General features: G+C 51.6%; 76 protein-coding genes and 1 tRNA gene. 50 read left to right on the forward strand and 27 right to left on the reverse strand.

The window, feature by feature from the left end; translation table 11 throughout:
• Positions 1–33 precede the first annotated feature (33 nt).
• Positions 34–1323 carry an RluA family pseudouridine synthase gene (locus tag AB7C91_RS03190; RefSeq protein ID WP_428589182.1) on the reverse strand — a complete coding sequence of 430 codons (1290 nt, stop codon included), beginning with the start codon at positions 1321–1323 and terminating at the stop codon, positions 34–36.
• Positions 1324–1423: 100 nt separating this feature from the next.
• Here AB7C91_RS03190 and AB7C91_RS03195 point away from each other — a divergent pair, with 100 nt between their 5' ends.
• The 3 genes from AB7C91_RS03195 to AB7C91_RS03205 are packed head-to-tail and all read left to right on the forward strand — an operon-like array spanning position 1424 to position 3698.
• Positions 1424–2527 (forward strand): GGDEF domain-containing protein, encoded by a 1104-nt coding sequence (locus AB7C91_RS03195; protein ID WP_332447714.1) that lies wholly within the window; start codon positions 1424–1426, stop codon positions 2525–2527.
• Positions 2520–3242: a creatininase family protein gene (locus tag AB7C91_RS03200; RefSeq protein WP_332447715.1), complete on the forward strand. Its 723-nt coding sequence runs from the start codon at positions 2520–2522 to the stop codon at positions 3240–3242. The genes AB7C91_RS03195 and AB7C91_RS03200 overlap by 8 nt, the downstream gene beginning before the upstream one ends.
• Positions 3243–3260: 18 nt before the next feature.
• Positions 3261–3698 carry a DUF523 domain-containing protein gene (locus AB7C91_RS03205; RefSeq protein ID WP_332447716.1) on the forward strand — a complete coding sequence of 146 codons (438 nt, stop codon included), beginning with the start codon at positions 3261–3263 and terminating at the stop codon, positions 3696–3698.
• On the opposite strand, the gene AB7C91_RS03210 is transcribed toward AB7C91_RS03205, so the two are convergent.
• Complete coding sequence (locus tag AB7C91_RS03210) at positions 3690–4292, reverse strand: hypothetical protein (RefSeq protein WP_332447717.1); 603 nt, start codon at positions 4290–4292, stop codon at positions 3690–3692. The genes AB7C91_RS03205 and AB7C91_RS03210 overlap by 9 nt on opposite strands.
• 23 nt (positions 4293–4315) lie before the next feature.
• Positions 4316–5656 carry an MATE family efflux transporter gene (locus tag AB7C91_RS03215; RefSeq protein ID WP_332447718.1) on the reverse strand — a complete coding sequence of 447 codons (1341 nt, stop codon included), beginning with the start codon at positions 5654–5656 and terminating at the stop codon, positions 4316–4318.
• Between the two features lie 325 nt (positions 5657–5981).
• On the opposite strand from AB7C91_RS03215, the gene AB7C91_RS03220 reads away from it, so the two are divergent.
• The 14 genes from AB7C91_RS03220 (at position 5982) to AB7C91_RS03285 (ending at position 20875) form a co-directional block, all read left to right on the forward strand.
• Positions 5982–6851: a MurR/RpiR family transcriptional regulator gene (locus tag AB7C91_RS03220; RefSeq protein ID WP_332447719.1), complete on the forward strand. Its 870-nt coding sequence runs from the start codon at positions 5982–5984 to the stop codon at positions 6849–6851.
• Positions 6848–7672, forward strand: coding sequence for a M55 family metallopeptidase (locus AB7C91_RS03225; RefSeq protein ID WP_428589189.1), 825 nt, complete (start codon positions 6848–6850; stop codon positions 7670–7672). The genes AB7C91_RS03220 and AB7C91_RS03225 overlap by 4 nt, the downstream gene beginning before the upstream one ends.
• A gap of 15 nt (positions 7673–7687) precedes the next feature.
• Entirely contained in the window at positions 7688–8662 is a 975-nt protein-coding gene (locus AB7C91_RS03230; RefSeq protein WP_332447721.1) for an ABC transporter permease, read from the forward strand.
• Entirely contained in the window at positions 8659–9549 is an 891-nt protein-coding gene (locus AB7C91_RS03235) for an ABC transporter permease (protein WP_332447722.1), read from the forward strand. The genes AB7C91_RS03230 and AB7C91_RS03235 overlap by 4 nt, the downstream gene beginning before the upstream one ends.
• Before the next feature lie 8 nt (positions 9550–9557).
• Entirely contained in the window at positions 9558–10547 is a 990-nt protein-coding gene (locus AB7C91_RS03240) for an ABC transporter ATP-binding protein (RefSeq protein ID WP_332447723.1), read from the forward strand.
• Positions 10540–11493: an oligopeptide/dipeptide ABC transporter ATP-binding protein gene (locus AB7C91_RS03245; protein WP_332447724.1), complete on the forward strand. Its 954-nt coding sequence runs from the start codon at positions 10540–10542 to the stop codon at positions 11491–11493. Before AB7C91_RS03240 ends, AB7C91_RS03245 begins: the two co-directional genes overlap by 8 nt.
• A 48-nt stretch (positions 11494–11541) precedes the next feature.
• Positions 11542–13071 (forward strand): ABC transporter substrate-binding protein, encoded by a 1530-nt coding sequence (locus tag AB7C91_RS03250; RefSeq protein ID WP_428589194.1) that lies wholly within the window; start codon positions 11542–11544, stop codon positions 13069–13071.
• Positions 13072–13162: 91 nt separating this feature from the next.
• Positions 13163–14239, forward strand: coding sequence for a M42 family peptidase (locus AB7C91_RS03255; RefSeq protein ID WP_332447726.1), 1077 nt, complete (start codon positions 13163–13165; stop codon positions 14237–14239).
• A complete protein-coding gene (locus tag AB7C91_RS03260) occupies positions 14239–15297 on the forward strand; it encodes a hypothetical protein (RefSeq protein ID WP_428589197.1) in 1059 nt (352 codons plus the stop codon). Before AB7C91_RS03255 ends, AB7C91_RS03260 begins: the two co-directional genes overlap by 1 nt.
• Positions 15298–15429: 132 nt before the next feature.
• The gene (locus tag AB7C91_RS03265) at positions 15430–16161 is read left to right on the forward strand and encodes an HAD family hydrolase (RefSeq protein WP_332447728.1); all 732 of its coding nucleotides are present in this window, start codon (positions 15430–15432) and stop codon (positions 16159–16161) included.
• A 29-nt stretch (positions 16162–16190) separates the two neighbouring features.
• Positions 16191–16664 (forward strand): PTS sugar transporter subunit IIA, encoded by a 474-nt coding sequence (locus tag AB7C91_RS03270; protein WP_332447729.1) that lies wholly within the window; start codon positions 16191–16193, stop codon positions 16662–16664.
• A 17-nt stretch (positions 16665–16681) separates the two neighbouring features.
• Positions 16682–17902 carry a cation:proton antiporter gene (locus AB7C91_RS03275; protein ID WP_332447730.1) on the forward strand — a complete coding sequence of 407 codons (1221 nt, stop codon included), beginning with the start codon at positions 16682–16684 and terminating at the stop codon, positions 17900–17902.
• A gap of 12 nt (positions 17903–17914) precedes the next feature.
• Positions 17915–18259 (forward strand): hypothetical protein, encoded by a 345-nt coding sequence (locus tag AB7C91_RS03280; protein WP_332447731.1) that lies wholly within the window; start codon positions 17915–17917, stop codon positions 18257–18259.
• Between the two features lie 126 nt (positions 18260–18385).
• On the forward strand, positions 18386–20875 hold the full coding sequence (locus tag AB7C91_RS03285) for a sensor domain-containing protein (RefSeq protein WP_332447732.1): 2490 nt from the start codon (positions 18386–18388) through the stop codon (positions 20873–20875).
• Here AB7C91_RS03285 and AB7C91_RS03290 read toward each other — a convergent pair.
• Positions 20872–21411, reverse strand: a complete 540-nt coding sequence (locus AB7C91_RS03290; RefSeq protein WP_332447733.1) for a hypothetical protein — start codon at positions 21409–21411, stop codon at positions 20872–20874. The genes AB7C91_RS03285 and AB7C91_RS03290 overlap by 4 nt on opposite strands.
• 143 nt (positions 21412–21554) lie before the next feature.
• Here AB7C91_RS03290 and gpmA point away from each other — a divergent pair, with 143 nt between their 5' ends.
• Positions 21555–22304 (forward strand): 2,3-diphosphoglycerate-dependent phosphoglycerate mutase, encoded by a 750-nt coding sequence (gene gpmA, locus AB7C91_RS03295; RefSeq protein ID WP_428589204.1) that lies wholly within the window; start codon positions 21555–21557, stop codon positions 22302–22304.
• Positions 22305–22307: 3 nt separating this feature from the next.
• Here gpmA and AB7C91_RS03300 read toward each other — a convergent pair whose 3' ends face one another.
• The 3 genes from AB7C91_RS03300 to AB7C91_RS03310 are packed head-to-tail and all read right to left on the reverse strand — an operon-like array spanning position 22308 to position 24717.
• Complete coding sequence (locus AB7C91_RS03300; protein WP_332447735.1) at positions 22308–23054, reverse strand: amino acid ABC transporter ATP-binding protein; 747 nt, start codon at positions 23052–23054, stop codon at positions 22308–22310.
• The gene (locus AB7C91_RS03305) at positions 23054–23857 is read right to left on the reverse strand and encodes an amino acid ABC transporter permease (protein ID WP_332447736.1); all 804 of its coding nucleotides are present in this window, start codon (positions 23855–23857) and stop codon (positions 23054–23056) included. The genes AB7C91_RS03300 and AB7C91_RS03305 overlap by 1 nt, the downstream gene beginning before the upstream one ends.
• Positions 23858–23871: 14 nt before the next feature.
• A complete protein-coding gene (locus tag AB7C91_RS03310; RefSeq protein ID WP_332447737.1) occupies positions 23872–24717 on the reverse strand; it encodes a transporter substrate-binding domain-containing protein in 846 nt (281 codons plus the stop codon).
• 403 nt (positions 24718–25120) lie between these two features.
• Here AB7C91_RS03310 and AB7C91_RS03315 point away from each other — a divergent pair, with 403 nt between their 5' ends.
• The 11 genes from AB7C91_RS03315 (at position 25121) to AB7C91_RS03365 (ending at position 38201) form a co-directional block, all read left to right on the forward strand.
• The gene (locus AB7C91_RS03315) at positions 25121–26275 is read left to right on the forward strand and encodes an ROK family transcriptional regulator (RefSeq protein ID WP_332447738.1); all 1155 of its coding nucleotides are present in this window, start codon (positions 25121–25123) and stop codon (positions 26273–26275) included.
• Positions 26276–26321: 46 nt separating this feature from the next.
• Entirely contained in the window at positions 26322–27629 is a 1308-nt protein-coding gene (locus tag AB7C91_RS03320; RefSeq protein WP_428589209.1) for an ABC transporter substrate-binding protein, read from the forward strand.
• A 55-nt stretch (positions 27630–27684) separates the two neighbouring features.
• Entirely contained in the window at positions 27685–28572 is an 888-nt protein-coding gene (locus AB7C91_RS03325; protein WP_332447740.1) for a sugar ABC transporter permease, read from the forward strand.
• Between the two features lie 9 nt (positions 28573–28581).
• Positions 28582–29412, forward strand: a complete 831-nt coding sequence (locus tag AB7C91_RS03330) for a carbohydrate ABC transporter permease (RefSeq protein WP_428589213.1) — start codon at positions 28582–28584, stop codon at positions 29410–29412.
• 8 nt (positions 29413–29420) lie between these two features.
• Positions 29421–30896: a beta-N-acetylhexosaminidase gene (locus AB7C91_RS03335; RefSeq protein ID WP_428589216.1), complete on the forward strand. Its 1476-nt coding sequence runs from the start codon at positions 29421–29423 to the stop codon at positions 30894–30896.
• Positions 30897–31364: 468 nt separating this feature from the next.
• Entirely contained in the window at positions 31365–32642 is a 1278-nt protein-coding gene (locus tag AB7C91_RS03340) for an ABC transporter substrate-binding protein (protein ID WP_332447743.1), read from the forward strand.
• Positions 32643–32724: 82 nt separating this feature from the next.
• Positions 32725–33612: a sugar ABC transporter permease gene (locus AB7C91_RS03345; RefSeq protein ID WP_332447744.1), complete on the forward strand. Its 888-nt coding sequence runs from the start codon at positions 32725–32727 to the stop codon at positions 33610–33612.
• 47 nt (positions 33613–33659) lie between these two features.
• On the forward strand, positions 33660–34496 hold the full coding sequence (locus tag AB7C91_RS03350) for a carbohydrate ABC transporter permease (RefSeq protein ID WP_332447825.1): 837 nt from the start codon (positions 33660–33662) through the stop codon (positions 34494–34496).
• Positions 34497–34512: 16 nt separating this feature from the next.
• On the forward strand, positions 34513–35868 hold the full coding sequence (locus AB7C91_RS03355; RefSeq protein WP_332447745.1) for an alpha-glucosidase: 1356 nt from the start codon (positions 34513–34515) through the stop codon (positions 35866–35868).
• 55 nt (positions 35869–35923) lie between these two features.
• Entirely contained in the window at positions 35924–36943 is a 1020-nt protein-coding gene (locus AB7C91_RS03360) for a LacI family DNA-binding transcriptional regulator (protein ID WP_332447746.1), read from the forward strand.
• A gap of 82 nt (positions 36944–37025) precedes the next feature.
• Complete coding sequence (locus tag AB7C91_RS03365) at positions 37026–38201, forward strand: serine hydrolase (RefSeq protein ID WP_332447747.1); 1176 nt, start codon at positions 37026–37028, stop codon at positions 38199–38201.
• Between the two features lie 58 nt (positions 38202–38259).
• Here the strand turns inward: AB7C91_RS03365 and AB7C91_RS03370 are convergent, their stop codons facing one another.
• On the reverse strand, positions 38260–38763 hold the full coding sequence (locus AB7C91_RS03370; protein ID WP_332447748.1) for a hypothetical protein: 504 nt from the start codon (positions 38761–38763) through the stop codon (positions 38260–38262).
• Positions 38764–38928: 165 nt separating this feature from the next.
• Positions 38929–39002 (reverse strand) — tRNA-Ala (locus AB7C91_RS03375).
• A gap of 171 nt (positions 39003–39173) precedes the next feature.
• On the opposite strand from AB7C91_RS03375, the gene AB7C91_RS03380 reads away from it, so the two are divergent.
• From AB7C91_RS03380 to AB7C91_RS03395, 4 genes are all read left to right on the forward strand, one after another.
• A complete protein-coding gene (locus tag AB7C91_RS03380; RefSeq protein ID WP_428589223.1) occupies positions 39174–40634 on the forward strand; it encodes a DUF1538 domain-containing protein in 1461 nt (486 codons plus the stop codon).
• Entirely contained in the window at positions 40631–41233 is a 603-nt protein-coding gene (locus tag AB7C91_RS03385) for a P-II family nitrogen regulator (RefSeq protein ID WP_428589226.1), read from the forward strand. The genes AB7C91_RS03380 and AB7C91_RS03385 overlap by 4 nt, the downstream gene beginning before the upstream one ends.
• 195 nt (positions 41234–41428) lie before the next feature.
• Positions 41429–42448, forward strand: coding sequence for an aspartate-semialdehyde dehydrogenase (gene asd / locus AB7C91_RS03390; protein WP_332447751.1), 1020 nt, complete (start codon positions 41429–41431; stop codon positions 42446–42448).
• Positions 42449–42566: 118 nt separating this feature from the next.
• Positions 42567–43076 carry an NUDIX hydrolase gene (locus AB7C91_RS03395; protein ID WP_332447752.1) on the forward strand — a complete coding sequence of 170 codons (510 nt, stop codon included), beginning with the start codon at positions 42567–42569 and terminating at the stop codon, positions 43074–43076.
• Here AB7C91_RS03395 and AB7C91_RS03400 read toward each other — a convergent pair.
• Together AB7C91_RS03400 and AB7C91_RS03405 are read right to left on the reverse strand one after the other, a co-directional pair.
• The gene (locus AB7C91_RS03400; protein ID WP_428589230.1) at positions 43051–45279 is read right to left on the reverse strand and encodes a peptidase U32 family protein; all 2229 of its coding nucleotides are present in this window, start codon (positions 45277–45279) and stop codon (positions 43051–43053) included. The genes AB7C91_RS03395 and AB7C91_RS03400 overlap by 26 nt on opposite strands.
• Positions 45280–45310: 31 nt before the next feature.
• A complete protein-coding gene (locus AB7C91_RS03405; RefSeq protein ID WP_428589233.1) occupies positions 45311–46663 on the reverse strand; it encodes an MFS transporter in 1353 nt (450 codons plus the stop codon).
• Between the two features lie 112 nt (positions 46664–46775).
• On the opposite strand from AB7C91_RS03405, the gene AB7C91_RS03410 reads away from it, so the two are divergent.
• From AB7C91_RS03410 to AB7C91_RS03430, 5 genes are all read left to right on the forward strand, one after another.
• Positions 46776–47324, forward strand: coding sequence for a cyclic nucleotide-binding domain-containing protein (locus AB7C91_RS03410; RefSeq protein WP_332447755.1), 549 nt, complete (start codon positions 46776–46778; stop codon positions 47322–47324).
• Between the two features lie 126 nt (positions 47325–47450).
• Positions 47451–49280 (forward strand): phosphoenolpyruvate carboxykinase (GTP), encoded by a 1830-nt coding sequence (locus AB7C91_RS03415; RefSeq protein WP_332447756.1) that lies wholly within the window; start codon positions 47451–47453, stop codon positions 49278–49280.
• 73 nt (positions 49281–49353) lie between these two features.
• Positions 49354–50307 carry a WYL domain-containing protein gene (locus tag AB7C91_RS03420; RefSeq protein ID WP_332447757.1) on the forward strand — a complete coding sequence of 318 codons (954 nt, stop codon included), beginning with the start codon at positions 49354–49356 and terminating at the stop codon, positions 50305–50307.
• A 63-nt stretch (positions 50308–50370) separates the two neighbouring features.
• Entirely contained in the window at positions 50371–50514 is a 144-nt protein-coding gene (locus AB7C91_RS03425; protein ID WP_332447758.1) for a hypothetical protein, read from the forward strand.
• A gap of 259 nt (positions 50515–50773) precedes the next feature.
• Positions 50774–52060 (forward strand): uracil-xanthine permease family protein, encoded by a 1287-nt coding sequence (locus tag AB7C91_RS03430; protein ID WP_332447759.1) that lies wholly within the window; start codon positions 50774–50776, stop codon positions 52058–52060.
• Positions 52061–52136: 76 nt separating this feature from the next.
• On the opposite strand, the gene AB7C91_RS03435 is transcribed toward AB7C91_RS03430, so the two are convergent.
• A complete protein-coding gene (locus AB7C91_RS03435) occupies positions 52137–53291 on the reverse strand; it encodes an iron-containing alcohol dehydrogenase (RefSeq protein WP_332447760.1) in 1155 nt (384 codons plus the stop codon).
• A gap of 314 nt (positions 53292–53605) precedes the next feature.
• On the opposite strand from AB7C91_RS03435, the gene AB7C91_RS03440 reads away from it, so the two are divergent.
• Positions 53606–54499 carry an HRDC domain-containing protein gene (locus AB7C91_RS03440; protein ID WP_332447761.1) on the forward strand — a complete coding sequence of 298 codons (894 nt, stop codon included), beginning with the start codon at positions 53606–53608 and terminating at the stop codon, positions 54497–54499.
• Here the strand turns inward: AB7C91_RS03440 and AB7C91_RS03445 are convergent.
• Together AB7C91_RS03445 and AB7C91_RS03450 are read right to left on the reverse strand one after the other, a co-directional pair.
• On the reverse strand, positions 54471–55394 hold the full coding sequence (locus AB7C91_RS03445; RefSeq protein WP_332447762.1) for a ketopantoate reductase family protein: 924 nt from the start codon (positions 55392–55394) through the stop codon (positions 54471–54473). The two genes, AB7C91_RS03440 and AB7C91_RS03445, sit on opposite strands and share 29 nt — an antisense overlap.
• Entirely contained in the window at positions 55391–56461 is a 1071-nt protein-coding gene (locus tag AB7C91_RS03450) for a M20/M25/M40 family metallo-hydrolase (protein ID WP_428589241.1), read from the reverse strand. The genes AB7C91_RS03445 and AB7C91_RS03450 overlap by 4 nt, the downstream gene beginning before the upstream one ends.
• 63 nt (positions 56462–56524) lie before the next feature.
• Between AB7C91_RS03450 and AB7C91_RS03455 the strand changes: the two genes are divergently transcribed.
• Positions 56525–57526 carry an aldo/keto reductase gene (locus tag AB7C91_RS03455; protein WP_332447764.1) on the forward strand — a complete coding sequence of 334 codons (1002 nt, stop codon included), beginning with the start codon at positions 56525–56527 and terminating at the stop codon, positions 57524–57526.
• 3 nt (positions 57527–57529) lie between these two features.
• Entirely contained in the window at positions 57530–57907 is a 378-nt protein-coding gene (locus tag AB7C91_RS03460; protein WP_428589245.1) for an iron chaperone, read from the forward strand.
• Here the strand turns inward: AB7C91_RS03460 and AB7C91_RS03465 are convergent.
• From AB7C91_RS03465 to AB7C91_RS03510, 10 genes are all read right to left on the reverse strand, one after another.
• Entirely contained in the window at positions 57904–58653 is a 750-nt protein-coding gene (locus AB7C91_RS03465; protein WP_332447766.1) for a MerR family transcriptional regulator, read from the reverse strand. The genes AB7C91_RS03460 and AB7C91_RS03465 overlap by 4 nt on opposite strands.
• Positions 58654–58710: 57 nt before the next feature.
• Positions 58711–59742, reverse strand: coding sequence for a GGDEF domain-containing protein (locus AB7C91_RS03470; RefSeq protein WP_428589248.1), 1032 nt, complete (start codon positions 59740–59742; stop codon positions 58711–58713).
• Positions 59739–60806 (reverse strand): cobalamin B12-binding domain-containing protein, encoded by a 1068-nt coding sequence (locus AB7C91_RS03475; RefSeq protein ID WP_428589251.1) that lies wholly within the window; start codon positions 60804–60806, stop codon positions 59739–59741. The genes AB7C91_RS03470 and AB7C91_RS03475 overlap by 4 nt, the downstream gene beginning before the upstream one ends.
• Positions 60807–60874: 68 nt before the next feature.
• Positions 60875–61636, reverse strand: coding sequence for a FadR/GntR family transcriptional regulator (locus AB7C91_RS03480; RefSeq protein ID WP_332447769.1), 762 nt, complete (start codon positions 61634–61636; stop codon positions 60875–60877).
• Positions 61637–61657: 21 nt separating this feature from the next.
• On the reverse strand, positions 61658–62434 hold the full coding sequence (locus AB7C91_RS03485) for an HpcH/HpaI aldolase family protein (protein ID WP_332447770.1): 777 nt from the start codon (positions 62432–62434) through the stop codon (positions 61658–61660).
• Positions 62431–63354, reverse strand: coding sequence for a dihydrodipicolinate synthase family protein (locus AB7C91_RS03490; RefSeq protein ID WP_332447771.1), 924 nt, complete (start codon positions 63352–63354; stop codon positions 62431–62433). Before AB7C91_RS03490 ends, AB7C91_RS03485 begins: the two co-directional genes overlap by 4 nt.
• Before the next feature lie 15 nt (positions 63355–63369).
• Positions 63370–64659, reverse strand: coding sequence for a TRAP transporter large permease (locus AB7C91_RS03495; RefSeq protein ID WP_332447772.1), 1290 nt, complete (start codon positions 64657–64659; stop codon positions 63370–63372).
• Complete coding sequence (locus tag AB7C91_RS03500; protein ID WP_428589256.1) at positions 64656–65186, reverse strand: TRAP transporter small permease; 531 nt, start codon at positions 65184–65186, stop codon at positions 64656–64658. The genes AB7C91_RS03495 and AB7C91_RS03500 overlap by 4 nt, the downstream gene beginning before the upstream one ends.
• 68 nt (positions 65187–65254) lie before the next feature.
• Positions 65255–66253, reverse strand: a complete 999-nt coding sequence (locus tag AB7C91_RS03505; RefSeq protein WP_332447774.1) for a sialic acid TRAP transporter substrate-binding protein SiaP — start codon at positions 66251–66253, stop codon at positions 65255–65257.
• Between the two features lie 279 nt (positions 66254–66532).
• Positions 66533–66988, reverse strand: coding sequence for a YhcH/YjgK/YiaL family protein (locus tag AB7C91_RS03510; RefSeq protein WP_332447775.1), 456 nt, complete (start codon positions 66986–66988; stop codon positions 66533–66535).
• Between the two features lie 346 nt (positions 66989–67334).
• On the opposite strand from AB7C91_RS03510, the gene AB7C91_RS03515 reads away from it, so the two are divergent.
• Both AB7C91_RS03515 and AB7C91_RS03520 read left to right on the forward strand, forming a co-directional pair.
• Entirely contained in the window at positions 67335–68225 is an 891-nt protein-coding gene (locus AB7C91_RS03515; RefSeq protein ID WP_332447776.1) for a polysaccharide deacetylase family protein, read from the forward strand.
• 1 nt (position 68226) lies between these two features.
• Positions 68227–68958, forward strand: coding sequence for a family 16 glycosylhydrolase (locus AB7C91_RS03520; RefSeq protein ID WP_332447777.1), 732 nt, complete (start codon positions 68227–68229; stop codon positions 68956–68958).
• Here AB7C91_RS03520 and AB7C91_RS03525 read toward each other — a convergent pair.
• From AB7C91_RS03525 to AB7C91_RS03535, 3 genes are read right to left on the reverse strand one after another with little or no spacing between them, the layout of a single operon-like run.
• Positions 68924–71773: a glycosyltransferase family 2 protein gene (locus tag AB7C91_RS03525; RefSeq protein WP_428589259.1), complete on the reverse strand. Its 2850-nt coding sequence runs from the start codon at positions 71771–71773 to the stop codon at positions 68924–68926. The two genes, AB7C91_RS03520 and AB7C91_RS03525, sit on opposite strands and share 35 nt — an antisense overlap.
• 1 nt (position 71774) lies before the next feature.
• Positions 71775–73763, reverse strand: a complete 1989-nt coding sequence (locus AB7C91_RS03530) for a diguanylate cyclase (RefSeq protein WP_428589262.1) — start codon at positions 73761–73763, stop codon at positions 71775–71777.
• Positions 73756–76944: a hypothetical protein gene (locus AB7C91_RS03535; protein WP_428589265.1), complete on the reverse strand. Its 3189-nt coding sequence runs from the start codon at positions 76942–76944 to the stop codon at positions 73756–73758. The genes AB7C91_RS03530 and AB7C91_RS03535 overlap by 8 nt, the downstream gene beginning before the upstream one ends.
• 122 nt (positions 76945–77066) lie before the next feature.
• On the opposite strand from AB7C91_RS03535, the gene AB7C91_RS03540 reads away from it, so the two are divergent.
• The 7 genes from AB7C91_RS03540 to AB7C91_RS03570 all read left to right on the forward strand — a co-directional run bounded on the left by AB7C91_RS03540 (position 77067) and on the right by AB7C91_RS03570 (position 81804).
• The gene (locus AB7C91_RS03540) at positions 77067–77501 is read left to right on the forward strand and encodes an OsmC family protein (protein WP_332447781.1); all 435 of its coding nucleotides are present in this window, start codon (positions 77067–77069) and stop codon (positions 77499–77501) included.
• Between the two features lie 72 nt (positions 77502–77573).
• On the forward strand, positions 77574–78512 hold the full coding sequence (locus AB7C91_RS03545; RefSeq protein WP_332447782.1) for an ABC transporter ATP-binding protein: 939 nt from the start codon (positions 77574–77576) through the stop codon (positions 78510–78512).
• On the forward strand, positions 78509–79240 hold the full coding sequence (locus AB7C91_RS03550) for a hypothetical protein (protein ID WP_428589269.1): 732 nt from the start codon (positions 78509–78511) through the stop codon (positions 79238–79240). The genes AB7C91_RS03545 and AB7C91_RS03550 overlap by 4 nt, the downstream gene beginning before the upstream one ends.
• A complete protein-coding gene (locus tag AB7C91_RS03555; protein ID WP_428589272.1) occupies positions 79237–79914 on the forward strand; it encodes an ABC transporter permease in 678 nt (225 codons plus the stop codon). The genes AB7C91_RS03550 and AB7C91_RS03555 overlap by 4 nt, the downstream gene beginning before the upstream one ends.
• A gap of 3 nt (positions 79915–79917) precedes the next feature.
• Positions 79918–81015: a sensor histidine kinase gene (locus AB7C91_RS03560; RefSeq protein WP_428589275.1), complete on the forward strand. Its 1098-nt coding sequence runs from the start codon at positions 79918–79920 to the stop codon at positions 81013–81015.
• A complete protein-coding gene (locus AB7C91_RS03565) occupies positions 81012–81632 on the forward strand; it encodes a response regulator (RefSeq protein WP_428589278.1) in 621 nt (206 codons plus the stop codon). The genes AB7C91_RS03560 and AB7C91_RS03565 overlap by 4 nt, the downstream gene beginning before the upstream one ends.
• Positions 81625–81804 (forward strand): hypothetical protein, encoded by a 180-nt coding sequence (locus AB7C91_RS03570; protein WP_332447787.1) that lies wholly within the window; start codon positions 81625–81627, stop codon positions 81802–81804. The genes AB7C91_RS03565 and AB7C91_RS03570 overlap by 8 nt, the downstream gene beginning before the upstream one ends.
• The last annotated feature ends 39 nt before the right edge of the window (positions 81805–81843 follow it).

Genomic DNA, 81843 nt, shown 5'->3' on the forward strand with positions numbered 1-81843 from the left:
CTTCGAAAGTAAGAAGTAGGACAGATGTGATAATTAAAACGGGTCTTGTGTAGAAAATTCCATGCGTTCGTTCGTACGAGGATGAAGAAAGCTGATCGTCTTGGCATGGAGATGCAGTCGATCGGAGGCTCCGTTTCCGTAGAGCCGATCCCCGATGATCGGTTTGCCCAGCCCTTTGGGGTGTGCGCTGTGGAGTCTGAGCTGGTGGGTTCTTCCGGTAAGCGGGATGAACAGCATCCTGGTGGCGAGCCTACCGTCGGCGCGTCGTTCCACCCGGATCCGATGGAACAAGGTAGTCCCCCATTTCCCATGCACTTCATCGTAGATTTGGTGGGGCCGGTTGTTTGGATCGAGGCGGAAGGGAAGCTCGATGCGTCCTTGTTCCTCGGTAACCACTCCATCCAGTAGGGCCACATAGGTTTTCTGCACCATATGCTCACGAAACTGGTGCTGTACATGACGGTATGCCTCTTTATTCAGAGCGATGACCAACAACCCAGAGGTGTCCATATCCAGACGATGGACCGCGCATTGACGGGGAGCATCAGGGAAAAGCAACCGTACCCTTGTCTCCACTGAATCCTGATGTTCCGCCCCGTTTCCGGGTACCGAGAGCAATGATGCGGGTTTGTTCACCACCATCAGATCCTCATCGCGATGGATGATATCGAGATGAAGCATCCCTTTGAGGATCGGTTTGCATTTTTCGTCGCATGGACCGTAGAACTGCAGGTGCTTGCGCGTCTGAGTTTCCCGTCCGAAATAGAATTCAGCCATGCTCATCGGCGTCAGCCGATGGCTCAGGGCAAATCCCAGCAACTTGATCGCACAGCAATCTCCGCTGCCGGTGGGGATTTTCCCTTCGGAAAAGAGCGCACCAAGTCCGATTGGTTCTCCTCCAAGGGTGGGGATGCGGTAGAGGTTGTAATATGCTTGCAAGGCGGTCTGCGACATGATGCTGCGTTGTTGGGCCAGCTGGGCTGTGTGTTCTTTGCTCAGCGCTTCAGTCATGCGCTTGATTTCAGGGTCATGGTGTTCCAGGTATGCTTGGTAGGCCTCTTCTTCCACCAGATGGTCGGCCCATCCCTGCAAGTTCCGCTCGCCTTGGCAGGCACCGGAGAAGGCTTTGAGCAGGACTTCGTTCCCCATCTCGTCCCTTGCCACCAACACCCCGAACATCGTTCCCCCTTGCTCCTCAGTGAAGAATGCTTGGGTGCTTACCTTTCTTTCACCGTCAAAGTCAACCACGTTCTCCCGCTCAAGGATGCGGGCAAGGTGCAGTGCATACAAACGGGCTGGATATTCAGGCAAGGGGGGGTGCATGGGCTTCTTCTCTCTTCGGTTTTTTGTATAGTACGCAACCTGGCGTCATGGTGCAAGCATTCCCCTAGGCAAATGGGGTATGCTGTGGCATCATGGGGCTATGAACGCGACGATTGAATTGGATCTCTTTTCGGTAGTGCTGATGATCTTCGCGATTGCCCTTGCCCAGCGGAATGTACAGACCAATCCGCGCAATCGCTGGTATTTGTTGTCAGCGCTTTCCTTGCTGATCCTCATGGGGACGGAGTTGTTTGCCTACACCGTCGACGATGTCGGTGTGTCCTGGCAGATTGCTTACCATCGACTGACCAATGTACTGGGTTTTTCCCTTTCTCCCTTGGTCTGCTTGTTTTTGCTCTACTTCATCGGCTATGCACACTTCAAACGTTTCAATCTGTTGCTGTTGCTTCCCATTGCATGCAATACGTTGCTCAGTACGCTCAGTTATTGGAATGGATGGATGTTCTTCGTCGATGCCGAGAACATCTACCAAAGAGGTCCTTTGTTTCTGGTTACCAGCACGATCACACTGTTTTATTACGGATTGTGCATCGTGCATTTGATCAACACCCTCAAACGCTATGAGGCTTCCGACCGACCATTGCTGATTTGCATTCTGATTACCCCCATCGTCGGGTTTGTCCTGCAGGTCCTGTTTCCTTGGGTATTGACCCTTTGGCCGAGCATTGCGCTTTCCCTGTTGTTGTTTTATCTCTTTTTCCTTGAACAGCGGTATTCGATCGATACGCTCACCGGACTGCGAAACCGTTCCATTTTCATGCGGGATTTATTGGATTTGCAGCATGGTTCCGACCAAGCGGCAACGGTGGTGGTCTTGGATCTGAATTATCTGAAGCAAGCCAATGATACCTATGGACATAAGGCAGGGGATGAATTGCTGGTGCTGGCAAGCAGCCTGATCGAACGAAGTTTTGGCGGCTTGGGTAAAGTCTATCGGGTCGGTGGCGATGAATTTGCGGTCATCTGCCCGAAGGATCAGGGAGAAGCGGCCCAGACGGCGCTTTGTGCACTTGCAGAACACCAGAATCTGGCGAACAAGAGCAGGCGGAGTCCGCTTTCCTTGGCTGCAGGATGGGCATGGTGTGAGTCCTGTATTGATAATTTGTTCAATACCTATGTTGCTGCAGACAACGCTATGTATCGCAACAAAGAATTGATGAAGAAGCAGGTTGAACATGGATGAGTGTGTACAATATGCCTATTTGGGCGTCTCTCAGTTCCAGAAACGATTGAAAGCCCATCCGGTCGGATACATCCCGCTGGGAACTTTGGAGTGGCATGGGATCCACAACGCACTGGGCAGCGATGCCTTGCAGGCCGAGGGTATTTTCGTTGAGGCTGCACGAACCTACGGAGGCATTGTGTTTCCGCCTCTCTTTTTAGGCCCCGACCGCATCGAGGATGCTCAGGACGGCAAGGTGTTCATCGGCATGGACAGTGCAGAAACGACCAAACCACATCAGCAGCTTCCGGGAAGCTGCTATTGGGTATCCAAGGGGCTGTTCCTGCAGATGCTTGAGGCATTGGTGGCCCAAGCCAAGCGGGCCGGATTCATGTGCCTGCTCGCCGACGGCCATGGACCCTCACGGAAAGCCTGGGCGGAGATGGCCGGACAATGGGAGAAACAATACGACATCATCCTGCTTTCCTCCCTTAATGATTTCGACCCGACTTCCTATGTGACGCAAGCCGACCATGCCGGGAAATGCGAAACTTCCACCATGATGGCGCTGCATCCGGATTTGGTCGATCTGGCAATCCTGGGGTCATCTGAGGCTCCTTGGCCGTTGGGTGTGCGTGGAGAGGATCCTCGTCTCTCCACCGCCGAGTACGGCCGGCATCTGGTCGATACGACCGTGGATGCGATCGGCCGGAAGTTGTTGGAACTGGGATTGTAAGATGAGGAGCATCCTGGTATGAACAAACCGCCGTTGCTCATCAGTGCCTGTCTTGCCGGCATTCGCTGTCGTTACAATGGCAGCAGCGTTCCCTTCCCGTTGCTTGAGGCATTGGAGCAAGCGTATTCCTTGGTTGCGGTATGCCCAGAGCAATTGGGGGGCCTGATCACTCCACGCTCTGCCAGTGAACGCGTCAATGGGCGTATCCTGACCAAGGAAGGGGAAGATGTGACGCATTTTTTTGAAGCAGGTGCGCAAGAAGCCCTGTGCATCGCCCTCAACCATCACTGTACGACGGCACTGCTGATGGAACGGAGTCCTTCCTGTGGGGTGGGGTTCATCTATGATGGTACGTTCAGTTCCACCTTGACTGAAGGGAACGGGGTGTTTGCTGCCTTGTTGATCAGTCACTCTTTCACTCTGTATACCCCTACAAGTGCGGGATTGCTACTCTAGTTTCCATGAAGCTGCACGAACCAGTGCCTTGGTGATCGCTTTCCAGTCACTTCCATCAGCGAACATCCAGCTTCCGGTCATCGCCAGGACATGCGGGTTGGAAAGATAGTACTCCATCATGGATTCCTCGATATGGCCCGCAACGATGAACGAAAGTCCTCCCTCTTCTCCCATCTTGTTGATGAAGGCAAGTCCTCCGAGCTCGGTCACCGGATAGCAGCCCAACACCTTCAAATGATGGAGTTCTGCCATGGCAATCTGCGTGGTTACCGGGAAGATGGGGATGTCCTGTTGTTGTGCGAGAGCGATCATTCGTTCATCGAAGAGCGGGGAGAACAGGAATCGCGCTCCGTTGTCCAAGGCATGCAGTGCCTGATCATACGTCTGCACGTTGCCCGATCCCACCAACAGAGTCGGATCCTTTGCCAGGGTTCGTACCAGTTCTGCGCCATCAGGGTGCTGCTGTGAGACATTCACCACGGGAAGGCCGGCGGTATGCAACGCTTCACTGAGCTTGCCGGCTTGTTCCTTGGCAAACACCTTTGCCATGGGAATGCACCTGTATTGTGCCAATTTGCGTGTTGTCTGATCCATGAGAGCCTCCTCATGGATTCAGTCTACTTGGTTTGCCCCATCCAGTCGACCAAAAAATAGTAGAAGATGAATATGATGGCACTGATGGTCCAGGTTACCGGATACGCCCAGAACACCACGCGTATGTCCATGATCAAGGCAAGCCCCACCTTGATGAAGATGATTCGAAAGACACACCAGACGGCAAGCATGACGCCCATCGGTACGATCGATTTCCCGGCTCCCCTGAAAAGGCCGGTCATGGCATGGCTGAGAGCGAGCGACCAGAGAAAGAGACTGGAAATCTGGGATTTCTGCACACCGAAGGCGATGACCTGACTGTCGCGGCTGAACAAGGCAACCAACGGCGCCGAACCGAAATACAGCAATACTCCGATGGATTCGGCCAACAGTACCCCGAAGAGGATGCCGAATCGTGCTCCTTTGCGGACCCGGTCATATTCCTTCGCACCGAGGTTCTGCCCGGTGAAGGTGGTCAAGGCAAGGGCGAAGGCGGTGATCGGGATGAATGCAAAGCCCTGGATGCGCATGAATGCACCATTTCCGGCCATTGCCGATGCTCCGAAGAGGTTTATGGAGGATTGGAGGATGACATTCGCCAAGGAAGTGACTGAATTCTGGATACCGCTGGGGATGCCGAGTTTCAATGCCTTGGAGAGGTACCCTTTGGAGAACCTGATCAAACGCAGTTGTACGCGGATGATGTCTTTGGTGGTGAACAGCAGCCTGAAACACAGAAAGGCACTGACTGTCTGGGAAATGACGGTGGCGTAAGCCGTTCCCGCAATGCCCATTTTGAAGTGGATGACAAAGACCAGGTCGAGCAGGATGTTCAGCACGGCTGCCACGGCAAGGAAATACAGCGGATGTCTGCTGTCCCCGACGGAAGTCAGGATACCGCTTGCCGTATTGTACAGGATCAAGGAGCTGATACCGAGAAAGTATATTTTGATATAGGTATCTGCGTCAGCGAAGACGCTCTGGGGTGTCTGCATCCACGTCAGGATAATAGGAGAAAGTACATACCCCAATATGGTTAAAAGAATGCTCCCTACCAATCCGAGGGCGACCGAGGTGTGTACGGCTTTCTGCACCGCCCTCCGGTCCTGCCTGCCGAATGATGTGGAAATGACGACCCCTGCTCCAATGAAGATGCCTTGGAACAACCCCACCAACAGCATGGTCAACGATGCGATGGAGGAGATGGCCGCAAGCGCTTCCTTGCCGACGAAGTTCCCTACGACCAGCGAGTCGGTGGTTTGATAGAGTTGCTGCAAAAGATTGCTGAAAAATATGGGAATGGCAAAGGAGATCATATTCGATTGAATCGACCCGATTGTCATGAGTTTCGTATGCGATGCCATGATTTTTCCTACTCTAGTCCATGCGTCCCAAACTTGCAAGCATTGGCATGCAGCCAGGGTGGCGTTCCTCCAAACCCGAAGGGAGGCGCTCTGACCAAGGGTATCTTGAAACGAGACATATTCTTTGAAATGTACAAGTTAACTAGTTACTAATTTTGATAGTTGGTTTGATAAAATGTTTTGTCAATTGTAATAAAAAAGATTATGCAAAAATATGCAATTTTTAGTGCATAATGATGTAATATTTGTTAAAATAATTTTAATTACAGTACCTTTTATTACATCTTGAAAAGGACTGCAGCATCATTACTTTCAGGGGGGGCGGATGGTAAAAGAACGCATTCAGGAAACGTTGGCTCATATGTCACCTTCCTTTGTGGAAATCGGTCGATATCTGCTGGAAAACTACGAATCCATCGGATTTACCTCCGTCCATGAACTAAGCCGTATCATCGGCGTAAGCAATGCCAGTCTGGTGCGCTATACACAGGCGCTCGGTTTCAAGGGGTACAAGCAATTCAGGGAGACCGTCCAGGAAGAAGTGAGGTCGAAACTCAAACCAGATCCTGCGGTCGCCTTGAATGAATTGGATGTGCTTCCAGTGCGCAAACAGTTGCAGAAACTTGCGGATAATGAAATCAGCAATCTGACCAAAACACTGCGGGACCTCAGCGCCCAGTCCCTTCTGCATATGGCCGAGGCGGTATTTTCCTGTAATGCCATTTTCATCAGCGGGTTCGGAGTCAGCAAGAACATCATGCAATTGCTTGAGTACGCCTTGCTTTGTATGCAGATGAAAAATGTGCAAACCATCACCGGATCGGTCAGTGACTACAACCCCAGGCTGAAGAGTCTGAAGGCAGGGGATTGCCTGTTTGTCATGACGATGCCTCCCTACTCACCTGAAGCCATCCAAGTGGCGACCTATGCAAAGGAGCAAGGGGCCCAGGTCTTTCTCTTCACCGATTCAGGGGCATGCCCCATCTATCCCAACGCCGATGCGGTGGTGTGTTGCGAAAACAATTCACTGTTATTGACCAATTCCTATGTCGGCATGGTCGCAGTCATCCAGGTTTTCATCAATATGCTGCTGCTCAGCAGCAAGGAAAACCTCCTGCCCCATATGAAGACGGTGGTTGATAAGGAACGCCAAGGATATTCATTCATCCGTAGCCATAAGGAAGTATTGCAATGAAAGTATTCATCTCTACAGACATGGAAGGTATCGAGGGCATTTCTTCATGGAATGAAATGACCACCAAGGAAGGGTGGTGCGCTTCCCAGCTCAAACAGGAACTTTCCTATGTGATCGATGCGTTGACCGAACAAGCGGATGTCGAGGAAATCTGCATCTGTGATTCCCACAGCAGAGGGGAGAACCTTGTCTACGGTTCCTTCGGGCATCCGGAAGTAACGCATATCAAGGGCTATCCACGTCATTCCTACATGATGGAAGGCCTTGATGCAAGTTTTGATGCTGTGTTTCTGCTTGGCTACCATGCAAGCATCGGCAGTCTGAGGGGAGGGATGGATCATTCCTATTCCTCATCCTGCATCTACGAGATCAGGTTGAACGGGCAGGCTGTCGGAGAGGTGGAAATCAATGCCTACTATGCAGGCCTCTTCAACGTTCCCGTTTGTCTGGTAAGTGGCGATGATGTCCTGCAGTCCCAATTGGAGTCATTTCTTCCGGTGCCCTACGTGCGTACCAAGGAAGGACTTGCCCGCTACGCTGCCAAGATGTACAGCCCCGAGAAGGTGAAGCAGAGCTTCGCTGAACAAGTGCAAGCTTTTTTGGACCGTCGGGGAACATTCGAAGCCAAGAAGCTTGAAGGGCCGATCACTTTGGAAGTGGATGTTACCACCACCGTCATCGCCGATGCAGTGGCCATCGTACCCGGACTGGAACGGATTGCAGGACGGACGGTTCGCTATTGTTCTGAATCCTATGACGATGTGTTCCATATGATTCTGACCATCGCCATGTTCGGCGGCCGATTTGCACAATACACGTAAGCATTTGGAGCAGGTATGGGAAAATATATTCTGAGACGGTTGGTCATGATGATTCCCGTGTTGATCGGGGTGACCTTCATCGTGTTTTTCATCATGTCCCTTACTCCCGGCGACCCGGCGGCGATCATTCTGGGAGATCAGGCAAGTGCGGAAGCACTCGAACTGAAGCGCATCGAGCTTGGGTTGGACAAGCCGTTGTTGATTCGTTATGCAACCTATATGGGGAATCTGGTACGAGGCGACTTGGGTACGAGTTATCGGAACCAGATTTCCGTGGCAGCCCAGGTATGGGATAAGTTTCCCAATACGGCTTTGCTTGCCGTTTCGGGTATTCTGGTTGCGCTGCTCATAGGAATCCCTGTGGGTATCCTCTCGGCAAAGAAGCAATACACCTTTATGGACAATTCCTCGATGGTGCTTTCGTTGGTGGGCGTCTCGATGCCGAATTTCTGGCTTGGATTGCTGCTGTCCTTGCTGTTCGCCCTGAAGCTCGGTTGGCTTCCTTCCCAAGGTATGGGCAGGGGATTCATCCCCTTGCTGCGGTCCTTGGTGTTGCCTGCAATCACCCTGGGAACCGGAGTGGCTGCCACCGTGGTACGTATGACACGCTCCTCCATGTTGGAGGTAATCCGACAGGACTACATCTCCACAGCACGTGCGAAAGGGATAACCGAGCGGCAAATCACCAAGAAGCACATGCTGAAGAATGCCTTGATCCCGATTGTCACCGCAGTCGGCTTGCAATTCGGTCAATTGCTCGGTGGTGCCATGCTCACCGAAACCATTTTTTCCTGGCCCGGACTGGGACGCCTGATGGTCGACTCGATCACCAGCAAGGATATTCCCATGGTATTGGGTGCGGTCATTTTTATGGCGGTGATGTTCTCTTTCGTCAATCTGCTGGTTGATATCCTGTATGCGTTTTTGGATCCGAGGATACAAAGCCAATACGGCAAGGCTACCAAACGACGCAAGGAGGTTGCTGCATGAGGACGGAGAATGCAAAAAAGCAACGCACCCTTGCGAAGGAAACATGGCGACGATTCAAAAAGAATCGACTGGCTTTGGCCGGCATGGTAGTGCTTCTTTCTTTGGTGCTGATTGCACTTGCCACCATTGTCATCGATGTGGTTACAGCGCAAAGCTTCTATGACAATTATGTGATCAAGCAGAACCTTCGGCTCCGCCTGCAGGGACCGAGCAAAGCCCATATATTCGGATTGGATGAGTTTGGAAGGGATATTTTCCTCAGGATGATTTGGGCGGTACGCTATTCGCTGTTCATGGGGACCATCGCCATTGCACTCTCCACGATCGTCGGAGGATTGTTGGGAGCGGTCGGTGGGTATTACGGGAAAGTAACGGACAACACCATCATGCGATTCATGGATGTGTTGCTCGCCATTCCTTCCATGCTGCTGGCCACCGCAATTGTTGCGGCATTGGGGACCAGCTTGACCAATGTTCTGATCGCCATTGCGATCAGCTACGTGCCGACGTTCGCTCGTACCGTCCGAGCCTCGGTATTGATCATCAAGGACCAGGAGTTCATCGAGGCTGCCCGTGCGATGGGATCTGGTGATGCACGCATCATCTTCAAGTACATCCTTCCCAATTCCATGGCTCCTTTGATTGTCCAGGCAACGTTGGGTGTGGCTGGGGCAATTCTTTCCATCGCCGGTCTCTCCTTCTTGGGACTGGGTATACAACCTCCCACTCCTGAATGGGGATCGATGCTTTCCTCGGCCCGCGCGTACATCCGTGAAGGATGGCATATCACCGTCATTCCCGGTCTGGGCATCATGATTACGATCCTCGCCCTCAATGTGATGGGTGATGGACTGCGCGACGCCTTGGACCCGCGGCTGAAGAATTAGGAGCAGGTATGAAGCATTCGGATGAATTATTGGACATAGAGCACCTTACCATACAGTATGAAACCGATGACGGGGTCGTACATGCGCTCAACGACATCTCGCTATCGATGTACAAGGGTGAGACGCTTGGCTTGGTGGGAGAGACCGGAGCAGGGAAGACTACTTTGGCAAAAGGTATTCTTCGCTTGATCCCTTCTCCGCCGGGAGTGGTCAAGAACGGCAGTGTATGGTTTGAAGAAAAGAATCTGTTGGGTCTATCGGAAGAACAGATGCGGGACGTCCGGGGAAACAGCATTTCCATGATTTTCCAGGATCCCATGACCAGTCTCAACCCGGTCATGACGGTCGGTGAGCAGATTATGGAAGTAGTGGCTGCCCACAACAAGGGTTTGGGGAAACAGGAAATTCACGACCAAGCATCTACCATGTTGGAGATGGTCGGTATTCCTTCTGATCGGAGTCATGAATATCCTCATCAATTTTCCGGCGGGATGAAACAGCGGGTCATCATCGCCATCGCCTTAGCCTGCAACCCCGTACTTCTGATCGCAGACGAACCGACCACGGCCTTGGATGTGACCATCCAAGCCCAAGTGTTGGATATGATCACCGAATTGAAGAATCGGCTGAATACGGCCATGCTGCTCATTACCCACGACCTGGGGGTGGTTGCACAGAATTGTGACCGGGTGGCCATCATTTATGCAGGGCAGATTGTTGAGATCGGTACGTTGCAGGACATCTTCAAACATCCGGTGCATCCCTATACGAAAGGATTGTTGGGGTCGATTCCTTCCTTGGCGAAGGAAGTCAAGCGTTTGAGTCCCATCAAGGGCTTGATGCCAGACCCTACCGATCTTCCTCCGGGCTGCAGCTTTGCTCCCCGTTGCCAAGCTGTCTGTGAGGCGTGCAAAACAAGTGTTCCTCCCGCGACCATACTCAGTGAATCCCATCAAGTCCGTTGCATTTTGGCACAACAGGAGGTACACCATGGCTGAGCCTCTTTTACGCATTGAGCATCTGAAGAAATATTTTTCCACCAACAAAGGTACGCTCCATGCGGTTGATGATGTGAGTTTTACCCTGCAAAAAGGAGAAACGCTCGGGGTGGTGGGAGAGTCCGGGTGCGGAAAATCCACGTTGGGGCGTACGATCCTGCGTCTGCATGAACCCACCGAGGGAAAGGTGTTCTTCGAAGGCAAGGACGTGACCAGCATGGGAAAAGGGGAACTGAAGGCGCTCAGACGCGACATGCAGATCATCTTCCAGGATCCATTTGCATCCCTTAATCCCCGTATGACCGTATATGAGACGATTGCCGAAAGTCTGTTGATACAAAAAATCTATACACGCAGGCAACAACAGGAATTGAACAAGCGGGTCACCGATTTGATGGATTTCGTCGGATTGTCGTCCCGTCTGGTCAACAGTTATCCGCATGAATTGGATGGCGGGCGAAGACAGCGCATCGGAATCGCCAGGGTGTTGGCCCTTGATCCGAAGTTCATCGTATGTGATGAACCGGTGTCCGCTTTGGATGTTTCCATCCAAGCACAGATCCTCAATCTCATGCAGGATCTGCAGGATGAGTTTTCGCTGACCTACCTGTTCATCACCCATGACTTGTCGGTCGTCAAGCATTTGTCCAACGATATCGCCGTCATGTATTTGGGGCAGATGGTCGAGAAAGCTCCGTCTTCGGTGCTGTTCTCTAGACCGATGCATCCCTATACGCAGGCGTTGCTCTCGGCCATCCCGGTTCCTGATCCCGATTATCAAGTCAAACGGGTGTTGCTCAAAGGAGAATTGACCAGTCCGATCGATCCGGAGATCGGCTGTCGGTTCGCCAAGCGCTGTCCGTTTGCAACGGATGCCTGCACTCGGTCCGACATTCCCTTGCGGGAAGTTGAGAAAGGCCATCTTGTTGCCTGTACCTTGGTGTAAATCACAGCATGTACTACTCAGGCTGTGAAAAATAATAGGAGAAAGACCATGAAAAAAACGCTGACCTTGCTACTTGCTTTGCTCTGCAGCGCCGCATTGTTCGCTGGTGGTGCCCAGGAAGGGGTTCCTCAGGCCGGTTCCGGCTACAAGGATACCATTACCGTCGGCCAGGGTGCGGATGTCACGTCCTTCGACCCCCATATCGGAAAGGAGACGCCGGCTGTCGCTGTAACCAATCACATTTTCGACACGTTGGTGGATACCGATCCGGTTACCGGTGAAGTGGTTCCCCAGATTGCAGAGAAGTGGGAGGTACTATCCCCCGTTTCCTATCGGTTTCACATCCGCAAGGGATTGAAGTTCCATAACGGCGAGGATCTGACTGCCGATGATGTGAAGTTCTCCCTCGACCGTGCAATCGCCAGTGCATCCGTGTCATACATCGTCGACTTTATCAAGGAAGTCAAGATCGAGGATGACTACACCGTCTTGGTCACCACCAAGGCTCCCTATGGTCCGACCTTGCGCAATCTTGCCGTTCCGTTTGCAGCGATTGTTCCCAAGGACTATGTGACGGCGAATCCCGATGCCTTGAAGACCAAGCCGGTCGGAAGCGGCCCCTACAAGTTCGTGTCCTGGGCCCAGAACGACAGCGTTCAGCTGGAAGCGTATGACGACTACTATGCCGGTGCCCCCGAGACCAAGAAACTGGTCTTCAAGGTAATTCCGGAAGCATCCCAGCGGACCATCGCACTGGAGACCGGAGAACTGGATATTGCCTATGATATTCTGGTCTCGGACTTGAAGCGAGTGAAGGAAAACAAGAACCTTTCGTTGTTCGAAGCTCCCTCGTTGACCTGCTTCTACATCTCCTTCAATATGCGCAAGGCACCGTTCGATAATCAGAAAGTGCGCCAAGCCATCAATATGGCCATCGATCGTCAGCTTCTGGTGGACACGGTGAACAGTGGAACCGGCGCTCCCGCCGACGAAATCATTGCTCCGGCCGTATTCGGGTATTACTCGACCGGTGTATGGGAATACAATCCCCAGAAAGCGAAGGCATTGCTCGCTGAGGCAGGGTATCCCAACGGGTTTGAGTGTTCCTTGTGGGTGAACAACAACCAGAGCCGTGTAGAGATGTGTCAAGCAATCCAAGAGATGCTTCGCGAGATCGGCATCAAGGTGAAAGTCGAAGTCATGGAATTCGGTACCTTCATCAGCCGCTCCACTGCAGGTGAGCATGACATGGGGTATTTCGGCTGGGTTACTTCCACCAAGGACGCCGATTATACCTACTATTCGTTGGAACACAGCAGTCAGCAGGGCGCCCCCGGCAACCGTTCGTTCATCGCCGATGCTGAAGTGGACCGCTTGGTCGAACTCGGTCGCACCAGTGCCGATACCGCTGTCCGGTTGGATGCGTACAAGAATCTGGCCTTGCGGTTGAAGGAATTGGCTAACAACGCTCCGATCATTTACACCGCAATTACTGCAGGTGCAAACAAGAAGGTGGAGGGTTTCGTCCTCGACCCGATCGGTTATCACCGGTTGGAGACCGTAAAGGTTTCAAAGTAATTTCCGCATTTTCCATGCCGATGGCTACAGGGGAAGCCTGGCTTCCTCTGCAGCCGGCCATCGGTAATCTGCATACATGAAGGAAGAAGAGATGGATACACAGGACCTCGTAGGGAGTATCATACGCATCAGCAATGCGAATGGTATCAGTGGATTTGAGGATGACGTGGTTTCGTTGATCAGGGAGGAAGGAGCAGGACTGGGTAGCTTTACGGAAGACAGCCTGCGAAATCTCTCTTTGAAACGAAGGCAGCATCATCCGGAAAAGTTGACGGTACAGTTGAATGCCCACACCGATGAGGTGGGGTTCATGGTGAAGGCCATTCGTCCCGACGGTATGCTGGAATTTATCACCATAGGCGGCTGGATACCTTCAAACGTCCCTGCGCATATGGTCCGTATCAGAAATAGGGAAGGTATCTACATTCCCGCGATTGTCGCGAGCAAACCGCCGCACTTCATGAGTGAAGCCGAACGCAATGCCCCGCTTGAGATTTCAAATCTTGTTATGGATGTTGGGGCAAGCAGCGCGGATGAGGTCAGAAATGACTACGGCATCGAAATTGGGGCTCCGGTTGTTCCGGATGTGCAATGCACCTATGATGCACAGCACGACACGTTCATAGGCAAGGCATTCGATTGTCGTATCGGATGCGCCGGGGTATTGGAGACCTTGAAGCAGATCAAGGATGTGCCGCTTTCGGTCAATGTGGTTGGGGATTTCTCCAGCCAAGAGGAAGTCGGTACCCGTGGTTCGACCGTCAGCGCCAATACGATCAAGGCCGACTTGGCTATCGTATTCGAGGGTTGTCCCGCCGACGATACCGTGGTTCCTGCTTATCAGGCACAGACTTGCCTCAAGAAAGGACCGATGCTCAGGCATATTGATGCCCGGATGATCACCAACCCGCGGTTTCAGCGGTATGCCTTGGATCTTGCCGGAAAAGCCGGCATTCCCGTACAGCAGGCAGTCCGAGCGGCAGGGGCGACCAACGGGGCTCCCATTCACCTCTCGAACGCGGGTGTTCCCACGATTGTCGTTGGGATTCCGGTGCGATACGCCCATACCCATTACGGCATCAGCACACTGTTTGATGTGCAGATGGCGGTCAAGCTCGTCAAGGAAATCCTGACGCAGATTGATGAACAGGTAATCAGGTCCTTTTGATGGATCGGATGCACATAGGGGGGATGTTCCCCTTGGAACGCCCCCTGCCTGTACAGACAGGGTTCTTCAGCAATCGGGGGGAGGACCTCCGGTTCTTTCTTTCCGGCCGCTGCGCCCTGTATACCTGCCTGCTGGATACCGGGATACAGGACCGCCGTAACGTTGCCTATGTTCCTGCATATACCTGCGAGACGGTATTGTCCAGTTATGAGAAGGCGGGATTCACCCTGCGTTTCTATGATATAAAGAAGACTGATCTTAGCCCTATGTGGAAGCTTTCTGATCTCGCGGGTGTTTCTGTGCTGAATGTATGCGGATACTATGGATTCAGCCGATATGACCACCAGTTTCTGGAGGTTTGCAGGAGAGAAGGCATCCTCATCGTACAGGACATCACCCACAGTATGTTCTCAGTCGATGGTTACTATCCGTTCGCCGACTATTGGGCCGGGAGTGCGCGCAAATGGATGGGGATAGCCAGTGGCGGGGTTGCCATAAAAGCCAAGGGCCGATTCAATGTTCCCCTTCTTCCCCCCGACCCACAGCATCTGGCGGGGCGCCGCTTGGCCATGGAATACCGCAGACAGGCCATCGAACAAGCTGATGTGCAGTATGATGAGCAAGCAACCCGGGTTTTTTGGGAAACCGAAATGCGGCTGCGGTCGATGTTCGACGCATTTGCAGGAGATCCTGAATCGGAACAGATACTGCAAAGCTGCGATGTCACATCACTTCGTGCCCAACGTCGGGAGAACTATCAGACACTTCTTTCCCACTATCATGCGTCAGGGGCCTGTACTGCTCTGTTTCCCGAGCTGGATCCAGATTCCTGCCCCAGTCATTTTACGTTCTACAGCGAGGATCGAGAGCAAACGCAAGCCAAGCTTGCTGCGTGGGGGATCAAAAGTACGGTATATTGGCCGGTACCCCCGATGCTCGACCAAATGACATATCCTTCGGCCTCCTGGATCTATGAGCATGTCCTCAGTGTACAAATCGATCAACGATACCATACATCGGAGATGGAATACCTGGCAGCCATGCTGTCCCGGCTCTGAGCCTCCTTTGGATTATTCCAGAATTATTCAGATGACAGGATTTGCATTTCTTTCGTCCCTACGGGCTTTTCTGCGTTGACCCTCCTCTGGTGTTGTGCAAGGATGAGCACCATAGCAAAGAAAAGAGGTTGTATGGTGGATCTGTTGACCTGTTGTCGTTCTGCACATGGCGATGCCCTGTTTGATATGGATGGGACCTTGTTTGACGGGGATCTCGGCGAGACCACGTTCCTGCTCTGTTTGGTCGGTGAGCTGCTTGAGCGGGATCCTCTCCTGCTTGATTCGGCACAAATTGCTTCTGCCAGTTTCGATTCCGCAATACCGGCATATGCACAGATCCAGAGCTATCAGGATGCATTGGAAAATGGGTTGTTTCAACAGGCATATCGTATGACTGCTTCCTACATGGCCCGATACTCTGATGAACAGATTTTCCAATTCTGCAAGCATGCCTTCTCTCATTTTCAGGAGCCGACCCCGCTACCTGGGTTTTCCTTGGTCTTGCATACCCGTAGCAGTGTGGACTTGTTGCTTCTCCTGCGCGCCTGCCAACGCAACTTGGTGCCGGTCTATCTGGTCTCGGCAAGTCCTCTTTCCGTGGTCCGATCGTTCTGTCGATTGTTCGACCTTGACCAGGTGATTTGCCTCGGTGCAGACCATGATGATCCCGTACTGCCCTATGGGGAAGGAAAAGTGCAGGCATTGGCCCGAATGCAGGTGAAAAAAGCATGTCTTGGCTTTGGAAACAGCACCTCGGATGCCCCGATGCTGGGCCTCTGCGAGCATGTATTTTTCCGAAATCCCGAGGAAGATGGAACATTGCATGATCTTTGCGAAAAAAATGGTTGGACAGAACTATTCTAGTAAGCTTTACAAAGAAGGGCGAAGATTCTATGCTGGAATTCGGAGGGGTTAACGCAATGCGGATACTCGATTATCTTACGGAATCATCGGTGCTTTTCCTTGATGATACCAGCAAACATGACATACTGACGACAATGGCGGCGAACGCTGCCGATCTTGGCTATATTGTTGACAAGCAGACATTTGCCAAAGCGATTCTTGAACGGGAAACCATTATGAGTACCGGTATCGGGCTGCAGGTGGCCATTCCCCATGCGAAATTGTCCACGATCAAGGACTTTTTCGTGGTGGTGGCGATACTGAAACACGATGCAGAATGGGATGCCTTGGACAAAATGCCCGTTCGCTTGGTCTTCATGATCGGGGGGCCCGATGACAATCAGACGGATTATCTGAAAATACTTTCCAAAATTACCTTGGTGATCAAGAATCCTGCACGCAGGAAAGCTCTGATGGCTGCCAAGGATGCGCAGGCTGTGCTTGCTGCATTCGACGAACTGTAAGGTAAACGGGAATCAGTATGGAATTTCACGTATTCTTGTATCTTGCTGCCATTTTTGGTGCCGGATATGTAATCAAGCATATTACGTCTGCAATCAAAGTTCCTGAAGTCACCGGCTATGTATTGCTTGGGGTGATTCTGGGAAACTCCGTTGTCCACCTTCTTACCACACCGGTATTGGACTCGCTGAGTTCGGTTTCCACCATAGCCTTGGGGTTGATCTCCTTCATGATCGGCATCGAATTGAAGCTGGATGTCATCAAGAAGCTGGGCAAGAGCATCATGTCCATCGTGACGTTTGAAAGTATGGGTGCTTTTTTGGTCGTCTCCCTTGGTCTGTATTTCATATTCAGGGCGGACTTGAACACTGCCTTACTCCTTGGGGCTGTTGCCTCGGCAACCGCTCCGGCTGCGACGGTGGCAGTCATCAAGCAGTACAAGGCAAAAGGGGAGCTGACATCCACTATTCTTGCCGTCGTCGGTATCGACGATGCCGCTGCCTTGATCATCTACGTCTTCATCGAAAGTTTTGTCAGTTCAAACTTGTCAGGCAGTTCAGTTTCCGTTCCCTCGATGTTTGCCTCTGCGCTTCTTTCCATTTTCATGGCATTGGGGATCGGAGTGCTTTCGGCGATTGTGTACGGCTTGGTTCTACGCAAGACCCGCAACAATGATTGGATCATGCTTTTGCTCGCAACCTTCATGTTCGCCCTCTTGGGAGTGTGTGAATTGCTGCAGATTTCCGAGCTCTTATCGATCATGGCCTTCGGTATGGTGATCGTGAATACCTCACCGACCTTGAGCAAGAAAAGTGAGGGGATCATCTCAAACTTTTCTCCGATTTTTCTGGTGGCATTCTTCGTATTGGGTGGTGCCCACCTAGACCTCGGTTCCATCCGGACCATCGGGTTGCTCGGTCTGTTCTATTTTGCCATGCGAAGCATCGGTAAAATGGGAGGCGCAACCTTGGGAGCAATCCTCGGCAAGGCTCCGAAGAAGGTTCGCTCCCTCATCGGTTTTTCCTTATTGCCGCAAGTCGGTGTTGCACTTGCACTCGCCTTGGCTATCAATAAAAAATTCGGCTCCGGTCAGTTCGGTGATGTAGGCTCGCAGCTCGCCAGTACCATCATCAATGTACTGCTGTTCACCACGATCATCACGGAAGTTGTCGGCCCTTTGCTGACCCGCTATGCATTGCATAAGGCAGGTGAAGCAAACACTGAGACTGACCACCAATAAAAGGAGGATGCCATGAATCTGCTTATCATTGTATTATCAGAATTGGATTATAAAGAGGATGTGTTTCTGGCACTCCAAAGTGTTGGTATCGCCAAAGCTACCGTGTTTGACGCCATGAGCCTGGATAAAAGCCTTGAAAGTGAATTCAGTTTGTTTACGGGATTCTTGAGGAGCAAGGCGGAGAATGAGGGCGAGCAGCTGGTCATTTTGGCGCCCATTGAAAATCCTTCGCTTGCCAAGGAACTCTTGACCAATTTGGAAGCCGCAGGAATCCCCTTGAAGAAAAACGAGATTCTCAGCCTTACCGTACTCCCTGTTGCGTTCTGCTTTGATCCGACGACCGGTATGTGTGGCTGATAATACAAATAATGTATTCTTCTGCCACTCAGAAGAGAACAAACTAGCTTTCACCCCAAAATGCTTGTATACTGGCCTCACACCATTTCCCCGGGTTCCCTTGGGAAATGGTAAAGGAAGCTTGAAATGGTATCGTCCCTGAAACTCTTGGTCGTAGGAGCCGAGGAGTGTGATGCAGCAATCATTCAGGATGTGCTGCCTCATAGCCTCGTATGCATGACCCCCGGCTGGGAAGATGCCTGCAAGCTTTTGGATCAGCATTCGGATGTTTCATTGCTCATCCTCGACATCGAGCACGCATTCGATACCATCCCTTCGTTGCTGGATGCTTTCCAGACACTTGCTTCCTATCCTCAGATCGGACTGATGTTGCTCTCTCCTGCATCGGTGCTTCCCGATGCCCTGCAAGAGCTCAAGCTGATTCCATCCTCTTTCCTGCTCAAACCATTGGAATCTGCAACCCTGTGTGGAAAGATCGATGCCTATTTAGAGGAACGGGAACATCTTTTGGAGGAAGAGAAGCTGCAGGAACAGGCATTGCTGTTCAATGCAATTTTCCATCAGGCTCCCATCGGCATTGCCATTTCCCATGGGATTGATCGGGTTGCTCCCGATGAACAGGAAGTTTTTCAGGTCAACCATCAGTTCGAGGAGATTACCGGATGGAAACAGGATGAGCTGAGTCGGCTCGGTTGGGCGAAGATCACCCATCCAGATGATCTTGAGGAAGATACGATGAATTTCCGAAGGCTGCAAAGCGGAAAGATCAACGGCTACTCCCTGGAGAAGCGATACCTCAAGCCGGATGGATCGGTCGTGTGGGTGTATATGGTGCTTGCCCCGCTGCTGCTCAAACGTGCCACGCTTTCCACCCATATCTGCCTGATACAGGACATTACCAAACGCAAGCAGGCCGAACAGTCCCTGTTTGAGAGTGAACGCAGCAAGTCGGTCCTGCTTTCCCATCTTCCCGGGATGGCGTATCGCTGTCGCAATGATGCGGATTGGACCATGCTGTTCGTCTCGGAAGGTTGCAAAGCATTGACCGGATATGAGGCCCAGAGTCTGCTGGGCAACCGTGATCTTTCTTTCAACGATCTGATTATCCCCACATCCCGGCTCCTGATACGTCGCGAGTGGGATCGTGTACTCGCCTGCCATGAAGTTTTCCAATTCGAGTATGAGATCATTGCCGCCACCGGTGAACGCAAATGGGTTTGGGAGATGGGGCAGGGCCTCTATTCCGAAACGGATGCCGTCACGGAACTGGAAGGTCTGATTCTTGATATTTCCGATCGGAAGCGATTTGAACAGGAATTGAAATATCATACCGAGCATGATCTTTTGACTGGTTTGTACAACCGTAGGTACCTCGAAGGGGTGCTGCATGCCGATGCGCAGGAAAAGTTGGCAGGAAGGCGCGCCTTGATTTCCGTCAATGTCAGTACCCTGCATATTTCCAGCCTTACCTATGGGTTCCAATACACCCAGGACATCCTTCTGAAGGTTGCCCAGGTATTGCAGGACGTCTGTGCCGCTTCTAACCTGGTCTGCAAGACCCACGAATACCGGTTCGTCATCTACGTGCAGGGATATGCGGATGTGCAGGATCTGACTGCATTCTGCAAAAAGGTATCGAATGCCCTTCAGCCGTATCTCTCCTTGGAAGGCATCAGCTGGGGTTTCGGGGTTTTGGAGATCAGCGAAGAAAACAAGGATGATGAAGAACAGCTTCTCAGAAACCTGCTGGTGGCTTCCGAACGGGCTCTTTCAATGTGGGACAAGGAAGTCGGATTGTGTTTCTTTGATTCGCAGATGGCAATTCAACTTGAACGGGAGGAAGAGATTACCACTGAACTTTCCCGTTTGGCTGCAGGCGAGGGAGAAAGCACACTGTATCTGCAGTTCCAGCCGATCATTGATCTCGTTTCAAATAGTATCTGCAGCTTCGAGGCACTCGCTCGGTTGAGGACTCCTACATTCGGCTTGATCGGACCTTTGGAATTCATTCCCATTGCGGAGAAGACCAAACTCATCATTCCCTTGGGTGAGTCGATCATCCTCCAGGCGTTCCGGTTTTTGCATACCTTGGAAGAATTGGGGTTCAGTAAGGTCGCCATCTCCATCAATATATCAGCCATCCAATTGCTCAATCATGGCTTCATACCAAATCTGATGCGTCATGTGAAGGCAATGGATGTTGAACCGGACCAGATCACTTTGGAAATCACCGAGTCGGTATTTGCCTCGAATTACCAGGAAATCAACCGGATTCTGGGCCAACTGCAGGCGACCGGGATCAAGGTTTCCATGGATGATTTCGGTACCGGGTACTCTTCTTTGGCACGGGAGCGGGAACTGAATATCAATTGCCTGAAGATTGACAAGTACTTCATCGACAAACTGATGGAAATACAAGATGACCAAGCCATAACCGGAGACATCATTTCCATGGCGCACAAACTCGGTCACTGTGTCATTGCAGAGGGCATCGAACATGAACGGCAGAAAACCTATCTTGCACGCTATGGATGTGACAAGATCCAAGGATATCTGGTCAGCCGCCCGTTGGATGAAAAAGATGCCCTGCAATTTTTAAGAAACTGGAAAGTCTAGCGTTCCAACAACAATGATAAGGCTTGCAGATTTTGCTGTCGGTAGGTTCCTTTTACATAGCCCCGTATCGAGCCGTCCGGATCGACCACCACCAAGGTGGGCTGTCCGTCAATGGGGATGCCTGCATCATTGATGAACTGCCGGGTATCAGAGAGGAAGACCACTCCTCCTTCCTGACCGCTTAATTGCGGTTCATATCCTTCAGCAATTCCTTTCCTGATTGCGCCTCGAACAAAGAACGGTGCTCCGCCGACTATGGTGAGGTTGTAAACCGGGTTTCCCTTGATCAAGCTCGGTTGGGTTTTGAATCCTTCATGCCAAAGCAGAAGTTCTTCCTGTTGCTGTTCTCCATTTTTTCGTGAGGAACTGAGCGTCAAGGCAATGACGAGCGGCCGATCATCCAGTAAATCGGCGGGGAACTGGAAAGCTTTTCCGTCAAAGTGTTTCCCTTCCACGGTGGGAAAGGTGGCGGCGAACATGAGTGACGCCTGCAGAAGGATGCCAATACTGATGGTAGTAATAATACCAATTCTCATAAGATAACTTATATCGAATAATGCTCATTCTGTATAGCTCTCCCATCCCCTTGCCGGTGACTTTCACATTGACGGGGCAGGGAAAGCTTGCTATGTTTTAGTTAGTTTATGCTAACTAAAATAATTCCTTGGGAGGTGCATATATGGAGTTGGTACTGGTTCGGCATGGAGAGAGTGCCTGGAATTTGGAGAATCGGTTTACCGGATGGACGGACGTCCCTCTTTCTGCGACCGGAGAGGAGGAGGCAAGACAGGCGGGAAGCCTGCTGCTGAAAGAAGGCTTCGATTTTGATCTGTGCTATACATCCTTTCTGAAGCGGGCGATTCATACCCTCGATCTGATGCTGGATGCAATGGACCGCAGCTGGCTGCCGGTCATCAAGGATTGGCATCTGAATGAACGCCACTACGGGGCGTTGCAAGGTTTGAACAAGGCCGAGACCGCCGAAAAGTTCGGAGAGGAACAGGTCAAGATTTGGCGCCGTTCCTTCGCGGTCCAACCACCCAGTCTGGAATCTGGCGATGCGCGCAATCCTGCAAACTTGGTCCAATACCGGGAGGTGGATCCGCAGAAGTTGCCGTTGACCGAGAGCCTGAAGGATACGATTGCCCGCGTCATTCCCTATTGGGAGGGGGAAATCAAGCCGATGATGCTTGCCGGTAAGCGTTTGGTGATCGCAGCCCACGGCAATTCACTGCGCGCATTGGTCATGTATTTCGATCACCTCACCGAGGATGAGATCATGCAGGTCAACATCCCTACCGGTATTCCACTGGTCTATACCTTCGATACCGATGGTACGGTGAAAAGCAAGCGGTATTTGGGGGACAAGGCCGCCTTGGAAGCAAAGATGCAGAAAGTAAGCAACCAAGGCAAGGTTAAGAAACACTGAGCGCTACTGCTGCTCCTGATTGGTGAAACGGGAGAGGAAATCCCTGAGTTGTTGGCTTTTTGGATTCTTGAACAATTGTTTCGGATTTCCCTCTTCCTCGATTTTTCCGTCAAGCATATAGACCACATGGTTGGAGACCTCACGGGCGAAGGCCATTTCGTGAGTGACCACCAACATGGTGGTGCCCTCTTTGGCAAGCGCCTTCATGACATCGAGTACCTCTCCGACCATCTCAGGGTCCAAGGCACTGGTCGGCTCGTCGAAGAGCAGGATTTCCGGTTGCATGGCCAAGGCGCGGGCAATGGCAACCCGCTGCTTCTGTCCCCCGCTGAGCTGGTGGGGCTTGGCATTGATGTAGGATGCCATCCCCACTTTGTGCAGGTAGAACAATGCGGCCTGTTTTGCGTCTTCCTTGCTTTTCTTCAGGACTTTGATCTGGCCGACCATGCAGTTGCTCAGCACGCTGTGATTGTTGAACAGGTTGAAGGATTGGAAGACCATCCCCACTTTTGAGCGGTACTTCGACTCATCAACCCGGTCATCCAGAATGTTCTCGCCATGAAAGAATATTCTTCCGGCAGTCGGGGTTTCCAGCAGATTGATGCATCTCAGCAAGGTGGATTTCCCCGAGCCCGATGCTCCGATGATGGAGGTGACATCCCCGGTTTTCACTTCAAAGTCTATATCCTTGAGCACGACGTTGGTGCCGAAGGTCTTTGAAAGATGTTCGATTTTCAGAATTTCCGGCATCAGCTTCTCCTTTGGTCCTGCTTGCGGGGGAACGTGGTCATCCCACTGGTGAAGGTCAGGGTGTCGGTGGTGGCCAGGTCGAAATTGACCGGTCCTGCCATGCGGTTCTCAAGTGCAAGCAACAAGCGTGAACAGGCGAAGGTGAGCACGAAGTAAATGATCAACACCACCGAAGCTGCTTCAAAATAGGTGTAGAGGGCACCGGAGATGCTCTTGAAGGTAAAGAACAGTTCAACGGTTCCAATGATGGATAGGACACTGGTGTCCTTGATGTTGATGATGAGGTTGTTCCCGATTTGCGGCATGATGTTGCGCAACGCTTGGGGAAGGATGACCTGAAGCATGGTTTGGAAATGGTTCATGCCGATGGCCTTCGCCCCTTCGGTCTGCCCGATGTCAACCGAGAGGATGCCGCCACGGACTGTCTCGGCCATGTACGCCCCGGTATTGATCGAGACGATGAGGATGGCAGCCTGCCACATCCCGAGATTGATTGAGAACACTTGGCTCGCCCCATAGAAGATGAAGGCTGCCTGCAGCATCATCGGGGTTCCTCTGAACAGTTCGACATACCCGGTGAGTATCAGTTTGAATACTTTGACCAGGACCCTGTAGACCAGGTTGTCTTTTTTCCTGGGCTCAAGGGTCTGGACAATACCGACTGCAAAGCCGATCACGCACCCCAAAAATGTACTGATGATGGCAATGGCCATAGTAGTAGCGGCCCCTTTGGCAAGGGAGCCGCTGTACTCCTGGAAAATGTAGATCATCCTTTGCAGGAAGTTCATTTCAGATATGGACATGAGAATTCCTTACCTTATTTGGACAACGGCTGCACGGCGATGGCTTGTTCCATCATGGCATTGAAGTCGTCGACCGTCAGACCAGCTAAGACACCGTTGATGGCTTTGGTCAATTCAGGGTGTTTCTTGGAGACGGAGATACCGATGTTGATCTCTTCATCACTCACCTTGAAATCGTCTTTCGAGCCGGTGAAGTCAAGGATTTTCATGCTCGGATAGGCTACGATTGCCGCCTTTGCGGTGGGCATATCGGTGCAGATGTAATCGACGCGCTTGCTGTTCAGGGCGACCAGCATTGCCGGTGCAGACTCCTGGGCCGGAAGAATGTTGGCATTGGGAATCTGGGGAAGGCAGACGTCATACCAGATGGTGCCCAACTGGCTGGTGCAGGTACCGCCGGCCAGGTCGGTGATTCCGGTTGCAGAGGCGTACTTGTTGTCCTTGTTGGTCAATACGACGATGGATGCATAGTAATACGGGGTGGTGAAATCGACCATCTGGAGTCGTTCGGAAGTGATTGACTGACCGGCGATGACGCAGTCAACCGTTCCGGATTGTACTGCAGGTACCAACGAGTCCCAATCGAGCTTCATGATCTGCAGTTCATAACCAAGCTTCTCTGCAATCAATTTGGCCATCATGACGTCGTAGCCATAGGCGTAATCCTTGGAATTCGCAATGGGAACGGCCCCATTCGCATCGGTGGTTTGCGTCCAGTTGTACGGGGCATACCCACACTCCATGGCAACTTTCAAGACTTTTTTCTCGGACGCTGCGGGAGCTTCCTTTGTTCCTTGGGCAAAGAGTGAGCCGGTGAGGCAAATGAGCAGAACAAGCGCCAACACAAGAGTTTTTTTCATAGAATCCTTCCTTTACCGTGGCAGGGAAACGTTCCTTCCCACTTTTGATGTTAAGAAGCATACAACGAATAAAAACGAGTGTCAATTTGTTAGAAAATCTTTTTCTTTGTTATTTTAGTAACAAAACAACCCAAAATTATTGTATTCCTGAACAAGTATAGGATCATACAAGGGAAAGCCCTTACCCCGTTTCCGGAGATTGAATACCTCCTCTGCTCACTGAATCCTGGTATCAGATACGCTTGGTGGTGTGAAAAACGGTACTCACCAGAACATACAAAGTTGGTACAAGTTGCAAATTATTATATGCTATATAAATAAATATTATTCTTCTTGACTTGTGTAATGAGGGGTCTATACTTGAAGCAGGTTAGTACAAAAGAGAACGAACTGGAGGGAGCACGTGTCACACCCACGAAGATCACGGGTAATCAATTCTTCTCGGGTCATCCATGAATTATGGATCGAGGACCAACTCAGTCGTGCCGATCTCTCTGCGAGGCTTGGGCTGACAAAGTCATCCATCTCCAACATCGTCAATACCTTGCTTGAACAAGGAATCGTAAAGGAAAACGAAATCATAGACCCGGGTCCCAAAGGTGGAAGGAGGGCGATCGGGCTTACCCTGAATCATGCATACTTTCATGTTCTCGGCATTGAGATCAGGTCTGATTCGTATACTGCCATTTCCGTGGATCTGGAAGGGACCGTCCTGTTCAGTGAAACCCAACCGGAAGGTTGTACGGCTTTGACATTCAAACATGCGGTTGTCACACGCATTCAATCGCTTTGCGACCAACTGAAAGGCATGCATCGTCATCTTTTGGGGGTAGGGATTGCCTTTTCGGGTGTTATCGATGCAGAAAGACAGATGATTCTCCGCTCTGTGTCCTTGGATTTCCAGACTCCGTTTGATTTCGGAAAGGAAGTTGCCTCTGCGTTTCCCTTTCCGGTCATTCTGGAAAACGATGCAAACTGCGGGGCCTGGGGCGAGGTGGTTTTTCAGCGAAAGCGGAAGCTTCGGAATTTCATGTTCGTCTTGATAGAATTCTTCAAGCGCTATGAGGTCCAGACCGAGCTGGCACAGCCCACCATCGGTCTTGGCTTTGGATTTGATGGAAAGATTTACCGGGGAAGCAGCAGCCAGGCAGGTGAATTCAAGAGTGTCTTCAACACTGATCCGCTTTCCTCCAAGCAGGTGATCATCCATAAGAATGTTCCGATCACTGAAGATGGGGAGGCTCTCAGAACCTATATGCAGGAAATCTGCAAGAACCTGGCGTTTCTGATCAATACCCTGGACATCGGGCATGTTTTCATCGGTGGGAACATAGAGCCGCTTCAGGCTTTCGTTCCTGACATGCTCCGTTCCTGTCTCCAGGCGAATTCCCTGACCCAGAGTGATGGGGATTGCCATATCCAGTTTTCTTCGCTTGGCTTTCTGGCAGTTTCCTTTGGAGCGGCTGCTCTGGTCCTGGATAAGGTATTGATGAATCTCGAACCCCTTTCTGAAGAGGCGAGTGAGACGGTTCTTCCGCTGTTCCACCTCTTGTCCTGATGTGAATATCCCTTCCTGAGAAGGTTTGAAGCAATGGAGGTTTTCTATGAAAACAAAACGGTTGTTCGTGTTTTTGCTCGCTCTGTTTCTCGTTTCACCTGCCTTGTTGTTTTGCGCAGGAACGAAGGAACAGGCAAGCACTGAAACAAAGGACGGAGTGATTACGTTGTCCGTGTATCACTACCTGGATCAGACGGACAAAACCACAGCCCCGAATTTCCAGCATCTGGTGGATGTCTTTGAACAGGAGAATCCCAATATCAAGCTCTCCTTCGAGTACGGGTATGGCGAAGCTTTCCATGACAAGTTGCAGACCATGGCGATGAGTGGGCAGCTTCCCGATATCATCTTGCTGTATCCCGGAAAACGGACCAGCCAGGTTACTTCAGCGGGGTTGGTACAGGACCTTCGTCCCTATCTTGCCGGGCATGAGGGCGAGTTCGCCGATATGGCAATGCAGGGACAGGGTGAACAAGGTGAGATTTGGGAGTTGCCTGAGGACATCAGCATTACTTCGATCATGTACACCAACAATCGGTTGCTCAAACAGCTCGGACTCACATTCCCGAAAACGTATGAGGAGCTGTTGGCCCAAGGAGAGGTGATCAGGGCAGCCGGATTGATTCCCATTTCAATCGCAAACAAGGACGCATGGCCGATGCAATCCTGTCTGGCCGGTATGCTGGTTGAACGCGCCGGCGGCATGGCATGGTTCGATAAGGCCTTGGCGGGTGAAGCCAGCTTTGCCGATCCGCAGTTTGTGCATGCGATGGATATCATCAAGGAACTGAACGACAAGCAGATGTTCTCTCCGGGAACCAATCAATTAGCCTATGGACAGGGTCTGGACGACTTTGTGAATGAACGGGCCGTGTATTTCATCGATGGTGGTTGGACCGTCAACAATATGGTCGGTGAGTTGACCGATCAGCAGAAGACGTACATGAGTCTGGAGTCGTTCCCCGACATCCCTGATCAGCAGGGAAAGAGCCAGAGTGCCTCCGCAACCGCCGGCCAAGGGTTCGGCATGAATGCAAAGCTCAGTGATGCAAAAGCACAGGCTGCTTGGAAGTGGATATGGTTCTATTCCGGTCCCGAGGGCTCGGCGATCCGTCAGCGCTACGGCAGGCTTCCCGCCTACAACCTTGCAGAACCCGCCGATGCGGACCCGATGATCAAGAAGTTGATCGCCTTCGCCGCGAGAGTGCCCATGGGATATGTGATGGACTCGGTCATCGATGCTGAGCCGATCGGAACTTTCAACATCAATTTGCAGAATATGATGTTTGGTACGATGACGAGCACACAGGTGGCTCAGGAACTTGAGACGATGGTGCAGGCCATAGGTCGCTAGGAATTTGGCAGCTCTTCCCCTTCGGGGGAGGAGCTTGTATAAGGAAGGATCGTACATGACCTACGCACGTCAGAAACATCTCAGCTACTGGATTTTCATCCTTCCGGGGCTGCTCCTGTTTGCTTCGGTAATCCTGTTTCCTGTTGCCTTCAGTTTTTCGCTGAGTTTCACCAAATGGAATGGGTACAACCTTCCTGCTTGGGTGGGTTTGGAGAATTACGGCAAGATCATTGAGGATCCGGTGTTCCTGCATTCGCTGCGGAACAATCTTTTGATCGTGGCCATCTCTGTGTTCGGCCAGATTCCGTTGGGATTTTTGTTGGCGTTTTTGCTTCACCGGAAGTTGGTCCGATACGGATCTTCCTTCCAGACCATGATTTTCCTTCCCATCACCATTTCCCCAGTTGTCGTGGCGTTGCTGTGGAACCAGATTTTTTCCTCCTCGGGTATCGTCGTAGCGGTTATCCGGATGCTGACCGGTGAGAGCCAATATGTCATGAAGATATTTGAGGACAAACAACTGGCGGTCATCCCGATTCTGTTGGTGTTGCTTTGGATGCACACCGGTACCTACATGATCATTTATTATGCCAATTTGCAGAAGATGACTCCTTCGGTCTTGGAAGCAGCCCAGATAGATGGAGCGAGCGAGGGCCAGATGTTTCGCAGCATCATCCTTCCCAGCATGATCGGAACCATTGCTACGACAGCAATTTTTGCAATTTCCGGAAGCCTGAAGGCCTTCGACCTGATTTATGCGATGACCGGTGGAGGACCGGCTCATTTTACCGAGGTTATCGCCATTTATATGTATGTAAACACATTCAAGTATTATAAATATGGGTTCGGCAGCGCCGTTTCCATCATCATAGTCCTGTTGGCTGTTGGTTTGATCCTGCTGTTGCAATATTTCAGCAGGAAGCTCGAGCGCAAGTTCGACTAGGAGGGAGGCATGAAAAAACGACATACCATAGGAAGTTTTTTTTCCTATATCCTTATGATTACCTTCTCCTTGTTGACGATTCTTCCCTTGCTTTGGATGGTGGTGAACGCCTTTAAACCCCATGCCATGATCATCCGCCACCCGCTTGCGTTTCCAACATCCTGGTATTTCGATAATTTTATCGTATCCTGGACACAAGGCCATTTAGGGATCTATTTTCTCAACAGCCTGTTCTACTCCTCCGTGGCAACGCTCCTGACGGTTTTGTTTGCCTTGAGCAGCGGGTATGCACTGTCCAAATTCTCCTACCGCAGCAGTCGGCTTGTGTACATGCTGTATACACTGGGGTTGCTCATTACGGTGCATTCGGTTATCGTCCCTTTGTTCATCATGGAAACAAAATTGGGTATTGCAAACACTCGTTTGGGTGTCGTGCTTCCCTATATTGCGTTTGGTCTTCCTTTCCAGGTATTTTTGGCCACAACGTATATCAAGGGGATTCCCGACTCGCTCCAGGAGTCTGCAATCATCGATGGATCGAACTTTCTGCAAGTCTTTGCAAAAATCATCATTCCTGTTGCAACGCCTATTATAGCCACGATGTTCATCTATACGTTCCTGGGCAATTGGAATGAATTCGTCCTGGTCTTGACCCTTACCAGCGAGCTTACCATCCGTTCGCTTCCGGTCGGCATCAATAGCTTCGCCGGGGGCATGTCCAGGGATTACGGGCTGCAGTTTGCAGCATTGGTGATCGGTACCCTGCCGATGGTCATCTTCTACCTGCTTTTCAGGGATAATATCGCCCAGGGATTCGCCGCTGGGTCGACGAAGGAATAATTGATTGTATGCATGCACATCCTCCTCTGATCCCCTTTCCCTCGCAATCTTTTGCGTGGAAATCCTCATGGTTCCCTCTTCCAGCCATGCCGCTGGTTTTCTCGGCTCCCGAAGCATGGCGTACAGTACTTGGAGCCGGGGTTGCTTCTCTCAAGCTATCGGTGCAGTGGTCTTCTGAAGCGGGGAATGCCGATGTTTTCTTTGAGAAAACGGCATCGAAACGAGGTCCTGAATCATATTCCCTGGATGTACAATCCAAGCAGATACACGTCACTGCACAGCAACCGGAAGGAGCCTTCTATGCCCTCATGACGCTGTCGCAATTGTTGAAGGCATACCCCCAAGAAATTCCTTGTTGCAGCATCGAGGATGCACCGGCTTACCCTTGGCGTGGCTTCATGCTGGATGTTGCTCGTAATTTTTTCTCTATTGATGAATTGTACCGGATTGTCGATCTTCTGTGCACATTCAAGATGAATGTGCTGCACCTGCATCTCAGCGACGACCAAGGTTGGCGACTCGAGATTGCAAGTCATCCTGATCTCGTGTGTGATCCTTCTCGAAGCTATACCCAATCGCAGATGCGGGATTTGCAGCAGTATGCTGCAGTACGGAATGTCCAGATCGTTCCGGAGATTGATCTTCCCGGGCATACACTCGCATTATTGTCGGTGTATCCCCAGTACAGCTGTACAGGCGGACCATTTGAAATCCCTGTCGGAGAGGGGATTTTCCAAGATATTCTGTGTGTCGGCAAGGATGAAGCCTTGCAATGTGCGAAAGGTATCCTGCGTGAAGTCAGTGAGTTGTTCGACTCCAAATTCATTCATCTGGGAGGAGATGAGATTCCCCTGCAACGATGGGCTGCCTGTCCGGATTGCATACGGCGCAGACAGGATCTTGGCCTTTCGGATGAAAAGGATTTGCTCCGCTGGTTCTGCAACGAGATGGCTGCGTATGCACGAACTTTGGGCAAGCACCTGATTCTTTGGAACGACTATGTGGATGACGGGTATGACCGGTCGATCACCACCCAGATCTGGAATCCGCTGAAGGCAACGGGTCAAGCCGCCAGGACTTCGATCAAAAGTGATTACTTCCATACATATCTGGATATGGATCATGCATTGGTTTCTCTTCATACGGTATACAAGTATGGGAGAATCTTACGGGATGCTTCCTCCCTCATTGGTTCTGAATTGTTGCTTTGGACCGAATACATCAGTACTTTGGATATGTTGGAAGGTCATCTGCTTCCCCGTTTGTTGGCTGGTGCTGAGATTTTCTGGACTCAACCGGATGCGTGTTCTTATAAACGGTTCAACAAAGTACTGCGGGAAAATCAAGCGTTGTTTATTCCTCGGTTCAGTGCTTTCACCCCGGCAGATCTTTGGGATCCTCCACGTTGGGAGCAGTACTACCGACGTTGGAAACGAAAACGCAGGGTCCTGCGCAACAGCAGGGAAGCGGGTATTTCTTTGTAAAGTGTCAAAAATCCATTGCTGAAGGATTCGGCTTGGTTCTTGTTTCTGAGTTTCTTTCTCTCTGTAATTCCGCCCAAAGGCAAAATGCATGGTTCCCTATGACGGACCGCGTGGATACCAGTCAATCTTCGATCGCGAGAATCCCTGGGTGTTCCACGGTGCCTTGCCTCGAATGCTTCGAATGGTACCGGAAAGCAATCTTGAATACAAGTTTGATTACAAAAATTATACCATTAGTATAGAAATACAACCAAAAAGATGGTTAATCCCAGACGGTTCCTGAAGATCAAGGAAGCTTTGTATACAGATAACTCTTTGAAATAATAGGATATCCATGTTTGCTCCAATTTCTCATTTCATCCGTTGACAGGTTGGTTTGGCATGTTATACTTTGCACAGGTGTTACGAAACACCTACCGATGTCTTGTAGGAAGACGTAACACAGGTTCACTAAGGAGGAACAGAAAAATGAGGAAAAAACTGTTGGGCATGGTGGCATTGAGCCTCATGGTCGTCTTGGCAGCCGGCACGCTGTTCGCCGCTGGTACCAAGGAAGAATCGAAAGATGTTACCGTAAACATGTTCCAGCTCAAGGTTGAGATCAAGGACGCCATCGATGGATATGCTGCGAAATATTCTGCGGCTACCCCTGGGGTGACGGTGAAGGTGGAAACCCTTGGCGGTGGTGCAGACTACGGCGGGGCGTTGAAGGCGAAAGCCCAGGCCGGGCAGATGCCCGACATCTTCGTCATCGAAGGTCGTGGTGGATATGACATTTGGAAGGACTACATTGCAGACCTGAGTGACCAGAGTTGGGTATCCGATACCGATCTCGCATTCAAGGTTGACGGCAAGGTCTATGGTTTCCCGGTTGCCATTGAAGGATATGGATTGGCGTACAATGCAGAGATCCTGGCAAAAGCAGGCATCGATCCGGCAACTTTGACCACTCGTGCAGCGTATGAGAAGGCATTTAAGATTCTCGATTCCAAGAAAGCTGAACTGGGAATCGATGCTCCGGTCGCCATGGCGGCTTCCGTTGCCGGCGGCATGTGGTGGGTGGCTGCCCAGCACAACCTCGCCTGCTATTGGGGCGGCGGTTTGGATTTCACCGATACCTCCATCATCGACATGGCCCTCAAGGGCAAATTGGATGATGCCCGGTTCCTGCAATATGCAAAGTATTTGCAGTTGCTCTTCAAGTATGCCGATCAGAAGATCCTGCTCAACGGCAGCTACGATGATCAGGTCGGTGCTTTCGCCCAGGGCAAGACTGCATTCCTGCATCAGGGCAACTGGGTTGATCCGAACCTGAAGCAGCTTGGCGTCACGTTCAAGATTGGGTACGCTCCGCATGCATTCCTGGACACCGTGGAGAAGGGGTTGTATCTCTTCGCTCCGAGCTGGTACTGCGTCAATGCCAAGAGTCCGAACGCCGAGGCTGCCAAGGCATTCCTGACTGCAATGGCTACGACGGCCGATGGACACGACTATATGGTCAACAAGGCCGGCATGATTCCCGCCTTCAAGTCCGTCACCCTCAAGCCCGCCGGGCAGCTCAGCCAGGCTTTGATGGAAGCTAACGCCAGAGGCGGCAACTATGGCGTCTTCTTCGGTATGCTTCCTGATGGTGCAGGGCAGAACGTCTTCGGACCTATTTTCGATTTGTTTGCCCAGAACCAGAACAATCTTGATCAGTTCATTGCTGACATGAAGAAGGCAGTAGCCAATCTTCCCAACATGTAAGCAGCATCATGTTCTTGCACAGGGGTCTTTCCCTGTGCAAGAGTTTTCTTCCTCAGTACGTTGCAACGGGGAGCAATAGCAAATGAAACAGAATCGTGCCGTCAATATACTGTTCGTGGCGCCTTGCGTATTCGCCTTTATCATGATCATTGTCATTCCATTCTTCTTTGGTCTGTATTATTCGGTTACGGACTGGAATGGGGTGAGCAATAGTGTCAAATTCGTCGGGTTGAAGAATTTCCACAATCTGCTGTCCACACCGGATTTCATTTATTCGTTTTTGATCACAGTCGCCTATACGCTGATGAATATCGTCTTCATCAATGTCGTGAGCTTCATCCTCTCGTTGATCGTCACCAGCAAGATTAAACGGCGGAATTTTTATCGTGCCGGTTTTTTTGTTCCCTATCTTATCGGTGGAATTGTCTTGGGCTACATTTGGCAATTCATTTTCAACAACATTCTGGTAAGTCTCGGTTCACTGTATTCCATCAAATTTTTGGAAACATCGTTCCTCAGTCTTCCCCATACCGTCATTTGGACGATGGCTTTCGTCAACACCTGGCAATATGCCGGGTACATCATGTTGATTTTCGTCGCTTCCATCCAGAGTATTCCCTCCTCACTTATGGAGGCTGCCAATGTTGATGGAGCCAGCTACTTCTCACGGGTCATCCATATTCTGGTCCCGATGATGGCCAATGCGTTCACCATCTCGATCTTCTTGACCTTGACCACTTCGTTCAAACAATTCGATATGAACCTGACGTTGACCAACGGAGGTCCTGCCACCCGCTTCATGGATGCTCCGGTAAAAGCCAGTCAGTTGCTGGCCATGAATATTTTCGATACGGCAAGAGCGAACCGAATGGCGGAAGCCCAGGCAAAGGCAGTGGTGCTGTTTGTTGCCTTGTTGGTGGTTTCCTTGATCCAAGTATCGGTGAATAAGAAAAAAGAGGTGGAGATGTGAACACTACACTACGTTTGGAAGCAAAAAATCGTAGGTTCAAGCCTGCCATGCTGTTGTTGGAACTCTTGACCATCCTGCTCTTCATCCTCTTTATGTTCCCCTTCTTCATGGTCGTACTGAATTCTGCAAAAACCTCGAAGGAAATTATTTTCAACGCCATTGCCTGGCCTTCTACCTGGAAGCAGTTGGGGACCAATGTCTCGCTGATATTCAACAACGCAACCGTTGATTATCTGGGGGCATTCGCCGACAGTATCTCGATCACCGTCATCTCGCTCTTGGTGATCGCTCTTTGTTCTTCGATGGCCGCTTGGGTGCTGGTACGTAACAAGACCTGGTGGTCGACCTTTTTGTTCATGGCCTTCGTTTCGGCCATGGTCATTCCTTTCCAGGTGCTTATGTATCCGTTGGTACGATGGATGCGTGTAAGCGGTGATTTCATCCACCTTCGGTTGCTCGGAACCATTCCCGGTATTGTATTCGCATACTTGGGTTTCGGCAGCCCGCTCTCAATCTTCATTTTCCACGGTTTCATAAAGAACATCCCCTTGGAAATCGAGGAATCGGCTACCATCGACGGATGTCCTCGGAGCAAAATTTTCTTTAAGATAGTGTTTCCCTTGTTGCAACCAATCATCGTCACCGTTTTGATCCTCAATGGGATCTGGATATGGAACGATTACCTGCTGCCGTTGCTGGTATTGGGTTCCAATGGGAAAGTGCAGACCATACCGATTGCCGTTACGGCGTTTGCCGGTGCCTACCTCAAGCAATGGGACCTCATTCTGACATCCACGTTGATCGCCATGCTTCCGATTATTGTGTTATACATCTTTGCCCAACGATACATCATCAAAGGTATGGTTGAAGGTTCTATCAAATAGAGGAGAGACAGGAAAAATGAAAATTGTTCTGGTTGGTGCTGGGAGTATCCAGTTCGGGTATGGTACGCTCGGTGATATCTTTGTCAGCAATACGCTCATCGGATGTGAGATTACCTTGCTTGACATCAATGCCAAGGCTTTGGAAGTCGTCTTGCAGACCACCAAGGATTTTCTTGCCAAACACAGACTCTCCTATACGGTGAATGCAACCACCGACAGAAGGGCTGCGTTCCAAGGTGCCGATTTCATCATTTCGTCCATAGAGGTGGGAAACCGGTTTCAGCTCTGGGATGAGGATTGGAAAATCCCCCTGCAATATGGGGTGCACCAGGTCTACGGGGAGAATGGGGGACCGGGAGGCGTGTTCCACTCCCTTCGGATCGGCAAGGTTATTCTGGATATTGTCAAGGATGCGATGGAGATCTGTCCTGATGCGTGGATTTTCAACTACTCAAATCCGATGACTGCCATCTGCACGACGGTCAAGCGCGCATATCCCGAGGCCAAGTTCGTCGGCATGTGCCATGAGATCGGGTGGCTGGGGCGTTGGCTGCCTCGTATGCTGGACCGGAAGCTGGAGGACATGCACTTCAGGGCAGCAGGGTTGAACCATTTCAGCTGCATGTTGGAGTTGACCGACCGGAAGACCGGCGAGGACCTGTATCCGTTGGTACGCAACAAGGCGGAGGCCTTTTTTGAACGGGAGCCCGGATACAGTGATTTGTTCGATGAATATCGAAAGACCGGTAAGTTGGATGCGGCTGAGCGATTTCACAAAGGGGAAACCGACAGCAAAAGCTCCTATGACTGGGCTGACCGACGTCTGGTGCAATTCATGCTGAAACAGTACGGGTTGTTGCCCATTACCGTTGACAGTCATTTCGGGGAATACCTGAGTTGGGCTTGGGATGTGGTGGACCACCGGGGTATCCTTGATTTCTACGATGTCTACAAAATCATGTTGTCGCAGGAAGTCCCGCATGAAATCCATCTGCAGACTGCTGAGCGGGTGATCCCTATCATCGACGGCATTCTCGGTGATGCCAATTATGAGGAAGCCGCGGTGAATCTGCAGAACAACGGCCTGATCGAGGATCTTCCTTCTTGGTTGGCGGTTGAGGTCCCTGCGATGATCAACAAGGATGGAGTGACCGGAATCAAGATGAAACCGGTACCGAAAGGATTTTTGGCGTTGTTGCGATCGTATGCCGGAGTGTATGACTTGACGGCGGAAGCGATTATTCACGAAAGTAAGGCTTATGCAATGCAAGCGTTGCTGGCTAATCCGGTGGTGAATCAAGCCCTGCCGTTGGAAGCAATGTTCGACCGAGTGATCAGCAAGCAGGAGAAGTGGTTGGGGTATCTGAAATGAATGAGACGGCGGATGGGAGTATACTTCCATCCGCTGAATTTTATATGATGGCCATATGTCTACAATCAAGGAAATTTCCCAAAAAGCAGGAGTAAGTCCCACAACGGTTGCCAACGTACTGTATGGCCGAACCGGCAAGGTTTCCACTGCTACGCGGGAAAAGGTGCAAGCAATCATCGAGGCGGAGAAGTATGCTCCCAATATGGGAGCCATGATGCTGCTTCGGAACAATTCCAAGATCATCGGGGTGATCATGTTCACCGAACCGCGACATAATGAGACGGTTCTGGAAGACCCGTTCTCCTCCGCGATCCTTGGTGCCATGGAACGTGAAATACGAAGTAACGGGTATTTCATGATGTTGTATATCACCAGTGATGAGGATGAGGTTGTCCGGCTTTCGAAAGCTTGGAAAATGGACGGATTGGTTTTGGTCTGGGTTCCGGGCAATATCTGCAGGATCATCAACTCCAGCGTTGATGTGCCCTTGGTATACATCGATTGCTTCTTCAACGACGACGCACATGTTTACCACAACATCGGGTTGGAGGATAAGCAAGGCGGGTATGAAGTAACAAGGTATCTGCTGTCGATGGGTCATACCAACATACTGTTTCTTCCCTGCAATCCCATTTTCCCCGGTGGAGATTCCGAACGGTTTGCAGGGTGTCGACAGGCATTCACGGAACGGGGTTTGGTGTTGCCCGACAACGCGAGCAGGCCGTTGCCGTATGACCGGGTGAAGCGGGAGAAGATCTATCTGCAGATCGCAGACAAGCATTCCGGGTATACAGCACTGGTGTTCTCTTCTGATTATTATGCCGCCGAAGCTTTGACGTTCTTCCAGGACCAAGGGATCAGCGTCCCAGGGGATATTTCCATCACCGGGTTCGATGACAACATCTTCTCCCAATTGGTGACCCCCCGTTTGACCACGGTGCACCAGGATTCCAGTGAGAAGGGAAGGCTTGCCATCCAGATGCTGATGAAACTCATCCACGGCGAACCTGTCCCGGAGGAACGGATCAGGCTTCCGATCCATCTTCAGGTGCGCGATTCGGTGAAAAAACTGTAAAATCGGGATATTATGTTACTTTATTATTGCTGAATAAAGAACATTACTTTACAAAATCCCGCAAAGAGGCGCATAGTAAGGCATGCATACGAAACGAGTATTGGCTGCGTTGTTGATAATTTTGGTTTGTCTGGCACCGAACCTCTTTGGCCAGAACCCCGGTGAGTCAGCAACCTTGACCCGGTTGTTTGCCGAAGGTCCCGATACATTGAGCTTCACCAAGCAGTTCTCCTCTGCCGTTCCCCTTGTTTCAATGAACCAGTTGCTTGCCCAATTGACTGGGCAATTGGGTCACTTCAAACAGGTGGAGGGAAATGCCAATCCGTATACGGTGGCATTTGAGAAGGGTACTGTCACCGCCTACATCAGTCTTGACGGGCAGGGACGCATCGCCGGTTTGCAATTCACTCAGATCGTCAGGAATGATGGTACGCTCTCCGATGCGGTTGCGCAACTGATCTCTCTGAATCAGCAGACCTCGGTACTCATTCGAAAGAACGGGGAGGTGCTGGCATCTCATCTGCCCGATGTTCCGCTTGCAGTGGGATCGGCCTTCAAACTGGGTGTCTTGGCGGCCGTCGATGATGCCATACAAGCAGGGAGGCTGCGTTGGGATCAGAGTATCGCCCTTCAGGATGCATGGAAAAGCCTTCCTACGGGAATCCTGCAGGATTGGCCGGCCGGTTCTCCTGTGACCGTGGGAACCTTGGCTTCCTTGATGATTTCTGTGAGTGACAACACGGCAGCCGATGCACTCATCGCCTTGGTCGGCAGACAGCAGGTGCAACACTACCTCCTCAAGAATACCCCGGTTCTCACCACGAAGGAAATGTTTCAGTTGAAGAATCCTGATAATGCCGATCTCCTTGCGAAGTTTCGTAGCGGTTCAGTCTCTGTACGTGAACGCTGTCTCGAGGAATTGGTGGGGCGGCCTCTCCCTGATCCCGGGCTGTTCTCCGGTGATCCCGTAGCATTGGATGTAGAATGGTTTGTCAATGCTTCCGCTTTGGCCGATCTCATCGAACGACTCCAGAGTTTGGACTTGATGACCATCAATGGAGGATTGGCGACCAAGGAACACTACAAGCGGGTCGCCTTCAAGGGTGGGGCGGAACCTGGGGTTCTGAATCTTACGTCATACTTGGTGGATGCCGAGCAGAATCGATACACGGTGGTAGTGACGGTAAATGATGCGCACAAACCATTGGATGAAAAGAAAATCATGGAGATCTACCAAGCCATTCTCACCTATCTGTAACAAGAAGACACCAAGGCCCCGATTCCCACGTCAATTGGTCGTTGCAAGCGTACAACCCTTATTTCTTGCCTTTCTCTTGCCCTGAATCAGATCCCCCATTGTGTTCTGATCCGTTTCCTTGTGCCTCATGGTTCTGGGTCATGGTTTGCACATTCAGGGATAATTGAGTTTTTTCATAGATCTGCAATTGGACACGCTCTTGTTCGGAGAGTTGTACAGGATTTGCGACGGATAGACGTTTCTGGTTCCGTATCACCATCCTGGCAAACACTTTTTCCTGAATTCTGGTTTGGGTGGTGGCACCGAGAAACACCCCTTCAATCTGTATTCTTTCCCTGTCCTGAATTTGCAGTTGGGCTTTGGCTTCCTCACTCAGCATGATCTGTACTTTGGCACCAGAGTCGGTCAATAGATACAGTGTTGCTTTGCCATCGGGATTCGGCTGTATTGTCACTGTTCCATCCAAGGTGCTGATTTTTTCTGCAATTTCTCCATTTCCTTGGGCAAGCAGGGGGAATCCAAGCAAGCTTGCCAAGCATATGATGATCAAACATGTTCTCATACTGCTACTCCTTGACCCATAGGTCGCTTCCGTGTTCCTTCATATTAGGAAACATGGGGATCGAGGATTTGTTACAAAGTAAGGGGAGCCGCTGGATTGGAGGGGGTACAGGGGTGGATGGGGAAAAAAATACATCGTTGGCTAACCAACGATGTATTTTGTACGTGGAGGTAAGGGGAATTGAACCCCTGACCTTTTGAATGCCATTCAAACGCTCTAGCCAACTGAGCTACACCCCCAAAGGCAATAACAGGAAGTATCATACGCATTGTATGCGTTTAAGTCAAGTAGATTTACCGAAAAACCCGGTTCCCCGTTTTCGCGCTTGACCGATTTCGGAAAACAGGGTATTAATTCCTTATTATAAATACACTTTTTTGCATCGTGAAGAACAAGGAAAGGAGGGCCCGATGGAGTTGTTGACTAAGCTGAAAGAAGTCGGATTTTCCATTGCGCCCATCCTTGGTTTGGTTACGTTGCTGCATCTGTTCGTCACTCCTTTGGGAAACGGAATCCTCCCGATATTCTACGGTTCGGCTTTCTTGGTCATCGTCGGTCTTGCCCTGTTTTTGTTGGGAGTGGACATAGGATTGCTGCCTATTGGGGAACGCATCGGGGCAACGGTCACCAGAACCAAGCGACTTGGCGCACTCTTGTTCACCGGTGCCCTGCTTGGCGTGGTGGTCATCGTTGCTGAGCCGAACATTGCTGTACTCAAGGATCAGGTTGCAGGGGTGAACCCAGCGATCAATACAACGGTAATGGTAGCGCTCATAGCTTTGGGTGTGGGTTTGTATCTGGTGATCGGGATTGTGCGGGTGGTGTTTCACCTAAGCCTGAAATGGATCTATGCAATCAGCTATCTTCTGCTCTTCACCCTTGCATTCCTGGTTCCCCCAGAGCTTTTGGGCTTGGCCTTCGACAGTGGTGGAGCTGCAACCGGGCCATTGGCCGTCCCCTTCATCATGGCGTTCGGCGTCGGCATCGCCCGAGTACAGCAGTTGCAGAATGACGCGGATAATTTTGGATACATCTCGCTTGCACTCATCGGACCTACATTCGCTTTGCTGCTCCTTGGCCTTCTGCTCCCCGAAACAACGGCTCAACCCGGAGCTCTGTCAGGCATACCGGAGGCAGGGGATTTTCTTACCTTGCTGCCTGCAATCATTTCGCAGGTATTGCGGGCTCTGCTTCCCTTATTGTCTCTGTGCATGGTTTACCAGCTCTTGCTCCTGCATATGCCCTTCGGCCAGATGCTTCGCATCGGCATCGGGTTCATCTATCTGTTTCTCGGACTCACCTTGTTTTTCCTAGGAGCAAACGGGGGGTTCATTCCCGTCGGCTTCGCCATAGGGCATGCAATCGGAACCATGCATGAATATCTGCTTCTGGCAGTCGGACTTCTGCTTGGTTCAATCACCGTGCTCAGTGAACCTTCAGTCTGGGTGTTGGTTGACCAGGTGGAACGCATCACACAAGGCCATGTAAAGAAGCCGGTCATGCTGACTGCATTGGCAATCGGAGTCGGCATATCAGGATTTTTGGCGATGTTGCGGATCATCACCGGTTTGCCCATCTGGTATTTTCTGGTGCCGAGCTATCTGTTGGCTGTCATACTGGCTTTCCTCATTCCCGATCTTTTCGTAGGCCTGGCTTTTGACAGCGGCAGTGTATCTTCCGGGCCCATGGCTTCCACCTTCATCCTTTCCTTCGCCATAGGAGCATCCTATGCAGTAGGGGGAAACCCAGCTTCCGATGCATTCGGCATCATCATATTCGTATCCATGACCCCAACCCTTACCGTGGCATTGCTTGGTTTGCTGTACAAGCGGGCACTTGCCAGGATGGCAAACCAAGGAGTACATCCATGAGTTCACTCATCATTGCAATCGTTGAAACGGGAAATGCTGAACCTCTCATGCAGAAGGCCAAACAAGCGGGAAGCACCGGAGGAACCATCCTTTCGGGACGGGGAACCGCTTCCAGTTCGTTGTTGTGCCTGTTGGGGCTGGGCGATTCCCACAAGGAAATCCTCATGACGCTTGTGGAGGATGAAACCATGGATGCGGTATGGCAAACGCTATGCACGGCAACTCAAGTCCGGGGTGTGCTTGCCAAGACGGGTGCCTATCGCCCGAAAAATGCCTCCTCTTCCTCACCGAAAGGTACATATGAACTGATCAACATCATTTGTCCGGCCGGATATGCCGACGACTTGATGGCGGCCGCCCGGAAGGCGGGAGCGGGTGGGGGAACCATCATCGAAGGGAGGGGAACAGCGAACGCCGATGACCTCCTGTTCTTTGGGTCTTCCTTGGTATCGGAAAAAGAGGTGTTGTTGATTCTGGTTCAAACTGAACAAGTTCCTGCTGTCCTCTCAGCCATTTCCGCCCTTCCTGTTCTGCAGGCAGAGGGGAGCGGAATCGCCTTTACATTTTCCATACAAGAAGTTACCAAATTGGGAAAGTAGACAGGTATCGTCTGGTTCGCTATACTTACAAATCGAGGCATGTTCAATATGCTGAAACTATGTGTTAATATAATAACATTTTGTTAAAAATATCAATTATCTGTTATCAAACACTTGAAAAGATTTTCCAAAAACAGTACGGTACAAATACTTTAGCTTACATGAACGGCCCGTTGCCGTTTAGGAGAACCGTAGATGGATAAGAAAATCAAAGTTGCCGTAATGGGTGCCACTGGCGCAGTAGGCCAGGTGTTTATGTGGATGCTTGCAGACCATCCCTGGTTTGAATTGGCATACGCTACAGCTTCAGCAGCCCGCGTCGGTATGAAATATGCTGCCACGGTGCATTGGGTCATGCCCTTCGAAATGCCCAAAGGCATCAAAAACATCGAGGTCAAAGAATTCAATATGGAAGCGATGAAGGAAGCCGGTGTCAAGATCGTCTTCTCCGCACTTCCTGCAGAAGTTGCCCGTGAAGCAGAACCCCAGCTGCGCGACAATGGGTTCTATGTCTTCTCCAACGCCGCTTCTATGCGCTATGAGAGCAACGTGCCCATCCTCATCCCGGAAACCAACGTCGAGCAACTTGAATTGATCAAGGACCAAGGATATCCGCAAACCGGTTTTGTCGTGACCAATGCGAACTGTGTGACCACCGGTCTCGCCATGGCTCTCGCTCCGCTGCGAAAATATGGGATCAAGAACATCACCATCCATAGTTACCAAAGCGTCAGTGGCGCCGGCTATCCCGGACTTTCCTCCTTCGACATCACCGACAACTGCATTCCCTTCATCAAGGGTGAAGAGGAGAAGGTTGAGAAGGAAATCAAGAAGATACTCTCAATCCAACCTGAAGTATATTGCTTCACCGTTCGCGTACCGGTCATGTTCGGACACCTTGAGGCGGTCTGGCTTGATCTGGAACAGGATGTCGAGCTTGAGGACATCAAGGACGCTTGGGCCAACTTCAAGGAAGTCGCCGACCTGCCTTCCACCCCTGAACTTCCCGTCGAGTACGGTGAAGACAATACCTTCCCGCAACCCAAGTATGCTTTCTGGGGCAACCCGAGCGGGATGGTGGTCTACACCGGAAGACTGAAGAAGAAGAACGGGAAGATCGGGTTCCTGCTCTTGGTGAACAACATCGTCAAGGGAGCCGCCGGCGGTTCCATCCAGAACGCGGAAGCTTTCGTCAAGCGGTTCGGCCTCATCTAAAGCAGTCCATCATTCACTCCTGGCTCTCCTTGTCTTTGTTCGAGATGAGGAGAGCTTTTTTGTATTGCTACACCGTGGCTGTTTCGCTAGATTGGTAGGACAGAGGAGATCCTTCAGCGTGCATGAATATTGGGACCTGTATGACACCAACCGTATGGCTTTGGGGAAAACCCATCTTCGGGGAACACCCTTGATGGAGGGAACCTACCACATCGTGGTATCGATCTGGACGATCAATCGGAACAACAAGTTGCTGCTCACCCTGCGTTCCCCTGACAAGGAATTGCTGCCCAACCTATGGGAAAACACCTCAGGATCGGTAATCAGCGGAGAGACCAGCCTTGCCGCTGCCCGACGGGAATTGCGTGAAGAGACCGGTATCGAGGTCAATGAGAGCGACATCGTATGTTTGGGAACCACACGCAAGGCTTCTTCCTTTGTTGATGTGTTTCTGGTTCATACCGAGAGGGAAGAGGATGCCATCCTTCTGCAGGAAGGGGAGACCATCGCCTATCGCTGGGTTACAATTTCGGATCTGGAAATGCTTTATGAGCAGAACATGCTTGCATTCCCTGTATCCTTCCAGTTCGCTAAAAAACTCCTTACCGAGCAGACACAACGTACGTAATGCAATCTTCCACCAACACATGGTAGCGATCTGTTGATGCTGTGACGTACCAAGAACCTCGATGCGGACAGTGCTCACAGCTGTGGAGCAGGGAGTCGTGGCGGAAACAGGACCGGCTGATAAACAACGGTGGCTTGAAAGCCTCATCCACCACGGCCGGGGAAAACGGCCATCGAGCAGCATCGAACGAGGTCCGTTCCATCCAAAGATAGGCTCCACGTAGATCCAGACCGAACGTCAAGGCGAGATTTGCCGCTGCGCTGTTGCCCAGGTAGAAATAGACATCCAAATACACCGCAAGGCCCTTGGCTCGGGCATAGGAGACCTGACCGATATTGTTCAAGCCGAAGCGGACGAGATCGCGTTCATTTCTCTCTTCAAGCAATGTGATGATCGCATCCATGTCCAAGAAGAACTCAGCCTCATTGAACATGATCGGGGAAAGGGGGAGGTAATACCGGCCCTCAAAACAGCATAGAATCGCTTCAAGGGGTTTGCCTTCCTCCAGTGCTTTGCGTATTTCAAACACTTGGTAAAACGGAAGACCGTTGGAACTCTGCAATAATGAACGAGGTGGCAGGGCTTCTGTTTGCACTATCTGCGCTGTTGGTTGCAGCTGCATGACAGCAGAAAGCTCAGCACCCAAGCTTCGGTCCAGCAGGGCATACCAACTACGTCTGATGTCCTTCAATGCGGAAAGTGGAATAAACAGCTCGGAGAGGTCGTAGGAGCTTCGGTTTTCGATCACGTAAGAGCCCAAGGTGAAATAGGAGGTGTCACTCTGGGAGAAGACCGTCGACAGATGAGCCTCCACATCCTGGGCTTTCTTTGCCCTATCGAGCGAAAGCGGGTACTCTTGTTCGATCGTACCGCTTGCGAGTGTCAGCTTCTCATCCTCAAGGATGATGGTCAGGTCGATCGGTTTCTGGAAGACCGGGAGCGCCTCGTTGAGGAGCGCTGGATTCTGGTCATGTCGGCTGATCACATACAAGGCTTCCCGTGCATGAGGCAACGGCTCTGAAGCAGGAAGCAATACCTCGATTGTTTCGCCTTTGCTCGCATGCGTAATGCTTCTATGGTATGCATCATACAGGGCGCGTACACCGAATTTGACCGTATCGATCGGTTCCTTCCTTCCTTTGGTAAAATAGAGCAACCCGTCTCGAAGACTGATGTCTCGTTCCAGGTGTACTACCGCACGATCTTGTTTCACGACGCCGATCAAACCAAGGCGCACTCCTCGGTGTCCAGGGTAGCTCGTGCTTCCCAGTGTGGGGGCTTTCCTGATGGTAAAATTCTGCTGCTTTCGCCCGTAGTCGGAGAGCCAACCCCCGGTCTGCCTACGGGAAAAAACCACCGATAGCGCCTCATCCAGCGCTTCTGTCTCTTTTCCGTCCAAGATTGCCCGATAATACCGAGCTGCAAGGCCGGTATAGGCCGGACTTTTCATTCTTCCTTCCACTTTCAGGCTGTCGATGCCCAGTTGCTCGAGCTGTTTCGCCATCGGCCCAGCCTTCAGGTCGCTCATGGAGAAGAACCAACCGGTATCCTGCTGTTTCGGCAGGGGAGAAAGGGATGCAGGAACCTTCTCATCGGCTTGTACGGTTCCGTAGTTCCGGCAAATCTGGGCGCAGGCTCCGCAATTCGCCGAACGAGAGCAGAGCTGCTCGCTGGCCATGCACAACCCCGATACGCTGTAGCAGAGCGCTCCGTGGATGAATACCTTCAGTTGCACCTCGGGGCAGGCCTCCCTGATGCGTTTGATTTCCTCATAGGTGAGTTCGCGTGCAAGCACCACACGCTCAAAACCGAGTCGGGCAAGTTCCTTCACCCCTTCGATCGTATGAACGGCCAGTTGGGTACTCCCGTGGATGGGCAGGGAGGGGAAATGGGTCTTGATGAGATGCACCAATCCCAGATCCTGGACAATGACGCCATCACACCCCAAAAATTCGATGCTCTTCAAGGTCTGAAACACGTGGGGCAACTGTTCGTCGTCAACCAAGGTGTTGACCGTCACATATATCTTCTTGTTCTGTGACAACGCTTGGCGGCGGAGTTTCGCCAAGTCCTCAAAGCTGAAATTGGTTGCCATGGCTCTGGCTGAAAAGCTTTTCATGCCGAGGTATACAGCATCGGCCCCTTCGGCGAAGGCGACGAGTGCTGCTTGCAGGGATCCTGCGGGAAGTGCGAGTTCTGTCATGATGCTAGGGTAGCCAGCCCCTGCACTTTAGTCAATCTGAACGGCGGCGGCGCTCATGGAGGGTTTGGACGATCTGTTGATGCGCTTGTTCGTCCAACGGGTAGAAGATGATGGGGATGATGCCCAGTATACTGCTGAGAAACGGCAGGAGGGTCGTCAAGCTGTGGATGCCCCACAATACAACCTTCGTTTGTTCCGTATTGGGCTGGTAGCCTACCAAGGCCAGCGTGGCGGCGATGAAAATCGAGGTGACGGCGGCAGTGAGTTTTGCCAAGAAGGTCTGGCTGCTGAATATGGTTCCTTCATTGCGTTTGCCTGTCTTCAGCTCACCGTATTCGATGGTGTCGGCTATCATTGCGGTTTGGATGACTTGTGGGCTTGCCATGCCCAGGGAACTGATGCAATTGAAGAAAAGCAACATTCCGAAATGATTCCATCCACTGAAGAAGAAGCCCAGGCTCCCCGCTGCATATATACTATAGTAGACGATGCAGGCTTTCTTTTTGCCAAGTTTGGCACTCAGATAGGGTACAGTTGCTATCCCGATGAGAATGAAAGGAATGTTGATGCCTGCAAGCAGGGTGTAGAGCAGTTCATTGTGCAAATTGTACTTTGCATAATAGATCAGCATCGAGAGTTTCCCTGTTTGCCCGATGCCGGTGAACAATCCGCTGAGAATGACCAGGAGCAACGGTTTGTTGGAAAGGAATATCCGCGGAATCTCGGAAAACCGAGACCGCTCGGTGGCATTGCCGTCCACCCGCTCCTTGACGAACAGGAAGGTTAGCAAGAAGCACACGACCGTAAGCAATGCATACGCCAAGCTGGTCCGCTGGTACCCCACCTGCGGTTGTCCTAGCCTGCCGAGAAGCAGGATGAGCGGTTGTGTCGACAATGTTGCCAGGGCGATGGCGACTGTGGCCATGAACCGTGGATAGACCACGATGCTGCTGCGTACCGTCGTATTTTCGCTGATCGTGCTGCTCAATGCCCAGAAGGGGACGTCGCTGGCGGTGTAGATCATGCCGAAACTGATGTAGGTGAAGGCCGCCCATGCGATTTTCCCTCCGTTTGAGAAGGAAGGGGTGCTGAAGGATGCAACGGCGAACGGGACGAAGAGAATCGGGGTGAACAGCAGGTACGGACGGAATTTCCCCCATCGGGATCGGGTCCGGTCGGCTATCATACCCATCAACGGGTCGTTGACGGCATCCCAAAGCCGTGCGAACAGAAGGATCGTACCGGCGGCGGCAGGCAGAATACCGTTGATGTCGGTGTAAAAGAAGAGCAGAAAATTTGCCATCATGTTGTACAGCATATTTTGGCCGAAACAACCGAATCCGTAGGCGAGTTTTTCCCGTTTCGTGACCTGTAAAGATTCCATGCCAGACAGTCTACCATAGAACTAGCGGCATGCAAGATTTGGGGGTGCTCTTGTGTGAGAATGGTACTCGATAGTATACTTTAGAGGAAAGAATTCCCTTTGGAGGTGGCCTATGCCGATGAAACATGACGCAGGAAATGCTCTCTTGGAGGTTTCCAAAGGAACGATCATCTATGAGCAAGGTACCCCCTGTTCCACGATGTTTTTGCTCAGAAGTGGTACGGTAGGGTTGTACCTGAATTATCATACGCCTCAGCAATTCCAATTATTCGAGATATCCAAATCCGGATCCAGTTTGGGCGAGATGGGCTTGTTCGATCATGAGCCGCGCAATGCCACGGCAGTGGCGCTTTCCGACTGTGTATTGGTTGAGATCTCGCAGGAAAATTTTCCTGCGTTCATCGAAGCGCATCCGCAGGAGACACGGCAAATCATCCTGGATCTGAGCCAACGCTTCAAGATGGCCATTCAGGAAGTGAAGAACGGGCAGCAAATCATTGTCGAAAGCTTGGAAGCATTGAAGGAAGCCCAATCCAACAAGAAAGACACGCTGAAGGAGCGGATTCGCAAGATTTCCGATTATCTTTTGGACATCCCTCAGGATGTTCCGCCTGAGTTGTACCTGAGTTTCAACTCACGATTTCATGGAACCATGTTCTAAGTTTTTGGACTTTACCGGAAGTATTCTTCATACGTATTGATAAAGATTTGAAAAAAAGGTAACGTGATAAAGCGCAATTCTCAATTTTGTGAAGAGTTGCAGTTTATTCTTGATAAGGAGTAGTCCATGAACGTCAATGACATTAAGCATGCTGGTCTCAAGAAGTGGATCTTGGATTTTGCAGCGCTCACGACCCCAGATGAGATCGTTGTAGCCGACGGAAGTTCCGCTCAGTATGACGAACTGGTTGCCCAACAGATTGCCGGTGGCTATTGTGTTCCCTTGAACCCAGAAAAGAAGCCCGGTTGTATTGCCTACAATTCCGATCCCTCCGACGTAGCTCGTGTAGAAAACAGAACCTACATTGCTGCAAAGAACAAGGAAGCTGCCGGTCCGACCAACAACTGGATCGATCCGGCTGAGCTGAAGACCACCATGACTGATCTGTATCGTGGTAGCATGAAGGGCCGCACCCTGTATGTCATCCCGTTCTCCATGGGCCCGATTGGATCCCCCATTGCCAAGATCGGTGTTGAGATTACTGACAGCGCATACGTTGTCATCAACATGATGATCATGACCCGTGTCGGTGTGAAGGTACTTGAGGTACTGGGATCTGACGGCGAGTACGTTCCCTGCTATCACTCCGTCGGCAAGCCGCTTGCTGAAGGGGAGAGCGACAACGGCAAATGGCCCTGCGCTCCGATTGAACAGAAATACATCTCCCACTTCCCCGAGACCCGTGAGATTTGGTCCTATGGCTCCGGATACGGTGGGAACGCTCTGCTTGGAAAGAAATGTCTCGCACTGCGCATTGCATCCGTGCTTGCGCATGACGAAGGCTGGCTTGCCGAGCATATGCTCATTCTCAAGATCACCAGCCCCGAGGGCAAGAGCCGCTTCGTAACCGGCGCATTCCCCTCCGCATGTGGAAAGACCAACCTGGCTATGCTCGTACCCACCATTCCCGGCTGGAAAGTCGAGACCGTCGGTGACGACATCGCTTGGATGAAGTATGGTTCCGACGGCAGACTGTATGCCATCAACCCGGAAGCCGGCTTCTTCGGCGTCGCTCCCGGCACTTCCTCCGATTCCAACTACAATGCCATGGTCAGTGCTTCCAAGAACAGCATCTTCACCAACTGTGCAGTGACTGAAGACAAGGATGTATGGTGGGAAGGCATCGGCTATGACGCCCCCGGCACCTTGATCGACTGGCATGGAAACGAATGGGTACAGGACAAGGGAAACAAGGAGCAGAAGACTGCCGCCCACCCGAATGCCCGTTTCACCGCACCGGCTTCCCAGTGCCCCAGCATTGCCTCTGAATGGGAAGATCCGAAGGGAGTGCCCATCAGCGCAATCCTCTTCGGTGGACGCCGCCCGAAGACCATTCCCTTGGTACATCAGAGCCGTGACTGGAATCATGGTGTATTCCTTGGCTCGATCGTAGGTTCCGAGATCACCGCCGCCGCCCTTGACCTCAAGGTCGGTACCATCCGCCGTGACCCGTTCGCCATGCTGCCGTTCTGCGGATATAACATGGGCGATTACTTCCAGCACTGGATCAACGTCGGCAAGGCTGCAAAGGATCAGAGCCTGCTTCCCAAGATTTTCTACGTCAACTGGTTCCGCAAGACCGCCGAAGGCAAGTGGCTCTGGCCCGGCTACGGCGAGAACAGCCGTGTGTTGAAGTGGGTCTTTGAAGCTTGCGAAGGGACTGCCAAGTCCGTTGATACCCCGATCGGAATCATGCCCACCATTGACGCAATCGATCGCCCTGAAGGTGTAACCGATGCCGATATGAAGGAGCTTTTGGCTGTCGACGTGGAAGGCTGGCTGAAGGAAGTCGAAGACATCCGCACCAACCATTACCCGAAGTTCGGCGACCATCTGCCCAAGGAACTTGCTTCCTTCCTGGATCAGCTCGAGGCAAAACTCAAGGCTTCCAAGTAACCAAGTTTCTGAAATCTAGCGTTCTGCAACAGCTCTCCCCCAACGGAGGGCTGTTGTGTTGTATACTGCAGTCATGAATCAATTGGAACGAATCGTATTCATCAACCGTACCATCGAGGAGTACGGTGGCATTCAGACTGTCCGCATACTCTCAGAGTTTGCGATATCGCGGCGACAGGTTCTCCGCGACCTTGCGTACATGCGTGAGCAACTGCAAGCTCCCTTGGCGTATGACCCGAAACAGAAATGGTATACCTACACCCAACCATTCACCCTGTTTTCCAACAGCAATGAACGACTGCTGGTATTCAATGCCATCTTCCGCAGCCTTGCGCAGTCACAAGGACTGATGTCCACCTTGACCGAGATGCTCAGTGAGGGATTGGACAGCGGGGTGGAGAAGAGCTATCGCTCCTTGTCTGAGAAAATCATCTTCATCACCCCAGTCCAGGACTGGCCGGATTATGAGATTTTCAACCGGATATGCTCTGCCATGAAATGTGAAGAGCGTATGACCATGCATTACCGCAATGCCGCAGGACAGGAATCAAATCGGCATATCGAACCCGTGCGGTTGGTGAATTACAGTGGCAGGTGGTATTTGCTTGCGTTTGATCTGAAGCATCATCAGCTGAGAACCTTTCATCTTTCACGCATTCTCTCGATCGCCCAGATTGTCGGCGATCGTATGCAAAGACGATATGCAGAGGCGGAACTGAATGCATTCGTTAATGCCGGATACGGCATTTTTCTGGGAAAGGAAATCACCTATGTGACCTTCCGGGTGTACGACTGGGCGAAGGAGACGCTCTCCACCCAGACATGGCATGCCCAGCAGAAGGTCAGACGGGTGATGGAAGGCCAACAAGAAGCCTTGGAAGTGACACTCCCGGTTGCCGACCTGCATGAGATCCTTTCTTCGCTGCTCTCCTTCGGCGTACATGCCCGTCCGGTCAGCCCGCCTGAGTTTGTGGACATGTATAAAGCTATGGTGCAAGATATGGCACTTCATGCAGATTTCTTTTAGTGTGACATTGTATGTCGTAGTAATCGTTGTATGCTCTTCCTGTACCCCAAGGAGAGATGCCCCATGCAAGAAACACCCAAACTTCCCGTCTGGTATGACAGGATGATTTCATCGGTTCCGTTGATGCTTCTGTTTGTATTCGCGGTCCTGCTTTGTTCCCCGTTGCTGTTGCTCTATGGTTCATTGTCCGTATTGTTCAGGAAATGAGAAGGAAGTCTGCATCACCGAAAGTAAGGAATTCAACACCAACGTTGCCCAAATCGGAAAACCGTGTCTTCATTTTTGGCATAGTGTTGCAATTTGGTGCTCATTTGTCTTAAAAATCACAGAAGTACCGCATCATACACTTCCCATAGCGCACGTTTTCTCGGTAGGATGGAGAGACTTCCTGCAAGTCATCATCCCCCTCTGTTTGCACCGGATACGTATTTGCGTGGTTTCGTGTGCAGGCTCAAGGAGCTTTCTGATGGCAAAACATCCATCCAACTCCGTCAAGTATGGACCGGCTGAAAAGCCGCCTTTGGGACAATGGATTCCTCTGAGTATCCAGCATGTCTTCGCAATGTTCGGTGCTACCATCCTGGTACCGATCCTCACCGGCCTGAACCCGAGCACTGCATTGTTTACCGCTGGAACCGGAACCTTGCTGTACATCCTCATCACCGGTGCAAAAGTCCCGGCCTTTCTCGGATCCTCGTTTGCCTTCATCCCCGCCCTGATCGCCATCAGCAGTGCGTACGGAGTCGGGTATGCAATGGGAGGTGCGTTTGTCAGCGGTTTGTTCTATACCCTGGTGGCATTCATCATCAAGAAGAGCGGGCACGGCTGGTTGAATACCGCCCTTCCCCCGGTGGTCATCGGTTCGGTCATCATCGTCATCGGCTTGAATCTGGCTCCGACCGCCATGGGAATGGCAATGAATGATGCCAGCGGAAATTACAGCCTCTATTGCTTGATGATTGCAGCTGTAACCTTGTCGCTCACCATCATCGCAAACATCTTCAGTCGTGGATTCTTCAGCATCATCCCCGTTTTGATCGGATTGCTTTCCGGTTACTTCTTCGCCTTGATCATGGGCCTGATCTTCCCCGCCTATGCACTGATTGACTTCAAGAGCGTCCAGGATGCCGCTTGGTTCGGGTTGCCTACCTTTGCACTTCCCAAGTTCAACCTGGTTGCCACGGTTACCTTTATAGTGGTTTCCTTCGCCACCATCTGCGAACATCTTGGTGATACCTTGACCATCTCAAAGGTCGTGGGAAAGGATTTCTACAAGGATCCGGGACTCCACCGCACGCTTGCCGGTGACGGACTTGCGACGTTGTGGGCTTCCTTCTGGGGCGGTCCTCCCAACACCACCTATGGGGAGAACATCGGGGTTCTGGCCCTTACCAAGGTCTACAGCGTCTATGTGACCGGAGGTGCTGCAGTCATCGCCGTGTTGCTTTCCTTCTTCCCCAAGTTCGGTGCTTTGATCCAGACGATTCCCAGTCCTGTTTTGGGCGGTATCTCGATGCTTTTGTTCGGTACGATCGCCTCAAGCGGTTTGAGAACCTTGGTGGACAGTGGGGTCAACTACGAGGACAAGCGGAATCTGACGGTCAGCAGTGTCATTCTGGTCATCGGAATCGGTGGCGGGACACTTTCCTTCGCTATGGGAAAGGAGCTTACGTTCACGCTCGCCGGAGTCGCCTTGGCAACTTTGGTGGGCATTCTGCTCAATTTGATTCTTCCCAAGGAACATGCTGTTTGAGCAGCCTCATGCTGGATGGAATGGACAAGGCCGCTGCATTGCAGCGGCCTTGCTTCGATAGAGTTGCAAACGAGAATCAGGCGATTGTCTTTCCGTAGTATGCAGCCTCAAACAGCATTTTCACATCATCTGGAGTAGGTGTTCCTGGATTGGTGAGCGTACAGGGATCCTCGAATGCATGGCGGCTCATGCGGTCCAATACCGCGAGGAATTTATCTTCGGCAAAATCAACTTCGGTGCAATCCTTGAAGCAGCAAGGAATATCCATACTCTTGTTCAGCGCACTGACCGCCTTTGCCAGATCGGGAATACCGAGCATATGTTCTGCATACGCATACTTGTCCGTATGGTTTCTGTTGAACGCAATGACGTAGGGAAGCAGGATGGCATTGGCCAAACCATGGGTGACGCCGAACTCTCCTCCGATTTTGTGGGCCATTGAGTGAACCAGGCCCAGACTTGCATTGGTGAACGCCATTCCGGCAAGCGCAGAAGCTTCGTGCATGGCTTCTCTTGCTACGAGGTTGGTGGGTTGTTGGTAGGCCGTTGGCAGGTTATCCAGAACCATTTTGATCGCCTGGATCGCATACGGATCGGTGAAAGCGGTTGCTGCGGTGGAGACCACCGCCTCCAGGGCATGGCACATGACATCCATACCGGTATTGGCGGTGATGTGCTTGGGCATGGTCATGGGAAGGGCAGGGTCGAGGATGGCGATGTCTGGAACCATATCAGCTGCCACGATGGGGTATTTGATGTGGGTCTCCGTATCTGTGATGACCGAGAATGCGGTGATTTCACTTGCCGTTCCGCTGGTAGAGGGGATGGCAATGAAACGTGCCTTGTTCCGCAGTCCGGGCATGCTGCCGGGTTGGATGATGGACTCGAAGCTGATCTCGGGATGTTCGTAAAAACACCACATCACCTTTGCGGCATCGAGGGCGGACCCCCCTCCAATGGCTACGATCCAATCAGGGCCGAATGCAAGCATGGCCTCAGCTCCGCGTTTTACGGTGGCGACCGAAGGGTTCGGTTCAACGCCGTCGATGAGGATGGATTCAATGCCTGCTTGTTTCAGCAAGGCTGTTGCCTTGTCGATGAATCCAAATCGTTTCATGGAATTGCCACCGGTTACAATGGCAGCCCGTTTGCCTTTGAGCAGGGCAAGGGTGGAGAGCGAGCCTTCTTTGTAATAGATGGTTCGTGGGATTGAGAAGCACTGGGTACTCATGGATAACGCTCCTTGGGAAAATCTGTATGACATACAGTATCGATAAATATTTATCCTGAAAAGGAGATTTTGGTATATATTGAAAGAATTGCAGATAAAGCAAAAGTATGCAGTAATAATTGCATGATAATTAGAAGTATAGGATATTAAAATGCAGATTGTTGAGTTTTATTCGATTAAATATTCTTTAGAACGCATAATATACGTATGTATCGTGATATATGGATGTATAATTATACACTCATCATGCTTCTTTCATTCATCTATGCGTATATGATTCAATTTTTATCAGTAATTTGCTATGCTATCAATCTATGCTTAGTTACACCATGATTGCTGCCGACACCGCTTTGCAAACGCTGCTCCAAACCTGGAAGCAGACGGGGACCACTACGATCGCCATGGACTTCGAAGGGGAGTTCAACCTGCATAAGTATGGAGAACACCTGTGTTTGATCCAGCTCTTTGATGGATCCTCCTACTATCTCATCGATCCCTTCTCCGTCTCTGTTCAGAGTATGAAGCAGTTGTTGGAAGATCCTTCCCTTGAGAAGATCATGTTCGATTGCGCAAGTGATTCCGCCTTGGTGCGCAAGCAATACGGCATCATGCTCGAAGGGGTCTATGATATCCGGGTCAGTGCCTTGGCCCTTGGGTACACCGGCAACCTCTCTTCCTTGGTCGAACGCTACATCCCGGAGGCGGAGAAACACTCCGGTTCCAACAAGAAGAAAAACCAGATGACCAATTGGTTGGTCAGGCCGCTGAAAGCGGACCAAATCCAATACGCCCTTTCCGATGTGGAACATCTGTTCACCTTGAAAGCTTGTTTAGTTGCTGATCTGCAGGAGAAAGGCCTGCAAGAGCGTGTGGAAGAGGAAATGCGAACCGTCGGGAAGAGCAAGGGTCCGGATAAGCCGGGATGGGAGAAATTCTCCTCCTGGAAATACCTGAGTCGAGAGGAAAAGGTGTATCTAAAGAACTTTTTCATCGCACGCGATACCCTTGCCCAGAAGTACGATGTTCCTGCAGTCCGCATCCTGGAGAAGCACCTGTTGCTTGAGATGGCGAAGCAGGTGCCTTCCACCGATGCAGATTTCCACATCTATTGTGGAACCTGCACTCCCCGGAGAGCCGCGGAATTGATTGATGCCCTTAAGCAGGCGAAGAAAACGGCGCTCAGCGAACTTGGGCACGCATTCGGTTGATGGCTTGACGGGATTCCACCAGAAGTGACAGCACTTCGCAAGTAGGGGTGGGAATGCCGTGTTGTATTCCCAGCTTGATCACCGTACCGCAAAACCATGGGTTTTCGGTCGGCCTTCCCGCCAGCATATCCTGACACATCGATGTCTTTCCTGCGAATCCGAGTGAGGTGACCACTTTGTGATTTTGCACCACCAAGGAATCGGGAAGGTCCACTCCTTCGGCTTTGGCAATCGCCTGCACTTCCTTGCAAACTTGCTGAGTCAGCGTCCATACGCTGTCTTGGGCAAGTTCCCCGTAGGATGCACCCAACAAGCTGCTGATTGTATTGTAAGCGGTGTTGAGCATGAATTTGTTCCACAACTCCCGGTGAATATCCTGTGGGACGACACAGGCGATGCCCGCCCGGTCGAACAGCGAGATGATCGACTCGACTCGTTCACTCCTGCGGTTGTCCTTCTCTCCGAAGACGATGTGACCTTCCTCCGTATACGAGATGGCATTGCCCGCATGGGTAGCGTTCAGGCCGACGGCAAAACTATACAGCACTTTCTCTTCTCCGAACACCGAGGAAAGGATGCGCTCACTTTCGATACCGTTGAGCAAGGAGAGGATGACCGTCTGCTCTCCTACCACCGGTCTCATCAGTTCAATTGCATCCTGGAGGTGATGGTTCTTGGTGGCCAGAATCACGAGATCGGAGACTTCAGCCTCTTGGGGGGTTGCATACCGGAACGGAGCTTTCGTCCCGTTCAGGAAAATGCCTTCCCGCTCATAGCGTGCTTTCCGCTGTTCATCAACCAGAAAACAGACCTGCTTCTCCCCCAGAAAATTATGGAAACGCAATCCATATAGGGCACCGACGGCCCCGCAACCGATAAGAGTAATGGTGTTCATAGTGTTGCCAACTCCAAGATCAAGGCGGCGAGCTTCTCCAGCTCAGCCACCGGTATATATTCAGCTTTTGTGTGCGCTTCCTCGTAGCCGATGCTGCAAACCAATGCCGGAATCCCCCGTTCATTGAGGATGTTTGCATCGCTGCCTCCCAGTGTGGGTGCTTCCCGGTAGGGCAGTGCAAGTTTGTTGCAGGCTGCTTTGAATACGGAAATCACCTCACTGTCCAACCGATGGTGATACCCTGCATACAAATGCTCATGATGAATCTCCACCTCGCCCCCGCTCTTCTTCGCTGCCTGTACAAGGGCGGCTTTCATCAGCGAGGTCTGTGCGGCAAGTTTTTTGTTGTTCAGGCTCCTTGCTTCGAAAACCAAGGTGGCTTCGTCGCATACGATGTTTTTTTCTCCCGGGGCGAGGAAGGACCCGACATTGGCCGTGGTTTCCTCGTCGATGCGCAAGAGTTTCATGGCACTGACAGCGTCGCAGCCCATTTGGATGGCACTGATGCCGCTCTCCGGCTTGAACCCTGCATGGGCCCCCTTCCCTTTGAAGACCGCCTCGATCTTGTCATAGAACGGGGCGGCGGTAACCGCAAGCCCTACCGGCAGCGAAGCGTCGAAGGTGAACGCATACTCAACGCCCTTGAGTTTGTCCAAGTCCAATTTTTTGGCACCGAGCAATCCTTGTTCCTCACAAGTGGTGAACAGCACCACCAACGAGGGATGGGGAAGGTTCTGCTCCTTGATGGTATGTAAAGTCGTCAGGATGGCGGCGACGGCTGCCTTGTCGTCAGCTCCAAGGGCTGTGGTCCCGTCTGTCCTGATGATGCCGTCCTCGATTACAACCTTCGCTTTGCGGGCGAGCTCCACAGTATCCATATGTGCATTGAGCAACACATTTTTTCCGGTACCGGGAAGATACGCATAGAGGTTCCCCACTGCATCGTATTCGGTGGATAAACCGGCCTTCAGCAATTCGTGTTCCAGATACAGTGCGATGTCCTGTTCCTCAAAGGAAGGGGAATCGAAGGACGTCAGTGTCAAGAATGTTTCCAGGAGTGTTTGCATGGTCTGACTATACCACAGGAAAAATCGCTTTGACCACACCTGTCTGTGGTGTATGATGGTTCCATGAAGTACACAGCAGATGAACATCGCTACGAGACGATGGAGTATCGGTATGCAGGGCACAGCGGGCTTAAGCTTCCTGTATTGTCGCTTGGACTTTGGCACAACTTCGGCTCGGATGCCGATGACCGGGAGACCCGGTCGATTCTTACCACTGCCTTTGACCATGGGATCACCCATTTCGATCTTGCCAACAACTACGGTCCTCCGGGGGGAAGTGCGGAGGAACGGTTCGGGAGAATCCTGAAAGACGAGCTTGCTTCTTACCGCGATGAATTGCTGATTTCCACCAAGGCGGGATATTACATGTGGCCCGGTCCGTACGGCGAATGGGGCAGCCGCAAATACCTGATCTCCAGCCTGGACCAAAGCCTGAAGCGGATGGGCTTGGAGTATGTGGATATTTTTTACCATCATCGTCCCGACCCAAATACTCCGTTGGAAGAGACGATGGGAGCATTGGCGCAGGTGGTCCGCCAGGGAAAGGCCTTGTATGTCGGTATTTCCAATTACCATGCCAAGGATGCGGTGAAAGCCATCAGGTTGCTGAAGGATATGGGGTGTCCCTGTGTGCTCAACCAGGTCCGGTATTCCATGCTCGACCGTTGGGTGGAGGCTGATGATCTGCTTGATGCCATGGATGGCCAAGCGGGGACCATCTGTTTTTCCCCATTGGCGCAAGGTCTGCTGACCAGCCGGTATCTGAAGGGAACCATTCCTGCGGGTTCCCGGGCCAGTGAGAACCGATTCCTCAAAGCAGAGACGATCACCGAAGAGCGGGTTGCCTTGCTCAATGAGCTTGATGCCGTGGCCCGGCTCCGCAGTCAAAGTCTTGCAGAGATGGCCGTCAGTTGGCTGCTCAAGGACACACGGGTCACCAGTGTGTTGATCGGGGCAAGCAGCAGCGACCAGTTGCTGCAAAATCTCAAAGCCGTCGAGAAGCCGATCTCCTTCAGGGAAGAGGAGCTCTCCAGACTTGAGGCGATTCTGGGAAGGTGGAAATAGGCTGTGCAAACCTACGATGAAGCCATAGACGCCTACATCCAAGGCTTTGAACCGGAGAAACAAGTAATGATGGATCAGCTGCGCTCGCTGATCCATGCATTGGTTCCTGGTGTAGTCGAATCGATCAAATGGAGGATGCCTACGTTCTCGTTGCCCGACAAAGGGGATGTGATCCACTTCGCCGCCTTCAAGGGCCACATCGGCCTCTATCCCCTGCCCGAGGCAATTGATGCATTCGAGGCCGAACTTGAGCAGTATCACACCAGCAAGGGGGCGATCCAGTTCCCGGTCGGCCAACCGCTGCCCATGCCTTTGATCGAAGAAATCATTCGCTTCCGTTGTTCCTTGGTGGAAGCCAAGAAGCCTAAAAAACGTACTTAGGCAAGGTGGAGATAGGCAAGTACGGCATCCCTGAGGAACGCTGCATGGCCATGGTAATAGGCATTGAATCGTTCATCCTCGGTGTACATCCGTACCAGATTGGCATGGGCTTCCTTGGAATAATCGGGCCAGGTATACAAAAGCCATGTCTTATGCAGTTCTGCCAGTTCCCGTGCTTTTTCACTGGTAGGGTCTCCTGTCGCAAGCGCCTCGGAGAATACGTGTTGCAACTGTTCTCCGGTGGCTATGAATTCTTGATACGTTGCTTCATCCATCTTGAGCAGCTTGGCATTCGATTGTGCAGCCACATCTTTTCCGTACCGCTCTTCCACTTCTTTTCCGTAGGTTTTCTCATTTTCTTCGATCAGGTGTTTTTTGAACCCTTCAAACCGTTCTTGGTCGCTCATCGTGATTTCTCCTTTCTCTTGTGCGATGGTCTTCTCAAGGGTGGAAAGGATCTGATCGATCCTGTTGCGTTTCTCCTGCAATAAGATGCTCTGTTTTTCCAGCACGGCAAGCCGATCTTGGTGTTTCTGGTTCATCAATGTCCTGATGTGTTCAAGACTGAAATCCAGTTCACGATAGAACAGGATCTGTTGCAGGCGTGCAAGGTCTTCCTGGCTGTACAGCCTGCACTCTTGTGCTCCTTTGCGTCCCGGTCGCAATAAATTGATTTCATCATAGTAGCGCAGCGTGCGCTGGGTAACTCCGCTCAAGTGCGCAACAGCAGTAATCGTGTAATCCATCCTACCCTCCGGATATACCAATACACCCTCACGTAACGGAAAGGTCAAGCTACACGCTCAAGATTTTTCAAACCGGTTCTCAAAATCGAATCGGTCAAACAAACAGTATGTATGTTTACCGTTTTTTTTCGCACAGTACATGGCCCAGTCAGCAAAGTCGATCAATGCAAACAGATTGGAAGTATCTCGGTTGTAGACGGCGAAACCGATGCTGCAGGAAACGGGGAGCAGTCCGGCTGAGGTCTGTATCCGTTCTTTGGTCACCCGTTGGGTGAATTGATCCGCCAAGGCTTTGACGTACTCGTTGCTGATGGACCGCAGGCCATGCAGGTATAGGCCGAACTCATCACCGGCAATGCGCATGACGAGAAGTGGATAGATGTCGGCAAGACTTGCCAGGCGATGGGAAAGGGCGATCAAGTATTCATCACCCACCGCATGGCCGTAGGTGTCATTGACCTGTTTGAAGTCGTCGATGTCGATGAAGGCGAACAATCCGAGCTTCTGCGGATCACGGTCGATGGCTGCCTGCATCTCCGACCGATATTGGTATCGGCTGATCAAGCCGGTCAACGGATCCTTGACCAAGCGGTTGTTCAATTCCTGATTGAGCAATGCCAGTTTCTTGTTCGCCCGCTGCAACTCGCGTTGCGTGTTGATCAACTCGTTGTTGAGTTTCTGGATTTGTTCGAAATGGTTGTACACCACTTCGGTATCACCGAGCGTATGTTGTGCGTGCAACAAGGCGAATTTGTCGAGCAGCCGGAACATGATCTGATTGTGCTTTTGTTGTGTTTCTTCTTCCAGATCGACTGCATAGTCGACGGCAAGCACCCAGACATCCTGTTCCAGCCTGAGGGTATAGAAGCAGAGTCGCTCCGATAATTCCTGCAGGTTGAGGTGTGCGCAGAACACCAGCTGCTCCGTCTCCAAAACCTTGGAAAACAGTGTTTGGAATTGTGTCCGGTCGGAAGACGCAACCAGATCCTGAAGTATTGTCTTATTCGGCAAAGCCAGACTGATCGGGTTGGACCAATAGGTTTGTTGGACCACCCCTTGCGTGTCTGTCCTGGCAAAAAACGTTGTCATTGCCTTTGTACCGCCTTTTCAGCCCAGTAGAGAAGCTCGGTGGCCAGTTCTGTATAGATGTCGATCGGCCAGCGGGTATAGATGGCGTTGCTGGTGGAAAACGCCCTGCCGCCGACTGCGATCAGAAGCGAGGGGTGTGCATTGCGTAAAGCGACCACCGCCTCATGGCAGATGCCCAGATATTGGGGCATCGTCACCGAAAGTGCTACCAAATCCGGTGTATGCTCCTCGATTGCATGCAGCAGTGATGCAACGGGGACTGCTGCCCCAAGGTAGATGCTCTCCCACCCATGGTACTCGAACAGGTCGCTGACCATCCTGCCTCCCATCTCATGGAGTTCGCTTCCGATACAGCAGGTAAGAATCTTCTTCTGCTTGCTCGGTTGGCTGAAGATGGTAGGGTAGAACAGGGAGAGGATCATCTGGGTGGTCGATGTGCAGTAATGTTCCTTATCCACGGTTATTATGTTCTTGTGCCACAATTCTCCGACTTCCAGCATGGTCAAGCGGATGATGTCCTCATAAATCTGATCGATCTCGATGCCTTGCGCCTCGGCATCGCGAATGATTTGGATCGCCCGATTCGTATCACTGCGAAGCAAGGCGTTCAGGTAGTCGCGTCGAATCTTCTGATGCCTTCCCTGGAGGAATTGCGGTGATACCTCGATGTTGTCGACTGCCATCTCCGTAGCCTTGATGGCTTGGTCGAGGTAGGTATTTGCCAGATCGCTTCGGTCTTCACCAAACAATTTTTGGGAAAATCGTCTGAGGATGCAATAATGGCCGACCATCTGATCCTTGATCCGATCACGGTCAAGATCCTTCATCAGATTGCACAAGAGCTCATACAACCACACCGCATAATTGGTGAAGATGGTCCCGTCCTCCAGGTTTACCGCCGTGGTGAGAAAACTGAAATTGTAGAGGATATCCTCGAACATCAGGCGCTTACGGCGCTCATCCATTTCTACTACCAATCGGGGATCTTCGGCAAATTGACTGTCAAAGATTGTTTGGGCGAGGCTGATGAGATTGGGTTCGATGCTGGTGAGCAGTAAACTCATGGAAGACCTCCTGAGTGCGATGTACTCCCAGAATACCAGCAATTGGCTGAGGTGGATACGAAGAATGGTCAGAGCGACAGATTTTTCGCCGCCGTACCTTCCTTGTCGAAGAATTTTACATTGAGGCTGGAGACCTTGAGATGGTCGACCATCGCCTTATGGGCGGCTTGGGGGTCCCGATTCGCCAATGCCTCAAAGATGATTCGGTGTCTGCGGATTCCGTCATCGATGCCGCCTTCGATGAGGATTCCTTTGCCCATATAATCTCGCAAGAGGGAGGTCAACACCCCGATGAACATGGTCAAGAGATCATTGCCTGCGGCTTGGGCGATGGCCAGATGAAATTGTTCATCCAGTTTCACCCGTTCTTTCAACGGGAGGGTCTTGTCCTCGAACCGACTGAGAATTGCATCCATTTTTTCGATATCGGCATCGGTGATTTTCTTGACTGCAAGATCGACCGAGGAAAGTTCGAGGATCTCCCGGACTTGGGTCAGGTCGTCGGCGCTGATGCGGTCCACCTGCATGATGCGGTTGACCGCATTCATCACCGTATCGGTTTCAGGCCGGGTGATATACGCCCCGCTTCCATTCTTCAAGGTGATCAAGCCACGTTCCTGCAGCAACTTCATAGCCTCCCGTATGACCGGTCGGCTGACATTGTACTGCTTGGCCAGCTTCATCTCACTCGGCAATTTCTCAGACACCTTGCTGGTGGGAGAGGAGAGAATGACTTCCTCCAGATGATCGGCCACCTGCTGGCTGAGATTGGTTCGAGAGAGTGAAAACTGAGAGACGTCCATGGCAAGTTCCTTTTCTTGGTCCAGCATACTGATTTTCCTGTTCTGCCGCTAGTGTGTCGGATGATGTCCGGTCATGGCGAAGGTTCGGTTCGCACCCATCTGCAAAAAGGAGATGTCATCCCCGCAGCTGATGAAATCGACACCGATTTCCTTCCAAGTCCTGATAACGTGCTCATCCGGGGCAATCGAGACTCCGACCGGTTTGCCGGCCCGCTTGGCGGCTTGCACCACCGTACGGCCCAGGGCGAGCACCTCAGGGTGGAGACTGTCTCCCAATCGGGAGATCGAAGCGGACAAATCGTTCGGGCCGATGATCACGGCATCAAGACTATCCAGCGCAAGGATTGCGTCGATATGCTCCACCGCACGGATATGCTCGATCTGTACAATGCGTAGAAAGCTTTCTTCGCTCGCTTTCAGATACGTTTGCAAATCCTCTCTCCCATACTCGATCGCCCGTCTCGGACCGAATCCACGGTTTCCTTTGGGTGGATAGAGGCACCAGGAAAGTGCTTTCTCCGCTTCCGTTTCATCCATAACCATCGGGATGATGATTCCGTCGATCCCCATTTCCAATACCGGTTTGATGACATCCATCTCCTGGCTGGCAACCCGTACGAAGGCTGCAGCTCCACCGGCATTGGCCGCCATAACGTGCAGAAGTGTTGTCTGCTTGTCAAACGGGCCATGCTCGGCATCGATCCAGATGAAATCATACCCATACCGAGCCAATGCCTCGGTGATCGCCGGGTCGTTGAGAAATACATGTCCTCCGAGGGCGTTGCCACTTCTCAGCAACGCCCGCAGTTCTCTTCCCTTGTTCATTGTTTCAGTCCCAACAGCGTACGCATTTCCTGTTCCATGCGGATCAGGCTGGAGATCTCCAGGCGGGCATTCTCGTTGAGCAGGGAAACACTCCTGGAGCGGGTGACCAGACTCATGGGAGTACCGGTGAGATCATAATGGTATTTGGCATTCACCGGGTATGCACGTACTTCACTGACCGCAGCCACGGTAAGGAAATCACTCACTTTCCGGGCCAATTCAGGTTCGCTGGCAAAGTGCTCGTACATCCATTTGTAGATGTCGATATGGAAATTCGCCATGACCCCGTTGTACCCGTCATATCCTGCATACCAGGAATCGAGCAACGTGGCGGTATTTGCATTGAAAAGTGCAAGCTTGGTCCCCTTGACCAGCTGAGCCCGTCGTTTTTCAATCTCCAATGAGCAGGAGACATCCTTGAGGAATACCAGCTTGTCTTCCTTGGCCGCCCAGGCGAGGAATTGGTCGTCCAACAACCGAAGGTACGGGTAGGGACATTCATACAGGCCGAAGGTCACCGACGGCAACTGTGCGAAGATGTCTTGTGCGTTGGCATTGAATACCTCGCTGTCTTCCTGTTGTTGCGCCAGACGGTTGGAGACGAGCACTACCGCGTTCACGCCTGTCTCAGCCATGGCCCCCAATTCCTGGATTTGTTTTTGGTGGTCGTCGCTGGTATGGCCGCTGGCTATTACCTTGACACGACCGTCGGCGGCATCCACCACCGCTTTTGCGATGTCGAGCTTCTCCTGCTCGGAAAGGAAGAACATCTCACTGGACTGGCAGACGGCGAAGATGCCGTCGCACCCGCGATCGATATACCAGTCGGTAAGCGCCTGTACCGCAGGAAAGTCAACTTTGTTGTTCTCGGTAAAGGGCGTGATCATGGTCGGCCAACAGCCGTTGTAGGTTTCTTTCATGACTTGCTTTGCTCCTTAGATAAGTCCTGCAGCTCTGGGCAGGAAGAGAGTGACATTCGGGAAGTAGGTGATGATGACCAAGACGATCAACATGACCGCCAGCGGCCAGATGATCTCCTTCATTACCCCCTTCAACGGGGTTCCTGATATGCCGCTGGTAATGAAGAGCAGCATCCCGAACGGCGGGGTGGAGAGCCCGACCATCATATTGAAGGTGACGACCAAACCAAAATGGATCATGTCGATACCCAATTTCGCAGCCACTGGAATCATGATGGGTACGAAGACCAACTGGATGGTGGAGGTATCCATGAACATGCCCAATACCAGGATTACCACGTTCACCAACAACAGGAAGGTATACTTGTTGGACGTAAAACCGAGGATCCAGTTGCCGATGTTCGCCGCAAGCTGCTCACGGGCTACAATATAACTGATGATGGTTGCCGCTCCGATCATGATGCTGGTTGCCCCGACATCCTTGATCGTGGAGCGAATGACTTCCATCAGATCCTTGAATCCCATCGCCTTGTAGGCAAAGACGGAAACAAGCAGGGCGTACAAGCCGGCAATGGCACCCGCTTCAGTGGGGGTCATCACACCGGTATAGATGCCGACCAGCAGGATGACGGGGGTAAGGAGAGCAGGAAGGGCCCGAATGGTGAAGACAAGGAAGGTCTTCCATACCATTTTATCTCCACGGGGATAGTTGCGTTTCTTTGCTACCACTGCCACGTAGATCATCAGGAAGGCAGCCAAGAGGATGGCAGGTACCATGCCTCCCATGAACAAAGCCCCTACCGATGTGCTGGAAAGCATTGCATAGATGACCAAGGGAATCGAAGGCGGGAAGATCGGTCCAATCGTCGCTGATGCCGCGGTGATGGCACAGCTGAATTCGGGATCATATCCATCTTCCTTCATTGCCTCGATCTCGATTTTTCCCAGACCTGCGGCATCGGCGATGGCCGATCCGGTCATACCGCTGAAGATCAAGGATGCTATGACGTTCACCTGTCCGAGGGCTCCACGCATCCGTCCGGTCAGTCCGCCGGCGAATTTGAAGATCATATCGGTGACCTTTCCGGAGTTCATGACATTGGCGGTGAAGATGAACAGGGGAACAGCGATGATGACATAATTGGTATAATAGGTGTTCATGACCTGATTGACGACCAGACTCAGGTCGGCGCCCTTGACCAAGAGGTAGCATGCTGCCGAAGCGAGCATACCGAGGGCGATCGGCATCCTGAGCAAAAATATCAGGATGAACACAAACAGGGTGACGAATAAGGGAAAACTCATTGTTTCACCTCCCCAAGCAGTGGATCAAATCTGTGGTCGACGCTGTCATCGAGCTTTCCGGTAATAACGTTCCAGTCCTCAATGACCGGTTTGATCGTGTACCCGATGATCGAAAGCAGAAAATACGTGAAGGGAAGGAAAATCCAGGTATAGGGAACCCGGAGTACCGGAGTTTTCTGGAAGCCTACGAAGAAGGCATACTTGAAAGAGGGAATGACCATGGCGACGAAGGTGAAGATGATCAACAGGTTGCCGATTATACGCGCCCAGGCGGCTACCTTCGGGCTGTACGCATCATAGAGCATGGTGAACTGGACATGTCCCTTGCGGCGCATGGTGTAGCAGGCACCGAGGATGACCGACCAGCAGAATCCGATGACAATGATATCCTGCGTCCAGGTCAACGGATGGTTGACCACATAGCGGAAGAACACTTGCAGGATGAATGCCAGAAACAAAAAGATGAAGGCGATGATAGGAATGTAGACTTCCATGACATCCCTGAGAAACAACGCTAGTTTTTTCACGTGGTTGGTCTCCTACTCAGAATGAACAGAAACCCGGGGCGTACCGGCCCCGGGTTGCAGGAAGCTGCTTACTTGCCGGCAGCCACGACCTTGTCGAACATGGCCTTGTCCCAGTTCTTGGCATACGGACTTGCCAGATACTCGGCGAGTACATGTTCACTGAAAGCATCGAGGTCTGCATAATAGACCTTCAGACCAGCCTTTTTGAAGAAATCGACCAACTCAGACTCAGCCTTGAGGTTGGTGGCATCACAATATTCGATACCGGCCTTTACGCCTTCCATGACCCATGCCTTCTGCTGGTCAGTCAAAGACTGCCATTTTGCTTCGTTGATGGCGGGCCATACAGAGTCAACCAGGTGGTTGGTGATGGTGATGGACTTGGTCACTTCATAGAACTTAGCGTTCTTGGTGGAAGGAAGCGGGTTGTCCTGGCCGTCGACGGTCTTCGTCTGCAGGGCCATGTAGAGCTCGCTGAAGGAGATCGGGGTCGGGTTTGCACCAAGCGCCTTGCCCAGGAAGATCCAGGAATCGGAGTTCGGCATCCTCAGGTTGACACCCTTCAGATCGGCCGGGGTCTTGATGGGCTTGTCCTCGACCAGGTTGAGCTGGCGGGTTCCCAGATACTCGGCACCGAGGGGGCGGATTCCCTGTTCCTTGGCGATGCGGTCGAACACTTCCTGACCGATGGGACCATTGAGCACCTTGGTCATGTGGTCATAGCTCTTGAAGATGTATCCGGCGGTGAACATCGATACCCACGGACTTCCATCGGTAAGCCAAGAGGCTGCGGTGGCGGTCATATCAGCCTGGCCGCTCTTTACTGCGGACACTTCCTGTTCCTGCTTGAACAAGGAAGCCGAATCATAGGTGAGCACCTTGATCTGTCCACCGGAAACGCGTTCGACGGTTTCCTTGAAGACACGCATTGCACCAGCATGGGCATCAGTGGGAACTGCAGTCATGGTATAGACCAGTTCAACGGGTTTCGCTTCGGATGAAGCTTGGGCGAATGCCGCAGGAAGAACCAGGGCTGCCAGCAACAGGGTGATAACTACTTTCTTCATTGTTTCCTCCTCAGGACCGCAAAGCGGCTTAACAATGTTCAATGCTCCCTTGGCATCTGCCAAGTACAAAATCTGTTTAGCTGTAAAGCTGTCTTACAGGTTAATGCTCGCATGGGTTCCCGTATCTGTCAAATAGAAAAGTGAAGAAAGTTGGATTTTTTCTCCATGTAGCAATTTTATTGGATGAATCAATACAAATGAGGAGGGAACGGTCGAAAGAATCCCTGAGATGCAAAAAACGCCGCCTTCCGGCAGCGTTCAATCAGCAAGGGTTTTCCTTCAGTCCATTAAAATCTTGAAAACCACCTTCACCACGTGGGTGGGGACTTCATCCACCAGATTGGGTGCATGCGGTTCACCGGGGAAAAACAAGGCAAAGGTCGAGGTATCGGCATGATAGGAAACCAAAGCCCTTCCCTTTGCAAACGATGCGTCCTTGGCTGGATCATATTCGGCTGTGAGTATCAGATGGTTTGCGTCGGCGATATCCATCCGTTCCCTGCCGGACAAGAGGATCTGCACATCCACTTCCTTTTTGTGGATTTCGTAGGTTTCGCTTTGTGTTTTTTCGGTGTCATAGGCGAACAGGTTGTACCGGACCCGCGGATTCTCGGTGTGGTAACTCCCATAGGGGAGGGTTGCAAGCTTTCCTTCACGAAGAACGGTTACGACCGTCTCAAGGGGGGGGAGGACCGGAATATACCGTTCCAATTGGGCAACGTGGTCAATGATCATGGGACTTCTCCTTGAGCACAGCATACTGAAAGCGGGGCTGAAGGAGAAGAGAAGCCGAGACGGATTCAATGGTTCTTCGTTATTCGGATAGATTCTTTTTTAAGATTTGAGTGCATTTTCTCCTTGATTTTCTTTGCATCAAATTTCATGATTCTTGCAAGGCAACAGGATGATCAAATCGTGACCGGCTGGTTGTTCCTAAACAAAACTATCCTGCTTGGATCTGCATTGCATTCCTTTTTGCCTTTTCCTACGGTAGAATGCAGAGAGCACGGACCAAATGGGTAGCTGTTTTTGGTTGTGTGCATCCAGTTTTTCTCTTTCTCGCACGAAGGATGTTCGTTGTATGAAACACTGCTTACTCTTTGTATCCGTACTATTCTTTTCCTCTCTGTTGCTCGGAGCAGAGGTGCTGCCTGAGCAGCAAAGTGCTCCGCTCGCTGCCCGCAGCACACCGGCCGTCCAGTACTGGCATCCCCCCGGTCAGACCAGTCTGGCGGTGCAGACCCTTCCTGCATTGAATACCGGAGGAAACGTGCCGCTGCGCAAGGAAGCCAAGCTCTTGGTATTCCTATACCACAATATCGTGTTCGGACGAACAGGAAATACCTATAACCGTGATCTGTATAATTTCGAACATGACCTGCTGTATATTAAACGTAATTTCACCGTGACCAATTTCAAGGAGTTGTTGCTTACAGGGAAAACTGCAACCACCGACCAGGCGATCATCACCTTCGATGACGGGGATCTTTCCCTGTATGCCATCATGTATCCGCTTTTCAAGGAATATGAATTGGAAGCCACCATTTTCCTGATACCCAATTTCATCGGGGAGGTGGGGTATATGAGCTGGGACCAAGTCAAGGAAATGAGCAGATACCGGACCAAGGCTGGAAAAAAACTCTTTTATTTTGAATCCCATTCGTTGACACACCGTATGCTTGGAGAGCTTTCCAAAGCGGAAATACATACGGAATTGCAGCGTTCAAAGCAGATCATCGAGGAGCAGACCGGAGAAACCGTCTCCGTGCTTGCCCTGCCCTTTGGCAGCGGGGAAGGCAGAGAGGAAATCATCAGCGAGGCGTATGATTTGGGGTATCAGGCGATCAGGACATCCAGAGCTCAGGCAGTTGCGATCAAGGATGTGAATCCATGGGCCATTGGAGCAATGAATGTGGAGAATTACAGTAGCGATGTGATGGTGCAGAAAGCCTTGGCACTGATTGGGAGATGATATGAAGCGATTGCTCATCGTGGTGTTGCTGTGCATGGCCCCTCTGGTTTTGGGTGCTGCAGTGCGTGTCCCCATCCGGGAGCTTTCCTTCGGAGGTCTGCATTGGAGATTGAAATCCAGTCTCACTTTGACCTCCCCGGGACCAAATTACTACCGGGACAAGGAGGATGCTGTCTGGGTTGACGAACAGGGGCTGCATCTGACCATCCAGAAGATCGACTCCATCTGGTGGGCGACCGAGATTTTTACCCGGGAACGGGTTGGCTACGGAACCTATACCTTCACCGTCGAGACACCCTCCCGTTCCTATGAGCCGCAGGTGGTCGCAGGGTTCTATACCTGGGATACTGATTCCGCCGAGTTTAATCGAGAGATCGATATTGAATTCGCTGCATGGGGGGAACCTACCGGAACCAAGTTCCAGTATGTGGTACAGCCATATACACAGGAGGATCGCATCCATGTGTTCGACCCTGATCTCCAAGGGGATCGGACCACCCATCGCATCGTCTGGACAAAGCAGGGGATTACCTTCAGTTCCTATCATGGGCAGGTTGATCCCGATGACCCGGCCAGTGAGGCGATGTTGATCGAAAGATGGACGTATCCGGACAGCCCCAGCGAGGGGAAGGTACGGTTCCGCATCAATCTCTGGCTGTATCAGGGCAGCATGCCCACGAAACCTGTTGATCTTTTGATCACTGCGTTTTCGTTTGAGAAGGGGAAGGTTTGAACCCGGTCCTTACTTGCTGTCCCCATCCCCGGTTCTTGCGCATGGCGCTGAAGTAGGCACGCACCCTCCAGAGACTGATCATCTGCCTGACCCCAAAATTTTCCACCACTGCCATCCCGATGAGACGCAGCATATCCCGGTTGCTGTACAACTGCCGGTCGAATTCACTGATGAACAAGGCACAGAGGGAAACGAGAATGCCCAACAGTATGGTGGCCGTGAACAGGCTGAGGGCGATGGGGAGGTTCAAGAGGCCGAGGAATGCTCCCAGGATTACGAAGAACAGCCCCTGCGCCTCGACGAACGGTCCCAGAAGTTCGAAGAGGAAATAGTACAGCATCCCCACCATGCCCAACCGCCCGTAACGAGGGTTTGCGATCATGGTGGAGTGGAACAACAGGATATCGATCAAGCCCCTGTGCCAACGATCCCGTTGGCGGCGCAGGACTTTCAGTTTTTCCGGCACCTCGGTCCAGCAGTTCGCATTGCTGGCATACTGGACCCGGTAGGGCAGCCTGCGTTCACGCATGTAACGGGAAAGCCGCACCACCAGCTCCATGTCTTCACCGACGGTATCCTTCTTGTACCGTCCGCTCTTGGTCAAATATCCTCCGGTAGCTATTGTTCTCTGACGATGGAACACGCCGAAAGCACCACTGATGATCAGAAGCAGGTTCATTCTCGCCCAGCCGACCCTGCCGGTCATGAAGGAACGTATATACTCCAGGCTTTGCAGCCGCGCTAGGAATTTGTCGGGTAGGGCGATTGAATCGAGGGCACCGAGCTGTACGCTGCAACCGTTGACCGGGCAGATATTGCCACCGGTGGCTATGCTTTCCTCCTGGTGGTCGAGCATGACCGAGACCGAGCGCAGCAAGGCATCCGGTTCGAGCAGACTGTCTGCATCGATTCCACAGAAGAACTCCTTGGAAGCCACATTCAGCCCCAGATTCAGCGAATCGGCTTTGCCCCCATTCACCTTGTCCACCACCACCAGATTGGGGATGTTTTTATTCTTGTAGATGCCGCGAAGCGGTCGGGTATGCAGGTGCTCGGGAACCAATTGGTCACGTTTTTCCAGATTGAAGTACTCTATGAGTTTGGCCAGGGTGTCATCCTTCGACCCATCGTTGACTACGATCAACTCAAAATCGGGGTACTGTTGATTGAGCAGGCTGTTGGTGCTTTCAATGATATTGCTCGCCTCATTGTACGCAGGGGCGATGATGGAGATCGAAGGAAGCAGGCCCTTGGTATAGAGCAGGGTCTTGTCCTTCGCCCTCCAGAGACGGTTCTGTACGGCAGCTCCCCTGAAAGAGATGACCAGGATCACCAAGTAGATGGCGTTTATGGTAAGCGAATAATAAACCAGCAGGTAGTTGAACCTGACAACATACAAGGCCAGTAATGAGGAGAGGTTGATATCAACAAGATTCGGGAGCTCCAGCATCAGGATGATCACCGGAAAGATCAGAATGGTCAATATCAGCAGGAGGATGAGATTAAGGCGTTGGGGACGCTCCTGGTGGGGCTGGGAAGCTTGTACCGGTTTCTTGGGCTTGGGAAGCTGCATTGCCTTGAACACCGAGCTTTGCAGGTAGGTGTACAACTGTGAACGAAGATTCTCCCGCCTGCTTGCCAAGGTCCTCAGCAACTTCCCTATGGCTTCCTGCTTCCCTGCATCGGTGTTTGTGTTCAGAAACTGAACTAGGCCGCTGATATGCAGGTCAGAAGCCAAATTGGCGATCAAATTGAGTGTCCGTTCATCAATTTCTCCCTGTTGGGTTTCCAGAAGGTAGGAAAGACGATTGTCCAAGACCTTGGCCAGAACCAGCTGTTCGGCTTTGGAATGCTTCTGCTCGAACATTGTCAGGTACTCTTGGATGAGGGTGGGGTCGTGCCAAGCCATGTCCGAGAGGCTCTGTACCACCTGATTTTGCAGAGAACGTCGTTTCCCATAGGCAAGCAACGGTTCGATGGATCGTTTGTCATGCAGCATTCCGTAAGCTTGAATGACGAAGAAACGTGTTGTCTGGGAACGACTTTCGAGGAACCGTGGTTGTATCAACGCTTCCGGAGCATGCTGGCATAATGCGGTGAGTGCCTGCTTTCTGATCTGCATCTTTGGATTTTCTGCTTGCTTGATCAGGTAATCCGTCAGTTCTTCAGAGGGGTATTCAATGGCAAATTGGGTGATGAGCAACCCCAGGTATGTTCGGTCGACGTCCAGGCGTTGCTTGAGGTAGGGGAGCAGCACATTGCCGTAGCTGAGCAAGAGCGCACGGTACCGGCCCGCCATCCATGCGGTAGCCGTTCTGGTTTTCCTGATCATGATGGCAATGGCCCGTTTTTCCTTGATTTTGGCCAGGGCTTGGAAGAGATAGAGTGTCACAACCTGGTTCGACTCACGATGCAAGGCTTCCAGCATCGCCGTACGGATGGTTTTTTGTTGGACAAGATTCCCGAGGCATGCAACTGCTTCGATGCGACACAGGGCAGATCGGGAGTGCAATCGCCTGAGACAGGTACGAACGTAAGGCGATTGGACCAGATACGTTTGGATGAAGGTATCCTGCTCGGCGTTGAGGTGGATTGAGGAAGCTATCTGGTTATATACTCGCAACAGGGTCTTGGGATTGATTGCCTCAAGTTGCAGCGTTTCGGCTGTGAAGGCGTTCATCAACAATTTCTGTGCATGTTCGGATGCACTTTTTTGCCACGAACGATAAGCGCGCACCATGAGGGTCATCAGGATGAGCAGCAAATCCAGGCTGACGACGGTCAGTGTCATGATGACTGCCACATTGCTTGACACTTCAGACCCCCTTCTCACTTAAGAGATTGACCAGGCCGACCACTTCATACAGGGGAACGGGACGACGGAGAAAGTGTTTGATCCCCAGCGTGTAGGCACGTTTGACCGATTGCTCATTCTTGTTGATCGACATAAGGATGAAAGGAATACGGGCGGTAGCGGCTGTATTCATCAACTCCTTTCGCAAAGTCAGAGCGCTGAGCTTTGCGATGAGCAGCTCGGCGATGATGATATCCGGGGCGCCTGAAGCGATCATTTCCTTGGCCTGGAGGCCGTCGTCTGCAGTCAATACCCGATATCGTTCCTGTTCCAGACTCTGTTTGAGCAACTCCCGATCGAAGCCGGCTTTGTCAACCAAAAGTACGGTGATGGCGGAACGGCTGGATGTATGGCTGGATGATGTGGAGACCAATACCCCACCTCCTTGCTTCTGCGCAAGCTTGAGGCGAAAGAGGGTGGTCTGGCTGACGGTAAGGACAGACTGCTCAACGTCGTCCTGTAAACTTGCCGGGAGCTCGTCACTGGAGAACAGCCCCATGGATACGGTAATTGGGATGATGAACCGGTTTTCTTCGGCAATTCGCATCATGATGTTCGATGCCCGCTTGATCGCCTGTTCTTTGGCCAGGTTGCTGCATACCAGGGCAAACACTCCTCCGGAAAGTCGACATACCTGTACATCCGCTTCCACCTGTGCCAACAACAGTTCGGAAAGCAACCGCATGGTTTTGTCTCCTTCACTGATTCCAAAATCGAGGTTGATTCGGTTGAGGTTGTCGATGCTCAGAACAACGGAAACAAAATGCTTATGCTCCTTCAGTTGTTGCGAGAGGAATGCCTCATGGAAGGTTTGGTTGTAGAGGCCGGTGATCGGGTCCCGATATTTGCTTTCTTCCAGTTGCTTTACTTTCTGCTCAAGCTCCTGCAGCTGTGCTTGGCTTTCCTTGGCGGTCTTTTGCGTCCGGAACAGCAGTGATGCAAAGGCCTTGGGCATGGCAAGGTCATATTCCTTCACCAGACGTTCCACCAAAGAGGAGATTGAAGAAAGGAATTCCATCCCATCATGTTCTTCGAGGAACGTGAAGAAGGTATCCCATAGCTGTTCTTCTCCCAGTGTGGATTTTGCGATGCATTGGTTTTTGACACTGATGGTGAATGGTGCGTTTCGGAAGCGTTGTGCCACTTCCTTTGTACCATGGATGGTAATAAGCCGAACGACCACTTGGTCGAGCAGGGCTCTGATTCCCCCCTCGCTGGGCAACGCCAATTCCTTGGGTTCCAGAAACAAGCCGCAGCTCAATGTTTTGAGTGTATCGATATACATCTCCAGGTTCTTGTTGATGATCGATCCATGCTGGGGGCAGATCAGGCGAAGCGGATAACTCTGAAGACTTTCCATCGCCGAAGAAAGGATTTCATGGCTGGGCATGTAGACTTCATGAAAGGCCTTCATCCCGTCCAGATAGGACTCGCCGGCATAGAGGTGCCAATCGGCGGTGATGGAACCGAAAACATCCCCGGTCATCAAGGCTTGCACCTGGGGTAGGTAACTCATGATGGCGCCGGGGAAGTGCAGATACGGGGTGAAGAGGAATCCTATGGCAGCCCCGCTTTTCAAGGTATAGGAGAAACTATGGTAGTTGACCAGATAAAACGGGCTGTGAAACCCATAGTATTGGAGGATCAAGGACGTGCGTTCATGACAACAGACTTCCCCTTTGAACCCTGCCTCCTCGAAGTAGGGTACTGCACTTGCAAGATCGGGGTCCTGGTGGCTGAGGACGATGGCCTGGAGATGGTCGATGTCGATCAGGCTCATGGTTTTTTCCAGGACGATGCGTCCGTCAAGCTTGGAACCGGGGTCGAACAAGATCCCCCAGCCCTCATGGATATAAAGATAGGGATTGCATTGCAGATTCCGATGGGTGCTTTCAGAACCGACCCACCAAAGCCCTTCGGCAATCTGGACCGGTTTCGACAGGTCAATCATTGCGTTGCTCCTCTTGTGTAAAATATGCATGCAACAGCTGATAGCTTTGTTTCAACCGTTGCTGATACACCGGTTGGTTCCAATGCTGAAGCATCACGAAAACCGGACCCAACTGGTCGAGTGGTGTCTGCCCTCCCTCACGGGTTACCAAAGCACTGAGCACGATGGCATCGGTTTGCCGGATGGACAATTGGTCACGCAGCGGATCGCTGTAGAATATCCGTTGGTCATCAAGAACTGAAGCGGAGGAAGGGTCGCTTACATTGATGCGGGTCCAGGGAATGCGGATGGTCACTTGGTTTCCCTCCATCATCCAGTGATTGGTCGACCCGGTGAGATCGCCATATCGCAAATGGCTGGAATCCTCGAATCGTGGTGCGATGATTGTCCCGTCGCTGAGCGCCCGCTTCTTGTTGATGAGCTTGCTCATCGTCTGGAATGTTCCTTCCCGTTTCAAGCCGGTTGCCGTGGAAAAACCGAAGTGCGTGTAGTCAGCTTCCTTGATCGCCAACAGCCGGGATTGGTCGAAGGAATCAAGCACGATCTGGTATTCCATCCCCGAAGGAGCCTCGGTGGCAAGATCGGGGAGATAGCGCAATTCTCCACGCTCGCGAAAGAGGGTATCGATGCCGATGCGCAGTTGCTCCCGCCCGAAATTCAACGGACCGGAGAGGGTAAGGTCGATCCAGAGGTAGGAGGCATCCGATCGTCCTTCCATCCTGGTGATCAAACCTGATCCATCCAAGGTTGCCGTGCTACGAGCCGGCTTCACGGCCTCGTAGGCAAGGATACCGTAGTTCTGTTCAGGGTCTATGGCATTATGCCAGAGTATCTGCCGGTCATAAGGGATCATGAATGGTTCGGTGGTCCAGGTTTTTTTCGCCCATTCATCCATCCATTCAAAGATGATGCCTCCGCTGTATCCTTCCCGCTTCATGGCTTCAAACATCCTGATGATGCCTTTGGCCTGCTCTTCCTCGCTCAGCCCCCCATGGTTGTATCCATCGGGGCTGGTATGGGCATTGCCCATGCCGGTGGCGATGCCGAATTCAGCGACAACCGCCGGATAGTTGCGATGTCCTTCCATGAAGGCCTTGAGGTAACCGCCGTAGCGCAGACGCCCTTGTGCATCCTCATACGAGTCATAAGCGGGATCATTATTCATGAAGTCGGGATAGTTGGGATAGATGTGATAGGAACCGAACAACCCGGCCTTGTTGTTTGGTCCGAGGGTCAGATGATTGATATCCACTGTAGCCCGGTCGTTGTATTCATTGATTTTCTTCCCTTCCTCATCCCGTTCCGATTCGTGTGCCAGATAATCGAGGGTGGGCCAGTTGACCAATGAGACGGCATGCTGCCATCCATACGTCCGCTCTTCATAGGAAAGCAGGTAATCACCGCTTTGGGCGAGCCAGCTTTCGGTGGGGGAGGCGTTTTGGGTGGTTCCCAGATATTGTCCTATGAAGCGATATCCTTTGTGGTTTTTATCCGTCATTTCCACTTCTTCCGGCTCCAACTCACGACCCACCAGATACCCGATGACGAAGGAGGAGACGTCGGTTGTGTAATTTCCCCATGCTCTTCCCTGCCGCTCATCGATTTGTGCGCTGCCATGGATTGCATCGACCACATGCTCTATTTCCGCTTCAAACGCTTTCTGGTAGTCAGTGGTCAAGTAATCGTGTCCTGGTGGTTGTTCCTCCGGCCATACTTCCTGCAGCAGGTAGATCGGCGATGCGGTGTGGATTCGATTATACAAGGCGAAGGCTTGGTAGAACTGTGGATCAAGCAGGGTATAGATGCGCAGCGTATTCACCCCCAGTTCCCCCATCTGTTCGAGCCAATGGAAATACAGGCTTTTGTCTTTGGGAAATTCCGTGAACCAACGGCCCGGCATTGCTGTCCCGAGGTTTATCCCGTAGAGGAAAATCGGTTTGAAGCTACCGTCCTGATAGATTTCCAATGCATGCTGGGTGGCGCGGGCTACAAGTTTAGTCCCCGCCTGTACCGTGACTTCACGCTCCAGCGGGGCTATTACCATTTGCTTACGTTGCTCCGCCTCCTTGAAGATTGCCGAGAGGAGGGGCAGATAGGTGTCCCACAAGAAGGAATCTTCCTTGGGGGCGAAGCGCTGCATCAGTTTCTCCATTCCTTTGATTCTTGCAAACCGAAGGGGGTTGCTCCAGTAAGCCCAGTTGCCGCTCAGATAGTAGGCTTTGTGATTCGCCGTTGTCTTGCTTTGGATGGCGGGAAAGGTCGAAGTAAGGCCGAATGCTTGCAAACGTGCAGACCCGCTTGGATTCACATTGAGCGAATAGGTGGCCAACACCTCGGTTCCTTCCATAGGTTCGGTAATATCGAAGATTTGTCGGTAGTTGACTGAACCCGTCAATCCAAGTTCGCTCCGCCCTTGCTCGGTATACGAAAAGGTCATGGCATCGGCACCCAGTTCGATGCCTTCCCGAAGGACGACGATTTCTTCATCGATATTGGAGAGCAGGATCCCTTTGCCTTGGTATTGCCAGTTCTGTCCATATTTTTCCTTGATCCAAGGGGGTATTTCCCCTTGCAACGACAGGTCTTGGAGATACATGCCGGTCCATCCGCTCCACCGTGTTCCCAACAGCTCATACAGTTGTGACTGGACATAGGACGGGGTGGGGGTGGCGAAGCTGTTGTACTCGGCAATGACCGTGCTGCTTTGCTCTCGGTTGAGCAGCGTCCTGAGCGCCTGGGCATCGGCAGCACTGCTTCCTCCCCAAATAAGATTGCTTTCACCCGCCGTCTGGTTTCTTATGAATCCTTCACCTTTTCTGTAGACGCCGTAGGTGTCGGCTATATACAACACATCGGTTCTGTCATCCAAGCCGGAAAGATCCTGGATCGGGTTTGCCAGCTGGGGATGGTATCCTAGGTAGGTGATTCGCTTGTCAAACAGCGTGCCGGAAGCAGTGGGGTATTTGTCGTGCAGCAAAAGCCAAGCCAAGGCTTCGTGATGGGCGTGGCTTGATGGATTGGGTACGCTCTTGTCATAAACGGTGACCGTAAGGTTTTGCTCGGGCGTGAGGAGCCAGAGAAAGAAGGGAAGACTGAGCAGGAATCCCAGCAGGAGCAGCAAAACGATCAGGATTCCGGGATTGGCACGGCCGGGTTTCTGGGCTGTACGACGTCTTTTCATGGATTGAGTATACTGCGGTACGGCTCCTGACGAAAGAGTGAATCAACGTTCGGGGTCTTTTGGGTTGTGGTTGGCCGAATCGTGGATATTTGCGTATCTTGGTTTTACAAGGAGCATGAGATATGAGCGAACACCATGTCTACACCACCCATGTTGAGTGGACCAAGCAACGCAAGGGGGCGCTGTCCTCTGCCTTCCTTCCGACGATCGAAGTAGCGACACCCCCGAATTTCCCCGGCGGGCATGAGGGCATCTGGTCTCCGGAACATTTGTATACTGCTTCAGCAGAAATCTGTCTGATGACGACATTCCTCTCGTTGGCCGAGCGTGCCGGCCTTGGGTTTAAAAGCTACAAGAGTGATGCGGAAGGAACGTTGGAGAAGGTGGAGAAGGGACTGCAGATGACCCGGATCCATATCAGACCGACCGTGGTCGTGGATGATGAACCGACGAAGGAACAGACGATCGGATTGCTGCAGAAAGCCGAGAAGTATTGCCTGATCTCCAATTCCATGAAAACTGTAGTCTCCATCGAGCCAAATGTTTTGGTTGGTTGAATGAGAAGGTGACATTTGTCACTATGCAGTACTGGTTTGTTGCCTCTATGCTGACCATGGAGGCACAAATTCATGGTGTTGTCAGTACAGGAAGTCATCAAGCGGTTTCATACCACCCTTGCCCTTGATTGCTGCAATCTTTCCGTCCAGAAGGGTGAGATCGTCGGGTTGCTCGGTCCGAATGGAGCGGGTAAGACGACCTGCCTGCGTGCCATCATGGGCCTGCTGCCCATCGATGATGGATTGATCACCGTATTCGGACAGAAGCAGGATGGCAAAAACAAGGAAATCCGCCGGAATATCGGTTATGTAACCCAAGAAATCACATTGTATGAGGATATGAGCGGTAGAGACAATCTTGCCTTTTTCGCTTCCTTGTATGGCATGGACAGGACCCAGATAGCCAAGCGGATGGGTGATGTTGCTGAAATCATCGGTCTGCAAGCCAAACTTGGTCAGAAAGTCAAACACTACAGCGGGGGGATGAAGCGCCGTCTGAATATCGGCTGCTCCTTGATGCACAACCCGCAGTTGCTCATCCTTGATGAACCGACGGTGGGAATTGATCCGCAGTCTCGTACCTTCATCTTGCAAGCGGTCAAGCACCTTGCCGAGGAAGGTACCACCATCATCTATACCTCGCATTATATTGAGGAAGTCGAGGCGATTGCGACGCGAACCTACATCATGGACAACGGTCATATGATAGCAGAAGGGACGCTTGCCGAGTTGATTGCCCGTATCCAGGGCGATCACTTCATTGAAGTGGAGGTACGCTTGGGCAGCGAAGAGAAACGGAAGCAGCTGCTCGCACTTGAGGAGGTGAAGGAGGTGGTACTCAGCGCAAACCGTTACCGTATTGTGGTTCCCGGAGGGATCCCTATTCTGGATAAGGTCTTACTTACCCTTTCCGACCAGAGTCTTGTTTCCATCAATACCAAGCAACCCAACCTCGAAGATGTATTTCTGACGTTGACGGGAAAGCAATTGCGTGATGAGGTGCAGCTATGATGTGGTTTCATCTCAAGCGTGGGTTCAAAGGGGTGATCACGCACATCATCCTCATCATGTTTCCCCTGCTCTTGATCATCTTTTTCGATTATCTGTATCGGAACACCGGCATTGAGACCGGGCTGGGGCAGTCAAAGCAAAGCAATGCCACCATTCTAGCCTTGGGATTTGCTCTGACCTTCCAAATCTATGGTTCGGCTTTGAGTTTTGAGACGCTGGCGGAGGATCTCTACAGTCCGATGCATGACCGGCTTTTTGCATCCCCGATGGAAGGGAGATCGTTGGTTCTCTCCATTCTTTTCAGTTCCACGATCATCAGTTTTCTCCAGACTTTGGTGATTCTCCTCGCCTCAACTTTCTTGTTGGAGGCTTCGATTTCCCCTGTGGTTCCTGTACTTGGGGTTCTGCTTGTCTCGGTGGTGTTTCATCAATTGCTGGGCACGCTCCTGGTGTTCTTATCCAAGCAAGCGAAATCTGCCAATGTTCTGATTACTATCTACGGTTCCCTGGTTCCGATGACTTTGGGGCTGTATTTCCCGCTTCCCTCCGGACGGTTCTTTGAGCTTCTTCGCATGTACGGCACTCCATCGGCGCTTGCCAATACAGCGAGCTTTGCATTGATGAACGCCGATGTGGGTTTGTTTCTCAAGTCGTTCGTCCCGTTGCTAGGCGCAACCGCTTTCCTGTTTCTGGTGCTCAAACCCTTGGTACGGAGGATACATGTATGACGATATTCCTGTTTGCCTTGCGTGAGCATCTGAAAAGCCGCTTGATTCTGGCAATGCTGTTGGTGTTTCCCCTTGTTCTCCTGTTCATCCCTTCACTCCCTGACTCTCTTCCTATGGCTCTCAGCTTGTTCGGGCTTTTGGATTTCTACTCTGCATTTCTGCTCAGTCGCTTGATCGTTGAGGACAGGATGCGTTCGGTGGTGGTACGCATAGCTGCCGCTCCCATTTCTCATTTGCAGTATCTGGCAAATCATCTCTGTGCAAGTCTTGCTCTGCTTGTCGTCCAAAATGTCGTATTTGTTGTTGCCGCTCGGGTTGTATACGGGAATTCACTTACGAACTGGGGGGTGCTGCTGGTGGTATATCTTTGTTATGCAATCATGACGCTCTCGTTTTCCCTGGCATGGAACAGCTTGTTTCGTTCCTATGCGGTTTCCTTCTCCTTGTTCAGCGGTCTTGGCTCGATCATGTGTTTGGTCAGCGGTTTGAGTTTCCCCCTTCGCTTTCTCCCGCCGAATTTGCAGAAAGCAGTACGGATTCTGCCCACATATTGGCTTGCCCACGCTCTGGATGCCTTGTACCATACAGATAGAGCAGCCATAGCACTCGCCTGTTTGGTTTTGGGTGCATACTCTGCAATATTTCTGCTTCTGGGAAGCAAAAGGAGACTGTAGGAATTGGCTGGGACGAAGAAGCACCTGTCCTATGAAAACACAGAATTCTCCGTGTTTTCCTTGGTGTTGCTCGGTGTCCTCATCTGGTTGTTTCCGATGCTTGATGCAGTATTCCTGTTGCTTTTTCTAGTGGTGCTTGCAAGCCTGTTGTTTCGCTGGCGTTTCCCCCTGGCCCCTGAGTGGATGCTCATCGATTGCGGTCTCTTGTGTTTGGTCTGTATCCGACTTCCTGAGGCTGCACTGTTGCTTTGCTTGTATATTCTCTTTTTTTGCACCAGGGGAAGATGGTTCCTCTCCCTTCCGTTCCTTGTCTATGCAATGGCGCTGCTCCAAATGCCGAAGATTTTGTTCGTGGTGTTCTCTTTCAGTCTCGGGGTATTGCTTTGGCTCTGGAAACAGGAGAGAGGTATGTTGCAGGAGGAGACTGATCGCCTTCGTCTTCAATTGCATCATGCCGATCAGGAACAATTGCGCCTGCTCTCTGATTATCAAGATGCGCAACAGCTTTCCCGGCTTGAAGAGCGGGACCATATCGCCCAGATCCTGCATGATAGTCTGGGCCATGAGTTGACCGCCGCCCATCTCTCACTCAAGGCCCAAGGTACATTCCTTCGGAAAGGGGAGCTCGACAAGGCGATGGACAGCCAACAGAAGATTGAGATGCGCCTGCAGTCTGCACTGGAGCAACTCAAGCTTGCGGTCAGGCAACTGGATGTGGCAGAGAGGGAAGCACAAAGCAGGTTTGATCAGTTGATTTCTGCATTCGAATATCCGGTCGAGGTTTCCTGCAAAGGCGACTTGGATACGGTGCAGCCTGCTTTGGCCCAAGTGTTGTATGCAGGTTTGAAGGAAGCGTTGACCAACATTTCCAAACATGCCAAACCTACGAAGGTGACGGTATTGCTCGATTGTACCCCCACCTATGTTCGGCTTATGGTGGAAAATGACGGGATTCTCGAACAGGCTCCGGTACATACGGGAAACGGATTGCGCTATATGCGACGCAGGGTGGAAGCGATGGGAGGAAGTGTCGCCATCCAGCAAGACAAGACGTTCCGTCTGATCATTACCCTGATACGATCCCAGAAGGAGCTGACATGAGATTGTTGTTGGTCGATGACGATGCTTTGGTGTTGGAAAGCCTTTCAGTGTTGTTTTCAGAGGATCCCGAGCTGCATGTTGCAGCAACAGCTCTCAATGGGGCCGAAGCGTTGGTGAAGCTCCAGAGCTTGCACGTTGACATCGTGTTGTTGGACATCCAGATGCCGGTTATGGATGGGTTTGAGACTGCCGAGCGAGTACGCGAACAATATCCCCAGGTGAAGATTCTCATGCTTACCACGTTTGCCGATTATCGGAGTCTGCATAGGTGTCTGGAGGTGGGAGCCTCCGGGTTTTTGCTCAAGAGTGATCCTACCGAGAAACAGATTCTGACGATCAAGGCGGTGTATCAAGGGCTTCCGGTCATCAGTGAACAGGCTTTGAGAAGGTTCTCCGAGGACCCTTTGTTCCCTGATTTGACGAAACGGGAACAGGAAGTGCTGGTCCATGTGGCCCAGGGCTTGTCCAATAAGGAGATTTCCAGCAGGCTTTGCATCAGCGAAGGTACGGTGCGCAATATCATTTCAGTCATGTTGGACAAGCTTGGGGTACGTGACCGCACCCAGTTGGCCATCGCATACTGGCAGCAGAAAACGGGAGGGTCCGGCCATGCGTGATCTCATAATTCTGGCAGCTTTCTACCTGATCGGGCTGCTGCTGTTGGGCTTCGGCCTCTATGGGTTGCTGCAGGGGCGTAGAGAGAGGTATAAGCAAAAACAAGGAGTGTTGGTCTCCTCTGAGGATATGCTTGCGGGTTGGGGGAAGGAAGAGGAAGAGGCGAAGCGATGAACCGGATTTTCTTGCTCGGTGATTCCACCTGCGCCCGGA

Origin of the sequence: Sphaerochaeta sp., from assembly GCF_050256055.1 — a bacterium.
Classification (GTDB): domain Bacteria; phylum Spirochaetota; class Spirochaetia; order Sphaerochaetales; family Sphaerochaetaceae; genus Sphaerochaeta.

Excerpts from the sequence above, each read along its gene's own strand:
- AB7C91_RS03290 (WP_332447733.1), bottom strand. The coding sequence starts at position 21,411 with ATGAGAATTGGTATTATTACTACCATCAGTATTGGCATCCTTCTGCAG.
- AB7C91_RS03205 (WP_332447716.1), top strand. The coding sequence starts at position 3,261 with ATGAACAAACCGCCGTTGCTCATCAGTGCCTGTCTTGCCGGCATTCGC.
- AB7C91_RS03540 (WP_332447781.1), top strand. The coding sequence starts at position 77,067 with ATGAGCGAACACCATGTCTACACCACCCATGTTGAGTGGACCAAGCAA.
- AB7C91_RS03455 (WP_332447764.1), top strand. The coding sequence starts at position 56,525 with ATGAAGTACACAGCAGATGAACATCGCTACGAGACGATGGAGTATCGG.
- AB7C91_RS03330 (WP_428589213.1), top strand. The coding sequence starts at position 28,582 with ATGAAAAAACGACATACCATAGGAAGTTTTTTTTCCTATATCCTTATG.
- AB7C91_RS03210 (WP_332447717.1), bottom strand. The coding sequence starts at position 4,292 with ATGGATCAGACAACACGCAAATTGGCACAATACAGGTGCATTCCCATG.
- AB7C91_RS03300 (WP_332447735.1), bottom strand. The coding sequence starts at position 23,054 with ATGCCGGAAATTCTGAAAATCGAACATCTTTCAAAGACCTTCGGCACC.
- AB7C91_RS03265 (WP_332447728.1), top strand. The coding sequence starts at position 15,430 with ATGGTGGATCTGTTGACCTGTTGTCGTTCTGCACATGGCGATGCCCTG.
- AB7C91_RS03425 (WP_332447758.1), top strand. The coding sequence starts at position 50,371 with ATGCAAGAAACACCCAAACTTCCCGTCTGGTATGACAGGATGATTTCA.
- AB7C91_RS03270 (WP_332447729.1), top strand. The coding sequence starts at position 16,191 with ATGCTGGAATTCGGAGGGGTTAACGCAATGCGGATACTCGATTATCTT.
- AB7C91_RS03445 (WP_332447762.1), bottom strand. The coding sequence starts at position 55,394 with ATGAACACCATTACTCTTATCGGTTGCGGGGCCGTCGGTGCCCTATAT.
- AB7C91_RS03190 (WP_428589182.1), bottom strand. The coding sequence starts at position 1,323 with ATGCACCCCCCCTTGCCTGAATATCCAGCCCGTTTGTATGCACTGCAC.
- AB7C91_RS03440 (WP_332447761.1), top strand. The coding sequence starts at position 53,606 with ATGCTTAGTTACACCATGATTGCTGCCGACACCGCTTTGCAAACGCTG.
- AB7C91_RS03340 (WP_332447743.1), top strand. The coding sequence starts at position 31,365 with ATGAGGAAAAAACTGTTGGGCATGGTGGCATTGAGCCTCATGGTCGTC.
- AB7C91_RS03530 (WP_428589262.1), bottom strand. The coding sequence starts at position 73,763 with ATGATTGACCTGTCGAAACCGGTCCAGATTGCCGAAGGGCTTTGGTGG.
- AB7C91_RS03545 (WP_332447782.1), top strand. The coding sequence starts at position 77,574 with ATGGTGTTGTCAGTACAGGAAGTCATCAAGCGGTTTCATACCACCCTT.
- AB7C91_RS03240 (WP_332447723.1), top strand. The coding sequence starts at position 9,558 with ATGAAGCATTCGGATGAATTATTGGACATAGAGCACCTTACCATACAG.
- AB7C91_RS03405 (WP_428589233.1), bottom strand. The coding sequence starts at position 46,663 with ATGGAATCTTTACAGGTCACGAAACGGGAAAAACTCGCCTACGGATTC.
- AB7C91_RS03195 (WP_332447714.1), top strand. The coding sequence starts at position 1,424 with ATGAACGCGACGATTGAATTGGATCTCTTTTCGGTAGTGCTGATGATC.
- AB7C91_RS03400 (WP_428589230.1), bottom strand. The coding sequence starts at position 45,279 with ATGACAGAACTCGCACTTCCCGCAGGATCCCTGCAAGCAGCACTCGTC.
- AB7C91_RS03250 (WP_428589194.1), top strand. The coding sequence starts at position 11,542 with ATGAAAAAAACGCTGACCTTGCTACTTGCTTTGCTCTGCAGCGCCGCA.
- AB7C91_RS03255 (WP_332447726.1), top strand. The coding sequence starts at position 13,163 with ATGGATACACAGGACCTCGTAGGGAGTATCATACGCATCAGCAATGCG.
- AB7C91_RS03570 (WP_332447787.1), top strand. The coding sequence starts at position 81,625 with ATGCGTGATCTCATAATTCTGGCAGCTTTCTACCTGATCGGGCTGCTG.
- AB7C91_RS03245 (WP_332447724.1), top strand. The coding sequence starts at position 10,540 with ATGGCTGAGCCTCTTTTACGCATTGAGCATCTGAAGAAATATTTTTCC.
- AB7C91_RS03235 (WP_332447722.1), top strand. The coding sequence starts at position 8,659 with ATGAGGACGGAGAATGCAAAAAAGCAACGCACCCTTGCGAAGGAAACA.
- AB7C91_RS03470 (WP_428589248.1), bottom strand. The coding sequence starts at position 59,742 with ATGACAACGTTTTTTGCCAGGACAGACACGCAAGGGGTGGTCCAACAA.
- AB7C91_RS03350 (WP_332447825.1), top strand. The coding sequence starts at position 33,660 with ATGCTGTTGTTGGAACTCTTGACCATCCTGCTCTTCATCCTCTTTATG.
- gpmA (WP_428589204.1), top strand. The coding sequence starts at position 21,555 with ATGGAGTTGGTACTGGTTCGGCATGGAGAGAGTGCCTGGAATTTGGAG.
- asd (WP_332447751.1), top strand. The coding sequence starts at position 41,429 with ATGGATAAGAAAATCAAAGTTGCCGTAATGGGTGCCACTGGCGCAGTA.
- AB7C91_RS03535 (WP_428589265.1), bottom strand. The coding sequence starts at position 76,944 with ATGAAAAGACGTCGTACAGCCCAGAAACCCGGCCGTGCCAATCCCGGA.
- AB7C91_RS03465 (WP_332447766.1), bottom strand. The coding sequence starts at position 58,653 with ATGGATTACACGATTACTGCTGTTGCGCACTTGAGCGGAGTTACCCAG.
- AB7C91_RS03260 (WP_428589197.1), top strand. The coding sequence starts at position 14,239 with ATGGATCGGATGCACATAGGGGGGATGTTCCCCTTGGAACGCCCCCTG.
- AB7C91_RS03485 (WP_332447770.1), bottom strand. The coding sequence starts at position 62,434 with ATGAACAAGGGAAGAGAACTGCGGGCGTTGCTGAGAAGTGGCAACGCC.
- AB7C91_RS03420 (WP_332447757.1), top strand. The coding sequence starts at position 49,354 with ATGAATCAATTGGAACGAATCGTATTCATCAACCGTACCATCGAGGAG.
- AB7C91_RS03495 (WP_332447772.1), bottom strand. The coding sequence starts at position 64,659 with ATGAGTTTTCCCTTATTCGTCACCCTGTTTGTGTTCATCCTGATATTT.
- AB7C91_RS03435 (WP_332447760.1), bottom strand. The coding sequence starts at position 53,291 with ATGAGTACCCAGTGCTTCTCAATCCCACGAACCATCTATTACAAAGAA.
- AB7C91_RS03220 (WP_332447719.1), top strand. The coding sequence starts at position 5,982 with ATGGTAAAAGAACGCATTCAGGAAACGTTGGCTCATATGTCACCTTCC.
- AB7C91_RS03215 (WP_332447718.1), bottom strand. The coding sequence starts at position 5,656 with ATGGCATCGCATACGAAACTCATGACAATCGGGTCGATTCAATCGAAT.
- AB7C91_RS03475 (WP_428589251.1), bottom strand. The coding sequence starts at position 60,806 with ATGAGTTTACTGCTCACCAGCATCGAACCCAATCTCATCAGCCTCGCC.
- AB7C91_RS03275 (WP_332447730.1), top strand. The coding sequence starts at position 16,682 with ATGGAATTTCACGTATTCTTGTATCTTGCTGCCATTTTTGGTGCCGGA.
- AB7C91_RS03355 (WP_332447745.1), top strand. The coding sequence starts at position 34,513 with ATGAAAATTGTTCTGGTTGGTGCTGGGAGTATCCAGTTCGGGTATGGT.
- AB7C91_RS03365 (WP_332447747.1), top strand. The coding sequence starts at position 37,026 with ATGCATACGAAACGAGTATTGGCTGCGTTGTTGATAATTTTGGTTTGT.
- AB7C91_RS03305 (WP_332447736.1), bottom strand. The coding sequence starts at position 23,857 with ATGTCCATATCTGAAATGAACTTCCTGCAAAGGATGATCTACATTTTC.
- AB7C91_RS03370 (WP_332447748.1), bottom strand. The coding sequence starts at position 38,763 with ATGAGAACATGTTTGATCATCATATGCTTGGCAAGCTTGCTTGGATTC.
- AB7C91_RS03510 (WP_332447775.1), bottom strand. The coding sequence starts at position 66,988 with ATGATCATTGACCACGTTGCCCAATTGGAACGGTATATTCCGGTCCTC.
- AB7C91_RS03320 (WP_428589209.1), top strand. The coding sequence starts at position 26,322 with ATGAAAACAAAACGGTTGTTCGTGTTTTTGCTCGCTCTGTTTCTCGTT.
- AB7C91_RS03385 (WP_428589226.1), top strand. The coding sequence starts at position 40,631 with ATGAGTTCACTCATCATTGCAATCGTTGAAACGGGAAATGCTGAACCT.
- AB7C91_RS03490 (WP_332447771.1), bottom strand. The coding sequence starts at position 63,354 with ATGAAAGAAACCTACAACGGCTGTTGGCCGACCATGATCACGCCCTTT.
- AB7C91_RS03480 (WP_332447769.1), bottom strand. The coding sequence starts at position 61,636 with ATGCTGGACCAAGAAAAGGAACTTGCCATGGACGTCTCTCAGTTTTCA.
- AB7C91_RS03555 (WP_428589272.1), top strand. The coding sequence starts at position 79,237 with ATGACGATATTCCTGTTTGCCTTGCGTGAGCATCTGAAAAGCCGCTTG.
- AB7C91_RS03200 (WP_332447715.1), top strand. The coding sequence starts at position 2,520 with ATGGATGAGTGTGTACAATATGCCTATTTGGGCGTCTCTCAGTTCCAG.
- AB7C91_RS03230 (WP_332447721.1), top strand. The coding sequence starts at position 7,688 with ATGGGAAAATATATTCTGAGACGGTTGGTCATGATGATTCCCGTGTTG.
- AB7C91_RS03505 (WP_332447774.1), bottom strand. The coding sequence starts at position 66,253 with ATGAAGAAAGTAGTTATCACCCTGTTGCTGGCAGCCCTGGTTCTTCCT.
- AB7C91_RS03550 (WP_428589269.1), top strand. The coding sequence starts at position 78,509 with ATGATGTGGTTTCATCTCAAGCGTGGGTTCAAAGGGGTGATCACGCAC.
- AB7C91_RS03520 (WP_332447777.1), top strand. The coding sequence starts at position 68,227 with ATGAAGCGATTGCTCATCGTGGTGTTGCTGTGCATGGCCCCTCTGGTT.
- AB7C91_RS03345 (WP_332447744.1), top strand. The coding sequence starts at position 32,725 with ATGAAACAGAATCGTGCCGTCAATATACTGTTCGTGGCGCCTTGCGTA.
- AB7C91_RS03430 (WP_332447759.1), top strand. The coding sequence starts at position 50,774 with ATGGCAAAACATCCATCCAACTCCGTCAAGTATGGACCGGCTGAAAAG.
- AB7C91_RS03225 (WP_428589189.1), top strand. The coding sequence starts at position 6,848 with ATGAAAGTATTCATCTCTACAGACATGGAAGGTATCGAGGGCATTTCT.
- AB7C91_RS03360 (WP_332447746.1), top strand. The coding sequence starts at position 35,924 with ATGTCTACAATCAAGGAAATTTCCCAAAAAGCAGGAGTAAGTCCCACA.
- AB7C91_RS03285 (WP_332447732.1), top strand. The coding sequence starts at position 18,386 with ATGGTATCGTCCCTGAAACTCTTGGTCGTAGGAGCCGAGGAGTGTGAT.
- AB7C91_RS03310 (WP_332447737.1), bottom strand. The coding sequence starts at position 24,717 with ATGAAAAAAACTCTTGTGTTGGCGCTTGTTCTGCTCATTTGCCTCACC.
- AB7C91_RS03415 (WP_332447756.1), top strand. The coding sequence starts at position 47,451 with ATGAACGTCAATGACATTAAGCATGCTGGTCTCAAGAAGTGGATCTTG.
- AB7C91_RS03565 (WP_428589278.1), top strand. The coding sequence starts at position 81,012 with ATGAGATTGTTGTTGGTCGATGACGATGCTTTGGTGTTGGAAAGCCTT.
- AB7C91_RS03410 (WP_332447755.1), top strand. The coding sequence starts at position 46,776 with ATGCCGATGAAACATGACGCAGGAAATGCTCTCTTGGAGGTTTCCAAA.
- AB7C91_RS03325 (WP_332447740.1), top strand. The coding sequence starts at position 27,685 with ATGACCTACGCACGTCAGAAACATCTCAGCTACTGGATTTTCATCCTT.
- AB7C91_RS03515 (WP_332447776.1), top strand. The coding sequence starts at position 67,335 with ATGAAACACTGCTTACTCTTTGTATCCGTACTATTCTTTTCCTCTCTG.
- AB7C91_RS03335 (WP_428589216.1), top strand. The coding sequence starts at position 29,421 with ATGCATGCACATCCTCCTCTGATCCCCTTTCCCTCGCAATCTTTTGCG.
- AB7C91_RS03280 (WP_332447731.1), top strand. The coding sequence starts at position 17,915 with ATGAATCTGCTTATCATTGTATTATCAGAATTGGATTATAAAGAGGAT.
- AB7C91_RS03450 (WP_428589241.1), bottom strand. The coding sequence starts at position 56,461 with ATGCAAACACTCCTGGAAACATTCTTGACACTGACGTCCTTCGATTCC.
- AB7C91_RS03380 (WP_428589223.1), top strand. The coding sequence starts at position 39,174 with ATGGAGTTGTTGACTAAGCTGAAAGAAGTCGGATTTTCCATTGCGCCC.